The organism is Streptomyces sp. NPDC046759 (genome assembly GCF_040645475.1).
Classification (GTDB): Bacteria; Actinomycetota; Actinomycetes; order Streptomycetales; family Streptomycetaceae; genus Streptomyces.
In genome coordinates, this window is sequence record NZ_JBEYYJ010000028.1 from 1 (window position 1) to 115065 (window position 115065).

At 71.4% G+C, this 115065-nt stretch carries 95 protein-coding genes, 2 tRNA genes and 3 pseudogenes (2 of these 100 cut by a window edge); 52 read left to right on the forward strand and 48 right to left on the reverse strand.

Going from position 1 to position 115065, the window contains the following annotated elements:
• The first annotated feature begins 291 nt into the window (after window positions 1-291).
• The 3 genes from ettA to ABZ919_RS31215 are packed head-to-tail and all read left to right on the forward strand — an operon-like array spanning window position 292 to window position 3053.
• Window positions 292-1956, forward strand: coding sequence for an energy-dependent translational throttle protein EttA (gene ettA / locus ABZ919_RS31205; RefSeq protein ID WP_361254154.1), 1665 nt, complete (start codon window positions 292-294; stop codon window positions 1954-1956).
• Window positions 1957-1962: 6 nt separating this feature from the next.
• Window positions 1963-2379 (forward strand): thioesterase family protein, encoded by a 417-nt coding sequence (locus ABZ919_RS31210; RefSeq protein WP_361254156.1) that lies wholly within the window; start codon window positions 1963-1965, stop codon window positions 2377-2379.
• Entirely contained in the window at window positions 2376-3053 is a 678-nt protein-coding gene (locus ABZ919_RS31215) for a hypothetical protein (protein ID WP_361254158.1), read from the forward strand. The genes ABZ919_RS31210 and ABZ919_RS31215 overlap by 4 nt, the downstream gene beginning before the upstream one ends.
• 24 nt (window positions 3054-3077) lie before the next feature.
• On the opposite strand, the gene ABZ919_RS31220 is transcribed toward ABZ919_RS31215, so the two are convergent.
• The gene (locus ABZ919_RS31220) at window positions 3078-3482 is read right to left on the reverse strand and encodes a globin (RefSeq protein ID WP_361254160.1); all 405 of its coding nucleotides are present in this window, start codon (window positions 3480-3482) and stop codon (window positions 3078-3080) included.
• A gap of 100 nt (window positions 3483-3582) precedes the next feature.
• Here ABZ919_RS31220 and ABZ919_RS31225 point away from each other — a divergent pair, with 100 nt between their 5' ends.
• The gene (locus tag ABZ919_RS31225) at window positions 3583-4560 is read left to right on the forward strand and encodes a methyltransferase domain-containing protein (protein ID WP_361254162.1); all 978 of its coding nucleotides are present in this window, start codon (window positions 3583-3585) and stop codon (window positions 4558-4560) included.
• Between the two features lie 3 nt (window positions 4561-4563).
• Here the strand turns inward: ABZ919_RS31225 and ABZ919_RS31230 are convergent, their stop codons facing one another.
• The 14 genes from ABZ919_RS31230 to ABZ919_RS31295 all read right to left on the reverse strand — a co-directional run bounded on the left by ABZ919_RS31230 (window position 4564) and on the right by ABZ919_RS31295 (window position 23610).
• The gene (locus tag ABZ919_RS31230; protein WP_361254163.1) at window positions 4564-6069 is read right to left on the reverse strand and encodes an FHA domain-containing protein; all 1506 of its coding nucleotides are present in this window, start codon (window positions 6067-6069) and stop codon (window positions 4564-4566) included.
• A 33-nt stretch (window positions 6070-6102) separates the two neighbouring features.
• Window positions 6103-7443, reverse strand: coding sequence for a VWA domain-containing protein (locus tag ABZ919_RS31235; RefSeq protein ID WP_361254165.1), 1341 nt, complete (start codon window positions 7441-7443; stop codon window positions 6103-6105).
• Between the two features lie 100 nt (window positions 7444-7543).
• Window positions 7544-8920: a PP2C family serine/threonine-protein phosphatase gene (locus ABZ919_RS31240; protein WP_361254167.1), complete on the reverse strand. Its 1377-nt coding sequence runs from the start codon at window positions 8918-8920 to the stop codon at window positions 7544-7546.
• Between the two features lie 3 nt (window positions 8921-8923).
• Complete coding sequence (locus ABZ919_RS31245) at window positions 8924-11563, reverse strand: tetratricopeptide repeat protein (RefSeq protein ID WP_361254169.1); 2640 nt, start codon at window positions 11561-11563, stop codon at window positions 8924-8926.
• Window positions 11560-12834 (reverse strand): hypothetical protein, encoded by a 1275-nt coding sequence (locus ABZ919_RS31250; RefSeq protein WP_361254170.1) that lies wholly within the window; start codon window positions 12832-12834, stop codon window positions 11560-11562. The genes ABZ919_RS31245 and ABZ919_RS31250 overlap by 4 nt, the downstream gene beginning before the upstream one ends.
• 41 nt (window positions 12835-12875) lie before the next feature.
• Window positions 12876-13913, reverse strand: a complete 1038-nt coding sequence (locus ABZ919_RS31255) for a glutamate ABC transporter substrate-binding protein (RefSeq protein WP_361254172.1) — start codon at window positions 13911-13913, stop codon at window positions 12876-12878.
• Window positions 13914-13927: 14 nt separating this feature from the next.
• Window positions 13928-15295: a hypothetical protein gene (locus ABZ919_RS31260; protein WP_361254407.1), complete on the reverse strand. Its 1368-nt coding sequence runs from the start codon at window positions 15293-15295 to the stop codon at window positions 13928-13930.
• 229 nt (window positions 15296-15524) lie between these two features.
• Window positions 15525-16496 (reverse strand): BadF/BadG/BcrA/BcrD ATPase family protein, encoded by a 972-nt coding sequence (locus ABZ919_RS31265; protein ID WP_361254174.1) that lies wholly within the window; start codon window positions 16494-16496, stop codon window positions 15525-15527.
• A complete protein-coding gene (locus ABZ919_RS31270; RefSeq protein ID WP_361254176.1) occupies window positions 16487-17752 on the reverse strand; it encodes a 6-phospho-beta-glucosidase in 1266 nt (421 codons plus the stop codon). Before ABZ919_RS31270 ends, ABZ919_RS31265 begins: the two co-directional genes overlap by 10 nt.
• Before the next feature lie 7 nt (window positions 17753-17759).
• Window positions 17760-18653: a carbohydrate ABC transporter permease gene (locus ABZ919_RS31275; protein WP_361254178.1), complete on the reverse strand. Its 894-nt coding sequence runs from the start codon at window positions 18651-18653 to the stop codon at window positions 17760-17762.
• Window positions 18654-18655: 2 nt separating this feature from the next.
• The gene (locus ABZ919_RS31280) at window positions 18656-19597 is read right to left on the reverse strand and encodes a sugar ABC transporter permease (RefSeq protein WP_361254180.1); all 942 of its coding nucleotides are present in this window, start codon (window positions 19595-19597) and stop codon (window positions 18656-18658) included.
• A gap of 3 nt (window positions 19598-19600) precedes the next feature.
• On the reverse strand, window positions 19601-20944 hold the full coding sequence (locus ABZ919_RS31285; RefSeq protein ID WP_361254182.1) for an ABC transporter substrate-binding protein: 1344 nt from the start codon (window positions 20942-20944) through the stop codon (window positions 19601-19603).
• Between the two features lie 45 nt (window positions 20945-20989).
• Entirely contained in the window at window positions 20990-22201 is a 1212-nt protein-coding gene (locus tag ABZ919_RS31290; protein WP_361254184.1) for an ROK family transcriptional regulator, read from the reverse strand.
• 299 nt (window positions 22202-22500) lie between these two features.
• Window positions 22501-23610 (reverse strand): mechanosensitive ion channel family protein, encoded by a 1110-nt coding sequence (locus tag ABZ919_RS31295; RefSeq protein ID WP_361254186.1) that lies wholly within the window; start codon window positions 23608-23610, stop codon window positions 22501-22503.
• A 323-nt stretch (window positions 23611-23933) separates the two neighbouring features.
• On the opposite strand from ABZ919_RS31295, the gene ABZ919_RS31300 reads away from it, so the two are divergent.
• Entirely contained in the window at window positions 23934-24470 is a 537-nt protein-coding gene (locus ABZ919_RS31300) for an HNH endonuclease (RefSeq protein WP_070027169.1), read from the forward strand.
• A gap of 91 nt (window positions 24471-24561) precedes the next feature.
• Here the strand turns inward: ABZ919_RS31300 and ABZ919_RS31305 are convergent, their stop codons facing one another.
• From ABZ919_RS31305 to ABZ919_RS31315, 3 genes are read right to left on the reverse strand one after another with little or no spacing between them, the layout of a single operon-like run.
• Complete coding sequence (locus ABZ919_RS31305; protein WP_361254189.1) at window positions 24562-25917, reverse strand: FtsX-like permease family protein; 1356 nt, start codon at window positions 25915-25917, stop codon at window positions 24562-24564.
• Window positions 25914-26648, reverse strand: a complete 735-nt coding sequence (locus ABZ919_RS31310; RefSeq protein ID WP_361254191.1) for an ABC transporter ATP-binding protein — start codon at window positions 26646-26648, stop codon at window positions 25914-25916. Before ABZ919_RS31310 ends, ABZ919_RS31305 begins: the two co-directional genes overlap by 4 nt.
• The gene (locus ABZ919_RS31315; protein WP_361254193.1) at window positions 26645-27178 is read right to left on the reverse strand and encodes a PadR family transcriptional regulator; all 534 of its coding nucleotides are present in this window, start codon (window positions 27176-27178) and stop codon (window positions 26645-26647) included. The genes ABZ919_RS31310 and ABZ919_RS31315 overlap by 4 nt, the downstream gene beginning before the upstream one ends.
• Window positions 27179-27361: 183 nt before the next feature.
• On the opposite strand from ABZ919_RS31315, the gene ABZ919_RS31320 reads away from it, so the two are divergent.
• From ABZ919_RS31320 to ABZ919_RS31330, 3 genes are read left to right on the forward strand one after another with little or no spacing between them, the layout of a single operon-like run.
• Entirely contained in the window at window positions 27362-27607 is a 246-nt protein-coding gene (locus tag ABZ919_RS31320) for a hypothetical protein (RefSeq protein ID WP_361254195.1), read from the forward strand.
• Window positions 27608-29761, forward strand: a complete 2154-nt coding sequence (gene malQ, locus ABZ919_RS31325) for a 4-alpha-glucanotransferase (protein WP_361254196.1) — start codon at window positions 27608-27610, stop codon at window positions 29759-29761.
• Between the two features lie 4 nt (window positions 29762-29765).
• The gene (locus ABZ919_RS31330) at window positions 29766-30041 is read left to right on the forward strand and encodes a hypothetical protein (RefSeq protein ID WP_361254198.1); all 276 of its coding nucleotides are present in this window, start codon (window positions 29766-29768) and stop codon (window positions 30039-30041) included.
• Window positions 30042-30222: 181 nt separating this feature from the next.
• On the opposite strand, the pseudogene ABZ919_RS31335 reads toward ABZ919_RS31330, so the two are convergent.
• Window positions 30223-30788: pseudogene (locus tag ABZ919_RS31335) on the reverse strand (TetR family transcriptional regulator).
• 1 nt (window position 30789) lies between these two features.
• Between ABZ919_RS31335 and ABZ919_RS31340 the strand changes: the two are divergent.
• A pseudogene (locus ABZ919_RS31340) lies at window positions 30790-30955 on the forward strand (FAD-dependent oxidoreductase); the annotation flags it as partial.
• Here ABZ919_RS31340 and ABZ919_RS31345 read toward each other — a convergent pair.
• Window positions 30952-31470, reverse strand: a complete 519-nt coding sequence (locus tag ABZ919_RS31345; protein WP_361254200.1) for a MarR family transcriptional regulator — start codon at window positions 31468-31470, stop codon at window positions 30952-30954. The pseudogene ABZ919_RS31340 and the gene ABZ919_RS31345 sit on opposite strands and share 4 nt — an antisense overlap.
• 109 nt (window positions 31471-31579) lie before the next feature.
• On the opposite strand from ABZ919_RS31345, the gene ABZ919_RS31350 reads away from it, so the two are divergent.
• From ABZ919_RS31350 to ABZ919_RS31360, 3 genes are all read left to right on the forward strand, one after another.
• On the forward strand, window positions 31580-32542 hold the full coding sequence (locus ABZ919_RS31350; protein ID WP_361254202.1) for an EamA family transporter: 963 nt from the start codon (window positions 31580-31582) through the stop codon (window positions 32540-32542).
• Between the two features lie 118 nt (window positions 32543-32660).
• Window positions 32661-33503, forward strand: a complete 843-nt coding sequence (locus tag ABZ919_RS31355; protein WP_361254410.1) for a DMT family transporter — start codon at window positions 32661-32663, stop codon at window positions 33501-33503.
• A gap of 17 nt (window positions 33504-33520) precedes the next feature.
• Entirely contained in the window at window positions 33521-34432 is a 912-nt protein-coding gene (locus ABZ919_RS31360) for a LysR family transcriptional regulator (protein ID WP_361254204.1), read from the forward strand.
• Between the two features lie 31 nt (window positions 34433-34463).
• On the opposite strand, the gene ABZ919_RS31365 is transcribed toward ABZ919_RS31360, so the two are convergent.
• A complete protein-coding gene (locus ABZ919_RS31365) occupies window positions 34464-34973 on the reverse strand; it encodes a DUF1203 domain-containing protein (RefSeq protein ID WP_361254206.1) in 510 nt (169 codons plus the stop codon).
• A 112-nt stretch (window positions 34974-35085) separates the two neighbouring features.
• On the opposite strand from ABZ919_RS31365, the gene pepN (ABZ919_RS31370) reads away from it, so the two are divergent.
• A complete protein-coding gene (gene pepN, locus ABZ919_RS31370) occupies window positions 35086-37662 on the forward strand; it encodes an aminopeptidase N (protein WP_361254208.1) in 2577 nt (858 codons plus the stop codon).
• A gap of 64 nt (window positions 37663-37726) precedes the next feature.
• On the opposite strand, the gene ABZ919_RS31375 is transcribed toward pepN (ABZ919_RS31370), so the two are convergent.
• Window positions 37727-38746: an aspartate-semialdehyde dehydrogenase gene (locus ABZ919_RS31375; RefSeq protein WP_361254210.1), complete on the reverse strand. Its 1020-nt coding sequence runs from the start codon at window positions 38744-38746 to the stop codon at window positions 37727-37729.
• 327 nt (window positions 38747-39073) lie between these two features.
• On the opposite strand from ABZ919_RS31375, the gene ABZ919_RS31380 reads away from it, so the two are divergent.
• A complete protein-coding gene (locus ABZ919_RS31380) occupies window positions 39074-39631 on the forward strand; it encodes a sigma-70 family RNA polymerase sigma factor (protein WP_361254412.1) in 558 nt (185 codons plus the stop codon).
• A gap of 1 nt (window position 39632) precedes the next feature.
• On the forward strand, window positions 39633-40529 hold the full coding sequence (locus ABZ919_RS31385; RefSeq protein WP_361254212.1) for a hypothetical protein: 897 nt from the start codon (window positions 39633-39635) through the stop codon (window positions 40527-40529).
• Between the two features lie 50 nt (window positions 40530-40579).
• Here the strand turns inward: ABZ919_RS31385 and ABZ919_RS31390 are convergent, their stop codons facing one another.
• Window positions 40580-43909 (reverse strand): S8 family serine peptidase, encoded by a 3330-nt coding sequence (locus ABZ919_RS31390; protein ID WP_361254214.1) that lies wholly within the window; start codon window positions 43907-43909, stop codon window positions 40580-40582.
• A 153-nt stretch (window positions 43910-44062) separates the two neighbouring features.
• Entirely contained in the window at window positions 44063-44605 is a 543-nt protein-coding gene (locus ABZ919_RS31395) for a CGNR zinc finger domain-containing protein (protein WP_361254216.1), read from the reverse strand.
• Window positions 44606-44714: 109 nt separating this feature from the next.
• On the opposite strand from ABZ919_RS31395, the gene ABZ919_RS31400 reads away from it, so the two are divergent.
• The 6 genes from ABZ919_RS31400 to ABZ919_RS31425 all read left to right on the forward strand — a co-directional run bounded on the left by ABZ919_RS31400 (window position 44715) and on the right by ABZ919_RS31425 (window position 51228).
• Window positions 44715-45161 carry a VOC family protein gene (locus ABZ919_RS31400; protein ID WP_361254218.1) on the forward strand — a complete coding sequence of 149 codons (447 nt, stop codon included), beginning with the start codon at window positions 44715-44717 and terminating at the stop codon, window positions 45159-45161.
• Window positions 45162-45163: 2 nt separating this feature from the next.
• On the forward strand, window positions 45164-46141 hold the full coding sequence (locus tag ABZ919_RS31405) for a pyridoxamine 5'-phosphate oxidase family protein (protein WP_361254220.1): 978 nt from the start codon (window positions 45164-45166) through the stop codon (window positions 46139-46141).
• Window positions 46142-46150: 9 nt separating this feature from the next.
• Window positions 46151-46627, forward strand: a complete 477-nt coding sequence (locus ABZ919_RS31410) for an NUDIX hydrolase (protein ID WP_361254222.1) — start codon at window positions 46151-46153, stop codon at window positions 46625-46627.
• 201 nt (window positions 46628-46828) lie between these two features.
• The gene (locus ABZ919_RS31415) at window positions 46829-48580 is read left to right on the forward strand and encodes a TIGR03767 family metallophosphoesterase (RefSeq protein WP_361254224.1); all 1752 of its coding nucleotides are present in this window, start codon (window positions 46829-46831) and stop codon (window positions 48578-48580) included.
• A gap of 94 nt (window positions 48581-48674) precedes the next feature.
• The gene (locus ABZ919_RS31420) at window positions 48675-49820 is read left to right on the forward strand and encodes a serine hydrolase domain-containing protein (protein ID WP_361254226.1); all 1146 of its coding nucleotides are present in this window, start codon (window positions 48675-48677) and stop codon (window positions 49818-49820) included.
• A gap of 151 nt (window positions 49821-49971) precedes the next feature.
• Window positions 49972-51228, forward strand: a complete 1257-nt coding sequence (locus tag ABZ919_RS31425) for a glycosyltransferase (RefSeq protein ID WP_361254415.1) — start codon at window positions 49972-49974, stop codon at window positions 51226-51228.
• Window positions 51229-51403: 175 nt separating this feature from the next.
• Here ABZ919_RS31425 and ABZ919_RS31430 read toward each other — a convergent pair whose 3' ends face one another.
• The 3 genes from ABZ919_RS31430 to pepN (ABZ919_RS31440) all read right to left on the reverse strand — a co-directional run bounded on the left by ABZ919_RS31430 (window position 51404) and on the right by pepN (ABZ919_RS31440) (window position 56228).
• Window positions 51404-52213 (reverse strand): SGNH/GDSL hydrolase family protein, encoded by an 810-nt coding sequence (locus ABZ919_RS31430; RefSeq protein ID WP_361254228.1) that lies wholly within the window; start codon window positions 52211-52213, stop codon window positions 51404-51406.
• A gap of 178 nt (window positions 52214-52391) precedes the next feature.
• The gene (locus ABZ919_RS31435) at window positions 52392-53441 is read right to left on the reverse strand and encodes a hypothetical protein (protein ID WP_361254230.1); all 1050 of its coding nucleotides are present in this window, start codon (window positions 53439-53441) and stop codon (window positions 52392-52394) included.
• A gap of 207 nt (window positions 53442-53648) precedes the next feature.
• Complete coding sequence (pepN, locus tag ABZ919_RS31440; protein ID WP_361254232.1) at window positions 53649-56228, reverse strand: aminopeptidase N; 2580 nt, start codon at window positions 56226-56228, stop codon at window positions 53649-53651.
• A gap of 141 nt (window positions 56229-56369) precedes the next feature.
• On the opposite strand from pepN (ABZ919_RS31440), the gene ABZ919_RS31445 reads away from it, so the two are divergent.
• On the forward strand, window positions 56370-57020 hold the full coding sequence (locus tag ABZ919_RS31445) for a DsbA family protein (RefSeq protein WP_361254234.1): 651 nt from the start codon (window positions 56370-56372) through the stop codon (window positions 57018-57020).
• A 13-nt stretch (window positions 57021-57033) separates the two neighbouring features.
• On the opposite strand, the gene ABZ919_RS31450 is transcribed toward ABZ919_RS31445, so the two are convergent.
• The 9 genes from ABZ919_RS31450 to ABZ919_RS31490 form a co-directional block, all read right to left on the reverse strand.
• Complete coding sequence (locus ABZ919_RS31450) at window positions 57034-57486, reverse strand: DUF3887 domain-containing protein (RefSeq protein WP_361254236.1); 453 nt, start codon at window positions 57484-57486, stop codon at window positions 57034-57036.
• 152 nt (window positions 57487-57638) lie between these two features.
• Window positions 57639-58286 (reverse strand): superoxide dismutase, encoded by a 648-nt coding sequence (locus ABZ919_RS31455; protein WP_361254238.1) that lies wholly within the window; start codon window positions 58284-58286, stop codon window positions 57639-57641.
• 120 nt (window positions 58287-58406) lie between these two features.
• Window positions 58407-59792 (reverse strand): amino acid permease, encoded by a 1386-nt coding sequence (locus tag ABZ919_RS31460; RefSeq protein ID WP_361254240.1) that lies wholly within the window; start codon window positions 59790-59792, stop codon window positions 58407-58409.
• Window positions 59793-59913: 121 nt separating this feature from the next.
• Window positions 59914-60810, reverse strand: coding sequence for a TauD/TfdA family dioxygenase (locus ABZ919_RS31465; protein ID WP_361254243.1), 897 nt, complete (start codon window positions 60808-60810; stop codon window positions 59914-59916).
• A gap of 12 nt (window positions 60811-60822) precedes the next feature.
• Window positions 60823-62172 carry an LLM class flavin-dependent oxidoreductase gene (locus ABZ919_RS31470; RefSeq protein ID WP_361254246.1) on the reverse strand — a complete coding sequence of 450 codons (1350 nt, stop codon included), beginning with the start codon at window positions 62170-62172 and terminating at the stop codon, window positions 60823-60825.
• The gene (locus ABZ919_RS31475) at window positions 62169-62882 is read right to left on the reverse strand and encodes an ABC transporter ATP-binding protein (RefSeq protein ID WP_361254248.1); all 714 of its coding nucleotides are present in this window, start codon (window positions 62880-62882) and stop codon (window positions 62169-62171) included. Before ABZ919_RS31475 ends, ABZ919_RS31470 begins: the two co-directional genes overlap by 4 nt.
• Window positions 62858-63700, reverse strand: a complete 843-nt coding sequence (locus ABZ919_RS31480) for an ABC transporter permease (RefSeq protein ID WP_361254250.1) — start codon at window positions 63698-63700, stop codon at window positions 62858-62860. The genes ABZ919_RS31475 and ABZ919_RS31480 overlap by 25 nt, the downstream gene beginning before the upstream one ends.
• Window positions 63697-64740 carry an ABC transporter substrate-binding protein gene (locus ABZ919_RS31485; RefSeq protein WP_361254253.1) on the reverse strand — a complete coding sequence of 348 codons (1044 nt, stop codon included), beginning with the start codon at window positions 64738-64740 and terminating at the stop codon, window positions 63697-63699. The genes ABZ919_RS31480 and ABZ919_RS31485 overlap by 4 nt, the downstream gene beginning before the upstream one ends.
• A 207-nt stretch (window positions 64741-64947) precedes the next feature.
• Entirely contained in the window at window positions 64948-66147 is a 1200-nt protein-coding gene (locus ABZ919_RS31490; protein ID WP_361254256.1) for an ROK family transcriptional regulator, read from the reverse strand.
• A gap of 460 nt (window positions 66148-66607) precedes the next feature.
• Here ABZ919_RS31490 and ABZ919_RS31495 point away from each other — a divergent pair, with 460 nt between their 5' ends.
• Window positions 66608-67192 carry a biotin transporter BioY gene (locus tag ABZ919_RS31495; protein ID WP_361254259.1) on the forward strand — a complete coding sequence of 195 codons (585 nt, stop codon included), beginning with the start codon at window positions 66608-66610 and terminating at the stop codon, window positions 67190-67192.
• 201 nt (window positions 67193-67393) lie between these two features.
• On the opposite strand, the gene ABZ919_RS31500 is transcribed toward ABZ919_RS31495, so the two are convergent.
• Entirely contained in the window at window positions 67394-68818 is a 1425-nt protein-coding gene (locus ABZ919_RS31500) for an amino acid permease (RefSeq protein WP_361254262.1), read from the reverse strand.
• A 239-nt stretch (window positions 68819-69057) separates the two neighbouring features.
• On the opposite strand from ABZ919_RS31500, the gene ABZ919_RS31505 reads away from it, so the two are divergent.
• The gene (locus tag ABZ919_RS31505; RefSeq protein WP_361254266.1) at window positions 69058-69543 is read left to right on the forward strand and encodes a ribose-5-phosphate isomerase; all 486 of its coding nucleotides are present in this window, start codon (window positions 69058-69060) and stop codon (window positions 69541-69543) included.
• A 94-nt stretch (window positions 69544-69637) separates the two neighbouring features.
• The gene (locus ABZ919_RS31510) at window positions 69638-70447 is read left to right on the forward strand and encodes a DNA-formamidopyrimidine glycosylase family protein (RefSeq protein WP_361254270.1); all 810 of its coding nucleotides are present in this window, start codon (window positions 69638-69640) and stop codon (window positions 70445-70447) included.
• Between the two features lie 52 nt (window positions 70448-70499).
• Here ABZ919_RS31510 and ABZ919_RS31515 read toward each other — a convergent pair whose 3' ends face one another.
• Window positions 70500-71741 (reverse strand): GNAT family N-acetyltransferase, encoded by a 1242-nt coding sequence (locus tag ABZ919_RS31515; protein WP_361254273.1) that lies wholly within the window; start codon window positions 71739-71741, stop codon window positions 70500-70502.
• Window positions 71742-71916: 175 nt separating this feature from the next.
• Between ABZ919_RS31515 and ABZ919_RS31520 the strand changes: the two genes are divergently transcribed.
• Window positions 71917-73089: a PP2C family protein-serine/threonine phosphatase gene (locus ABZ919_RS31520; RefSeq protein ID WP_361254276.1), complete on the forward strand. Its 1173-nt coding sequence runs from the start codon at window positions 71917-71919 to the stop codon at window positions 73087-73089.
• Window positions 73090-73119: 30 nt separating this feature from the next.
• Window positions 73120-73599 (forward strand): HD domain-containing protein, encoded by a 480-nt coding sequence (locus ABZ919_RS31525; protein WP_361254279.1) that lies wholly within the window; start codon window positions 73120-73122, stop codon window positions 73597-73599.
• Here the strand turns inward: ABZ919_RS31525 and ABZ919_RS31530 are convergent.
• The gene (locus ABZ919_RS31530; RefSeq protein ID WP_361254282.1) at window positions 73596-74705 is read right to left on the reverse strand and encodes an acyltransferase family protein; all 1110 of its coding nucleotides are present in this window, start codon (window positions 74703-74705) and stop codon (window positions 73596-73598) included. The two genes, ABZ919_RS31525 and ABZ919_RS31530, sit on opposite strands and share 4 nt — an antisense overlap.
• Window positions 74706-75226: 521 nt before the next feature.
• On the opposite strand from ABZ919_RS31530, the gene ABZ919_RS31535 reads away from it, so the two are divergent.
• A complete protein-coding gene (locus ABZ919_RS31535; RefSeq protein WP_361254285.1) occupies window positions 75227-75421 on the forward strand; it encodes a hypothetical protein in 195 nt (64 codons plus the stop codon).
• Between the two features lie 66 nt (window positions 75422-75487).
• Complete coding sequence (locus tag ABZ919_RS31540) at window positions 75488-77632, forward strand: PQQ-binding-like beta-propeller repeat protein (protein ID WP_361254288.1); 2145 nt, start codon at window positions 75488-75490, stop codon at window positions 77630-77632.
• A 56-nt stretch (window positions 77633-77688) separates the two neighbouring features.
• Here the strand turns inward: ABZ919_RS31540 and ABZ919_RS31545 are convergent.
• Window positions 77689-77759, reverse strand: a tRNA-Gly gene (locus ABZ919_RS31545).
• Window positions 77760-77942: 183 nt separating this feature from the next.
• Here ABZ919_RS31545 and ABZ919_RS31550 point away from each other — a divergent pair.
• From ABZ919_RS31550 to clpX, 5 genes are all read left to right on the forward strand, one after another.
• Window positions 77943-78019, forward strand: a tRNA-Pro gene (locus ABZ919_RS31550).
• 178 nt (window positions 78020-78197) lie between these two features.
• On the forward strand, window positions 78198-79568 hold the full coding sequence (tig, locus tag ABZ919_RS31555; protein ID WP_361254291.1) for a trigger factor: 1371 nt from the start codon (window positions 78198-78200) through the stop codon (window positions 79566-79568).
• A 319-nt stretch (window positions 79569-79887) separates the two neighbouring features.
• Window positions 79888-80493: an ATP-dependent Clp protease proteolytic subunit gene (locus ABZ919_RS31560; protein WP_361254417.1), complete on the forward strand. Its 606-nt coding sequence runs from the start codon at window positions 79888-79890 to the stop codon at window positions 80491-80493.
• A gap of 69 nt (window positions 80494-80562) precedes the next feature.
• Window positions 80563-81228 carry an ATP-dependent Clp protease proteolytic subunit gene (locus ABZ919_RS31565; protein ID WP_361254294.1) on the forward strand — a complete coding sequence of 222 codons (666 nt, stop codon included), beginning with the start codon at window positions 80563-80565 and terminating at the stop codon, window positions 81226-81228.
• A 171-nt stretch (window positions 81229-81399) separates the two neighbouring features.
• Window positions 81400-82686 carry an ATP-dependent Clp protease ATP-binding subunit ClpX gene (clpX, locus tag ABZ919_RS31570; RefSeq protein WP_189948500.1) on the forward strand — a complete coding sequence of 429 codons (1287 nt, stop codon included), beginning with the start codon at window positions 81400-81402 and terminating at the stop codon, window positions 82684-82686.
• Window positions 82687-82825: 139 nt separating this feature from the next.
• On the opposite strand, the gene ABZ919_RS31575 is transcribed toward clpX, so the two are convergent.
• Window positions 82826-83815, reverse strand: coding sequence for a hypothetical protein (locus ABZ919_RS31575; protein WP_361254298.1), 990 nt, complete (start codon window positions 83813-83815; stop codon window positions 82826-82828).
• A gap of 137 nt (window positions 83816-83952) precedes the next feature.
• Between ABZ919_RS31575 and ABZ919_RS31580 the strand changes: the two genes are divergently transcribed.
• The 16 genes and pseudogenes from ABZ919_RS31580 (at window position 83953) to ABZ919_RS31655 (ending at window position 106886) form a co-directional block, all read left to right on the forward strand.
• On the forward strand, window positions 83953-86577 hold the full coding sequence (locus ABZ919_RS31580) for a valine--tRNA ligase (RefSeq protein WP_361254301.1): 2625 nt from the start codon (window positions 83953-83955) through the stop codon (window positions 86575-86577).
• A 215-nt stretch (window positions 86578-86792) separates the two neighbouring features.
• Window positions 86793-88307, forward strand: a complete 1515-nt coding sequence (locus tag ABZ919_RS31585; RefSeq protein WP_361254304.1) for a folylpolyglutamate synthase/dihydrofolate synthase family protein — start codon at window positions 86793-86795, stop codon at window positions 88305-88307.
• Window positions 88308-88316: 9 nt separating this feature from the next.
• Window positions 88317-88679: a DUF4233 domain-containing protein gene (locus ABZ919_RS31590; protein WP_361254307.1), complete on the forward strand. Its 363-nt coding sequence runs from the start codon at window positions 88317-88319 to the stop codon at window positions 88677-88679.
• 67 nt (window positions 88680-88746) lie between these two features.
• Window positions 88747-89160 carry a nucleoside-diphosphate kinase gene (gene ndk, locus ABZ919_RS31595; protein ID WP_361254310.1) on the forward strand — a complete coding sequence of 138 codons (414 nt, stop codon included), beginning with the start codon at window positions 88747-88749 and terminating at the stop codon, window positions 89158-89160.
• 315 nt (window positions 89161-89475) lie between these two features.
• Window positions 89476-90495 (forward strand): rod shape-determining protein, encoded by a 1020-nt coding sequence (locus tag ABZ919_RS31600; protein WP_014672705.1) that lies wholly within the window; start codon window positions 89476-89478, stop codon window positions 90493-90495.
• Window positions 90496-90669: 174 nt separating this feature from the next.
• Window positions 90670-91611 carry a rod shape-determining protein MreC gene (gene mreC / locus ABZ919_RS31605; protein ID WP_361254313.1) on the forward strand — a complete coding sequence of 314 codons (942 nt, stop codon included), beginning with the start codon at window positions 90670-90672 and terminating at the stop codon, window positions 91609-91611.
• A gap of 14 nt (window positions 91612-91625) precedes the next feature.
• Window positions 91626-92303 (forward strand): rod shape-determining protein MreD, encoded by a 678-nt coding sequence (gene mreD / locus ABZ919_RS31610; RefSeq protein ID WP_361254315.1) that lies wholly within the window; start codon window positions 91626-91628, stop codon window positions 92301-92303.
• 167 nt (window positions 92304-92470) lie between these two features.
• Window positions 92471-94720 carry a penicillin-binding protein 2 gene (gene mrdA / locus ABZ919_RS31615; RefSeq protein ID WP_361254318.1) on the forward strand — a complete coding sequence of 750 codons (2250 nt, stop codon included), beginning with the start codon at window positions 92471-92473 and terminating at the stop codon, window positions 94718-94720.
• The gene (rodA, locus tag ABZ919_RS31620) at window positions 94717-95910 is read left to right on the forward strand and encodes a rod shape-determining protein RodA (RefSeq protein ID WP_361254321.1); all 1194 of its coding nucleotides are present in this window, start codon (window positions 94717-94719) and stop codon (window positions 95908-95910) included. The genes mrdA and rodA overlap by 4 nt, the downstream gene beginning before the upstream one ends.
• A gap of 144 nt (window positions 95911-96054) precedes the next feature.
• Entirely contained in the window at window positions 96055-97554 is a 1500-nt protein-coding gene (locus ABZ919_RS31625) for a CYTH and CHAD domain-containing protein (protein ID WP_361254324.1), read from the forward strand.
• A gap of 70 nt (window positions 97555-97624) precedes the next feature.
• Window positions 97625-99595 carry a TIGR03960 family B12-binding radical SAM protein gene (locus ABZ919_RS31630; protein WP_361254327.1) on the forward strand — a complete coding sequence of 657 codons (1971 nt, stop codon included), beginning with the start codon at window positions 97625-97627 and terminating at the stop codon, window positions 99593-99595.
• A gap of 1022 nt (window positions 99596-100617) precedes the next feature.
• A complete protein-coding gene (locus ABZ919_RS31635) occupies window positions 100618-101166 on the forward strand; it encodes a hypothetical protein (RefSeq protein WP_361254330.1) in 549 nt (182 codons plus the stop codon).
• The gene (locus ABZ919_RS31640) at window positions 101163-102242 is read left to right on the forward strand and encodes a hypothetical protein (RefSeq protein ID WP_361254333.1); all 1080 of its coding nucleotides are present in this window, start codon (window positions 101163-101165) and stop codon (window positions 102240-102242) included. Before ABZ919_RS31635 ends, ABZ919_RS31640 begins: the two co-directional genes overlap by 4 nt.
• 179 nt (window positions 102243-102421) lie before the next feature.
• A pseudogene (locus ABZ919_RS31645) lies at window positions 102422-102658 on the forward strand (peroxidase); the annotation flags it as partial.
• A 284-nt stretch (window positions 102659-102942) separates the two neighbouring features.
• Complete coding sequence (locus ABZ919_RS31650; protein WP_361254421.1) at window positions 102943-103626, forward strand: hypothetical protein; 684 nt, start codon at window positions 102943-102945, stop codon at window positions 103624-103626.
• A 338-nt stretch (window positions 103627-103964) separates the two neighbouring features.
• Complete coding sequence (locus ABZ919_RS31655) at window positions 103965-106886, forward strand: SpoIIE family protein phosphatase (RefSeq protein WP_361254336.1); 2922 nt, start codon at window positions 103965-103967, stop codon at window positions 106884-106886.
• 73 nt (window positions 106887-106959) lie between these two features.
• Here ABZ919_RS31655 and ABZ919_RS31660 read toward each other — a convergent pair whose 3' ends face one another.
• A complete protein-coding gene (locus ABZ919_RS31660; RefSeq protein ID WP_361254338.1) occupies window positions 106960-107133 on the reverse strand; it encodes a hypothetical protein in 174 nt (57 codons plus the stop codon).
• A gap of 249 nt (window positions 107134-107382) precedes the next feature.
• Between ABZ919_RS31660 and ABZ919_RS31665 the strand changes: the two genes are divergently transcribed.
• Window positions 107383-108135 carry a glycosyltransferase family A protein gene (locus ABZ919_RS31665; protein WP_361254340.1) on the forward strand — a complete coding sequence of 251 codons (753 nt, stop codon included), beginning with the start codon at window positions 107383-107385 and terminating at the stop codon, window positions 108133-108135.
• Between the two features lie 114 nt (window positions 108136-108249).
• Here the strand turns inward: ABZ919_RS31665 and ABZ919_RS31670 are convergent, their stop codons facing one another.
• Genes ABZ919_RS31670 through ABZ919_RS31680 form a run of 3 tightly spaced genes read right to left on the reverse strand, consistent with a single transcriptional unit; the run spans window position 108250 to window position 111106 of the window.
• Entirely contained in the window at window positions 108250-109455 is a 1206-nt protein-coding gene (locus ABZ919_RS31670; RefSeq protein ID WP_361254343.1) for a cytochrome P450, read from the reverse strand.
• Between the two features lie 39 nt (window positions 109456-109494).
• A complete protein-coding gene (locus ABZ919_RS31675) occupies window positions 109495-110889 on the reverse strand; it encodes an FAD-dependent oxidoreductase (RefSeq protein WP_361254346.1) in 1395 nt (464 codons plus the stop codon).
• Complete coding sequence (locus tag ABZ919_RS31680; RefSeq protein ID WP_361254349.1) at window positions 110879-111106, reverse strand: ferredoxin; 228 nt, start codon at window positions 111104-111106, stop codon at window positions 110879-110881. The genes ABZ919_RS31675 and ABZ919_RS31680 overlap by 11 nt, the downstream gene beginning before the upstream one ends.
• A gap of 240 nt (window positions 111107-111346) precedes the next feature.
• Here ABZ919_RS31680 and ABZ919_RS31685 point away from each other — a divergent pair, with 240 nt between their 5' ends.
• Window positions 111347-112276 (forward strand): NAD(P)H-binding protein, encoded by a 930-nt coding sequence (locus tag ABZ919_RS31685; protein ID WP_361254352.1) that lies wholly within the window; start codon window positions 111347-111349, stop codon window positions 112274-112276.
• A gap of 125 nt (window positions 112277-112401) precedes the next feature.
• On the opposite strand, the gene ABZ919_RS31690 is transcribed toward ABZ919_RS31685, so the two are convergent.
• Window positions 112402-112959: a flavin reductase family protein gene (locus ABZ919_RS31690; RefSeq protein ID WP_361254355.1), complete on the reverse strand. Its 558-nt coding sequence runs from the start codon at window positions 112957-112959 to the stop codon at window positions 112402-112404.
• Window positions 112956-115065 carry the 3' portion of a tetratricopeptide repeat protein gene (locus tag ABZ919_RS31695; protein WP_361254358.1) on the reverse strand. It continues 8 nt past the right edge of the window, so the window shows 2110 of its 2118 coding nt (coding positions 9-2118); its start codon lies off the right edge, out of view; it ends in the stop codon at window positions 112956-112958. The genes ABZ919_RS31690 and ABZ919_RS31695 overlap by 4 nt, the downstream gene beginning before the upstream one ends.
• Window positions 115060-115065, reverse strand: the end of a protein-coding gene (locus ABZ919_RS31700; protein WP_361254361.1) for a hypothetical protein. Its footprint extends 1233 nt past the window's final position; 6 of the gene's 1239 nt are visible here — the last part of the coding sequence; its start codon lies off the right edge, out of view — the gene reads right to left on this strand; it ends in the stop codon at window positions 115060-115062. The genes ABZ919_RS31695 and ABZ919_RS31700 overlap by 14 nt, the downstream gene beginning before the upstream one ends.

Below are 115065 nucleotides of genomic sequence, written 5' to 3' on the forward strand. Positions count from 1 at the left end.
GGGCGCGCGCCTGGCGCCGGACCGTACCTTCACCCGGCCCCACAGCGAACAGCTGCGGGTGGCGCCCCAGCCTCTTGAGTGAGCCGGTCCCGCGCTGGGCCGTCCTGGACCGTGCGAGAGCGCCCGCGGCCGACCAATGGCGACGGACAGTGACAGACGAGCCGCAGCCACCAGCGGCGAAACCCCAGGTCGGAGCCTCCGCACCTAACGGGTTTCCGCCCAGGGGTGGCCGTACGGCAAGATGGGGTGTATCTGCCCACTGCCAGATTTCAAGCTGCCGGACGGTTTCTCTTGGCTGAGTTCATTTACACCATGCGCAAGGCGCGCAAAGCGCACGGCGACAAGGTGATCCTCGACGACGTCACCCTGAACTTCCTGCCGGGAGCGAAGATCGGTGTCGTCGGCCCGAACGGCGCTGGTAAGTCGACCGTGCTGAAGATCATGGCGGGGCTCGAGCAGCCCTCCAACGGTGACGCGTTCCTGTCGCCGGGTTACAGCGTCGGCATCCTGCTGCAGGAGCCGCCGCTGAACGAGGAGAAGACCGTTCTGGAGAACGTCCAGGAGGGTGTCGCCGAGATCAAGGGCAAGCTCGACCGGTTCAACGAGATCGCCGAGCTGATGGCGACCGACTACTCCGACGCGCTGCTCGACGAGATGGGCAAGCTGCAGGAGGAGCTGGACCACGCCAACGCCTGGGACCTCGACGCCCAGCTGGAACAGGCGATGGACGCCCTCGGATGCCCCCCGGGCGACTGGCCCGTCACCAACCTCTCCGGTGGTGAGAAGCGCCGCGTCGCGCTCTGCAAGCTGCTGCTGGAGCAGCCCGACCTGCTGCTCCTCGATGAGCCCACCAACCACCTCGACGCCGAGTCCGTGAACTGGCTGGAGCAGCACCTGGCCAAGTACCCGGGCACCGTCGTGGCCGTCACCCACGACCGGTATTTCCTGGACAACGTCGCCGGCTGGATCTGCGAGGTCGACCGCGGCCGCCTGCACGGCTACGAGGGCAACTACTCCAAGTACCTGGAGACCAAGGCCGCCCGCCTCAAGGTCGAGGGCCAGAAGGACGCCAAACGGCAGAAGCGCCTCAAGGACGAGCTGGAATGGGTGCGGTCGAACGCCAAGGGGCGCCAGGCCAAGTCCAAGGCCCGTCTCGCTCGCTACGAGGAGATGGCCGCCGAGGCCGACAAGATGCGGAAGCTGGACTTCGAGGAGATCCAGATCCCGCCGGGCCCGCGCCTGGGCAACATCGTCGTCGAGGTCGACAAGCTCAGCAAGGCCTTCGGCGAGAAGGTCCTCGTGGACGGCCTCAGCTTCACGCTGCCGCGCAACGGCATCGTGGGCGTCATCGGCCCGAACGGCGCCGGCAAGACCACCCTGTTCAAGATGATCCAGGGGCTGGAGACTCCGGACTCCGGCGACATCAAGGTCGGCGAGACCGTCAAGATCTCCTACGTCGACCAGAGCCGCGAGAACCTCGACCCGAAGAAGACGCTGTGGGAGGTCGTGTCCGACGGGCTCGACTACATCAACGTCGGACAGGTCGAGATGCCGAGCCGGGCGTACGTGTCGGCATTCGGCTTCAAGGGTCCGGACCAGCAGAAGCCGACCGGCGTCCTGTCCGGCGGTGAGCGCAACCGCCTCAACCTGGCGCTGACCCTGAAGCAGGGCGGCAACCTGCTGCTCCTCGACGAGCCCACCAACGACCTCGACGTCGAGACCCTCTCCAGCCTGGAGAACGCCCTGCTGGACTTCCCGGGCTGTGCCGTCGTCGTCTCCCACGACCGGTGGTTCCTCGACCGTGTCGCCACGCACATCCTCGCCTACGAGGGCGAGTCGAAGTGGTTCTGGTTCGAGGGCAACTTCGAGTCGTACGAGAAGAACAAGATCGAGCGGCTCGGGCCGGACGCCGCGCGTCCGCACCGTGCCACCTACAAGAAGCTGACCCGGGGCTGATCGGTCTTGCGCCACATCTATCGCTGCCCGCTGCGCTGGTCGGACATGGACGCGTACGGACATGTCAACAACGCGATCTTCCTCCGCTATCTGGAGGAGGCGCGTATCGACTTCCTGTCCCTGCGCGGCAAGGAGTCCAAGCAGGGGTCCGTGGTGGCGCGCCATGAGATCGACTACAAGCGGCAGCTCGTCCACCGGCCCGAGCCCGTCGACGTCGAGCTGTGGGTCACGCACATCAGGGCCGCGTCCTTCACCGTCACCTATGAGGTGAAGGACGCGGACGCGGTCTACGTCCGGGCCTGCACCGTGGTCGTCCCGTTCGACTTCGAGACGCAGCGGCCGCGCCGGATCACCGCCGAGGAGCGGGAGTTCCTCCAGCAGTACACGGACGGCGCCGACGACGAGGAGGCCGTCGCCGCATGACGGTGCTGCACCTGGCCGACGAGACGGAGGCGGCCGATCTCGCCGCCTTCCTCTCCCGGCTGCTCCACTACGACCGTGGAGCCGCGGTGCGTCTGCAGGCGGCCGGTACGGCGCTCGCCGTCTTCGGCCGTCCGCCGTCCTTCGAGGTGCTGGCCGTACGCGCGGTACGGCTGGCGAAACCGTACGAGAACGGCCTCGACGTCACCCTCGATGTGACCGTCTCCGCCGGTGAGTTCCTGGAGTCCGTGGACGAGCGCGGCGCCACCGCCGCCGTGACGGCCGCGGTCACCGGTCCCCCGTGGGCCGGGGTGCTGCCGCCGCGCGGCGGCTGGCAGGCCGAGCCGGGACTGCCCGCCCCGGACGCGTTGCGGGCGACCGTCGCCGAGGCGGTCGCCGAGTTCCGCGCGCGCACGGAGGAGCTCGCGCCGGACGGCCGTACCCGCGCGGAGCTGGACCGGATCGGGCGGGACATCTGGTCCCGGGAGATCGGGCGGACCGGGCTCCCGGTGCGGGCCGTGCACGCGGCCCAGTCCCTGGGCTTCCTGCGGCCGGCGACCGAGCCCGCCGACACCGGGCTGTTCTCCTCGGGGACGTGGCTCCGGCTGCGCACCCCGTACGGATCCGTCGCCGTACGGCGGGCCGGGCTCGGTTCGCTGGGTGTCAGCGTGCGCTGAGCCGGCCGGCCGGCGCGGCGCAGATCAGTCCGGTGTGTTGATCATCGACGCGGCGGCGTACGTCAGGTAGTTCCACAACGTCGTCTCGTGCTCCTCGGAGAGCCCGAGTTCCTCGACGGCCACCCGCATGTGCCTCAGCCAGGCGTCGTGCGCCGCCCGGTCCACGGTGAACGGAGCGTGCCGCATCCGCAGCCGGGGATGACCGCGGTTCTCGCCGTACGTGGTGGGGCCGCCCCAGTACTGCATCAGGAACAGCGCCAGCCGCTCCTCGGCCGGGCCCAGGTCCTCCTCGGGGTACATGGGCCGGAGGAACGGGTCCTCGGCGACTCCTTCGTAGAAACGGTGGACGAGCCGGCGGAAGGTCTCCTCCCCGCCGACCTGCTCGTAGAAGGTCTGCTCCTGAAGCGTGCCGCGCCGAATCTCATTCACCTGTACATGGTCTCAGACCGGGGGACCCAGGACTCGAGGCCTAGGACCCCACGGCCCGGGCCGCCCGTACCGCGGACCCGCTCGCCCCTACTGTGGACCCATGGGCGCCTACGACACCGAGACCGACCGGCTGGCCGCCGTCGCGCGGGCGGCGCTGGTGCGGGAGATCGACGCCGAGGGCGCCTGGACCGGGGACCCGGTGTGGCGGGAGGCGTTCGCGCAGGTGCCCCGGCACCTGTTCGTGCCGTACTACTACGTCGCCGGACCGCGTGGCTACGAGCGCCACTGGGGCGAGAGCCCCGACCCCCGGGCCCGCGAGCGCTGGCTGCGCGGCGCCTACGCGGACGCGCCGCTGGCCACCCGGCTGCGGGACGGCGAGCTGCTCTCCTCCAGCAGCCAGCCCTCCCTGATGGCCCGGATGCTGGTCGCGCTGGAGGTCGAGGACGGAGACCGGGTCCTGGAGGTGGGCGCCGGCACCGGCTACAACGCGGCACTGCTCGCCCACCGGCTGCGCGACGACGATCTCGTCACCACCATCGACCTCGAACCGGAGATCACCGAGTCGGCCCGCCGGCACCTGGAGGCGGCCGGATTCCACCCGGTCGTCGCCACCGGGGACGGCGCGCGCGGGGTGCCCGAACGCGCGCCCTTCGACCGGATCATCGCCACCTGTGAGCTGTCCACGGTTCCGCGCGCCTGGCTCGCCCAGTGCCGCCCGGGCGCGCGGATCCTGAGCCCGCTGGCCACCGGCCTGCTCGCACTCACCGTGCGGGACGCGGCTCACGCCGAGGGCCGATTCCTGCCCACGGCCGCCTACTTCGTGCCGCTGCGCGGGGAGGGCAGGCCGGAGCCGGCGGGCGTGTCGCTCGCCGGGCTGCCGGGCCGGGCCCGTGAGCAGGAGGCGTTCCGCTTCCTGCTCGCGCTGACCCGGAACACCCTCGACCCGCAGGAGGCCTACGCGCTGTGGGAGCGCGAGGGCATGCCGGAACGCGAGCGGTACGGCGTCACGGTCGGCGGCGAGCGGGCCTGGGCGTGGCTGGACGACCCGGAGGGGCCGTACGCCTGGCCCCTCCCCTGATCGTCAGGCCCGCCGGACGGTGATCGTCGTCCAGGCGCCCACGTGCACCCGGTCGCCGTCCTGCAGCGGAACCGGCACGAACGGCTGGATCGGTTCCTCCGACATGTTGACCGTGGTGCCGTTGGTCGAGTTCTGGTCGACGACCGCCCAGCCGCCGTCGGGTTGCTGCACCAGCACCGCGTGCTGGTGCGAGACGCCCGGGTCCTCCGGTGGCACCGACAGATCGATGTCGGGGGTGTCGCCGGTGGAGTGCCGGCGGCGGCCGATGGTGACCTGGTTGCCGCTGAGGGTGCGCTGCTGCTCGGGCGAGTACGCGGGCAGGTTGAGGCCCGCGGCCTCGGGACCCGAGCGCTGCATCATCGCCATGAAGTACTCGCGGTCCGGGCCGACGGTCGCCGTCCAGGTGGCCCGCTGCTGCGGGAAGCCGGGGCCGGGCGGGGCCTGGGTGGCGCCGGGCTGCGGGTAGCCGTACCCGCCGCCCTGCCCGCCGCCGGGCCCGGCGGACGACGGCGGGGAGATCACCCAGTCGTCGTCACCGCCGCCGAAGGAGGGGCCGCCGGCCGGTGCGCCGCCGGGCGGCCGGCCGGTCTCGTGCGGGAACGCGGGCGGCGCGGGCGGACCGGACTGCCGGTACGCCTGCGGGGCACCGCCGGGACCGGCACCGGGGCCGGTGGGCGCGGGCGGCGGCGGTACCGGACGCGAGGGGTCTGCGCCGAAGCCGGAGGGACCGGGCGGAGTGGGGGCGCCGGGGCCCGAGGGCTCACGGCCGAAGGGCGGCGGACCGGACGGCTCGCGGCCGAAGGGCGACGGACCGGAGGGGGCGCCGGGGCCCTGGCCCTGTCCCTGGCCCTGAGCTGCGCCGCCGAACCCGGACGGGCCACCGGGACCGCCGGGACCCTGGCCCGGACCGCCGAACCCGGACGGGCCACCGGGAAGCGGACCACCCTGTGACGGGCCGCCGAAGCCGGACGGTCCGCCGAAGCCGGACGGGCCGCCGGGACCGGAAGGCCCGGGCGAGGTCGGCGGACCGGACGGGCCGCGCTCGCCGGTGAACGGCGTCGGGCCCGACGGCTCGCTGCCGAAGGACGGGATCGGCTCGGCGGGCCGGTTCATCTGCGAGGGCCGCGAGCCCTGGTACTCGTACCCGTCACCGCCTCCGTACGTCGCGCTCGGCGGCTGGAAACGGGGCTGCGGCGGGCGCGGGGCGGCCGGGGTGTACGAGGTGGCCGTGTTGGTCAGGAAGTTCCACCGGCACTCCTCGCAGAAGGGCGCGCCGCCCTCACGGGGCGTGCGGCACTGCGGGCACAGCTCCGGCTCCGGTGCCGACGCGGCCGGCGGGCGCCCGCCGGCCTGGGCACCGGGACCGCCCGGGCCGGCGGGCGGCGGAAAGCCGTAACCGCCCGCGGGCGGGGGCGGCGGGGGTGGAGGTACGGCACCGGCCATGCGGTGACCGCAGACCTCGCACCAGTCGTCGGAACCCGACTGGTGTCCGTTCGGGCAGGTCGGCATGTCGGCGCTTCCCCTTCTCCTACGCTTCCAGGGTCACTTCTTTACACGAACAGTCTTTGTGGACCGGGTCTCCAGAGTCATCTCATCGGCCTCCGCGACCTTCGTCTTCAACCGCACAGTACCTGTCGCGGCGTCGACGACGTCCACCACCTTCGCAAGCAGTTTCGCAGTATCGGCGTTCCCGGAGGCATTGGCGAGCTGAACGGCGCGCCCCAGTTTGGCGGTTGCTCCATCGAAATCGCCCGCTTTGCGAAGGCTGAGGCCTTGCTGGATGGCTTGCGCCAGTTCGGCCTGCCCGGTGTAGTGGGCGACTTGGGGGTTGATCGAGGTGGACGCCACCATGTCCTCGGTCCACACGGCCCGCACGAGGCCCTGCGCGCCCAGGTTCTGTACCGATCCGTCCGGTTGTGGCACCACCAGTGAGACCCGTGCGGCGAGCATCTCCTGGCCGAGGCCGGCCGACGGGACCTGGACGCACAGGTGGTAGTCGCGGGACTCGTCGCCCCAGGACCCGGTCGGGTAGTCCCCGGCGCGCGGCCCGGCCTCGGTGCGGCGGGCGGTCAAGTCCTCGACGGTGGGCGCCACTTGCTTGACGAACCGGATGGTCGTGCCGACCGGCGTCCACACCCGCAGGGAGACGTCGGCGACCTCCTTGCCCATCGCCGTCTCCATCATCTGCCTGAAGTCGGCGGCGAGTCCGGCCGGGTCGGCGACGATGTCGGCGGTGCCGAGCAGTGCGGAGGCGATCCCTGTGACTTCTTTCACTTCCCAGTCGGTGCCCACGCCCCGCGCGTCACAGGTGAACCGTCCCGCACACGCGTCCAGTGTCGCCCGCAGGTCCTCGGGCGACTCGTGCTCGTTGCGCCCGTCGGTGAGCAGGATGCCGTGCCGGATGGTGACGTCCGCCGGGCTCAGCAGCCGGTCGGCGAGCCGCAGCCAGGTGCCGATGGCCGTACCGCCGCCCGCGCTGAGTCTGCGCAGCGCCTGCTTGGCCTGTTCGCGCGTGCTGGCGTCGGCGACCGCGAGTCGCCCGCCGCCCGGATAGACCTCCTTGGCCACGTGCGTGCCGCCGATCACCGCGAAGTGCGTGCCGTCGCGCAGGGTGTCGATCGCGGCGGCCGTCGCGTCGCGGGCGTTGCGCATCTTGGTCGGCGGGTAGTCCATGGAGCCGGAGCAGTCCACCATGATCGCCACGGCGGCGGACGGGCCCTGGCCCTTGGGATACACCGGTGCCGCGGCGCTGCCGACGGTGCCGCCGCCGGTCGCCGTCACGGTGACGATGGCGTTGACCTCGCGCCCGCCCTCCGGCAAGTACTCGTTCTGGTAGACGTCCATCGAGAACTGCGGCACGTGCGACTTCGCGAAATTGGCCATGCTCGTTCGAATCCCCCTCGAAGCACCCCGCGACGCGAGGCGGTACGTGTGAACGGACCGTCCCCTGCGGTCCTGTGAGGCTTCCCCGGATCCCGCGGCCTCAGGCCGATCCTGCCCCCTGCGACGGCGCCGGGAACGGTACGACGGCCACTGTTACGTTGTCGTGGCCCCCGCCGTCCAGGGCATGGCCGACCAGCACCCGGGCGCTGTGCAGCGGGCGGGCGGCCGCGTCCGCGGGCACGACCTCCGACATCTCCTCGGCCGTCTCGGCGTAGTTCCACAGGCCGTCGGTGCACACCACCACGACTCCGGACCGGTCCGGCTTGAAGGAAGCGGTGTGCGGCTCCAGTTCGTAGGCGTCCGCGCCGAGCCAGCCGGTGATCGCGTGGGCGCGCTCGTCGGCGTACGCCTCGGCCTCGCTCATCAGCCCGGCGGCGACCATCTGCGCGGCCCAGGAGTCGTCCTCGGTGAGCCGGGCCGGCGGCGCGCTGCGGTCGTCCGGTACCCAGTAGACGCGGCTGTCGCCGACCCAGCCGACGACCAGCAGTCCGGAGGCGACCACCGCGCCGACGATCGTGCACGCCGGGGCGTTCTGGTGCGGGGCGTGCTCGCGGGCCGTGGCGGGTTCCTCGGCGAGCGCGTTCACGGCCTGCGCGGCGGCGACGATCGCCTCGTGCATGGCGGTCTGCGGATGCGTGCCGCGCGGCAGGGCGGTCAGCAGCGTGTCACCGGCCGCCTGGGAGGCGGCGGCCGACGCGTCGTCGGGGCGGGTCGCGGAGGACACGCCGTCGCAGACGATCGCGACGGTGGCCGGGGTGCCGTCGGGCAGCGCGGTGTGGCCGACGGCGAAGGCGTCCTCGTTGCGGTGGTGGCGCAGGCCCCGGTCGCTGACCGCCGCGACCGGACCCGACTCCCGCTCCACGCGGTCGCGTTCACGGGGCTGGGCGTGCCCACAGTTCTCGCAGTAGCCGTCGCTGTCCACACGGCCCGACCGGCAGGCCACGCACACCTGCGCGGACTCCTCCGCCGCGGTGTTCTCCGCCAAGCGCGGGTCGGGCGCCTGCAGCGGGTACTCGTCGGGCTCCGCCGGCCGGTCGAAGCGCACCCCGGCACCGGCCGGCTGCGGCGCGCCCTGCGTGCCGGCCTCGTGGCCGTGCGGGTCCGTGCCGGTCCGGTGTTCGTGCGGGTCCGTGCCGGTCCGGTGTTCGGGCAGGGGGGTGCCGCCGGAGTCGGTCCCGGGCAGGTCGGCCGGCAGATGCACCGCCGGCGGACTGCCGGAACTCTCCGGTTCGGGAGCGGGCCAGTCCACGCCGTCGCCGGGCGAGCCGGTCATGGTGAGCGTCGGATGGTCCTGCGGCGGCGCGGGTACGACGGACAGGTCGTATCCGCACGCTCCGCAGAAGAGGTCACCCGACTCGACGGGCTCCGCGCAGCTCGGGCACTTCGGCAGTGCGGCCTGCTGAGGCATCTGCGACATCAACTACACCCACGTCCGGGGGCGGTAACGGTTGGCCCGTTCCACCAGTTCGATCCTCTCCTCGCCGCCGGTCGCCAGCCGGGCCAGCGTGCGGTAGGCGCGCTCAAGGCCGAAGCGGAGGCCCCGTTCGTCCAGACCGCTGCCCAGCAGCACCCGACCGCCGGCGGCGGACCCGGTGCCCTGGCCTCCGGAGAGTATCCAGTCCAGCGCCGAGCCGAGCACTTCCGCCGACAACTGCTCGCGCCGCGCCGGGTCCAGACCGTACGCGTCCAGCGCCTCGACCTGCCCGGCGGCGGCCGTCAGGTCGTCCAGGAACGGTACGTCACCGGGGGCCGCGGTGCGCTGTCTGAGCCGTGCCCGGACGGCGGCGACCCGCGCGGCCGTGTAGTGGATGGACGACTCCGGCACCGACTCCAGGGTGCGCACGGCACCGTGCCGGTTCCCGGCCGCGAGTTGCACCCGGGCGAGCCCGAAGGCGGCGCTCACATAGCTGAGGTCGGTCGCCCACACGAGGTGGTAGTACTCGGCCGCGTTGTCCAACTGGCCGAGCACCTCCGCGCACAGGCCGAGCGCCAGCTTGGGCGCGGCCTCGCCGGGGAAGGCGTCGTAGACCGCGTCGAAGGCCAGCGCGGCGCCCTCGAAGTCGCCGGTGACCAGCGCGGCCACGCCCCGGTACCACACCACCCGCCAGTCTTCGGGCCGTTCCTCCTCCAGGTCGGCCAGGCCCGTCAGCGCCGCCCCGTGGTCACCGCTCTCCAGCCGGGCGCGGATCTGCCTGAGCCGGGTCTCCACGGTCCGTCCGGGCGCCGCGTCCAGTGCGCTGATCAGCTCGGCCGGCGCGGAGGCCATCAGGCCCGCGAGGAAACCGGCGTCGGGGTCGTTCGGGTCGACCAGCGGGACCGGCAGGGCGAGCGCGGCGGCCGGCGTGTCGACGGCCTTGACGAGAGCCGCCGGGAGCGGGGCCGGAGCGCCGGGCGGCACGGACGCCGACGCGGGCACACCGGCCGCGGCACCGGACGCGCCCGGCGTGAGCCCGCCGGCTCCTGGGCCGGCGGTCCCTGGCACGGGCGCACCGGCTGTGGCACCGGCCGCGGCGGCACCGGCCGTCCCCGGCGCTCCGGCAGTGCCGGAGCCGGCGGCCGTCCGCTTCCGGGCCCGGCCGCGCACCTCCCGCGCGCCGAGCCGGGACACGTCACCGTCCAGCCGGGGGAACAGCTCCCGGTCGGTGACCTTCACTTCGGGCCCGAACAGGGTCGACAGAGCGGGCCGTGCCTGGCCGGTCTGCAGGGCGACGACCTCGCGCAGCACACCCGTCAGCTGTTCGGCCATCTCCTGCGCGGAGGCGAACCGGCGGGCCGGATCGGGGTCGGTGGCGCGGACCAGGAGCCGGTAGAAGGACTCGTAGCGGCGGAAGACGTCGATGGTGTCGGGGTCCGGCAGGGAGTCGACGTAGACGTTCGTGTAGCCCTGGAAGTCGAAGGTGAGCACCGCGAGCGTACGGCCCACCGTGTACAGGTCGCTCGCCACCGACGGGCCGGCCTCGGCGACCTCGGGCGCCTGGTAGCCGACCGTGCCGTAGATCGCCGACTCGTCGTCGTCCATGCGGCGCACGGCGCCCATGTCGATCAGCTTGAGCTGGCCCTCGGTCTGGATGGCGTTGTCGACCTTGAAGTCGCAGTACAGCAGGTTGCGGCTGTGCAGATGGCCGAGCGCCTCCAGGGCCTCGATGCCGTACGCGCAGGCCTGCTCCACCGGCAGCGGGTCGCGGCGGCCCTCGGGCGTGCGGCGGGCGTTGGCGATCTCCTTCAGGGACTTGCCGCCGACGTACTCCATGACGATGTAGCCGTCGAGGGAGCCGGTGCGCTGGTCGAGGTGCTCGACGAAGTTGTAGATCCGCACGATGTTGGCGTGCTCGATCTCCGCGAGGAAGCGCCGCTCGGAGATCGCGGCGGCCATCGCGTCCTGGTCGCCGGTGTCCAGCAGGCCCTTGAGCACCACCCACCGGTCGGAGACGGCCCGGTCCACGGCGAGGTAGATCCAGCCGAGCCCGCCGTGGGCGAGACAGCCGGCGACCTCGTACTGGCCGTGCACCACGTCGCCGGCCTTCAGCTTGGGTACGAAGGAGTACGGGTGACCGCACTTGGTGCAGAAACCCTCGGTGCGTCCCGGCCGGTCACCGCGGGCCCGGCCCACCGGCGCCCCGCAGTCGGAGCGCGAGCAGAACCGCTTGCGCTCGGGCACCTCCGGGTGCTCGAGCACCATCGCGCGCGGGTCGGGCCGCGGCACCTGCGGCACATGCACCAGACCGGCGCCGAGCCGCCCGCGCGTGGAGGTGCCGGAGGAGGAGCCGGAGCTGCGCACGGACACCGAACGCCCGCTGGACCTGCCCGAAAGGGACCGCGAGAGCCGCCCGGAGACCGAGCGGCGCGACTTCGACGACTGCGAGGAGGTGCGCGAGCTGCTGCGCGAACTGCCGCTGTCCGCCGCGCCCCTGGTCACCCCTGTCGCCGGTGATCCGACCAGCCCTCCAGCCGAGACGACGGGTGCGAGTCCGCAGGTGTCGCAGTACAGCTCACCGCCGCCGACGTCCTCGTACGTCCCCTTGCAGCCCGGCCGCTGGCAGCTCTGCCCCGGCTGACTCATGACTGGTCCCCCTCACGGTCCCCCGGCGTTCCCGCGCCGCCGAGCAGCTCGGTCGCCAGCTGCTGGTAGCGCAGCACGGCCTGTTCGGCCACTCGCAGGTCGCAGGGTGCGCTCCACAGCATCCGCCGGGCCGCGTCGTACCGCTCGACCAGGAACGGGTCCTCCGCGAGCCCGTGCCGGGCGACCTTCGCCTTGTACGCGTCGAGCCGGCCGCGCAGCTCGGCGCGTACCGCGAGCGGAGCGGTGACCGCGGTCAACGACTCGCGGGCGCGGATCAGTTCGTCCTCCGCCTTCTGCTCGAGCGACTCCAGCAGCGGGGACAGTCGGTGCCACTGCGCCTGCCTGCGGTACTCGGCCGCGGTCGCCAGCTGCTCCTGGAGCACGGTCGGCGGGCCGCTGACCACCGGCACCTCGGTCGCCGCGATCTTCGCCAGCACCTCGCCGCGCGCGGTGCGGGCCTCGGCGAGGGTGCGGTCGGCGCGCGAAAGCACGTCCCGCAGCCGGATCAGCCGCTGCTCGGCGTCCTGGCGGACCGTCAGTACGGCGTCGATCTCACGGCGCACGTCCTCCAGGGCGCGCGCCTCACGGTCGTACACGGTGGTGTCCGGACGGCCGCCGCCGGGCGCCGAACTGCCCTCGGCCGGCACCCAGAAGGCGAGCGGGTCGGAGACGACGTCCTCGCGCAGCCTGGTCAGCGTGCGTGTGATCCGCTCCAGGTCGTCGCCGGAGGGGTGTTCGCCGGGGCGTACGCCGACGGAGTGCGCGAGCTTACGGGTGCGCTGCAGCTCCGCGGCGAGTAAATCGATCCGCGCGGGCAGCGCCGACCACACCGCGTCGGCGGTGACGACCAGGTCCAGACTCGTCGCGTACAGCTCGTTCATCCGGTCCACCAGCGCGGCCAGCGAGAAGGACTCGCTGAGGGTGCCGTTCCCGGCCACGGTGACGGCCTCGCCGCGCAGCAGCCCCGTCAGCTCCACCAGGTCCTCGCGGCTGGACCAGCGGCGCCGGGCGCGGACCTCCCGGGCGGTGCGCAGCGCGGCCGCGTAGGCGTCGAAGTACGACCACAGCAGGGTGATCCGCGCCTCCGTGGCCTGCCAGCGTTCCCGGGTGACACCGGTCAGTGCCGCGCCTTCGAGGAGTCTGCGGCCCGCGTGGTCCTGCAACGCCAGCAGCGAGGTCTCGATCGCCTCGTGCTCCTGGCCGAGCCGCGCCAGCGCACGGTCCACCTCGTCCCGGTCCATCACCGGCCCGGCGGGGTCCGTGACGCCCATCGATCACCTCTCCTGCTTCAAGTGTTCCGGTCGGATGTGGCTCAGCTCGTGCGCAGATACTGCGGGGCGGGCGGCCTGGACGCCGACGAGTCCTTTCCCAGTGTCGCCGACAGCCACTGCTCGTACGACTTCTGCCAGCCGTCGGCGCGGTAGTCCACCAGAATGCGATTGACCCGGCGTACCAGATCGGAGGCGTCCTTCTTCATCGCCACGCCGTAGTACTCGGTGGTGAACGCCCCGCCCTTCAGCTCGACGGTCGGGTCCTGCGCGGCCTGGCTGGCGGCGAGCGCGCCGTCGGTCACCACCGCGTCCACTTCGCCGAGTTGCAGCCTGACCAGGCAGTCCAGCTGATTCGGGACGGTGGTGGAGATGTCGGTGGAGGAGGGCAGCCGGCCGTCCTTCCGGTCGGCGTCCAGCTTGGTGTATGCCGTCGAACCGGCCGCCGTGCAGACCCTCTTGTGCGCCAGGGTGGTGTTGTAGCCCGTGATCGACGACGACTTGGATGCGAGGACCTGCTGCCCGGTCTTGAAGTAGGGCGCGGAGAACGCCACCTGGGACAGCCGCTCGCAGGTGATGGTCATGGTCCGCACGACCATGTCCACCCGCCCGTCCTGGATCGCTGAGATCCGCTGGCTGGTCGGTATCGCCTTGAACTGCACCGCGTCCGGGTCGCCGAGGATGTCCTGCGCGATCCGGTGCACCAGGTCGATGTCGAAGCCCTCCAGTTCCGCGCCCTCGCTGTTCGGGTTGCGGTAGCCCCAGTGGTAGCTGTTCTGGTCGACGCCGACGATCAGCTTGCGCCGGGCGCCCGTACGGGCCTTGATCGAGTCGATGGTCGGGCCGCCTGCGCCGGACGGCGACAGCGTCTGGTCCTGTGCCTCGGAGGCCTTGCAGTCCTCGGCGTGGGCCTGGCTGCCGGTCGCCACCTGCTGCCCGACCCGGCCGCCGTCCCGGGGCGACACCTGCCTCTGGGTGCACGGCAGCAGCAGGACGAACGCCAGCGCCAGCGCGCACAGCACCGCCATCGCGCCGACCCCGCCCCAGCCCCGCAGGGAGGCCCGTACACGCGCCGCGTACATCGTCACGCCCCCTGTCACCGGTACTCCGAAAGTCTGCGGCCGATGCCGGACACGGCCCCGGCGGCGGCGAGCACCGCGAGCACGGCCGCGCCGGCCGGCAGCCCGGTCATGGCGTCCAGGCCGTCACCCGCGGTCTGCTGGAACTCGGCCTGCTCGTGGTCGATGGCCCGGGCGAGGTTGGCGTCGACGCTGTCGAAGCACTCGCCGGTGGCGCCCTTGGCGCCGATGACCTCGTCCAGCGCCTGCTGGTAGTTGCCGTCCTCGTCCTCGGTGCGGGCCGCGGTGTGACGCTGTTTCCACACCGCCATGTTGCCCTCGGCCGCCTTCACCGGCGTGCTGCCGCCCCGGTCGTCGGCGAGCGCGGCGGCCCGGGACAGGCCCGTGCCGAGAGTGGCCATGTCCTTGTCGAAGTCGTAGTAGTAGGCGTCGTACGTCTGCCCGCCGACCGTGACGGTCTCGGCGCCGCGCGCCACCAGGCTCAGGTTCTCGTTGCCGCGCGCCTTCAGGGAGGCGATCCGGGCGTCGTGCAGGACGGTCAGCGAGCGGATGCCGTGGTCGTAGGAGCCGTTCAGCTCCGAGCGGGCCACCGCGTGCCCGACGACCAGCCACAGCAGGGCGACCGTGGTGGCGGCTGAGGCGGCGACCAGGCCGTGGTTGAGGACGCGGTTGGTGCGCCGGTAGATGCGGTGCTGGGCCCAGCCGAGCCCGGCCAGGGCGAGCGCGCCGAGCGCGAGGGCGATCCACGGGTACGGCGTGGCGTCACCGTAGTCGGCGTCGAGCCGCTGGTTCTCCTTGGTGTAGAGATCCTCCGCCGCCGGGAGCATCTCCTTCTGCATCTTCTCGTTGGCGTACCGCAGATACGCGCCGCCGACCGGGTAGCCCTGCCGGTTGTACGTCCGCGCCCGCTCGATGAGCCCCTTGTACTGCGGCAGCAGCTTGTTCAGCTTGGCGATGGTCGCCTCGGAGGCCGAGCCGGGCTCGGCGTTGGCGGCGGCCGTGACGAGACCCGCGGCGGCGGTCCGGATGTCCTTCTCGTACCGGTCGCGGGAGGCCGCCGTCTCCTGGCCGCCGGCCAGGAACCCGCTGGAGGCGGCCGTGTTGGCGTCCGCCAGCGAGCGGTAGATGTCGGCCGCGCCCGAACTGAGCGGCTGGCTGCGGTGCAGGACGTCGTCGGCGGCGGCCGCGCGCTCACTGGCCTGCCAGGCGGTGACCGCGCCGAACGCCACGACCAGCAGCGCGAGTACGGCCCCCATGAGCCGCAGCCGGCCCGGCTCGGTGGTGGCCGCGGCCCGCACCCGGTCGACGCCCTCGGCGAACGCGCTGCGCCGGGCGGACGGGGCGGGGGCGCACACGGGGGCGGGGCCGACGGGCTGCCGGGGGATGCCGGGGGCGGGGGGCACACCGGGGCCCGCCACCGGTGGTGCTGCGCTCTTCGGCGGGTGTGTCACTCGACCTCCCCCAGGGTCATCCGTTCGCCGCCAAGTATCGCCGTACGGACCGGCATCCGCACCGGCCTTCACTCGATCTTGATCGGATCGCAGCGTGCGCTGCCCATGAATACGCCCTGTGCACCTGTTCGGTTCCCCCGGGGGCGGGGCGGGCGGCCACCCGCTACCGCTCCCAGTACCCCCGCGCCCGCTGCTGCGCCTGCGCGTCCGCGTCCAGCCGGTCCAGGCCCAGCAGGGCCGCGCCCAGGACCGGACTCGCCGTCACCACGCGCACGTCGGCCTTGGGGGCGCGGGCGGCCAGCAGGTCGCGGACGCCGTCGTCGAGCAGGGCGTGACCGGCGGTCAGGACGCTGCCGCCGAGCAGCACCGGCGCCTCCTCGTCGAGGAGGTCGAGGCGGGTCAGCGCCACCGTGGCCAGCACCGCCACCTCCTCCGCGAGCCGGGCGACGATCGAGCGGGCCACCGCATCGCCCTCGGCGGCCGTCGCGAACAGCACCGGCGTCAGCTCGTGCCGACGGTCGTGGTCGACGTGCTCCAGGTGCAGCGCCTCGATGAGCGCGTACATGGTCGGCAGGCCGAAGTGCGCGGGCAGGGTGCGGGCGAGGACCGTCGGCTCGCCCCGGCCGTCCTCCGCGCGCGCCGCGAACCACAGTGCCTCCTCGGCCAGGCCCCACCCCCCGCCCCAGTCCCCGGAGATGCGGCCGATGGCCGGGAAGCGCGCGGTACGGCCGTCGGGGCGCATGCCGACGCAGTTGATGCCCGCCCCGCACACCACGGCCACCCCGCGAGGCTCGGCGACGCCCGCCCGCAGGATCGCGAAGGTGTCGTTGCGGACCTCCACCGACGCACCCCAGCCACGTGCCTCCAGCGCGGTGGCCAGCTGTTCCTCCTCCACGGGGAGATCGGCGTTGGCGAGGCAGGCCGAGACATGGGAGACGGAGGTGACGCCCGCGTCCGCGAAGACGCGCGCGACCGGTTCGGCCAGCGCGTCCAGCGCCGCCGGCACGCCCACCGCGGGCGGGCGGAACCCGCCCCCGCGGGCCGTGGCCAGGACCTCCCCGGCGGCGGTCACCACGGCCACGTCGGTCTTGCTGTTGCCCGCGTCGACGGCGAGGACGGTTGACATCAGGCCCACGCGAGGTGCTCCCGGTTGTGTGCGATCAACTGGTCGGTGAGGGCGTCGGCGTACGCGTACTGGCCGATCAGCGGATGGGCGAGCAGGGCGCGGAAGACGCGGTCGCGGCCGCCGCGCAGCGCCGCCTCCAGGGCCAGGTCCTCGTACGCGGTCACGTTCGCGATCAGCCCGCAGAACAGGGGATCCAGCTCCGGCACCGGCAGCGGGGACGGGCCGGTGGGGCCGACCGCGGCCTGCACCTCGATCACCGCGTCGTCGGGCAGGAACGGCAGTGTGCCCTTGTTGAACGCGTTCACCACTTGGTACGGGCTGCCTCCGCCGCCCAGCAGGGCCGCCGCCAGGTCCACGGCCGCCTCCGAGTAGTAGGCGCCGCCGCGCCTGGCGAGCAGCGCCGGCTTCTCGTCCAGGGCCGGGTCGCCGTACATCGTCAGCAACTCGCGCTCCATGGCCGCCACTTCAGCGGCCCGGGACGGCTTGGTGCGCAGTTCCCGTACGACCTCGTCGTGCGCGTAGTAGTAGCGCAGGTAGTAGGACGGGACCACGCCCAGGCGGTCCAGCAGGGGGCGCGGCAGGTGGAGGTCGTCGGCGATCGCCTCCCCGTGCTCGGCCAGCAGTTTCGGCAGGACGTTCTCGCCCTCGGGACCGCCCAGCCGCACCCCCGTCTCCCAGGTGAGGTGGTTGAGGCCGACGTGGGCGAGGTGGACGTCCGCCGGGGCCACGCCGAGCAGGTGCGCGAACTTCCGCTGGAAGCCGATCGCCACGTTGCACAGGCCGACCGCGCGGTGCCCGGCCTGGAGCAGGGCCCGGGTGACGATGCCGACCGGGTTGGTGAAGTCGATGATCCAGGCCCGGGGGTTGGCGCGGCGGACCCGTTCGGCGATGTCGAGGACGACCGGGACCGTGCGCAGCGCCTTGGCCAGGCCGCCCGCGCCGGTGGTCTCCTGACCGACGCAGCCGCACTCCAGCGGCCAGGTCTCGTCCTGCTCACGGGCCGCCTGGCCGCCGACGCGCAGCTGGAGCAGCACGGCGTCGGCGCCGTCGACACCCGCGTCCAGGTCGGCGGTGGTGACGATCCGGCCGGGGTGGCCCTGCCTGGCGAAGATCCGGCGGGCCAGTCCGCCGACCAGCTCCAGCCGCTCGGCGGCCGGGTCCACGAGGACGAGTTCCACGATGGGCAGGGTGTCCCTGAGGCGCGCGAAGCCGTCGATGAGTTCGGGGGTGTAGGTCGAGCCTCCGCCGACCACGGTGAGTTTCATACAGACATCAACCCTTTACTCCGGTGAGCGTGACGCCTTCGACGAACGCCTTCTGGGCGAAGAAGAACACGAGGATCACGGGCGCCATGACCAGCACGGTCGCGGCCATCGTGAGGTTCCAGTCGGTGTGGTGGGCGCCCTTGAAGGACTCCAGGCCGTACGACAGGGTCCAGGCGCCGGGGTTCTCCGACGCGTAGATCTGCGGGCCGAAGTAGTCGTTCCAGGCGTAGAAGAACTGGAACAGGGCGACGGCGGCGATACCGGGCCTCGCCATGGGCAGGACGACCTTCAGCAGGGTCCTGAGGTCTCCGCAGCCGTCGACCCTCGCCGCGTCCAGGTACTCGTTCGGGATCGTCATCAGGAACTGGCGCAGCAGGAAGATGGAGAACGCGTCACCGAACGCCATCGGGATGATCAACGGCCACAGCGTGCCGGACAGGTCCAGCTGCTTCGCCCAGAACAGGTACATCGGGATGATGACCACCTGCGGTGGCAGCATCATCATCGAGATCACCAGCATGAGGGACAGGTTGCGGCCCCGGAAGCGGAACTTGGCGAGCGCGTAGGCCACCGGGATGGAGGACACCACGGTCAGGACGGTGCCGAGGCCGGCGTAGATCAGGGTGTTCTTCCACCAGGTGAGGAAGCCGGGCGTGTCGAAGACCTTCCCGTAGTTGCCCCACTCCCAGGTGTGCGGGATCAGATCGCGGCTGAGCGCCTGGCTGTCGCTCATCAGCGAGGTCAGGAACACGAACACGAAGGGCAGGGTGAAGAACAGCGCGGCGGCGACCCCGAGCGAGTGGATCGCGATCCACTCGAACAGCGCCCTGCGCCTGGCCGTGCGCTCGGCCCCGGACACCACGGGTGCCGTCTTCACCGGCTGGTCCAGTACTTGGGTCATCGTCAGTCACCTGCCTGGATGAGACCGCCCCGGCGCCGCATCAGGAACCCGGTGAACACCATCGACAGGGCGAACAGCACCAGCGCCACCACACAGGCCGAGCCGTAGTCGAAGCGCTGGAAGCCGAGGTTGTAGACGAGTTGGGGGAGGGTCAGCGTGGACTTGTCCGGGTAGCCGGGCTCGAACTGGGTGCCCGCGCCCTGGATCACCCCGGAGGCGACCTTCCCGGCGATCAGCGGCTGGGTGTAGTACTGCATGGTCTGGATCACGCCCGTGACGACCGCGAACATCACGATCGGGGAGATGTTCGGCAGTGTGACGTAGCGGAAGCGCTGCCAGGCCGACGCGCCGTCCAGCTCGGCCGCCTCGTACTGCTCCGTGGGCACGTCCAGCAGCGCGGCCATGAAGATGACCATCAGGTCGCCGATGCCCCACAGCGCGAGCAGGGTGAGCGCCGGCTTGGACCAGGCCGGGTCGTTGAACCAGCCCGGCGCCGGGACGCCGGCCTTCTCCAGGATCGCGTTGACCGGGCCCGTACCGGGGTTGAGCAGGAAGGCGAAGGCCATGGTCGCGGCGACCGGCGGCGCCAGGTACGGCAGGTAGAACAGGGTGCGGAAGACTCCCGTACCCGTCCTGATCCTGGTGATGAGCAGACCGATGCCGAGCCCGAACACCACCCGGAGGGTCACCATCACCAGCACCAGCCACAGCGTGTTGCGCAGGGCCGGCCAGAACAGCGGGTAGTGCTCGAAGACGTAGGTCCAGTTCTTCCCCCCGCTCCACGTCGGCGGCCTGAAGCCGTCGTAGTGCATGAAGGAGAAGTAGACGGTCGAGATCAGCGGGTACGCGAAGAAGACCGCGAAGCCGATCAGCCAGGGCGACATGAAGGCGACGGTGCGAAGCGCCGACCGGCGGCGCTTCGACGCCAGAGTGACCGTGGTCATCGACTACTTCGCCTGCGCGATGTCCGTGTCGATCTGCGCGGCCGTCTTGCGCAGACCGGCCTTCAGATCGGTGGCCTTGCCGCTCTCGTAGTCGTAGCCGAACTGCTGGATCGTCACCAGGTACTGGCCGCCGTTGACGGAGGCCGGCGTGGTGGTCGAGTCCGGGTCGGCGGCGATGTCGAGGAACGTCTTGAAACGCGGGTCGTACTTCAGCTTCGGGGACTTCAGCGCGGCCAGCGTGGAGGGCACGTTGTGGATGTCGTTGGCGAAACCGACCACGGCGTCCGTGTCCGTGCTGACGTACTTGACGAACTCCCAGGCCGCGTTCTGCTTGTGGCTGGCGGCGGCGATGCCCGCGATGGTGCCGGTGATGTACCCCTTGCCGTACTGGGAGGCCTGGTCGTCCGGTACGGGCAGCGGGGCGACGCCGATGTCGAACTTCGGCTTGGCCGCGAGGGCCATCCCCAGCCGCCACTCGCCGTCGAGCTGCATGGCGACCTGACCGGTGTGGAAGGGGTGCTTGGGGCCCCACTCGTCGCCGAGCGTGGCGCGGAACTTCTCCAGCTTCTGGAATCCGCCGAGTTCGTCCACGAGCCGCTTCTGCAGCTCGAAGCCCTTCTGGAACGCGGGGTCCTTGGCGAGGTCCGACTTTCCGCTCTTGTCGAAGTACGTGGGGGAGAACTGCGCGAAGTAGTGCTCGGTGGTGGATTCCCAGCCGTGGTAGTCCGGCATGAAGCCGAGTTGCTTGTAGCCGTCGCCCTGCGGGACGGTCAGCTTCTTGGCGTCGGCCTCGAACTCGGACCAGGTCCTCGGCGGGTTCGCGATGCCGGCCCTCGCGAAGGCGGTCTTGTTGTAGTAGAGCCCGTAGGCGTCACCGAGCAGCGGCACCGTGCAGCGGTTCCCGTCGAACTGGGTGTACTCGTTCATCGGTTTCGGGAACGTCGTCGCCGGATCGATCCCCGATTTCTTGAAGAAGGGGTTCAGATCGACCAGTGCGCCCGAGGAGCAGAACTTGCCCACGTTGTTCGTCGTGAACGACGAGATCACGTCCGGAGCCTTGTCACCGCCCGACCGCAGCGCCTGATTGATCTTGTCGTCGGTCATGTTGCCGACGACGTTCACATGGATGTTGGGGTGCGCCTTCTCGAAGCCGGCGACCAGCGACTTGACGGCCGCCACCTCGTTCGGCGCGCTCCAGGCGTGCCAGAAGTTGATCGTCGTGTCCTTCGAGGCGTCGTCCGTGGCGCCGGAGCTGGACTGGCCGGTGCAGGCCGTGGTGAGCAGGGCCAGCGACGCGGTCAGGGCAAAAGCCGCTTTTCGGGCAGCTGAGGGTATGACTTCGGGCATGGCGAGGTCTCCCAGGAGGACGGGGTCGGGGGGAACAGGGACGCTCTAGCGCGAGGTGTCGAAGACCTCGTCGCGGGTGGTGACGAGCGCGGACTCCAACGCGCCGCGCAGGACGGGGTGTTCGAGGACGTCGCCGACGACCAGCCGCGGGCGGGCCGCGGCCAGCTCCTCCAGCTCGGCCTGGACGAGGGCGCGCAAGCTCTCGCCGCCGGCCGTCAGCGCCGAGCCGCTGAGGACGACGAGTTCGGGGTCGAGGACGGAGACGAGCGAGGCGAGGCCGGTGGCGAGCCGGGTCGCGTAGGTCCGGAGCAGCTCCCGGTAGGGGCCGCTCGTGCGGTCGGCGGCACGGGCGACGAGTTCGGCGGCGACCTCGGTGTACGGCCCCGGGGGCACGTCGTCGATACCGAGTTCCCGGGCCAGCTTCGGTACGGCCTGGGAGCCGGCCAGCTCTTGGTAGCCGCCGCTGTTGGCCTTGGTCACCTGCCGCACCAGGGGGGTGCCCGGCACCGGCAGGAAGCCGACCTCGCCGGCGCCGCCGGTCCAGCCCCGGTGCAGCCGGCCACCGAGGACGAGGGCGGCGCCGAGGCCCTCCTGGCTCCACAGCAGGACGAAGTCCGCGTGACCGCTGGCGGCCCCGAGCCGCTGTTCGGCGAGGGCGACGAGGTTGACGTCGTTCTCGTACTCCACCGGCATCGGCAGGGCGGCGGCGACCTCGTCGAGCAAGGTGGGGGAGTGCCAGCCGGGCAGATGGGAGGCATAGCGCAGCCGCCCGGTGTTGGGGTCGAAGGCGCCCGGGGTGCCGATGACCAGCCGGTGCACGTCGGACCGGGCGAGCCCGGCGGCCTTGACGGCTCCGTCGAGCGCGTCGGTGACCTGCTGGACGACGGGCTGCGCGGGCCGCCGCCCCGGGGTGGGCAGCTCGAACTCGCCGACCGTGCGGCCGGTGACGTCGGCGACGGCGGCGCGGATCCGCTCCGGGGTGACGTCCAGCCCGGCGGCGTGGGCGGCGCCCGGATTCACGGCGTACAGCTGGGCGCTGGGACCCGGGCGGCCCTCGCTGGTGCCGGTGACCCGGACCAGCCCGGCCGCCTCCAGACGGGCCAGCAGCTGGGAGGCGGTGGGCTTGGACAGGCCGGTGAGCTTCCCGATCCGGGTGCGCGACAGCGGGCCGTGCTCCAGCAGGAGGTCCAGGGCGGCGCGGTCGTTCATGGCGCGCAGCACGCGCGGGGTGCCCGGCGTACCGGCGGTTCCTGCCATGGAGATCGACACCTGCCTTTCCGGCCGCCCAGCTTTTCAGTGACCCGGGCGCGGCGTCCAGCCTTGATCACCGGCCGCTGGAAGATCACTGTTAGGAAACTTTCCTATCGCGGTGCGAGGAACGTAAGCCCAGGACGAAGGGGGCGTCAATAGACAACGGCCCCGAGGAAACGGAGTCGTTACCTCGGGGCCCGGACGGACCGGGGGCTCCATGGCACCCCGCTACAAGGATGGGGCACCCCGTGCGCGCTGTGCGCCGGAATGCCCCACCTGTTCACTCGAACGTGAGAACCGTTCCGCTACTTCCCCGGCGACGCCGGCCGCTGCGGAGTGACGGGTGCCGTTGCCGCGGCCTGTGGCGAGTCCGCGTTGGAGAACGCGGACGGGGCCGCCACCGAGGCCGTCGGGTCGGGGGCGTCCTCGGCGTCCTCCACGGACGTCGCGCCGCCCACGATGCGGATGCTCGCCCGGTCGAACGCCCGCTTGATCCGCCAGCGCAGCTCCCGCTCGACCGTCAGGGCCTTGCCCGGCATCGTCCTCGCCGACACCCGTACGACCATGGAGTCGATCAGCACGGAGTCCAGGCCGAGCACCTCCACCGGGCCCCACAGCAGCTCGTTCCAGGGCTCTTCCTTGCTCAGGTGCTCGGCGACGTCGTCCAGCGTGGCCTTGACCCGGTCCAGGTCCTCGCTCGCCTTCACCGTGACGTCGACCCCGGCCGTCGCCCAGCCCTGGGAGAGGTTGCCGATCCGCTTGACCTCGCCGTTGCGGACGTACCAGATCTCGCCGTCGGCGCCGCGCAGCTTGGTCACGCGCAGCCCGACCTCGATCACCTCGCCGGTGGCCACGCCCGCGTCGATCACGTCACCGACGCCGTACTGGTCCTCCAGGATCATGAACACACCGGAGAGGAAGTCCGTGACCAGGTTCCGGGCGCCGAAACCGATCGCCACGCCCGCCACACCGGCCGACGCCAGCAGCGGAGCCAGATTGATCTTGAAGGTGCCCAGGACCATCAGCGCGGCCGTCCCGAGGATCAGGAAGCTCGCCACCGAGCGCAGCACCGACCCGATCGCCGCCGACCGCTGACGGCGCCGTTCGGCGTTGACCAGCAGCCCGCCCAGCGAGCCGCCGTCCGTGCCCTGCGGGATGCGGCCCATCCGGTCTATCAGCTTGGTGATCGCCCGTCGTACCACCGCGCGCAGCGCCACCGCGATCACCACGATCAGCAGTATCTGCAGACCCATCGCGAGCCAGGTCGACCAGTTCTGTTCGACCCAGCTCGCCGCGTTCGTCGCGCTCTCCTGGGCGTCCTGGAACGAGGGCACGGCCGGCGCCGTGTCGGACGGAGAGGGTGACGGGGTCGGCGACGCACCGGCGGCCAAGAGGACGGCGGGCAAGGACGACACGGCAGGTACCTCCAGGTGCTGCGCGGTCCGTTCCGGGGGGCGGTCAAGGTCTTCGAGGTCACGAAAAGGTCACCGGACGGACAGGGCACCACACTAACGGGGCATCGTGTGTGCCTCGTGCGGATCTGCCAAGGAGGGGCGCAGGAGAGACGGGGCTCACCCTGGCTTGAACTGGTCATGATCCGGGGGATGAATCGGGTGTGGTCGAAAACACTCCCAGCCCGTTACCGGGACATGGTGGCGCTTCCACCTGGCATGAGGGGAGACTGACTGCAGATCGTCCCGGCGCGAGCCACGCGCCGCCGACGCCCAAGGAGGCACCCGTGCCGCACGTCCTGGTCCTCAACGCGTCGTACGAGCCGCTCGGCGTCGTACCGCTCCGCCGCGCGCTCGTCCTCGTCCTGGAGAACAAGGCCGTCTCCCTCGAGGAATCCGGCGCCTATATGCACAGCGCAACCGTCACAGTCCCCGCACCCAGCGTGGTCCGGCTCAAGCGTTTCGTCCGGGTTCCCTATCGGGGGCCCGTTCCACTCACCCGCCGAGCGCTCTTCGCGCGCGACGGAGGCCGGTGCATGTACTGCGGTGGCGTCGCAACCAGCGTCGACCACGTCATCCCGCGCAGCCGCGGGGGCAAGCACGTCTGGGACAACGTGGTGGCCTCCTGCCGCCGCTGCAACCACGTGAAGGCCGACCGCCACCTCGTCGAACTGGGGTGGCGACTGCGGCACAAACCGGCGCCGCCGACCGGCCTCGCCTGGCGCATCATCGGCACCGGGCATAGGGACCCGCGCTGGCTGCCCTACTTGCAGCCGTACGGCGCGGACGACGCCATGGCCCGGATCGACGGCATCTCCGCCTGACGATCCGGGCCTTCGCACACCCCTGGTCACGGGCCCGCGGCCACGGGGTGACCGGTCCCCGGGAGTCCCCCGTTCTCCCGGGGCCAAAAACTCATGCGTACCGCAGTTCCGCCGGGTGTGCCGAGCGGCGTAGCAGGGGCAGAGAGGTGGCCGCCGCCAGCAGGCAGCACGCGTACACGCCGACGGGGACCGCCGCCGCCTGCCACGGCACGGTCAGGGCTCCTGAGGCGCCGGTGAGCGTGCCGTACCAGACGCCGATCGCCATGCCGCCGGCGCCGGCCAGCACCACCGCGGGCACCAGCGGCACCGCGGTCTCCAGCAGCAGCGCCCCGCGCAGTACGGACTGCGGCACCCCGGCGGCGGTCTGGGCGGCCAGGCCCCGGCGCCGCGTGGCCAGGGACTCGGCCGTGCCCACGGCGAGCGCGGACAGCACGAGTGCGAGGGCCACCAGGATCGCGGCGCCGGTCAGGTCCAGCCCCGTCGTGTAGTACGAAAGGCCGGCGGCGAGGTGGTCGGTGCCGGTGCGGCGCACAGCGGCGAGCAGCGCCTGCCGCACGCCGACGTACCCGGTGCCGGCGACCGTCACCAGCAGCACGGCCGCGTGCGTGCGGGCCGCCGCCCACGGGTCGTCGCGCAGCCGCTCCGCCGCGATGAGCAGGGCCGGGCGCCCCGCGCGTACGGCGCACAGCCGGCCCAGCAGCCGGGACGTCCAGCCGGTCAGCCACACCGACACCGCGCCGACCAGCAGCGTCAGGGAGAACACCGTGAGCGGGACCAGGGAGTGCTCGACCGGGCCGCCGTCGAACGGCTCCAGGGCGACGCCCACCACGAGGATCCCGAGCAGTCCGGTCGCCACCCCGAACACCCGGCCGGGCCCCCGCGTGGGCCGCACCCGCCGTACCCACCCCAGCGGGGAGGCCACCACGCGGCGCAGCGCCACGGCGCTCACCGCCGCGCCCAGCACTGGAACGGCGACGGCCGCGAGCGCGAGACCCGTCCAGGTCACCGGGCCGGGATGCCGCCACAGGCGCAGCAGTACGACGGCTCCGGCGACCGTGGCCGTCGCCGCACCCGCGAGGCAGGCCAGCCCCGACTCCAGCGCCGCGATCCGCCGCACCTGCCCGGAGCCGGCTCCCGCGAGCCGCAGCGCGGCCAGGCGGCGATCGCGGTGCACCGCGCCGACGCGGGCGCACTGGCCGAGGAACCCGAGCACCGGGACCAGCAGCAACAGCAGGGCGAAGACGACGCCGTCGCGATCGCTCGCGGAATCGAGCAGCCCGGCGCCGACCGGCATGGAGTAGTAGCCGTCCAGGGTCGCCAGCGTGACGATCACCTGCGCGACGCCCGTCACCAGGGCCGCGCCCACGGCGGTGAGCGCGACCCGCCACCACTCGCGCCGGTCCGACCCCCGGGTCAGCAGCCAGGCCAGCCGAAGATCCGTGCTCATGCCGCCACCCCCGCGGGCAGCACGGCACCGTCGCTCAGCCGCACCTCGCGGTCCGCGTACGCCGCCACCCGGGCGTCGTGCGTGATCAGCAGGACGGCCGTGCCCGCCTCGCGGGCGGTGCGCACCAGGGCCGTCATCACCTGCTCGCTCGCCAGGGAGTCCAGCGCCCCCGTGGGCTCGTCCGCGAACACCACCTTCGGACCCGTGACCAGGGCGCGGGCCAGCGCGGTCCGCTGGGCCTGCCCGCCGCTGAGCTCACCCGGCCGCAGCCCGCCCTGCCCCCGCACCCCGAACCGCTCCAGCCACTCGCCGGCCCGCGCCTGTGCGTCCGTGCGCGACGCGCCCGCCAGCATCAGCGGCAGCGCCACGTTGTCCAGCGCGGTCAGCTCCGGGATGAGCTGCCCGAACTGGAACACCACCCCGAAGTCGGTCCGCCGCAGCTCGCTCAACCGCTTCTCCGCGAGCCGGTCGAGTCGCTGACCGGCGTACGTCACCGCTCCCGAGTCCGGCCGTACGATCCCGGCGAGGCAGTGCAGCAGCGTGGACTTGCCGCTGCCGCTGGCGCCGGTCACGGCGAGGATCTCGCCGGTGTCCAGCGTGACCGAGGCGCCGCGCAGCGCCACGGTCCTGCCGTGTGCCTTGGCCAGGTCACGGGCCGCCAGGAGTGGCACAGCACCGTCCCCCCTCTTCAGCGCGTCCCTGTTCCGCACGTCGCTGTCCCCCTTGCTCATGCCGGGTCGACCTCCGCGGTCAAAGTGGTCAGCCGGGCGGCCGTGGTGTTCATCCAGCGGAGCTCGGCGTCGAGATGGTTGAGGGCGTAGTCGGCCGACAGCACGGTCGCCAGGTCGGCGGCCGGGTCTGTCTTGACGGCCGTGAGCTGCCGCATCCGCTCCATGTGCGCGGCACGCTGGGCGGCGAGGTACGCGGCCGGGTCGCCGCCGGCCAGGATCGCCACGACGACCTTCGCGAAGATCTCGTTCGCCACGAAGGGCGCCGGAGGGCTGACCTCCGCCGCCCACCGGCCCAGTTCACGAGTGCCGGCGTCCGTCGTCCGGTACAGCGTCCGCTCCGGGCCGCCGTCCGCGTCGGTGCCCGTCACCTCCGCGAGTCCGTCGCGGACCAGGCGCTGCAAGGTCGTGTAGACCTGCCCGTAGGCCAGCGGACGGGCCTGCGGAAACCGTTCGTCGTGGCGTCGCTTGAGGTCGTAGCCATGGCTCGGCCCAGCCGCGAGCAGACCCAGGAGGATGTGACGGGTGCTCATGCAGCCCATTATGCACTCGATACATGTACTGAGTGAATAGTGATCGGGGGGCGCGCAGACCCCGGGCCCCGTGTTCGGGCAGCCGTGGGGAGTGCCGACGCCGTCACGGGGTAGGCCTGCCGTAATCCGTTCAAAGCCAGACCATCCGGCCGGCCCGCGCCGGCCCGACGAGAGGAGGCCCCCGTGGCCGCACCGGCTCGACTTCCGATCCCGGCCCAGTGGAAACCCGAGGCGGCCCCGTCCGCCCCGACCGACGGCGCGGCGCTGTGCGTGTTCAGCGCGGAGAGCGCCGACGCCCAGGCCCCGCTGACCAGCGAACCGCCACTGCCCGATGCCGAGCCCCTGACCAGCGAACCCCCGCTCGCCGACACAGCCGCCCTGACCAGCGAATCCGACCCGGTACCCGGCTCCTTCGCGTCGGGGCTGTAGATGACGGCGGCGCCCGACGAGAACCTGGTACCTCCGGCAGGGGACCTGTCCCGGCTCGCCGAACTGCACGGGGTCGCCACCTCCTACAGCCCCGCCCCGGGCCGCAGCGTCCCGGTCGCCGCCTCCGCCGTCGTCGCGGCTCTGGCCGCCCTCGGCGTCGACGCGGCCGGCCCGGCCGCCGTACGCACCGCGCTCGCCGCACGGGAACGCGAGCTGCGCGAGCGCCTGCTGCCGCCGACGCTCGTGCACTGGGCCGGCGACCCGCAGGGCCCCGCCGCCCTCGCCGCCCTGCCGCCGGGCACCCGCCTGCGCGTGGACACCGAGCAGGGCGAGCACCGGGACACCACCGCCGACCTGCCGCTCGGCGTGCACCGGGTGACCGCCGCCGCCCCCGACGGCCGCACCGGACACGCCCACCTCGTCGTCGCCCCCGACCGGCTGCCCACCCCGCCCGGCCGTTCCTACGGCCTCCTCGTCCAGCTGTACTCCCTGCTCTCCCGCCGCTCCTGGGGCATGGGCGACCTCGGTGACCTCGCCGAGCTGGCCGGCTGGGCCGGCCGCACCGCCGGAGCCGGATTCGTGCAGGTCAACCCGCTGCACGCGGCCGTACCCGGCGCTCCCACCGACCCGTCCCCGTACCGCCCGTCCTCCCGGCGCTTCCCCGACCCCGTGCACCTGCGGGTCGAGGACGTCCCGGAGTTCGCGTACGTCGAGGACCGCGAGCGGCTGAGCAGCCTGCTGGAGCGCGCCGAACGGCTGCGCGCCGACGTCCTCGACAAGGGCGCCCTCATCGACCGGGACGCGGTGTGGGAGCTGAAGCGTCAGGCGCTCGACCTCGTGCTCGCCGTCCCCCTCGCCCCCGGCCGCCGGGCCGCCTACGACGACTTCCGCGCCGCCCACGGCCGGGCCCTCGACGACCACGCCACCTGGTACGCCCTCGCCGAGGCCCACGGCCCCGACCGGCAGCGCTGGCCCGAGGGCCTGCGCGACCCCCGCTCGGCCGCCACCGCACGCGCCCGCGAAGAGCTCGCCGACCGGGTCGAGTTCCACACCCGCCTCGCCTGGCTCACCGACGGCCAGCTCCGCGCCGCCCAGCGCGCCGCACGCGAGGCCGGGATGCCCGTCGGGATCGTGCACGACCTCGCCGTCGGCGTGCACCCCGACGGCGCCGACGCCTGGGCCCAGCAGGACGTGTTCGCCACCGGCACCTCCGTCGGCGCCCCGCCCGACGCCTTCAACGCCCGGGGCCAGGACTGGGGCCTGCCGCCCTGGCGCCCCGACCGGCTCGCCGCCACCGGCTACGCCGCCTACCGCGACCTGCTGCGCGCCCTCTTCCGCTACGCCGGCGCCCTGCGCATCGACCACGTCATGGGCCTGTTCCGGCTCTGGTGGGTGCCCCAGGGCAGCGCGCCCACCGGCGGCACGTACGTCCGGTACGACGCCGACGCCATGCTCGCCGTCCTCGCCCTGGAGGCCACCCGCGCCGGCGCCGTCGTCATCGGCGAGGATCTGGGCACCGTCGAGCCCGGCGTGCGCGAGACACTGCAGCGGCGCGGGGTGCTCGGCACCTCCGTGCTGTGGTTCGAACGTGACTGGGAGGGTGACGGGCGTCCGCTGCCGCCCGAGCGCTGGCGCGCCGACTGCCTGGCCACCGCCACCACCCACGACCTGCCGCCCACCGCCGCCCGGCTCACCGCCGACCACGTCGACCTGCGCGACCGCCTCGGCCTGCTCACCCGCCCGGCGGCCGAGGAGCGCGCCGAGGCCGTCGCCGACGCCGCCGAGTGGCTCGCCCTGCTGGGCAGCCTCGGCCTGCTGGACCTGGCGGCCGCCGGACCGCCCGGCAGCGACGAGGAGGAGGAGATCCGTGCGGTCCACCGCTTCCTGCTGCGCACCCCGGCCCGGCTGATCGGCGTCTGGCTCCCGGACGGCGTCGGCGACCGCCGCCCGCAGAACCTTCCGGGGACCTGGGACCAGTACCCGAACTGGCGGCTGCCGATCGCGGACCGCGAGGGCCGGCCGATACCGCTGGAGGAGCTGACGGCGTCACCCCGGACGAGGGCGCTGCTGAATGTGTTCGCGCAGGTGACGGACGGAAGGATCACCCGTACGGGACCCCGGGCGCGTGGCCTTCCGGGTGATTCGCTAACTTGAGACCGTGGACAAGAAGAACGCCCTGCGCGCCGGCGCCCTGGCCGCCGGTACGACGCTGATGATGCTGCTCATGTCGTCCCCCGCCCTCGCGCTGACCCGCGACGACGGCGACGACCCCGGCCCCGGCCTGAGCGTCGTCCAGACGCTGGGCCTCTACGTGCTGATCCCGCTCGCGCTGTTCGCGATCATCGCCGGTCTGGTGATGGCGCTGGACAAGTCCAAGATCAGGACCATCAAGCCCTCGGCCGACGCCAGGACCGAGGCCAAGGCCAAGGCCTGACCGGACACCGATTCCGTCGCCGGGGGCGCCTGTCCTCCCGTCGGTACGTGCGCACCGCCGTACCCGGGTGAGGTCGGCGCCCTCGGCGTTTCCGCCGTCGGGCACGGCTCTGTTGCAGCCACCCGGCCCGCGCGGTCCGGCGACGCTCAGGGGCGGGCGCGGTCAGGGGCCGGCGCGGGGTTCAGGGGCTGGGCGCGGTCAGATACCGCTGCACGGTCGGACCGAGCCACGCCCGCAGTTCCCCGCACGTCAGCTCCCGCGCCGGCGGCAGCCGCAGCACATAGCGGGTCAGGGCGAGCCCCAGCAGCTGCGCGGCACACAGCGCGGCGCGCGCCGGGACCTGCTCGGGGTCGGGACAGACCTGCCGGGCCACCGGAAGCAGCTGGTCCCGGAAGATGCCCTGCATCCGCTCGGCCCCGGCCCGGTTGGTCGCGCCGGCCCGGAGGACGGCCGTCAGTTCCTCGTTCTCCTCCCACAGGTCGAGGAAGCGGCCCACCAGAGCCCGCCCGACCTCGTCCCACGGCACCCGCGTCAGGTCGGGCAGCCGCAGATCCAGCGCGACGGCCGGCGCGAACAAAATCCCTCCTTGCTGCCGTAGTAGCGCATCACCGTCGACGGGTCGATGCGCGCGTCCTTGGCGATCGCCCGGATGGTGGCCCGTTCGTAGCCGTCCGCGGCGAACCGCTCGCGCGCGGCCGGGCTCCAGGACGCCGCCAACCTGGGCTGGAAGCTGGCGGCGGTCGTCACGTACCCCGCGCCGCGCGGTGCCCACCGCCTCACAGGCGCCCGGGTCCCGGACGTCGCCCTGGCCGGGCGGCGGCCGTCTGCACGAGGCGCTGCACGGCGGCCGGTTCGCCGACTCGGCCGACCCGGCGGACATCGAGGCGGCGGTCGCCGAGCGCGTCGGCGGTTAGTGCGGTCCCTCCGTGGTTCCCGCCAGCAACTCCCTGAGCAGGTCGGCCAGTTGGCCGACCCGCTCGTCGTCGAGGAGGGACAGGGCCTCCGTCTGGACCGCGAGGCCCGCGCCGACCGCCCGGTCGATGACGTCCAGCCCCTTCTCGGTCAGCGTCACCTGCAGTCCGCGGCGGTCGTGCGGATCGGGGGAGCGGCGCAACAGGCCGGCCCTCTCCAGCTTGTCGAGGCGGCCGGTCATCCCGCCGGTGGTGAGCATGAGCGTGGCCGACAGCTGGCGGGGGGAGAGGGTGTACGGCTCGCCGGCGCGCCGCAGGGTCGCGAGCACGTCGAACTCACCGCGTGAGACGCCGTAGGGCCGGTACGCCTTCTCGGTGCGGTCGCCCATGGTGCGGGCCAGGCGGTAGATCCGCCCGAAGACCTCCATCGCCCTCGAGTCGAGGTCGGGCCGCACGGCCGCCCACTGGTCGATGATCGCGTCGACGGGGTCCCTGCGTTGCCGGCTGCCTTCGTCCATGGGCCGAGTATCGCTGGGCCGGCGATCGGCCACAAGAAAGTGGCTTGCCATTAAGTCGCTTAGCGCTAAGCTACTTTCTGCCAAGTTACTTTGTCCGAGGGGTGACACGATGAAGGCGGAGGAGAAGCCGGCCGTGAACCGATCCGCCACCATCGCGCTCACCGCACTCGCCCCCGTCTCCTGGGGCACCACCTACGCCGTCACCACCGCCTTCCTGCCCCCGGACCGCCCCCTGTTCACGGCGCTGATGCGTGCCCTGCCCGCCGGTGCGGTCCTGCTCGCGCTCACCCGGGTGCTGCCCCGCGGCCACTGGTGGTGGAGGTCGGCGGCGCTCGGCGCGCTGAACATCGGCGCCTTCTTCCCGCTGCTGTTCGTGGCGGCGTACCGGCTGCCCGGTGGCATGGCCGCCGTCGTGGGCTCGGTGCAGCCGCTGTTCGTCGTGGGCCTCTCGGCCCTGCTGCTCGGGCGGCGACCCGACCCGCGCACGCTCGCCACCGGTGTCGTGGCCGCCCTCGGCGTCAGCCTCGTCGTCCTGCAGGGGGCCGGAAGGCTCGACGCCGTGGGAGCGCTCGCGGCCTTCGCCTCCACGGCCTCCATGGCCGCCGGTACGGTGCTGACCAAGCGGTGGGGCCGTCCGGACGGGGTCGGTCCGCTCGCCCTCACCGGCTGGCAGCTCACCGCGGGCGGCCTGCTGATCGCGCCCCTCGCCTGCGCGGTCGAGGGCACCCCGCCCGCCCTGGACGGCCGGGCCGTGGGCGGCTACCTCTATCTGGCCCTCGCCAATACGGCCGTCGCGTACTGGCTCTGGTTCCGCGGCATCGGCCGGCTGACCGCCGGGCAGGCCGCCTTCCTCGGTCCGCTGTCCCCGCTGACCGCGGCCGTCGTCGGCTGGGCGGCACTCGGTCAGACGCTCACGCCGGTCCAGGCGGCGGGCATGGCGCTGGCGTTCGCCGCGACGCTGGCGGGGCAGCTCGGCGGAGTCGACGGGCGCCCGCCCCGATCGTTCAGTCATGCTGAAAAGAAGCGTCGAAAAGATTCGATGGACCTGACAGGTGACGCGCTGCGACGGTAGGGGCACCCCCCCACCGCCCAGCGAAAGGACCTCAGTGGCCGCCGTCCTGCCCCGGACCCCGACCCGCACGACCCTCGCCCCGACTCTCGGCGTCCCGACCCGCCGCCCCCTCGTCGGCCTGGCCTGTGCGCTGCTCGCCACGGTCGTCTGGTCCGGCAGTTTCGTCACCTCCCGCGGCCTGCACGACAGCGTCCCGCCCGTCCAGCACGCGTTCTGGCGCTGGGTGATCGCGCTGATCGCCGTGGCACCCTTCGGCGCGAGGCAGGCCTGGCGGCAACGGCGCCTGCTCCGCCGGCACGCACGCCACGTCCTGGGCGCCTCCGCCCTGGGCGTGGCCGTCTACAACACCCTCGTCAACCAGGCGGGTCTGACCACCCCGGCCGCCACCATGGGCATGATCATGGCCGCCTCGCCCGTGCTCATGGCGGTGTTCGAACGGCTGGGCGGCGTACGGCTCGGTGCGCGGCGCACCACCGGGCTGCTCATCGCCTGCGCGGGCGTGGCACTGCTCGTCGGCGGCGGCACCGGCTTCCCGTCCGGCGGCCTGTGGATGTCCGCGGCCGCCTGCTGCTTCGCCGGCTACAGCGCGCTGCTGCGCCGCGGGCCCGCCGAACTCTCCGGCACCGGCTTCCTGTTCACCACCTTTCTGATCGGCACGGTGCTGCTGCTGCCCGTCCAGGCCGCGAGCCTCTTGCTCCAGGGCGGCTTCACCCCGGCCCCGGGCACGGTCCTGCCCCTCCTCTACGGAGGGCTCGCCTCCTCCGCGGTGGCCTTCTTCGCCTGGAACAAGGCCGTCGCCCTGATCGGCGCCACCCGCGCGGGCATCGTCTACCACCTCCAGCCGGTCTGTGCGGCCGTGCTGTCCTGGGCCGTGCTCGGCGAGGACACCACCGGGACGCACCTGCTGTGCATGGCGCTGATCCTGGGCGGGGTGGTGCTGGGCGCGGGCGCCTCCGGGTGACGTGTAGCTTTCCCGGCATGGCCGAGTGGGACATCCGGAAGCTGCAGATCCTGCGCACCCTGCGCGAGCGCGGCACCGTGACGGCGACGGCCGAGGCCCTCCACATGACCCCCTCCGCGGTCTCCCAGCAGCTCACCAACCTCGCCCGGCAGCTCGGCGTGCCCCTGCTGGAGGCCCAGGGGCGCCGGGTACGGCTCACCGACGCCGCCCGCCTGGTGCTGACGCACACCGAGCCGGTCTTCGAGCAACTGGAGCGCACCCAGGCCGCGTTGGCGGCGTACGCCCAGGGAGAGGCCGGGGAGGTCCGGATCGGCGCGTTCTCGACGTCCGTTCCCGCCCTGGTCGTACCGGCCGTACGGGCCCTGCGGGCAAGGCACCCCGGGGTCACCGTCCGTGTGACGGAGGCGGAGGCCGCCGAGGCCTACGACCTGCTGGCCGCCGGCGAGGTCGACCTCGCCCTGTCCCTCGCGGCCGAGGCGCCGGGCGCGGCCGGCTCCCGCTTCACCCAGGTGCCCCTCCTGGCCGACCCCCTCGACGTGGCCCTTCCCCCCGGCCACCCGCTCGCCCGCACGGACCGTCTGAACCTGACCGACCTGGCCGCGGAACCCTGGATCTTCGGCGGCAGCGGCCCCTGGTCGGACATCACGCGCCGCGCCTGCGAGGCAGCCGGTTTCAGCCCCTTCCAGGGCCATTCGGCCTCCGGCTGGACCGCGATCCTCGCCATGGTGGAGGCCGGTATGGGCGTGGCCCTGGTCCCGCGCATGGCCGCGGCCCGCCGCGACGGGGTGGTCATGCGGGACCTCGGGCCGGACGGCCCGGTGCGGCATGTGACGGCGGCGGTCCGCCGGGGCGGGGAGACGGGGCGGGCGGTGGCCCGGGCACTGGAGGCTCTCCGGCGTGCGGCTGCCGCCGGTGTCCCCGGGGCGTGAAACCGCACCGGAACTCCGCCTCGCGGCTCCCTCAGTCCCGCCGCACCTCGTACAGGAAGCATCCGTACTCCACGGCCCGCACGTGCACCAGCGCCACCTCCGGGTCGGCGAAGGCCTCCGCCAGGGCCGCCCGGAAGGCGCCCGGGTCCCGTGCGGGTTCCACCAGCCGGCCACCCAGGATGCGGCCGCCGGCCGAGTAGCGGCGCAGGACGCGGTGGGCGTCGGTGAAGGGCAGGCCGGGGCCGGACGGACCCGGGCAGTCCCCGGCGTGGACGAAGACCGGGCCCTGCTCGTCGTACGCCCCCGGAGCGGCGCCGGTCCCGGCCGCCCAGCGGCGCAGGGGCGCGTACGAGACCAGGGCGATCGGCTCGCCGGGCTCGCTGCGGCGCAGGCAGCAGCGCAGCGGGGCGCCACCCTCCTCGTCAATGAAGGGGGCCGCGGGGCGCCCCGCGTCGTCGGTGGTCCGCAGCTCCTGCAGAACCCGGGGCGGGATGGGGCGCGGCATGCATGCCGCCGTCCGGGGTGCCTGGATCGTTGTCATGTGTCCAGCGTCCTGCCCCGGCGCGCCGCTCACCGGCGGGAACCGGACATCGCGTTCCCCGTGGATCCCATGGAAGGATGACGCAACCGACACATAACGAGGAGATGACCGCGTGCCTGGCACAAACCTGACTCGCGAAGAGGCGCAGCAGCGGGCCGAGCTGCTCACCGTTGACTCGTACGAGATCGATCTGGATCTCTCCGGCGCGCAGCAGGGCGGTACCTACCGGTCCGTGACCACGGTGCGCTTCGACTCCGCCCGGAGCGGCGCGGAGTCCTTCATCGACCTGGTGGCTCCGACCGTGCACGAGGTGGTGCTCAACGGCGACGAGCTGGACCCCGCCGAGGTCTTCGAGGACTCCAGGATCGCCCTGCCCGGCCTGCTGGAGGGACGCAACGTCCTGCGGGTCGTCGCGGACTGCGCCTACACCAACACCGGCGAGGGGCTGCACCGCTTCGTCGACCCCGTCGACGAGCAGGCCTACCTCTACACCCAGTTCGAGGTCCCGGACGCCCGCAGGGTGTTCGCCTCCTTCGAGCAGCCGGACCTGAAGGCCACCTTCCGGTTCACCGTGACGGCGCCCGAGGGGTGGACGGTGATCTCCAACTCGCCGACCCCGCAGCCGCAGGACAACGTCTGGGCCTTCGAGCCGACCCCGAGGATCTCGACGTACATCACGGCGATCGTCGCGGGCCCGTACCACTCCGTGCACAGCGTGTACGAGAAGGACGGGCAGAGCGTGCCGCTGGGCATCTACTGCCGCCCGTCCCTCGCCGAGTTCCTCGACTCGGACGCCATCTTCGAGGTGACCCGCCAGGGCTTCGACTGGTTCCAGGAGAAGTTCGACTACGCCTTCCCCTTCGCGAAGTACGACCAGCTCTTCGTGCCCGAGTTCAACGCGGGAGCCATGGAGAACGCGGGCGCCGTCACCATCCGCGACCAGTACGTCTTCCGGTCCAAGGTGACCGACGCGGCGTACGAGATGCGGGCGGAGACCATCCTGCACGAGCTGGCCCACATGTGGTTCGGCGACCTCGTCACCATGGAGTGGTGGAACGACCTGTGGCTGAACGAGTCGTTCGCCACCTACACCTCCATCGCCTGCCAGTCCGCCGCGCCCGGCTCGAAGTGGCCGCACTCGTGGACCACGTTCGCCAACTCGATGAAGACCTGGGCGTACCGGCAGGACCAGCTGCCGTCCACCCACCCGATCATGGCGGACATCCGTGACCTGGACGACGTCCTCGTCAACTTCGACGGCATCACGTACGCCAAGGGCGCGAGCGTGCTCAAGCAGCTGGTCGCGTACGTCGGCGAGGACGAGTTCTTCAAGGGCGTGCAGGCCTACTTCAAGCGCCACGCGTTCGGCAACACCCGCCTGTCCGACCTGCTCGGCGCGCTGGAGGAGACCTCCGGACGCGACCTGAAGACCTGGTCGGGCAAGTGGCTGGAGACGGCGGGCATCAACATCCTCCGCCCCGAGGTGCAGACGGACGCCGACGGTGCCGTCACCTCCTTCGCCGTCCGCCAGGAGGCCCCGGCCCTGCCCGCCGGCGCCAAGGGCGAGCCGGTCCTGCGCCCGCACCGCATCGCCATCGGCCTGTACGACCTCGACGAGGCGAGCGGCAAGCTGGTGCGCACCGAGCGGGTCGAGCTGGACGTCGACGGCGAGCTGACGGCCGTACCGCAGCTGGTCGGCAGGCGTCGCCCGGCGGTGATCCTGCTGAACGACGACGACCTGTCGTACGCCAAGGTCCGCCTGGACGAGGACTCCCTGCAGGTGGTCACCGAGCACCTCGGCGACTTCGAGCAGTCCCTGCCGCGCGCCCTGTGCTGGGCCTCGGCCTGGGACATGACGCGGGACGCCGAGATGGCCGCCCGCGACTACCTGTCCCTCGTCCTGTCCGGCATCGGCAAGGAGTCGGACATCGGCGTGGTGCAGTCGCTGCACCGCCAGGTCAAGCTCGCCATCGACCTGTACGCCGACCCGGCCGCCCGCGAGGCCCTGCTGGCCCGCTGGACCGACGCCACGCTGGCCCATCTGCGCGCGGCCGAGCCGGGCAGCGACCACCAGCTGGCGTGGGCTCGTGCCTTCGCGGCGACCGCCCGCACCCCCGAGCAGCTGGACCTGCTGGAGGCGCTGCTGGAGGGCACGCAGACCGTCGAGGGCCTGGCCGTGGACACCGAGCTGCGCTGGGCGTTCGTGGAGCGGCTGGCGGCCGTCGGCCGCTTCGACGAGGCGGAGATCACGGCCGAGTACGAGCGGGACCGGACCGCGGCCGGCGAGCGGCACGCGGCGACGGCCCGCGCGGCCCGGCCCACCCCGGAGGCCAAGGCGGAGGCCTGGTCCTCGGTCGTCGACTCCGACAAGCTGCCGAACGCCGTGCAGGAGGCCGTGATCGGCGGCTTCGTCCAGACCGACCAGCGCGAGCTGCTGGCGTCGTACGCGGACAAGTACTTCGAGGTCCTCAAGGACATCTGGGACTCCCGCTCGCACGAGATCGCCCAGCAGATCGCCGTCGGCCTGTACCCGGCGGTCCAGGTCTCCGAGGAGACCCTGGCCAGGACGGACTCCTGGCTGGCCGCGGCCGAGCCGAACGCGGCGCTGCGCCGCCTCGTCTCGGAGTCCCGCTCGGGCGTCGAACGGGCCCTGAAGGCCCAGGCGGCGGACGCGGCGGCGGGCCGGTAGGACACCGTGAGGGCGCCCGGCACGTGCCGGGCGCCCTCACTTTTTCGGGCGCTGTGCCTGCGCCCTACTTCGCGGACAGCTCCGCCGCGACCAGCTCCGCGATCTGCACCGCGTTCAGCGCGGCGCCCTTGCGGAGGTTGTCGTTGGAGATGAACAGCGCGAGGCCGTTGTCCACGGTCTCGTCGCGGCGGATGCGGCCGACGTACGACGGGTCCTGGCCGGCCGCCTGCAGCGGGGTCGGGATGTCGGAGAGGGCCACGCCGGGGGCCCCGGCGAGCAGCTCGGTGGCGCGGTCCGGGGTGAGGGGGCGCGCGAAACGGGCGTTGACCTGGAGCGAGTGGCCGGAGAAGACGGGCACGCGGACACAGGTGCCGGCGACCTTCAGATCGGGGATCTCCAGGATCTTGCGGGACTCGTTGCGCAGCTTCTGCTCCTCGTCGGTCTCGTTCAGACCGTCGTCGACGAGGTTGCCCGCGAACGGCAGCACGTTGAAGGCGATGGTGCGCTTGTAGACGTTCGGCTCGGGGAAGTCGACCGCCTGCCCGTCGTGGGTCAGCTTGTCGGCCTCGGCGGCCACCTTCTGCACCTGGCCGTGCAGCTCGGCCACGCCCGCGAGACCCGAGCCGGACACCGCCTGGTAGGTGGCGACGACCAGCGCCTCCAAGCCGGCCTCCTCGTGCAGCGGCTTGAGGACCGGCATCGCGGCCATCGTGGTGCAGTTCGGGTTGGCGATGATGCCCTTGGGACGGTCGGCGACCGCGTGCGGGTTCACCTCGGAGACGACCAGCGGGACCTCGGGGTCCTTGCGCCAGGCCGAGGAGTTGTCGATCACGACGGCGCCCTGGGAGGCGACCTTTTCGGCCAGCGCCTTGGAGGTGGCGCCGCCCGCGGAGAAGAGCACGATGTCCAGGCCGGTGAAGTCGGCGCTCGCCGCGTCCTCCACCGTCACCCCGTCCAGGACGGTGCCGGCCGAGCGGGCCGAAGCGAACAGACGCAGCTGCGTGACCGGGAAGTTCCGCTCCGTGAGGATCCTGCGCATGACCGTGCCGACCTGACCGGTGGCTCCGACGATTCCGACCCTCACAGTGACTCCCTCTTTGTGTCTCGTGCATGACCGGGGCTTTTCCATCATGCGGCCGACCCCGGTCCACCTGTCCAATTCTTTGCGAGACGTGCTCGAAGAGTGGGACACGATCACCCGGCGGACGGTTCCTGACGTCCGTCGAACACCCCGCTGAGCTGGAGAAATTCCCTCGCCCGGACGCCCGGGCCGCAAGCTGTGCTGTCCCGTCCCTGCCCGTACGGGTCCCGGTCACACGGCGATGTGACGTACGCCTCCGTGACCGCTCGAACCGGCCGAACGTTCCGGCACGCTTCCGCGTCGTAGGAGAAACGCGTGAGGGGGTGGCTTGTGCTGCGCGGAGGGGCGCGCCGCGACCGGGGGGAGTACGCCGCCGGTACGGACCGAGGGGACCGTACCGGCGACGATCCGCTGGACGCGGCCCAGGAACGCCGGGTGCGGGCGGTGCTCGCGCTCGGCGGGGTGCCGCAGTCGGACCTGCCGGACGGGGTGCAGCAGGTACGGCTGCGGCTGCTGGAGCGGACCGCGAGCGGCCGGGAGGCGCCGCGGGACGTGTCGGCGTGGGCGGCGGTGGTCGCCTCCAACCTCGCCATGGACTGGCACCGGGCCAAGAGGCGCCAGGAGCGGCTGGGGGAGCGGCTGGCCGCGCTGCACGAGCCCGCGCGCCCCTCCGGCGAGGAGACCAGCCTGCTCTCCCTCGCCGTCGCCCGGGGCCTGGACGGACTGCCCGCCGCGCAGCGGCAGGTCCTCGTCCTGCGCTTCTTCGCCGACCTGCCCGTCCGGGGCATCGCCGACGAGCTGGGCATCCCCGAGGGGACGGTCAAGAGCAGGCTGCACTCGGCGGTCCGCGCCCTGCGCGACCGCCTGCACGAGGACGAGGTGGTGTGACGTGACCGCCGGACACGGGGGCGCGCAGGACCCGGACGGTACGGGAGACGCCGGGGAGTACGGCGGCATGGACGCGCTGATGGCCGCCATCACGGGGGAGCCGCTGCCCGAGGAGGCCCGCAGGGATCCCGCCTTCCTGGCCGGGCACCGGGCGGCCGAGGCCGATGTGGCGGTCCTGAGGGAGCAGCTGGCCCTGATCGCGGAGGCGCTGACGGGGGAGCGTGCGGACGGGGTGCCGGGGGAGCGGGGGGCGCCCGGCGAACATGCCGGGAAGCCTCGTACGGTGCCTCGGCCGCGCGGTGTCACCCGGCCGGTGCGGGCCGGGCGCCGCCCTCCGCGGCCCCCACGCCCCGGTCGTCCCTCCGGGCCGCGCCGGGCGCTGCGGGTCGCCTTCGGCACGCTCGCCGGTGCCACGGCCTGCGCGCTGGCTGTCGGCTTCGGCTGGCTGGTGGCGCACTCCGGCGGCTCGGACGACAACGCCGGTGCCGCGGCCAAGGGCGTGGGCGACGCACCGGCCAAGATCTCCGGGGACGACGGGAAGCCGTCCGACCCGGCACGTGTCCTGGCCTGCTCCCGGCTCGTCGTGGAGGGGACCGTGGCCGAGGTGGAGCCGCAGCAGCAGTCCCGCCGGTCCCGGATCACGCTCACCGTCATCCGCTCCTACGAGCCCGCGCACGGGCCGGCCCGGGTCAGCTTCCTGCTCGGTCCCGGCGCGACACCGGCCCCTCGCCCGGGCCAGCACGTGCTCGTCCGGATCGGCTCCGGGCGGACGGTCCCGGGTCTGTGGGCCGTCGGTGACACCCGCGTGGCCGCCAACCGTGCCTGGATCACCGAGGCGCTGCCGAAGTCACGGCACACCACCTGCTCCGTCGAGGAGGCGCCCACCGAGAAGCCGTGAGGGGCGGGCGTCCCACCGGACACCCGCCCCCCGTACGGCCGGTCACCCCACTACGGCGTGACCTTGTCGATCTTCACGTTGCCGATGCCCGCCACCGTGCCGCGTGCGTTCACCAGCTGGATCCGGCCGAAGAACTCGCGGCCGGCCGGTGCCTCGGCGGCGGCCGTGACCTGGCCGGTGACCGTGGCCGTGTCGCCGGTGCCGAGCGCGACCGGTGCGGCGGCGTCGACCGTGACCGAGCCGAGGGCGGGGGAGAAGAAGACGTCCCGGTAGTCGTAGCCCGTCGCACCCGACGGGACGGAGTAGCCGACGACCTTGATGGTGTACGTACCGGCGGCCGGGGACGGGATGGACACCGCCTCCTCGGAGTCGCCGTCGGCGGACTGGGCGACCTGCTTGCCGGACGCGTCGTACACCGTCAGGTCGAGGTCGGCGGCCGTGTCCGACACGCCCCCGATGGCGACGTCCAGCGTGGTGGCGCCGGCCGGGACGTCCACCGTGGTGGTCTGCGTCTCGCCCTGCCCGATGGACGGGCGGGCCGTCCTGGCCGAGCCGAGCGGGCCCCCGGTGAGCCTGCCGTCGAGGGCCGCGTACTGGTTGGTGACCTTCCAGGTCGCGGCGACCGGCGTGCCCGCCTTCGCCTCGGGCACCGTCACCGTCTCCGGGTCGAAGGCCGCGCCGAGGACGGAGACGTCGAGCGTGTACGGGTTGTCCAGCAGCGGTGACGTACGCCGGGACTCGACCTCCACCTCCCAGACGCCGGGCTGCGGGTCGGTGTAGGAGCGCACGTCCGGCCTGCAGCCGTTGCCGTCCAGGTAGTTCGGGTAGCAGTACGGGGTGCCGGTGTTGTCGACCGGGACGCCGTACGGGTGGACGGCGATGAAGCGGGTCTGGCTGCCGTCCTTCAGTCCGCCGAGCGCGACCTGGAGCGACTTCGCACCCTGGGGCACGGTCAGGAAGTACGACCGCGTGCTGTTGCGCTGCACCGAACCCGTGGCCGAGTAGGTGAAGTTCACGGGAGCCGAGACCACGACGGTCGTCAGGATCTGCTTGTCGGTCCCCGGCGTCCTCGGGTCGTCGACCTCCAGGATCGCGCTCTTGATGCCCGCCGACGCCGGGGCCGCCTGGACCTTCACCGTCACCGGCTGGTTCAGCGGCAGCTTCACGACGTCGTCGCCGAGGATCCGGAAGGTGTGCCCGGCGTCGTTCGCGAACCGCAGCCGGTGCCGGACGGCCGTGTCCGGGCCCGAGGTGCGGGTGACGGTGATGTCGTACGTCTTCCGCCGGCCCGCCTCCAGGCCGCCCTCGCGGTCGTACAGGCCGGTGCCGAGACCGGGGGTCTTCAGGGACTGGTCGAGCGCGGTGTCGACGGGTGCCTCGACGGTGTAGTCGTGCGCGGTGGCGTGGTCGCGGATCGCGTCCCATGCGCCGACGACGTCGATCAGGCCCGCCCCCTCCTCGTACGCCTGAACTCCCCTGATGTGGTGGGCGGTCGAGGTGAGCGCCGTGCGCAGGTCGGCGGGTGTGAGGCCGATGCCCTTCTGCTCGGCGGCGCTCAGCAGCAGCGCGCTCGCACCGGCCGCCTGCGGGGAGGCCATCGAGGTGCCCTGGAGCATGGAGTAGCCGGCCGGGAGGGAGTAGCCCGCCTCGGCGACCGGGGAGCCGGGCAGCCAGGTCTGGGTGGTGTTGATCGCGGCGCCGGGCGCGGTCAGGGTCGGGGTGAAGCCGCCGTCCTCCCGCGGGCCGCGCGAGGAGAAGGGCATCATCTGGTACTTCTTCTCCACGACCGAGCCGTAGTTCGCGGCCCAGGTCTCCTTGGAGACGGCCGCGCCGACCGAGATGACCTTGTCGGCGAGACCCGGGTCGCCGATCGTGTTGGCACCCGGTCCGGAGTTGCCGGCGGAGATCACCAGCTGGACGCCGTAGGTGTCGATGAGCCGGGTGTACAGCTCGGCGCGCGCGTTGTCGCCGTCGTTCAGCGCGGGCAGGCCGCCGATCGACATGTTGACGATGTCGACGCCACGGTTCGCGACCAGGTCGATCATGCCCTCGGTGAGGGCGACGTTGGTGCAGCCGCCGGTCCAGGTGCAGGCCCGCGAGGAGACGATCTTCGCGCCGGGGGCCGCGCCGTTCATCTTCCCGCCGAACAGGCCGTTCGCGGCGGTGATGCCGGCGACATGCGTCCCGTGCTCGGACTCGATGACGCCGATGTTGACGAAGTCGGCCTTCTTGCCGACCCAGGACCCGCCGTAGGGGTCCATCGGCACGTCCTTGCGGATCTGCACGACGAACGGCACCCGCTCGGCCACGTCGGTCTTCGGATCGTCCGTGCCGAAGTAACCGACCTGGTAGCCGTCCTTGTACGGCTTCATCGGGGTGTCGTCGGTGAAGTCGTGGTCGTTGTCCAGGTCGACGGTGACGGTGCCGGCCGCCGGGTCGTACAGCACGCCCCAGCTGTCGGTGGTGTCGCCGTCGCGGTTCAGGTCGCCCTTCTCGTCGCCGCCGGTGGTGGCGGACTCCTTGAAGGTGCTGATCCCGTAGGAGCCGGAGGGCGCCGTCCAGGTCGCGCCGCCGTAGGAGAAGCTCGGCCCGGAGACCGTGGTGACCATCGGCCGCCAGGTCGCGTCACCGTCCACGATCGGGTCGGTGGAGGTCACCCAGTCGACGATCTTCCGTTCGCCGGTGGTGGTCTTCTGCAGCGCCGGGTGACCGAGGTCGACGCCGGAGTCGAGGATGCCGATCGTGATGCCGCGGCCGTCCCACTTCGGGTGGTCCTGGACGAACTCGACGGCACCGGTCTCGAAGGACGGGTTGTACGGGTTCTTCGCGGGGGTGTTCCGGCCCGGCCCCGGGTAAGTGGCGGAGCCCGCCGGGGCCTTGGCGCCTGCCGCGGACTTGGTGCCGTTCGGGCCCGGATCGTCGAGCGGGATCTCCTGCTTGAGGTCGATGGCGTGCACCGAGGAGAGCCGGGCGGCCGCGGCGATGGCCGAGTCCGCCTTCGCCGTCGGCACGGTGGCGCGGACGTAACCGAGTCTGTCGTAGGTGCGGCCCACCGAGCCGCCCTTGACGGCGTCCAGCTCCCGTGCGACCTGATCGGTCTGTCCCGGGGCCGTCGCGATCATCATCGTGACGTTCTTGTCGCCGTCGGCTTTGGCCTCGGCGAGCAGGTCGGCGTCGTCCGAACCCAGCTTGTCATGGGCGGACTTGACGCCGGAGCCGGAGCCGGAGCCGGCGGCGGCCGCGGCGGGCGGGGCCGGGGCGGCCAGGGCCAGGGGTATCGGCCCGACCGCGGAGAGGGCGGCCACCACGCCCACGGTCACGGCTGTGCGGGCCAGGCGTCTGCCACCAGGTATGGGATCACGCTCAGGCGTGTGGGTCATCGGCATCCCTCAGGTAAGGAGCGAGCGGACAAGGGCGCTCAGCTTTACCCAAGGGGCTTGTCTTTTGGGATCGTTGACCGAATCGATATGGATGTATGGGGAAAACCCGCGATGGGTTTTGCGCGGAGACGGACCATATGGTGGGGGATCCGCTCACTTCTCCTTCGAGCGCGCGTAATGCCGGGACGCCTTCGCGCGGTTGCCGCAGGCGGCCATCGAGCACCAGCGGCGGGTGCCGTTCCGGGACGTGTCGAAGAAGTGCAGGATGCAGCCGCCGCCGGAGCAGGTGCGGATCCGCTCCGGCGCCCTGCCGAGCAGGTCCAGGTAGTCGCGGGCGGCGAGCCAGGCCGGCCCCCAGGCCGGATCGGTGAACTCGGGTTCCTCGGCGGGACCGTCGGCGGTCAGCCGGGGCCGGATCCGCCCGTGCGCCAGTACGGCGTCCACCAGTGGCGCCGCCTCCCGCGGTGACCCGTGCACCGCCGCCGCGATCGCCTCCCGCGCCTCGCGCAGATGGCGCAGCGCCTCCGGACCGGCCGGATGGGCGCCGGTCAGCCCGTTGCTCGTGAGCCAGACCGCCAGCCCGCCGGTGTCGTCGAGCAGGTCCTGGGTGACGCCTTCCTGGTTCCACCGGGTGTTGAGCAGGTCGAGAGCCAGGGGCTCACCGGTGAGGGGGCGGGGGTCTCGGGCGGCGGTCATCGGGCACTCCTTCTCATCTAACCGCTCAATTGTATGTGAGCGGTTGACCGGTCGGCATCTAACCGTCTAAATTCATCTATGAAGGTTAGCCATTCCCAAGGAGGGCCCCATGGCTCCGCGCATCGCGCACGCAGGCCTGAACGTCACCGACCTCGACCGCTCCCTCGTCCTCTACCGCGACCTCCTCGGCTTCGCCGTGCTCGCCGAGGGCAAGGAGGACGACCAGCGCTGGGCGATGCTGGGGGAGATCGGCGGCTCCCCGCTCGTCACCCTCTGGCAGCAGGCGCAGGGGCGGTACGACGGCGACCGGTCCGGGCTGCACCACCTCGCCTTCACGGTCGACTCGATCGACCGCGTCCGGGAGTACGAGACGGCGCTGCGGGCCGCCGGAGTGGACTTCGCCCACGACGGCGTGGTCGCCCACCGCGAGGGCGGGACCTCGGGCGGTATCTTCTTCCGCGACCCGGACGGCATCCGCCTGGAGATCTCCGCCCCGCTCGGCCCCGACGGCGCCCCGGCCCCGCACGCGACCGCTCCGACCTGCGGCTTCTTCTAACCATGGGCGCCTATCACGCGGGCTCGCTCGCCGTGCAGGAGCTGATGGGCGTACGTGACCGCGCCGATCACGTCGGCCGCTCCCTCGGCCAGGACATCAAGCCGGTCGCGGCGGCCTTCCTGGAACTCCAGCCCCTGCTGATCGTGGGCGCGGCGGACCCGGGGACGGGGAGTGTGTGGGCGTCGGCGCTCACGGGCGACCCGGGATTCGTCCGGGCCACAGGGCCCCGGCAGATGTCCGTCGCCCTTGGTGCCGGGCACGCGTCCGGTGCGCGGACGGACGGCCGGCCTGTGGGGGCGCGGGGAACCGCGCGAGCGACCGCGGCCGGCCGGCGTCCGCACGGCGACCCGGGCGGGCCGCTCGCCGCGGCGCTGAAAACCCCGGGCACTCACATCGGCACCATCGCCCTCGACCCCCGCACCCGCCGTCGCATGCGCCTCGACGGCCGGCTGAGCCCGACCCCCCGCGGGTTCGCCGTCACCGCGGACCGGGTCTTCTCCAACTGCCCCAAGTACATCCAGCGCAGGGAGTCCTACGAGACCCTCCCCGACCGAGAGCCGGGCCCCCCGCACCGCCTGGCCGAACTCGCCCCGCAACACGCCGCGTTCATCCGTGCGTCCGACACCTTCTTCCTGGCCACGGTCCATCCGGCCGGCGCCGACGCCAGTCACCGCGGCGGCAGTCCCGGCTTCGTCCGGGTCACCTCTGCACGCGAACTGACCTGGCCGGACTACCCGGGCAACGCCATGTTCCTCTCCCTCGGCAACCTGCGAAGCGACCCCCGCGCCGGACTGTTCTTCCTGGACTGGAGCACCGGCACCACCCTCCAGCTCACCGGCGAGGCGCGCACCGAATTCACCGCGGCGGGCAACCGCACGGTCCGCTTCACCCTCACCGAGGCCGTGTGGACGCCGGCCGCCCTGCCGCTGCGCTGGTCCGCCCCCGAATATTCACCGGCGAATCCGGACCTGCCGGGCTAACGTCCCGGAATGAGACGGAACTTGAGGGTGGCGGCCTACGCCGTATGCGTCCGCGACGGACAGATCCTGCTCGCCCGGTCACCCGGCCTCGACGGCGGACCGCCCGAATGGGTGCTGCCGGGCGGCGGCATGGAGCACGGCGAGGACCCGTACGACACCGTGCGCCGCGAACTCACCGAGGAGACCGGTTACCGCATCGAGGTGACCGGTCTGCTCGGCGTGGACTCGCACCGGCTGACCGTGGGCCGGCACGCCGACCACCATGCACTGCGTCTCGTCTACGAAGGACAGGTCGTCGGCGGTGAACTCCGGTACGAGATGGACGGCTCCACCGATTTCGCAGCATGGCAGGACCTTTCGGTCGTACCGGACCTGAACCGGGTGCACCTGGTCGACGTCGCGCTGCGCCTGTGGCGGGAGCGCCCCGTGCACGGGCATCTCGCCCCCGGAGTCCGTCCCCTACCCCAGGAGATGAACGAGGAGTAACTGCCCCGGGGCCGCCCGCAATCCACTCCATGACCGCGGCCGGTACCCCGAGATCCACGTACGGTGATCGGCGCTGCGCGTTGCCGCCGCGTTCACGCGCAGGTCATCCCCGGTGCCAACGATCCAGAGTGAGCGGGGCGTTCGCGGATGCGATCGACCCGCGACCACTGCCGACGCGTTCGCACTCGGGGAGATCGCGCCATGTCGCGCCTACGCTCTGTCGCCACCTCCGCTTCGGGGGTCAACCGCCGTACCGTCATCGCCGCCGCCGGAGCGGTCTCGCTCTCCGCCAGCGTCGGCTACGCCCTCCGCCCCACCGACAGCGAGGCCGCCACCACCGCCGCGACGCCGGTCGCCCACTCCCGGCAGGCCACCGCGGCGGCCCCGCTCGCCCCCTACACCAAGGGCACCACGCTCGCCTCCGTCGCCGCGCCCCGGAACAGCTCCGGCTACCGGCGGCTCGGCGACGGGCCCGGCTGGGCGCGCGTGGTGCGCGGTGAGCTGGCCACGCCCAAGTCCGGCCGCGCGAGCCGCCGCCACGCCCTCGCCGCGTTCGTGCAATTCACCGACCTGCACCTGATGGACGTCCAGCACCCTCTGCGCTGGGAGTTCCTGCGCGCGGCCGATCCGCACTCCTGGCGGCCGCAGGAGGCACTCACGGTGCCCGGCGCGATCTCGCTCGTCGAGCGGGTCAACGCGCTGCGGGGCGCCCCCGTCACCGGCGCCCCGCTCCACTTCGTCATGACCACCGGCGACAACACCGACAACAACGCCCACTCCGAGCTGGAGTGGTTCATGAAGGTGATGAGCGGTGGCCGCATCAGCCCCAACTCCGGTGACCCCAGGCACTACGAGGGCGTGCAGAACAGTGGTCTGCAGCTGTTCTGGCAGCCCGACGCCGCCCTCCGCGACTACGACAAGGCGCTCGGCTTCCCGGAGCTGAAGGGTTTCCTGGCCGCCGCGATCCGCGAGGTGCAGAGCCCCGGCCTGAAGCTGCCCTGGTACTCCACCGTCGGCAACCACGACGCCCTCCCGCTCGGCGCCTACGGCTCCCACGGCGACCCCTACCTCGCCGAGGCTGCCATGGGCGGCAGGAAGCTGATGAACGTCCCGGCCGCCGATGCGAAGAAGCTCCTGGCCTCCATCAACAACGGCACCGACCCCAAGGGCACCGGATACCGCGACTTCCTCAAGGCCCACGCCCGCTCGATGCGTTCGGTCACGCCGGACGAGAGGCGCGCCCCCTACACCCCCGCCGACTACCTCAAGGCCCACCTCGACCCCGCCCACCAGGGCCACGGCCCGGTCGGGCACGGCTACTCCTCGGCGAACCTCGACGCGGGCACCCAGTACTACGCCTTCCGCATCGCCGACGACGTCATCGGCATCAGCCTGGACACCACCGACGCCGGCGGCTTCTACGAGGGGTCCGTCGGCACCGCCCAGCTGAAGTGGCTGGACAAGACGCTGAAGGACAACAAGGACTCCTACGCCGTCGTCTTCAGCCACCACACGAGCAAGTCGATGGACAACACCCGCCCCGACCCGGCCCGTCCCGGCGAGAAGCGGCACAGCGGCGCCGAGGTGATCTCGGTCCTGTCCGCCCACGCCAACGTGCTGGCCTGGGTGAACGGGCACGTCCACCGGAACGTCATCACCCCGCACCAGGCCTCCGGCGGCCGCTCCTTCTGGGAGATCTCCACCGCCTCGCACATCGACTACCCCCACCTGGCCCGCATCATCGAGCTGGTGGACAACAAGGACGGCACGATCTCCCTGTTCACCACGCTGATCGAGTCCGCCGCCCCGCACCGCACCGACTTCGCCGACCTCTCCCAGACCGGCCTCGCCGCCCTCTACCGCGAGCTGGCCTACAACGCCCCGGGCGCCAGCAAGACCCTCGCGGGCAGCGTGACCGACCGGAACACGGAGCTGGTGCTGAAGAAGGGGTGAAAGTCACCCAACCGGCCCAACGGCAGGCAACCTTCCCGTACCCCTCACCGGTTTGTCCCCTCGACCGCACCGACATCACTGGTTGGGGGAAGACATGCGCGCACGCACGACACGCACGACCCTGGTGGGCACCGCCGCCCTGCTCGTCTCGGCGGCCCTGACCGCTCCGGCCGTGGCCGCCACCGGCACACACCCACGGAGCGGCCACGCCGGCACGCTGAAGGCCGTCGAGGCGGCCGTCGCGGCCGGCGTGCCGGGGGTGACCACCACGGCGAAGGACACCCGCGGCACCTGGTCCGCGACGGCCGGTGTCGGCGACACACGCACGGGCCGGCCGCGCTCCACCGCCGACCGCTACCGCGTCGGCAGCATCACCAAGACCTTCGTCGCCACCGTCCTGCTCCAGCTGGAGGCGGAGGGCCGGCTGTCCCTGGACGACACGGTGGACACCTGGCTGCCGGGCGTCGTCCAGGGGAACGGGAACGACGGCCGGCGGATCACCGTCCGGCAGCTGCTGAACCACACCAGCGGCGTCTACAGCTACACCGAGGACGCGGACTTCGGCCGCGCCTACTTCACCGCGGACGGCTTCGCGCAGCACCGCTACGACACCCTGGCACCGCGTCAGCTGGTCGCCGTGGCGATGCGGCACAAGCCGGACTTCGCGCCGGGGACGTCCTGGCACTACTCCAACACCAACTATGTGATCGCCGGCATGCTGATCGAAAGGGTGACGGGACACTCGTACGCCACCGAGATCGCCCGCCGCATCATCGGACCGCTGCACCTGAGGGCCACCTCCCTGCCCGGTACGACGGTCACCGTCCCGCAGCCGAGCAGCCGCGCCTACTCCAAATTCACCGATCCGAAGAGTCCCGTTCATGACGTCACCACCCTCAATCCCTCCCTCGCCTCCTCGGCGGGCGAAATGATCGCGGACTCCGCCGACCTCGACCGCTTCTACGGCGCCCTGCTCGGCGGAAGACTCCTTCCGGCGCACGAGCTGAAGGAGATGAAGACCACGGTGGACACCAAGATCGCTCCCAATGTCCGGTACGGCCTCGGCCTCATGGACACCACGCTGAGCTGCGGTGTTCATGTCTGGGGCCACAGCGGTGGCATTCACGGCTCGGTCAGCGAGGCGGATGTGACGGTGGACGGGCGGCATGCCCTGGCGCTCAATTTCAACGGCGACTGGGCCGGGGACACGGCTGCCGTACTCGAAGGGGAATTCTGTTAGGCACCGTTTCATTCGCGTCATTCCGCGTTAACGCGCCCGTAATGTCCGTACCGCCTCATATCGGCTAACCCGCTGTGGACGGGGTTGGCTCGATCTTCGCGATCATTTATGCAAGGCGGGTGGTCGTGTGCGCGCGACACACGGACTGCGTGTGCTGTCGGTCTACGAGGGCTTCTTCTCCGGAGGGGCCCGGATCGTGCACAGCGACGTCGTACTGGGACTGGCCGAGGGCGGCCAGTCCCACCAGGTACTCAGCATCCACGGTGAGGTTCATCGCGAGGCCACGCGGCAGCGCATGGAGGACGACCACTGCTACCGGGCGCTGACCGCCGGCGGTGTCGGCGTCACCTCGCTCGGCCGCACCGCCGGCCTGGTGGACGGCACGCTCGCGGCGAACGTTTTCAGCGGACCCGAGCTGGCCGAAACGGCTCGGTCGATGGCCGGGGCGGAGGTGATCCTGTCCCTCAAGGAGCAGCCGCTGGCCCTGCTGAACCAGGCGGGCCTGCCCCGCCGCCCGGTCGTGGTCTGTCTGCACCGCTCCGACCCGGAGAACCAGGGGCCCGCGCTCGAGGAGCTGAAGGCCGCCATCGCCGACGGCACCGTGGCCGCGTGCGTGTGCTGCGCCGAGTCCACGCGGGCCGCCTACGAGGCCGCCGGCATCCCTGCCCGGCTGCTGCACGTCATACCCAACGGCGTCGACCTGCTCCGTTTCCGCCCGGACCCGGCCGCGCGCCTCGCCGTGCGCACCGCGCTCGGGATCGCGGACCGCGCGCCGGTGGTGGTCTTCGCGGCCCGGTACGCCGCCATGAAGAACATCCCGCTGCTGCTCCGGGCGGCCCGGGCCTGGCTGGCCCGCGAGGGCGGCGGGCACCTGGTGATGTGCGGTGCCGGGATGACGCCGGGCAACCCCGGGCTGCGCGCGGACCTCGCCGACGCCTTCGCGGACGCGCCGTCGCTCACCGACCGGGTGCACCTGCTCGGCGTGCGGCAGGACATGCCGGCCGTCTACGCCGCCGCCGACGTCGTCGCCCTGACCTCCGTCTCCGGCGAGGCGGCACCGCTGTGCCTGATCGAGGGGATGATGTGCGGCGCGGTCCCGGTGACGACCGACATCGGCGACAGCGCGGCCATCGTCACCGGCCACGGCTTCGTGACCCCGCCGGACCCGGGTGCGATCGCTCTGGCGTGGTCCGCCGCGGCCGCCGGGCGTGCGGAGCTCGCGCCGGTTCTGGAGGCCGCCCGTGAGCGCTTCAGCCGCACCCGCATGATCGCGGCCTACGCGGCCCTGCTCGACGAGGTGTACGCCTCGCAGGCCGGCGGGCAGCGGGCGATGGCGCAGCACGCGGTGGGCGACGCGATCCCGGCACCGTCCGTCCCGCTGGGCGAAGAGGCGGCGGAGGAGCGGTAGCCGGACCCGGGCACCGCCCCCTGCCGGACCCGGGCACCGGCCCCTGCCGGACCCGGGTGCCGCTCTGGCGTGGTTTGCCGCGGCCGCCGGGCGCCCTGTGCCGGCAGGGGGCGCAGGCCGGGACGGCGAGCGTGCGTTGCCGGCTGCGGTTCCGCCGGTTCCGGCCCTGCGGGTTTCAGGAGACGCGCTCCAGGACCGGCAGGTAGCCGAGGGACTGTCCCGGTGCCGTCGGGTGGTACGACTCGGTGACCGCCGGCAGGTCCACGCTGTGCAGCCAGGGGCTGGACGAGCAGATCTCATGGCCGGCGAAGGCGGCCCTGACGTCGGCGAAGGTGAACCCGTGGGCGGCGGCGCGGCGGGCGATCACCGCGTCGAGGTGGTCCACGCCGTCGTTGACGGCGGCGCGCGCGGTGTCCTGGAGTCCGGCTTCGCAGGTGCCTCTGAGGTGGTACAGGTGGGGATAGCCGAGCACCACGACGTGGGCGGCGGGGGCCCGGTTCCGGATGGCCGAGTAGAGCCGGTCCAGGCTGTCCCCGAGGGAGCTGTCCACCGTGGCGCGGGCGCCGGCGACGGCTGACAGGCAGCGGCTGGTTCCGCCCAGCGCGCAGGTCGTCATGACGCCGACGAAGCCCGCGTCGCTGCCGCCGACGGTGAGGGTGACCAGCCTGGTACCGGCGCCGAGCGTGCCGAGCTGGCGGGACAGGACGTCGTTCGTCCGGGCGTGGTTGCACGCGGGGAAGGCGAAGGACGCCACTCGGTGCGCCGAGGCCCACAGCACCGGGTACGCCCGGCTGCTGCGCCTGCAGTTCGTGCCGGTGGGGAGGTAGTCGCCGGCGCCGAGACCGGCGGAGTAGGAGTCACCGAGGGCCACGTACCCCGGGCCCGCTCCCGGTGGCGCCGCCTGTGCCGTCGCGGGGGCGCCGACGAGACAGGCGCCGGCGAGCAGGAGGACCGACGAGCACGCGGCTGTCCGGGTGTGTCGCATACCTCTCATCCTGCGTGGTCCGGACGGCGCCGCCCGCGCGGCTCCTCCGTTCGGGTGAGAACCCAGCGTCACCCGGGGACCGGACGCACGAGGAGGGGCCGCCGGCATCCGCCCGGCGGCCCCTCCTCTCCCCTCCCGAGGGCGTCGCGCCGCCCTCCCGATGCCTCCCGGTCCGTCACTACCGGGGAAGCACCACGACATACGCGGCCGGGTCGCGGTCGGCGGAGGCCATCAGGGCCGTGCGGACCACCGCCGCCTGCTGTTCCATCGCGTCCCTGAGCTTGCGCGGGGTGATGTACACGACGGTGATCCCGAGGCGTTCCAGGTGCTCGCGCTTGCGGGCGTACTCCGCCCACAGCTCGTCGTCGTCCTCCCGATGCCCTTGACGGGGCGCCCGGGTGTCCAGCTCCACCGCCACCGCCTGGTCGGGCCAGTACGCGTCCAGGCCGCCGAGGTGCGGACCGCCGGGCAGGCGCAGGTCCACGTTCCACACCGGGTCGGGCAGCCCGTACTCGCCGACCATCCGGTACAGGCGCTGCTCGGCGATCGAGCGGCCCTCCGCGACCAGCGAGTTCACCGCGTCCACCACGTGCGGGCGGTTCAGGAGCTTGGCATGGGTCAACGCCCGTACCACCGCGGCCGGTTCGCAGTGACCGCCGCGCACCGCCTCGGTCAGCAGCCGCCGTACCGCCTGCCCGTCCGTCAGCTCCGCCACCGCGTCCGCCAGCGCCCGCGGCACCGGCGCCACCGGCAGGCCCGTCACCGTGTTCGGGGTGGGCAGGGCGCCCGTACGCAGGACCCGGACGTGGCCGGCGGAGCGCAGCCGGCGCAGCCGGGGGACCAGGACGTCGATGCGGTCCAGGGAGAGCAGCGATGGGGCGGCGGAGAAGCCGTGGAGGGTGAGGGCGGCGAGGCCCGTGATCATCGCCTCCGCGTAGACCGCTCGGTGCGGTTCCTCCGCCGTCGGCTGGGCCGGCACACCGGGCGCGGACTCACGGGCCGCGTACAGCAGGGCCGCGTGCAGACGCTCCTCGCTCGTCGGCGGGCCCGGGTGCAGCAGGACCACGTTCGGCAGCAGCAGCTGCCAGGGGCCACCGGGGCGGCACTGCTCGGTCAGTTCGGCCGTGCTCACGCCGTGGGAGCGGAGCTGGGCCGTCGTCAGGACGCGGCGGTGGACCTCGGAGAGGTGACGGAGAGGGCGGGGGGAGAGCGGGGTGTTGTGCGTCATGGCCTCGAAATTCCCACCCCCCGTCGCACCTGTAACCGCTGTTACACGGCCGTCGAAGAATGCAGACAAGCCGGGACTAAAGGTCAAGTGTTCGGGTGCCGAGTAGGGAAGGGAAACCCCTGGTCCGAACGGGCGCGGACCAGGGGTTACGGCTATGTTTGACCGAATTTCGTAACGGTCACTGGCCGGGGAAGCTCAGGCCAAGGCTCAGTGGCCGGTGGCCGCCGCGTCGCACTCCTGTGCGCGCAGCGCCCGCGCCAGGTCGTCCCGCGCCTCCAGCACCAGCCGGCGCAGTGCCGGCGCCGCGTCCGGGTGCGAGTCCAGCCACGCGTCCGTCGCGTCCACGGTCTCCGGGCGGTCCTGCAGCGCCGGGAACAGGCCCCGTACGACGTCCATGCCGATCTGGATCGACCGCTCCCGCCACACCCGCTCGATCGCCGCGAAGTACTTCTGCGCGTACGCCGCCGTCAGCTCCCGCTGCGAAGGCTGGTCGAAGCCCGCGATCGTCGCCTCCACCAGCGCGTTCGACAGCGCGTCGGACTCCACCACCTGTGCCCACGCCTGCGCCTTGACCGCCGCCGACGGGCGGGCCGCCAGGCACCGGACCTGGTGCCGCTTGCCGGACGCCGTGTCGTCGCGGGCCAGCTCGGCCGCCAGGACGGACTCGTCGGCCACCCCGTGCGCCGCCAGCGGCTCCAGGAACGCCCAGCGCAGCTCCTGGTCCACCTCCAGGCCGTCGATCGACGTCGTCCCGTCCAGCAGGTCCTTCAGGAACTCCAGGTCCGGCTCGGCGAAGGCCACGGTCGCGAAGAACCGCGCCCACGCCAGCTGCTGCTCGCTGCCCGGCCCCGCCGCCCGCAGCTCCCTGAGCGCCCCCTCGGCGAGCTGTTCCGCACCGGTCTGCCGCCACTGCGGCGCCGCGTAGTGCACCAGCGCCGAGTTCGCCCACGCGTGCAGCATCTGCAGCACGCCGATGTCGGACTCGCGGCCCGCGAACCGCAGCACCAGGCCGACGAAGTCCCGCGCCGGCAGCAGCGCGTCCCGGGTCATGTTCCACAGCGCCGACCAGCACAGCGCCCGGGCCAGCGGGTCGGTCAGCGCGCCCAGGTGCGTCCGGAGCGTGTCCAGCGAGGTCTCGTCGAAGCGGACCTTGCAGTACGTCAGGTCGTCGTCGTTGACCAGGACCAGCTCCGGCGCCTCGGCGCCCGCCAGGTCCGCGACGACCGTGCGCGGGCCCTCCACGTCCGTCTCCACGCGCGCGTACCGCTCCAGCGCGCCCTCGGGCGTCCGCCGGTACAGGCCCACGGCGACCCGGTGCGGCCGCTCCTCGGGGTGCGACTCCGGCGCCTCCTGCACCACCGCCAGCTCGGCCACCCGGCCCTCCGGGTCCAGGAGCACCTGTGGCGTCAGCGAGTTCACCCCGGCCGTCTGCAGCCACGAACGCGCCCACGCCGCCATGTCCCGGCCGCTGGTCTCGCCCAGCACCGACAGCAGGTCGCCGAGGCGCGTGTTGCCGTACGCGTGCCGCTTGAAGTAGCGGCGGGCGCCCTCCAGGAACGCGTCCTGGCCGGCGTACGCCACCAGCTGCTTGAGTACCGAGGCGCCCTTGGCGTACGTGATGCCGTCGAAGTTCAGCTTGGCGTCCTCCAGGTCGCGGATGTCCGCCGTGACCGGATGCGTGGACGGCAGCTGGTCCGCGCGGTACGCCCAGGCCTTGCGGCGGTTGGCGAAGGTGATCCAGGCGTCCTTGAAGCGGGTCGCGCCGACGGCTCCGAACGTGCCCATGAAGTCGGCGAAGGACTCCTTCAGCCACAGGTCGTCCCACCACTCCATGGTGACCAGGTCGCCGAACCACATGTGCGCCATCTCGTGCAGGATGACGTTGGCCCGCGCCTCGTACGACGCCTGGGTCACCTTGCCGCGGAAGATGTACTCCTCGCGGAAGGTCACCAGGCCCGGGTTCTCCATGGCGCCCAGGTTGTACTCGGGCACGAACGCCTGGTCGTACTTCCCGAACGGGTACGGGTAGTCGAAGTGGTCGTGGAAGAAGTCCAGGCCCTGCTTGGTGATGAGGAAGACGTCGTCGGCGTCGAAGTGCGGGGCGAGACCCTTGCGGCACATCGCGCCGAGCGGGATCTCCAGCTTGCTGCCGTCCTCGAACACCCGCTCGTAGGTGTCCGTCACATAGTGGTACGGCCCCGCCACCACGCACGTGATGTACGTCGAGATCGGCTTGGTCTCCGCGAACCGCCAGACGCCGTCGGCCGGTTCGCCCGTCCCGTTGCTCCACACCGTCCAGCCCTCGGGCGCCCGCACCTCGAAGCGGTACGGCGCCTTCAGGTCCGGCTGCTCGAAGTTCGCGAACACCCGGCGGGCGTCGGCCGGCTCGTACTGGGTGTAGAGGTAGACCTCGCCGTCCTCGGGGTCGACGAAGCGGTGCAGACCCTCGCCGGTGCGGGAGTAGGCGCACTGCGCGTCCACCACCAGCTCGTTCTCCTCGGCCAGGTCCTCCAGCGCGATCCGGGCGCCGTCGAAGACCTCGCTCGGGTCCAGGTCCCGGCCGTTGAGGGAGACGGCGGTCACGCCCGGCGCGATCAGGTCGGCGAAGCTCGCCGCGCCCGGCTCGTTGCAGCGGAAGCGGATCGTGGTCACCGAGCGGAAGGTGCGCGGCTCCCCGTCCCCGCCGCCGACGGCGGACCTGAGGTCCAGGGACACCTCGTACCCGTCGACGGACAGCAGGGCGGCCCGCTCCCGGGCCTCGTCACGGGACAGATTCTCACCGGGCACGGAGGGCACTCCCTTGTGATCGCGTGGATGAGGGCTGAATCAGGACCGATCCTGCCATGTGCCCCTGACGGGAGGCAGCAGGGAATGCCGGACGGGAGGACGTGGTTGAGTGCTGGAAAGCGTCTTTCGTTGAGGAGAGCCATGTCCGAGTCCGGCAAGACCCCCGTCGACTTCTGGTTCGACCCGCTGTGCCCCTGGGCCTGGATGACCTCCCGCTGGGTGCTGGAGGTGGAGAAGGTCCGCGACATCGAGGTCCGCTGGCACATCATGAGCCTCGCCGTCCTCAACGAGAACAGGATCGACGAGCTGCCCGAGGAGTACCGGGAGATGCTCGAGACGAAGGCCTGGCAGCCGGTGCGCGTGGTCACCGCGGCCTGGCAGAAGCACGGCGCCGACATCCTCGGTCCGCTCTACACCGCGCTCGGCACCCGCATCCACAACAACGGTGAGGGCCCGACCCTGGAGGCCGTCGCCGGCGCCCTGGCGGACGTCGGCCTGCCCGCCGGCCTCATCGACTACGCCGACCAGCAGGACTTCGAGTTCGACGCCGAACTGCGCGCCTCCCACAAGGAGGGCATCGAGAAGGTCGGCCAGGACGTCGGCACCCCGGTCATCGCGGTGCCCGGCCCCGACGGTGAGCAGATCGCCTTCTTCGGCCCGGTCGTCACCCCCGCCCCGAAGGGCGAGGAGGCGGCCCGCCTGTGGGACGGCACGCTCGCCGTGGCCTCCGTGCCGGGCTTCTACGAGATCAAGCGGACCCGTACCAAGGGGCCGGACTTCACCAACCTGTAGGCCCCCCGGCGCTCTAGGAGAGCGGCACGCCCGGCTTGCGGAAGAACAGCCCGGCGACGGACCCGCCCTTGTCGAAGCTCACGCGGAACTCGGCGGGTCCCCGCTCCATGCGCAGGGGCACGCTGACCACGGTGTACCCGCCGACCGCGGCGTCCTTTGGATCCCGGTGGGACTCGTAGCGTCCGTACTGGCCCTGGAAGCTGCTCCACGCCTTCTCCAGCGTGTCCGGCGGCAGTTGCCTGCGCACGGCCGCGTCGAAGTGGACGGTGGCGGCGGTGTAGTCGCCCTTCACGACGGCGTCGAGCGTCCGCAGGGCGACGGTGTCGTCGCGCGGCGCGGCCGCAGCGGAAACGGTGGCCGGCAGCAGGGCGGCCGCGGCCGGCGCGACCGTGGCCGCGGTCCGAACGCGTCGCCGCCCGCGGACCGGCGGCATGCCTGTGATGGGCATACGGTGCATACGGGGCATGTATCCATCGTGCGGCACCTGCCCCCCGCGCATACGGACGGTCCTGACCAGGAGGACCCCCGTGAGTCACGTCCTCACGGGGGTTCTCCCTTCCTCCGCCTGCCGTCGTGAAGGGGGAGAAGACGATCACGAGGCAGGACGTCTCGGGGGATTCAGGGAGCGAGCAGCAGCGCGTCGGCGCGGGACTTGGCGGCCTCGTGACGGCGGGCCACGTCCTGCCAGTCGACGACCTGCCACATGGCCTCGACGAAGTCCGCCTTCTGGTTGCGGTACTGGAGGTAGAAGGCGTGCTCCCAGGTGTCGAAGACCAGGATCGGGACGGAGCCCTGGCCGACGTTGCCCTGGTGGTCGTAGACCTGCTCCACGATCAGCCGGCCGCTCAGCGGCTCGTACGCCAACACGCCCCAGCCCGAACCCTGGGTGGTGGCCGCGGCCTTGGACAGCTGGGTCCTGAAGGCGGCGAAGGAGCCGAAGGACTCCTTGACGGCGTCGGCCAGTGCGCCCACGCCGTCGGCCGCGAGGGGCTCGCCGCCGCCGTCCTTCGGGCTGGTCATGTTCTGCCAGTAGATGCTGTGCAGGATGTGGCCGGAGAGGTGGAAGGCCAGGTTCTTCTCCAGGCCGTTGACCGAGCCCCACGCCTGCGTCTCCCGCGCCTCGGCGAGCTGCTCCAGGGTGTCGTTGGCGCCCTTCACATAGGCCGCGTGGTGCTTGTCGTGGTGCAGCTCGATGATCTCCGGGCTGATCACGGGGGCGAGCGCGGAGTAGTCGTAGGGCAGGTCGGGCAGCGTGTAGACGGGCACGAGTGATCCCCTTTGGGAAGCTTATTGCAAGTTACTTGCAACTACACGCTAACAACAACAGTGGCCGGGCAAGGAAAGGCCCCCACGTGTCGCACGTGGGGGCCGTTGCCCGGGCGGGGCTCAGCGCTTGGCGCGGGCCCGCTGCCAGAGGAAGCCGACGGCAGCCAGGACCAGGGTCATGCCGCCGGTGGAGCAGAGCTGGACGCGGGTGTCCGCCTCGCGCGCCATCAGGACGAAGATCGCGGCCATGCCGGCCAGCGCCACCCAGGTCAGCCACGGGAACGCCCACATGCGCACGACCAGCTTCTCGGGGGCCTCGCGCTCGATCCGGCGGCGCAGCAGCAGCTGGGAGACCGCGATGAAGATCCAGACGACCAGGATGACCGCGCCGATCATGTTCAGCAGCCAGGGGAAGACGTCGTCCGGCCGCCAGTAGCTGAGCAGCACACAGACGAAGCCGAAGAAGCAGGAGGTGAGGACCGCGACCCGGGGCACCCCGCCGGACAGCTTCGCCAGCACCTTCGGACCCTGGCCGCGCTCGACCAGCGAGTAGGCGATGCGCGAGGAGCCGTAGATGTTCGCGTTCATCGCGGAGAGCAGGGCGGCGAGGACGACCACGTTCATCAACTGGCCCGCGCCGGGGATCCCGAGGTGGTCGAGCGTGGCGACGTACGGCCCCTTCTCCACGACCTCCTTGGAGTTCCACGGGACCAGCGCGACGACGACCGCCATGGAGCCGATGTAGAACAGGGCGATGCGCCACATGGCCGTGCGGACGGCGGACGCCACACCGCGCACCGGGTTCTCGGACTCGGCCGCCGCGATGGTGACCGTCTCCAGGCCGCCGTAGGCGAACACCGAGGCGAGCAGGCCGACCAGCAGACCCTGGGTGCCGTGCGGCATGAAGTCGGACAGGTTCGAGGTGCCCGGCGAGTGGGTGCCGGGCAGGACACCCGCGAGGGCCAGCACGCCCAGGACCAGGAACAGGCTGATCGCGCCGACCTTCAGCGCGGCGAACCAGAACTCGAACTCGCCGAAGTTCTTCACGGCGGCCAGGTTCGCTCCGCAGAACACCACCATGAACAGCGCGACCCACATCCACTGCGGGGTGCCGGGCACCCAGCCCTGGACGATCTTCGCGGCGCCGATGCCCTCCAGGCCGACGGCCGTGCACAGCAGCACCCAGAAGGACCAGCCGGCGGCGAAGCCCGCCCACGGGCCGATCGCCCGCTCGGCGTGCGCCGAGAAGGAACCCGACGACGGGTACGCGGCCGACATCTCGCCGAGCATCCGCATCACCAGCATGACCAGCAGGCCGGAGAGCGTGTAGGCGATCACGATGGACGGACCGGCGGCGGCGATGCCCGCGCCGGAGCCGACGAACAGGCCGGCGCCGATGACGCCGCCGAGGGCGATCATCGACAGATGGCGCTGCTTGAGGCCGTGGGAGAGCGAGGGGCCGTCCTGGTGCTGTGGCGGCGTCTCGGTCGTCGTGGTGCTGGGCATGGGCGTGGCTCTCCCCGTGCAATGGGCGGGCAAAAACCCCGCCAGTCTGGGCGGCCCGTCCGCTCAGGCGGAGCGGCCGCCCAGTATCCGGACAGCTGTCGTACGCAGGGTGAACCGGTGGCTACGCGGCCGCGAGCACCGTCGTGTAGTGCGAGGCGTCGCCCTCGATCGCGTAGCTCTCCTTGCCCTCGATGCCGACCGGGACGTCACCGGCGACGGTCACCCGGTGCAGCCGGCGCGGCTGCCCGTCGTAGTTGTCGATGGCGTAGTGCTGGGTGATCCGGTTGTCGAAGAGCACCAGCTCGTGCTGCGCCCAGCGGTGGCGCAGCACGTTCTCCGGGCGGGTGACGTACGTCTGGAGCAGCTCCAGGACCTTGCGGGACTCGGCCACAGACAGGCCCACGATCCGCTGCGCGAACCCGCCGATGAACAGCCCGCGCTCACCGGTCAGCGGGTGCACACGGACCACCGGATGAGCCGTGCGGTACGTGATGGACGTGAACTCGGCGCGCTGGGCGGCCTTCTCCTCGTCGACCTCCTCGTCGGGCACGGCGTAGTCGTAGTCGTTGGTGTGCTCGGCCCACAGGGTGTCGGCGAAGCGGCGCAGCGGCTCGGGCAGGTCGCGGTAGGCGGCGGCCGCGTCGGCGATCAGGGTCTCGCCGCCGTACGGCGGGACTGTGATCGACCGCAGGGTGCTGGCCTGCGGCGGGTTGAGGACGAAGGTGACGTCGGTGTGCCAGTGGTTGGCGCGGCCCCGCTCGCTGTCGACGGGCAGCACGTTGGGGGCGCCGTCGACCGCGCCGACCGTCGGGTGAGCGGTGGTCAGGTCGCCGAAGTGGCGGGCGAAGGCCTGCTGGCCGGCGTCGTCCAGGTCGCCGGCGTCGAAGACCAGCGCCTTGTGCACGTTCAGGGCCTCGCGGATCGCGGTGACGTGCTCGGCGGAGAGCGGCCGGGTGATGTCGACGCCGGAGACACGGGCGCCGATGCGGGCGGTGACCTTGGTGATCTCGATGGACATGTGCGGGTCCTTTCAGGCGAGGGCGGGAGCCGGGGTCAGGTGCTGGTTGGCGGGGCGGGGGAGGCCGTAGCGCTCACGGAGGGTCTGGTGGGGACGGCCGTCGTACTCCGTGCGGAACAGGCCCCGCGTGCGCAGCAGCGGCACGACGTGCTCGACGAAGGCGTCCAGGCCTGAGGGCAGCACGGCGGGCATGATGTTGAAGCCGTCGGCGGCTCCTTGCGTGAACCAGGTCTCGATCTGGCCGGCGACCTGCTCGGGCGTCCCCGCGAAGGTGAGGTGGCCGCGTCCGCCGCCGAGCCGGCCGATCAGCTGCCGGACGGTGAGCTTCTCGCGCCGCGCCAGCTGCACCACGAGCGTGTAGCGGCTCTTCGCGCCCTCGACGGCGGACTCGGGCGGCAGGTCGGAGGGGAGCGCGGAGTCCAGCTCCAGCGTCCCGGGCGCAAGGTGCAGCAGACTCTCCAGCCGGGCCACCCCGTGGTCGTACACGATGTGGTCCTCCAGCACCTGCTCGGCCGCCCGCGCCTCCGCCTCCGTCGAGCCGAGCACGGGCACGATCCCGGGCAGCACCTTGATGTGCTCGGGGTGCCGGCCCGCCTGCGCCGCACGGGACTTGAGGTCGGCGTAGAAGGCCTGGGCGTCGGCGAGGGTCTGCTGGGCGGTGAAGACCGCCTCCGCGTAGCGCGCGGCGAAGGCCTTGCCGTCCTCGCTCGACCCCGCCTGCACCAGGAGCGGGTAACCCTGCGGCGTGCGGGGCACGTTGAGGGCGCCCGCCACGCTGAAGAACGTGCCCTGGTGCCGGGGCGGGTGGATCTTGCTGTCGTCGCCCCAGACGCCGGCCGCCTTGTCGGCGACGATCGCGTCGTCCTCCCAGCTGTCCCACAGCTTCAGCGCCACGTCGAGGAACTCGGCCGCGCGGGCGTACCGCTCGGCGTGCGCGGGCTCCGCGTCCAGCCCGAAGTTGCGGGCCGCCTCCACCCCGGCCGTGGTCACGATGTTCCAGCCCGCCCGGCCGCCGCTGATGATGTCCAGCGAGGCGAACTTGCGGGCCAGGTTGTAGGGGGAGTTGTAGGAGGTGGAGGCGGTGGCGATCAGGCCGATGTGCTCCGTCGCCGTCGCCAGCGCGGTCAGCAGGGTGAGCGGTTCCAGCGCGCCGGCCGGGCGCTGGGCGAGGTTGCTCCACAGCTGGGGTCCGTCGGCGAGGAAGAGGGAGTCGAACGTCCCGCGCTCGGCGATCCTGGCCAGGTTGACGTAGTGCGCCAGGTCGACGTGTGCGTACGGATCGCTCTCCGGAAGCCGCCACGAGGCCTCGTGGTGGCCGGTGTTCATCAGGAACGCGTTGAGGTGGAGCCTTCGCTGTGTCACTGGTGGTCCTCCGTGACGCCCAGCGCCGTCAGCAGCCGCGACCGGTACGCGTCGCGTGAGTGCCGGTGGTCGATGGGCAGGTCGAGGCCGATGCGGCCCTGGTCGAGGACGAGGACCCGGTCGGCGAGCACGATCGCCTCGTCCACGTCGTGGGTGACCAGCAGCACGGACGGCCGGTGGCGCTGCCACAGGTCGCGCAGCAGGGCGTGCATCTTGATCCGGGTGAGCGCGTCCAGAGCCCCGAACGGCTCGTCGGCCAGCAGGAGTTCGGGCTCACGTACCAGGGAGCGGGCCAGCGCGGCCCGCTGGGCCTCGCCGCCGGACAGCTCGCCCGGCCAGGCCCGCTCGCGGCCCTTCAGGCCGACCTCCGCGAGGGCGGCCCGGCCGCGCTCCTCGGAGTCCTTGCCGTTCAGCCCCAGCAGCACGTTGTCCAGCACCCGGCGCCAGGGCAGCAGCCGGGAGTCCTGGAAGACCACCGACACCCGCTCGGGAGCGGTGAGCCGGCCGCTTCCCGCGACCCCGTGGTCGAGTCCGGCGACCGCCCGCAGCAGGGTGGACTTGCCCGACCCACTGTGCCCCAGCAGGGCCGTGAACTGCCCGGTGGGCACGTCCAGATCGATGTCGTCGAGAACCGTTCGGCCGTCGAACGACCGTGTGAGTCCGCGCAGTTGCACGGACGGACGGATCAGTTGCTCAGTGTGCGGCGCCACGACAGCACCCTCCGTTCCACGAGACGGACCGCGCTGTCGGAGACCAGGCCGAAGACGCCGTAGATCAGCAGGCCGACCAGGATGACGTCGCTCTGGCCGTAGTTCTGCGCCTGGAACATCATGTAGCCGAGGCCGGACGTGGCGTTGATCTGCTCCAGCACCACCAGGCCCAGCCAGGAGCCGGTCACGCCGAGCCGGAGTCCCACGAAGAATCCGGGCAGCGCGCCGGGGATCACGATCTGCCGGACGAAGGCGAGCCGTGACAGGCCCTGCACCTCGGCGAGTTCGACGTAGCGGCTGTCGATGCCGGACAGCGCGGCGTGCGTGTTCAGATAGACCGGGATGTACACGACGATCGCGATGATGGCGATCTTGAAGGACTCGCCGATGCCCAGCCAGAGGATGAACAGCGGGATCAGACCGAGTGTCGGGATCGCCCGGTTGAGCTGTACCGTCCCGTCGATCAGCGCCTCCCCGAGCCGGCTCAGCCCGGCGGCGAGCGCGAGCAGCACACCCGCGGCGAGGCCGATCGCGAAGCCGTATCCGGCCCGCTCGAGGGAGGTCAGGACGTCGGTGGGCAGTGTCCCGTCGGTCCACAGGTGCCCCGCGGTCCTCAGCACCGTCCAGGGTGCCGGTATCGCGCGGGTGTCGAGTGTCCCCGCGGCGGAGGCGGCGGCCCACAGCGCGAGGAGGACGAGGGGGCCGACCAGCCGGACGGCGGGCAGCCGGCGCCCGGGGGAGAGGCGGCGGCGCCGGCGGACCCGGGGCAGCTCCCCGGCCGCCGCCGGTACGGCGGTCGTCGTGGTCACGGCGGTCATTTCCGGTACTCCTCGGGTACGGCCTTGGCGGCGATCGACTCGAAGCGGTGGTCGAAGAGCGAGGAGACGTCGAACTTCTTCACGAAGCCGCCCTCGGCGAGCAGGTCGGCGGTGTCCTGCTCCCACTTGATCGCCTCGTCCCAACGGGGCGGGAACAGAGGCTTGTTGGCGAGCCTGGTGATGCCCTGCGCCTGCTGGAGGGTCAGGTTCTGGGTCTTGACGTAGAACTCCTCGTTCCACTGGTCGGGGTGCTCGTACTGCCACACCTGGCCCTGGGCCCACTGCGGGATGTACGCGGCGACCGCGGCGGCCTTCGCGGGGTCGTTCAGCACGGACTGCGGGGCCCACAGCAGGTTGAGCAGGTCGACGACGTCGGTGGGGATGGCGCGGGCGCCCTTCGCCTCGTACTGCTTCAGATACGCGGGGGCCTGGCTGTTGGCGAGCGGGGCCACGTCGACCTGCCCGGCCTGCAGCGCGGTCAGGAACTGGTTGCTGGTCAGCGGGATCAGCTTCACGTCGCCGTACTCCAGACCCGCCCGCTTCAGCGCCCGCAGGAGCACGACGCCCTGCGCCTGGCCCTGCGAGAAGGCGAGCCGCCTGCCCCTGAAGTCGCCGACCGTGCGGATGTCGCTGCCCGGCTTGGTGGCGAAGAGGTAGTTGGGTTTGCGGGTGATGTCGATCGCCACGATCTTCGCGGCGAAGCCCTGGTAGTGCGCCTGGATCGGCGGGATGCCCGCGTTGTTCGCGAGGTCGAGGGACTTGGAGCGGAAGGCGTTGATGACATCCGGACCGGCTCCGATGTTCACCCAGTCCGACACCGTGAAGGGGAGCCGGGGCAGCTTCGCCAGCCTGAACTGGAGCTGCTGGACGTTCTGGTAGGAGGCGATCTTCAGACTGGTGCCGGCCGGGACCTTGTCCGCGAGCGGCTTGTCGGCCGCACCACTGGTGTCGGCGGAGGCGTCGCCCTCGGCGCAGCCGCTGAGGCCCGCCACGGCGGCGGACGCGCCCAGCAAGGAGGTGAGAAAGACACGACGGTGCATGGGAGTACTCCCCGTGGTGATGGAGGGGAAAGGCAGGAGGAATTCCGGAGCGAGAAGCCGGATGAAAGAGGGAGAGCGGAGCCGGGCAACACGCGCTTCACGCGCGGCAATGTGTCAGCAACAAAGGGTGCGACAGCTCGTAGACAGGCTCATGACCAGCATGTTCATGCCTTTCGTTGATCCCTGTCAACATTCCGAGTTTCTGAATTAAATAGTCTCAGGTGGCACACTCAGTGGATCCCGGAACAGGGCGTCGAGAACCACCGAACCGCCCGCCGTCGCCAGCGCGGAATCCGGGAAGCTCGTCGGCAGCACGGCCGCCTCCCGGCCCTCTCCGACCGCCTCCCTGAGCGCGCTCAGGCAGTCCTCGAAGTGGATGGTCCCCACCTCGGTCACCACGACCGTCTCCGGATTGAGCACGTCCAGCAGCAGCCCCGCCGCCCGCCCGGTCGCCCGCGCCCGCTCGACCAGCAGCCGCCGGGCCACCGGGTCCCCGGCGGCCGCCGCGGCCACCACGTGCATCGGGTTGGCCGAGCCGATCACCGAGGCCGCGCGGGCCCGCCGGCACAACGTCCGCTCGCTCAGCTCGACCTGCAGGCAGCCGGTACGGCCGCACGGGCACGGCTCGGTGCCGCCCGGCACCGGCAGGTGCGCGATCGCCCCGGCCGCCGAACGCGGACCGTGGTGCACCTCGTCGTGGGTCGCGAAGGCCGCGTCGACCACATTGCCCACGAACAGGTGCAGTACGCTCCGGCTGCCCCGGTTCCGCCCGAACAGCCGCTCCCCGTTCAGCAACGCCCGCGCGTGCCCGTCGACATGGACCGGCAGGCCGGTGCGGGCGCCGAGCAACTCCCGTACCGGTACGTCGTGCCAGCCCAGCAGCTTGTGCTCGACGACGCTGCCCGTCTGCCGGTCCACCCAGCCGCCGACGGCCACGCCGACGCCCAGCGGCCGGCGGCCCGGCATCCCGGCGAACAGCTCCGCGAGCCCCTCGGCGGTCCGCGCCAGCACCCAGCCGGGATCGGTCCGCTCGTGCTTCAGTTCACGCCGGACCAGCACCCGGCCGCGCAGATCCAGCAGCGCCACCGTCGTGTACGGCACGGCCACGTGCACCCCGCCGACCACGAACCCCGTGTCGTCCAGCTCGACGGGGACGTGCGGGCGGCCGACCCCGTTGGAGCGGCGGGGCGCGGCGGACTCCCGGATCAGGCCGAGGCCGGTGAGCCGGGCACAGTGCTCGGTCACCGACGCGGGCGACAGCCCGGTCAGCCGGGCGATGGTGCTGCGTGCCACGGGCCCGTGCTCCAGCACGGACCGCAGCACGACACGGGCGCTGGTGCGCCGGCGGTCGCTGTCGGCGGCACGTGGCACGGGGGAGGCGAGGGTGGACACCGCGGTACGGGGCATGGAGAACCGTCCTCGGGAAAGGAAGAGGGCCGACACGTCTCGGAGTTGCGACAGCAGAGGCGTGCCGATCGGTCCGCCCCTACCCCGGGCGGCTACAGGTGGCCGTGCCCTGGCGTCGCAGATCGACATAGCGACGCGACGTGAAGTACCGGGCCTGGGCAACCATGCGTGCGAAGCTAGCAAAACGCACCCGCCCTGCCCAGAAGGCGACCGACGGGCGAGACGGGGTTCCACGGGTATTGGCGGGACCCCACAGTCGCGGCGCAGGGTGGCGGAGTGAGCCGACCGTCTCCACCTCAGTGACCGGTATCACGCCTGACCCCGTGTAAGCAGCATCCTTTGTCCGAAGGTCACGAAGGCGCTGTTCGACCCTTTGTCGAGCGCCGACGGTGATCGGCGTGCGTCCGCTGGGATAGCGTCGCGATGTCCCGACGTGTCCACACCATCCCGCGGAGTCCCCATGAGCACCGCCACCGCCCTCGCTCGCCCCGGCGCAGTCCTCGCCGACCTGCTTCCCGCATCCCGCGTCCGTGACGCGGCCCTCGTCGCCGGCGGCGCCGTGCTCACCGGCCTTGCGGCCCAGCTGGCCGTCCCGGTCCCCGGCTCCCCGGTTCCGGTGACCGGCCAGACCTTCGCCGCGCTGCTGGTCGGGACCGCGCTGGGCGCCCGCCGCGGCTTCCTCTCCCTCGCGCTGTACGCGCTCGCCGGTGTGGCCGGTGTGCCGTGGTTCGCGGGCGGCGCCTCCGGTGCCGGCGCGGTGTCCTTCGGCTATGTCCTCGGCATGCTGCTCGCCTCGGCGGCCGTCGGCGCCCTGGCCCGGCGCGGCGCCGACCGCTCGCCGCTGCGCATGGCGGGCGCCATGATCCTCGGCGAGGCCGTCATCTACGCCGTCGGCGTGCCCTACCTGGCCGTCGCCGGCCACATGTCCCTCTCCCAGGCCGTCGCGCTCGGTCTGACCCCGTTCCTGATCGGTGACGCCCTCAAGGCCGCGCTGGCCATGGGCGCGCTGCCCACCGCCTGGAAGTTCGCGAACAAGCGCTCCTAGGACTCATGCACCGACGCGCAGTTCCTGCGCGAAGAGGCTCGCCCGGGTCGCGGTTCAGCCGACCCGGGCGAGCCTCTCGTGCGGTTCAGGGCCCTGGCCCGCCGCCCTCGGCCCGAGGCCGAAGTCCATGACATGCGGCATGGCCGCATGACCCGGCAGGTGCCGTCAGGTCATGCGGCCATGTTCAGCCGGTGGGCCGGGTCAGCCGACGGAGACCTTGTCGGCCGGGGCCTCGGCCACCGGGGCGGGGCGGTTCGCCGTGACCTTCTGCTTGATCACGGCGATCAGTACGACGACCGCCGCCACCGCCACCGACAGCAGCACGGTCGTGCGGCCACTGCTCGCGCCCTTGGTGTCGGTCAGCATGTAACCGAGGACGAAGACGATGAAGGCCGCCGTCGCCCAGGTGAGGTACGGGTACAGCCACATCTTCACGACGAGCTTCTCCGGCGCCTCCCGCTGGATGATCCTGCGCATCCGCAGCTGCGAGAAGCAGATCGCCAGCCACACGAACAGGGCCACCGCGCCACTGGAGTTGAGCAGGAAGAGGAAGACGGTGTTCGGGTACTCGTAGTTGAAGAAGACCGCCAGGAAGCCGAACACGACCGAGGACAGGATCGCGGTCATCGGCACGCCACGGGACGTGGTGCGGGCGAACGCCTTCGGGGCGTCACCGCGCTGGCCCAGCGAGAAGGCCATGCGGGAGGCCGTGTACAGGCCGGAGTTGAGGCAGGACAGCACCGAGGTCAGGATGATGACGTTCATGATCTGACCGGCGTTGGGGATGCCGAGGGAGTCCAGCGCGGCGACGTAGGAGCCGTTCTTCTGGATGGACGGGTCGTTCCACGGCAGCAGGGAGACCACGATCAGGATCGAGCCCAGGTAGAAGACGCCGATGCGCCAGATGATGCTGTTGGTGGACTTGGTGACCGCGCGCTGCGGGTCCTCCGACTCGCCGGCCGCCAGGGTCGCGATCTCGCTGCCCATGAAGGAGAAGACGACCAGCAGCACACCGGTGAGGATCGAGCCGGGTCCGTGCGGCAGGAAGCCGCCGTGGGAGGTCAGGTTGCCGAAGCTCGCCTTGTCGGTGTGCGCGCCCGGCAGCACGCCGAAGACGGCCAGCGCGCCGACCACGATGAACGCGCCGATGGCCACGACCTTGATGCCGGCGAACCAGAACTCGAATTCGCCGTAGGAGCCGACGGAGACCAGGTTGGTCGCGGTCAGCACGGTCATCACGATGAGCGCCCAGCCCCACTGGGGCACGCCCGGCATCCAGCCGGAGAGGATCTTGGCGCCGGCGGTGGCCTCGACGGCCAGCACGACGACCCAGAAGAACCAGTAGAGCCAGCCGATGGAGAACCCGGCCCAGCGGCCGAGGGCACGGTCGGCGTGCTCGGAGAAGGAGCCTGAGGTGGGGTTGGCGGCGGACATCTCGCCGAGCATCCGCATCACGAGGACGACGAGGGTGCCGACGAGCGCATAGGACAGGAGGATGGCCGGTCCCGCGGTGGCGATACCGGAACTGGAACCGACGAAGAGGCCGGCTCCGATCACACCACCGATCGCGATCATCGTCAGATGGCGGTTCTTGAGTCCTGCTTGGAGGCCCGAGCCAGGGGTCATGGACGGATTTCCTTTACGCCAGGAGGAGCATCTCGCACGAGCGGTGTACGAGTCGGTCCAGTGAATCCGAGGCGAACGGATTCGGGAACCTCTGAATCCGTATCGTTACTTGAGGTTCCCTTGAGGTTCTATGGTGTGACTCACATTTTCTGGACGCATTCTCCGGACCTGGACGGCCCTGTGGCCGGGCGTCGCCACCCGAGGCTGCTGCCCTGGAACGGGCGTGTCACACTCGTCCCATGCGCGTGTATCTCGGCTCGGACCATGCCGGCTACGAACTCAAGAACCACCTCGTCGAGTGGCTCAAGACGGCGGGTCACGAGCCCGTCGACTGCGGACCGCACATCTACGACGCCCAGGACGACTACCCGCCCTTCTGCCTGCGTGCCGCGGAGAGGGCGGCAGCGGACGCCGACGCCCTCGGCATCGTGATCGGCGGCTCCGGCAACGGTGAGCAGATCGCCGCGAACAAGGTGAAGGGCGTGCGTGCGGCGCTGGCCTGGAGCGAGGAGACGGCGGCGCTGGGGCGGCAGCACAACAACGCCAACGTGGTCGCGGTGGGAGCACGCATGCACAGCACGCAGGAGGCGACGAAATTCGTCGAGGTCTTCCTGAACACCCCCTTCTCCGGTGACGAGCGCCACATCCGCCGCATCGACATGCTGTCGGCGTACGAGACGACGGGCGACCTGCCCCCGATCCCGCCCCACCACCCGCAGCAGTAGGGAACCTGGGGGCTCCGCCCCCGGCCCCGTTCGCACCGGCCACCCGACCCGGTCGGTCGAGAAGCAGAAGACCGAGTGGAAGGACGGCTCAGCCTTGCCGGAAGGGCACACCATTCACCGGCTGGCCGAGGACTATGCCGGGCGCTTCCAGGGCACGGCCCCGCGTGTCACCAGCCCGCAGGGCAAGTTCTCCGACGCCGCCGCCCTCCTGGACCGCTCGGAGCTGACGGCCACCGAGGCCCACGGCAAGCACCTCTTCCTCCGCTTCCGGGACACCGACTGGGTCCACATCCACCTCGGCCTCTTCGGCAAGGTCGGCTTCGGCGACGCCCCCGCACCCCCGTCGGCCGACACCGTCCGGCTCCGGCTCGCGAACGACACGTCGTACGCCGACCTGCGCGGCCCGGCCACCTGCGCGCTGATCACGGAAGAGGAGAAGCGCGCGATACACGACCGCCTCGGCCCCGACCCGCTGCGCGAGGACGCCGACCCGGCCGTGGCGTACCGTACGGTCTCCCGCAGCCGTACGACGATCGCCGCGCTGCTCATGGACCAGAAGGCCGTGGCCGGCGTCGGCAACGTCTACCGCGCCGAGGTCCTCTTCCGGCACGGCATCGACCCCTACCGCGCCGGCAGGGACATCACCCCGGCCGAGTGGGACTCCCTCTGGGCCGACCTGGTGGGTCTGATGCACGAAGGTGTCCGCAACAACCGCATCGACACCGTCCGCCCGGAGCACACCCCCGAGGCCATGGGTCGGCCGCCCCGCGTGGACGACCACGGCGGCGAGGTGTACGTCTACCGCCGTGCCACCCTGCCGTGCCACATCTGCGGCGACGAGATCCGCACCGCCGGCCTCGCCGCCCGCAACCTCTTCTGGTGCCCCACCTGTCAGCAGGGGTGAGCGGGTACCGGTGCCGCGACGGACGACGTTCGCCCCGTCGCGGCGCCCGGCACTAGAAGCCGTGCGGCAGCCACGGGGCCACCGGTGAGCCGAACGCCACCGACGCCTCCGCCAGAGCCCCCGGCCGCAGCTCCCGTACCCGCCCGGCCGCCGCGAGCGACAGCAGCGTCGCCCCGCCGAGATACGCCGCGCCCAAGTCCCGTACGGACAGGGAGAGATCGGCGGCGTCGGACGTACGCTCGCAGGACGCGCCCTTCGCGTCGCCCGTCAGCCGCCGGCGCCCCGCGTTCCACGGGCAGAAGGTGTCCTCCACCTCCAGTACGACATCCACGGGCGCCTGATACGTACGGGCCGCCAGTGCCGCATCGACGTCGACGAGACGGACGTACGCGTCGTCCCTCTGGCGCGGACGGCAGCGGCGGATGTCCGAGACCATGTACTGCCAGGCGTCGTCGACCGGCCGCGTGTCCACCGACAGGGTCGTCATGAGGTCGATGCCGAACAGGAACCGCCACAGCGCCGCCTCGGTGACCGGGTCGAGGGCGGCCAGGTCCTTCAGCCGCACCGTGCCGTCGTGCCCGCCGGCACCCCAGTCGATCTTCGTGCGGAACCGGACGTACCCGGTCACCTCGCCGTTCCGCTCGGCCACCACGCACTGCAGCGCCGACGCCCCGCCCCGCTCGCTCTCGGGGTCGAGGAGACCGGCCCGCTCCCAGCCGGGCTGCCGGACCAGCATCCCGGGCCGCAGCGGCACCAGCGCCGCGTACACCGCCTCACAGGCGTCCAGGACGTCGGCGGGCGCCGCGTACCGCAGCCGTACCTCCTCGACGCCGGCCGGCAGGGACAGCGTCACGCGGCTCGTGTCGATCTCGGCTGCCGTCCGGAAGGTCGCCGCGCCGAACCCGAAGCGGCCGTAGATCGCGGGCTCGGACGCGGTCAGTACCGCCAGCGGCTCGCCCAGCGCCCGTGCGTCGTCCAGCAGCCGGCGCATCATCGAGGTCAGCACTCCGCGCCGCCGGTGGGTGGCCGCCACGCCCACCATGGTCACGCCGGCCGCCGGGACCGCGGTCCCGCCCGGCACGGTCATCCGGAAGCTGAACGCGCCCGCCGTACCGACGATCTCCTCCCCGTCCCATGCGGCCAGGGAACGGTCGAACTCGGTGAGCGATTTGTCCAGTTCGCGCTCCTCGGGCGGTGCCGTGGAGGCGCCGAAGGCGCGGTACAGGATGTCGTACCACCGGTCCCAGTCGGACTCGCGCAGCACCCTCAACTCGGTTCCCCGGTCAGTCCCCATGAGCCATGCCTATCAGGGCATTGCGGGACGAGCCAGCGAATTTCTCCCGGACGGCGGCGCGATGGCCCCGCGTGCCGTTCACTGTGAGGACGAACCGCCAAGCGGAGCCTCGCACGGGGGACAAGTGGGACCTCCCGTGCCAAGCAGCCGGTCCGATGGATAGGGTCCCGAACTAATGGCAGCAGAACGAGAGCGGCGCGCGAAGGCCGAGACGTTCACGGCCCGGTGGAGGATGCAGTGGCACCGGGTCCGCACCGGCCTGCGCAGAAGCGCCGTGGACTACTTCCGCGGCGACGGCTCCGACTGGATCGCGTTCGCCGGACTGCTGCTCACCATCCCCGTCCTCATGGGCATGACCCTCGTCGACTCGGTGTGGTGCTCCCCGGCCACCCTGGTGCTGCCGATCGTCGCCGGCGGCCTGGTGCTGCGCCCGGCGAGCCTGCTCGGCCTGTACGCGGCGGCGGCCACCGCACTGATCGTGGAGTCGGTGCGGCTCGGCCCCTACACCGAGGGGGCGTCACGGGTCACCCCCGGTGTGGTGCTGGTGGTGGCCGCCTGCGGTTTCTTCGGCCTGCTCACCGCCCAGTTCCGCAGCCGGGTCGGTGTGCCCTGGCGGCGCGGCGGCACCATGCTGTTCGACCTGCGCGAGCGGATCCGGGTGCAGAGCAAGCTGCCGAAGCTGCCGCAGGGCTGGCACCACGAGATGGCGCTGCGGCCGGCCGGCGGTCAGTCCTTCTCCGGTGACTTCGTGGTCGCGGCCCGCACGAACGGCGGCCGCACACTGGAGGTCGTGCTCACGGACGTGTCCGGCAAGGGCATGGACGCGGGATCGCGCGCCCTGCTGCTGTCCGGCGCCTTCGGCGGCCTGCTCGGCTCGCTGCCACCGCACGCCTTCCTGCCCGCCGCGAACGGCTATCTGCTGCGCCAGGACTGGGACGAGGGCTTCGCCACCTCCATCCATCTGGTCCTGGACCTCGACTCCGGTGACTACGAGCTGTACTCCGCCGGCCATCCGCCGGGGCTGCAGCTGAGCGCGGGCAGCGGACGCTGGGAGGAGAAGGCCGCCGAGGGGCCGCTGCTCGGTGTGTACGACGGCGCCCAGTTCGACTCCGTCAAGGGCTCGCTCCGGCCGGGGGACGTGCTGATGCTGTTCACGGACGGCCTGGTGGAAACCTCCGACCGGGACATCGTCGAGGGCATCGACCGCCTCACCGGAGAGGCGGACCGCTATGTCGCCGGCGGCTTCCACGGCGCCGCCTGGCATCTCATCGAGGCGGTCGCCAAGGACGTCAACGACGACCGGGCCCTGCTCCTGATCTGCCGCCAGTCGACGGCGGCCGCCCGCTGAGAGGGCTTCAACCGGAAGGACACCGGAGCCATGACAGGAGCCACCGAGGGCAGCGGGCTGCTCACCCCGGCCGAGGTGGAGGACCTCGCCCGTGCCGCCCACGAAGGCCAGACCGACAAGGCCGGACGGCCGTACGCGGAGCACCTCGCCGCCGTCGCCGCGGGCGTGCGGGCACGGGGCGGGGACGCCGAGCAGATCGCGGCGGCCTGGCTGCACGACGCGGTCGAGGACGGGGTCCTCAGCCGCGAGTGGCTGGCGCGGGCGGCGCTGACCGCGCGCACCAAAGCCGTCGTGGACGCCCTCACCAAACGTCCGGGGGAGGAGCCGGAGGCGTACGCCCGGCGGATCCTCGTCACCGACGGCGCGCGGCTGGTGAAGGAGGCCGACCTGGCGCACAACGCCGATCCTCGGCGGCTCGCGCTCCTGGACGAGCCGACCCGGGCCCGATTGACCGCGAAGTACGCCCGGATGCGCACACTTCTCGGCCTGGGACCGCGGCGGGCGGACTAGGCGCTGACCATCTGGCGTTCCTCCTGCCGGCGTTCGCGGGCCAGCCGGGCAGCATCCTGCTTGAACGCCCATTCCATCCTCGGCTCCATCGCGAACCGGAAGACCCGCTGGACGGGCTTGGTGCACAGCAGGGTGACGACGGCGCCCGCGAGGGCCGTCACCAGGATCTCGCCGAGCGGGCCGTGCAGCCAGCCGCGGTCGAACCAGCCGCGGTAGGTGGCGAACTTCACCACGAAGCCGTGCAGCAGATAGCCGTACAAGGTGCCGGCGCCGAGAGCGGTGAACCATGTCCTGCGCCCCGGCACCCAGGCGAAGAAGACCGCGGTCAGCAGCAGCGAGCAGGCGAACAGCGCCAGCGTCATCAGCGGGCCGGCCCACCAGTGCGCGCCCAGGCTCTGCGCGGAGCTCTCCCGGTAGAACCAGTTGTCGTCCAGCCGCGGCGCGGTCCACCAGCCGACGGCCAGCGCCGCCGCGAGCACCGGCAGCGACGCGATCCGCACCCACCCGCGGCGCAGCGCGGCGAAGTGCTCGGGCTTCAGGCACAGACCCAGCACGAAGCAGGGCAGGAACTGCAGGACGCGGCCGAGGTCGAGAGCGCCTCCGGTACCGGGCGAGACCGAGCCGAGCATCGCGATGCCGAGCGCGATCGGCAGCGGCCGGCGCACCAGCTTCCACAGGGGGCTGGTCAGGCGCCAGATGAACAGCGCGCACAGGAACCACGTCAGGTACCAGGGGGAGACGAGGTCGAAGGGCTCGGAGGAGTGGCCGACGTAGCGCCGGAACAGCAGGTAGGCCGTCTGGAACAGGAGGTACGGCACGGCGAGACCGGTGACCAGGCGCTTCAGCCGGTCCGGGCGCATGTCGAAACTGCGCGAGAAGTAGCCGGAGATGATGATGAACGCCGGCATGTGGAAGGTGTACACGACGTTGTACAGGCCTTCCAGGACACGGCTGTCGCTCTTCAACGGCGCCCACGAGTGGCCCGCGGCCACCAGCACGATCGCCAGGTACTTCACGTTGTCGAAGAACGCGTCGCGCTGTGCCCCCGGTCTGCCCGCCGGAGGCTGCCGCTCCTGCGCACCCGTCGGGGTGCGTGGTGCGGGCACTCCGTCCGCCGGTGTCGGTGCCGGAGGGAGCGGCCTGTGGCTGGGGCCGGGAGGTGGGGCGGGGTCGAACATCTCAGGCACCCTAGCGTCGTCTGTGGGATTTCGTAAAACGCGCGCTGCGATTACTGGTTATCGCCTTCGGGTACCCGTTGATTTCCTCGACTTGCCTGCCGGGCCGCGTGATGGTGCGCACACAAGACCGCTGCCGGGGGCGCATCTTCGTCCCTGGATGTCCTGATTCGGACTGACTAAACAGGGCATATGGCCGCTCGGTGGCGTCAATTTGAATTACCTGCGCGGATCATGTGTGGGACATGAAACCAACTCGCGCTATTTCCCGCCCGGTCGGGCGCGCCGTACCGTCGAATTACCGTGCGGGACGTCGCACTCGCCGCGGCGGGCGCCCGACATCGTGTCAGTGGCCGCATAACGCGGGCCGGTTGGTGGCACGATGGTTCTGGCGGAGGTGCGGGCAGTACCTCCGGGCCGGGAGAGCGGACCGACCGAGGGTGTGATCAGTTGTGGCCATTTCACTGTCTGTGGTGCTGCTGTTGGCGATCATCCTTGTAGTGCTCCTGAGAGGGGGCAGCATCAAGGCGGGGCCCGCGATCGTCGCGGTGCTCTTCGGTTTCTTCCTCGCCTCGACCGGCATGGCCCCGTCCATCGACCGCTTCCTGAACTCGATAGCCGACTCGATCAACTCGATCAGGTTCTGACCCGGCGCGGAACCGGCCGCGGACGGAACGCGCTGAACAACTGAAGCAACGGGGGGACCCACGGGGATGGCGCTGCGCGACACGGACCCGGCGGAGATCGGGGGCTACCGGATCGAGGACCGCCTCGGCAGCGGCGGCATGGGCGTGGTGTACCTCGCCCGATCCGCCTCCGGCCGCCGGCTCGCGGTCAAGGTCGTCCACGGCCAGTACGCCGACGACGACGAGTTCCGCGCCCGGTTCAGCCGCGAGGTGGCCGCCGCCCGCCAGGTCAGCGGTGCCTTCACGGCCCCCGTGGTGGACGCGGACGCCGACGCGCCGCGTCCCTGGATGGCCACGCTCTACATCCCCGGCGAGGACCTCGGCACCCACGTCCGCCGCCACGGCCCGCTCCCCCCGCACCGGCTGCGCGAACTCGCCGCCGGCCTCGCCGAGGCGCTGCGCGACATCCACCGCGCGGGGGTGGTCCACCGGGACCTGAAGCCGGCCAACGTCATGCTCGCCGAGGACGGCCCGCGCGTCATCGACTTCGGTGTCTCGCGGGCCGTCGAGCCCACCCCCGCCGACGCCCTCACCCAGACCGGCCGGGTGATGGGCACCCCGCCCTTCATGTCCCCCGAGCAGTTCACCTCCCCGCACGAGGTCGGACCGGCCACCGACGTCTTCTCCCTCGGAGCGGTCGTCGTGTACGCCGCCACCCGGCGCGGGCCCTTCGACAGCGAGACGCCCTGGGAGACGGCGACGAGGGTCGTCGAGGTCGCCCCCGACCTCGACGCCGTCCCCGCCGACCTGCTCCCGTTCGTCCGCCTCTGCCTGGAAAAACACCCCAAGTCCCGGCCGACCCCCGACGAGCTCCTGCACCTGCTCCGCGAGGGCCGGCTGCCCGCGCCGCCCGCGCGGCCCGTGCAGGAGGACACCCGGCCGGTACGGCCCCGCCGACGCCGGGGCCCATGGCTGGTGGCACTCGCGGGCGCTCTGGTGCTCGCGGTGGCCGGCTCCGTGGCGGCCCTGCGGCCGGCCACGGACGCGAAGGCGGGCCCCCGCGGTGATCTGCCCCCGGGCTGGCGGGCCTGGCAGGCCCAGGAGACCGACAAGGAGACCAGCGCCGGCGCGGCCTTCCCGTCCTGCACGGCGCTCGACGGCGGGCTGATCTGCGCCGGTGACGGTCTGAAGGCCGTCCGCTTCTCGCTGGCCACGGGCAAGGTCGAATGGAGCCGCCCGTCGGCCGACCACCCCGACCCGGACAGCAGCGGCAGCACCTCCGACATGGGGCTGCTCGGCACCCACGGCCACGACGTCTACACCGTGGCCGAGACGCAGCCACGGTCGGCGCAGAGCGACTCCTACGCCTTTCAGGCCCTCGACGCCCGCACCGGGAAGGTCCGCTGGAGCACACCCAACGGCGACACGGCACCCACCACGACCGGCGGCTCGGCCGCCGTCACGGCCGACGGGCCGATCGTCGTCCGCGGCGACGCCAGGACCTACTCGCTGCTCGACCCGGCCACCGGCACACCACGCTGGAAGCGCACCCTGCCCGCCCCGAACACCACGGCCGGCCGGAAGACCTGCCAGGTCGGCGCCGCACAAGGGCGCGGATATGTACTCTGCCTCGACTTCGCACACAACCGCACCACGATCGCCTCCGTCGGCGCGGCGCACGGCGAGACCCGCTGGACCGTCACCGCCGACGGAATCCTCGCCCTGGCCGGATCGGCCGCCGGCCGCCTGGTCCTGGTGCCGACCACACTGGCCCCGGACGCCCCGGACAGCCCCGTGACCGAGCGCTACGGCCGCATCCTCCTGATCGGCCTCGCCGACCACGCGCCGCACATCGTCCCGCTCGCCCGGGCCGTGTCCGCCGACGCCACCCCCACCCTGCTCGACGGCACCCTCTACCTCACCGTCAACAGCGGCGAGATCCGTGCCGTGGACCCGGCCACCGGCCGCACCCGCTGGGACACCCGCTCCTCCGTCGAACGCCCCGGGCCGCCCGCCGGCTGGGACGACGACGTCCTCGTCGCCTCGCCGGGCGGCCGGCTGGCCGCCCTGGACCGCCGCACCGGCCGGGAGGTCCACAGCCTCCCCGGCCGCGACGACCGCACGGACCCCGTCTTCGTGTACGCCGGCTCCCCGCCCGTGGTCCGCGGCGCCGCCCTCTACGTGCCCTACGGCACCCGGGCGGTCTACTCCGTGGACCTGCGCCACCTGTGACAAACAGCCGGGGCCCGGCCCCGCCGAAGCGGAGACCGGGCCCCAGGGCCGATCGGAGCGGGCGACGGGAATCGAACCCGCGTAGCTAGTTTGGAAGACTAGGGCTCTACCATTGAGCTACGCCCGCGACAGTGCGCCGCAGGTCAGTGACCGCGGCACTGGAGGCATCGTAGCGGGTCGCCCGCCGTGGAGGCCAACGACTTGATCCCCGAGGCCCTCGAACCCCCGGCACCGGCCCCCTCGCGCGTGCCACCCGGAGAATACGGCCGACGGAACCGGCCAGTGCATGTACCCTACGTGTCGCACCAGACGGGGTGTGGCGCAGCTTGGTAGCGCGTCCGCTTTGGGAGCGGAAGGCCGTGGGTTCAAATCCCGCCACCCCGACCACCTGCCCACGACGTCGTGATGATCGCCTTTTGGGGCGCCGACCGGCTGCGGTTACTATGCAAGCTGCGCGCCCGTGTGACCCGGCCCTCACGGCCTACGTACTCCTCCGGGCGGCGAATCCGCCGGACCTGTCTGGCTCCGGCAGAAACCAAGAAGTCAGCCACAAGGAGACCGAACCGTGAAGAGCGCCGTGGAGACCCTGAACCCGACCCGGGTTCGGCTCACTGTCGAGGTGCCCTTCGAGGAGCTCAAGGACAGCCTCGACGCGGCGTACAAGAAGATCAACCAGCAGGTCACGGTGAAGGGCTTCCGCAAGGGCAAGATCCCGGCCCGTGTCATCGACCAGCGGTTCGGGCGCGGTGCGGTGCTGGAGGAGGCCGTCAACGACGCGCTGCCCAAGTTCTACACCGAGGCGGTCAACGAGGCCGAGCTCAGCCCGCTGGGCCAGCCCGAGGTCGACATCACCGAGCTGAAGGACGGCGAGACGCTGAACTTCACCGCCGAGGTCGACGTCCGCCCGGCCCTCGAGATCCCGGACTTCTCCGGCATCGAGGTCGAGGTCGACGCCGTCGAGGTCACCGACGAGGACATCGAGAAGTCGGTCGAGCAGCTGCGCGAGCGCTTCGCCTCCACCTCCCCGGTGGAGCGCGCCGCCGAGAACGGCGACGTCGTCACCATCGACCTGCAGGCCAAGGTCGACGGCGAGGTCCTCGAGGACGGCATCGCCAACGGCGTCTCCTACACCATCGGCTCCGGTGAGCTCCTCGACGGCATCGACGACGCCGTCACGGGCCTGTCCGCCGGTGAGGAGGCCACCTTCACCTCCGAGCTGAAGGGCGGCTCCGCCGCGGGCAAGGAGGCCGAGGTCACCGTCAAGGTCACCCAGGTCGCCAAGCGTGAACTGCCCGAGCTGGACGACGACTTCGCGCAGCTCGCCTCCGAGTTCGACACCCTGGACGAGCTCAAGGCCGACAGCCGCAAGCGCCTCGCGGACATGAAGCAGTTCGACCAGGCCACCCAGGCCCAGGAGCGTGTCCTGGAGAAGCTCCTCGAGCTGGTCGAGGTCCCGGTCCCCGAGAAGCTGCTCGAGGACGAGATCAACACCCGCAAGCACAACCTGGAGCACCACCAGCTCGGCCAGATGGGCCTCACCCTCGACAAGTACCTGGAGATCCAGGGCAAGACCGCCGAGGAGTTCGAGACCGAGACCCGCGAGGCCGCGGTCAAGGGCATCAAGACCCAGTTCGTCCTCGACGAGCTGGTCAAGAAGGAGAACCTCAACGTCAACCAGGAGGAGCTCACCGAGCACCTCATGCGGCGTGCGGCCTCCTCCGGGATGTCCCCCGACCAGTTCGCCCAGGCCGTCGTCGAGGGCGGCCAGGTGCCGCTCCTGGTCGGCGAGGTCGCCCGCGGCAAGGCCCTGGCCGTCGTGGTCGAGGCCGCCACGGTGAAGGACACCAACGGCGAGGTCGTCGACCTGGACGACGAGGAGGAGGAGACCGAGGCCGCCGAGGCGTCGGAGACCTCCGAGGAGAACGCCGAGGGCTGAGCGGTCCTGCGGCGCCTCTGAAGCGCGTACAGCGGGCCCTGGGGACCTTCCCCGGGGCCCGTTCGTCGTCCCGGAGGCGCGCGCCGGCCTCAGGGGCGCGGGGACTGCGCGAACGACCCCAGGCACCGGCAGCCCGACGACCGCCCGCACCACCCCCCGGGAACCGGGCCGGCCCCCCAGCGGAGCGCTACGCCCCCGGCGAACACCCGCATTCCCGGGATTCCCCGAAGGGACCATCGCGTTAGGGTCCATGAAAGGCAGAACAATGAGACGGCCCGGCGCCGTCGTAAGACGAGCAGGTGGATACGTGACGAATCTGATGCCCTCCGCCGCCGGCGAGCCTTCCATCGGTGGTGGCCTCGGCGACCAGGTCTACAACCGGCTGCTCGGCGAGCGGATCATCTTCCTCGGCCAGCAGGTTGACGACGACATCGCCAACAAGATCACGGCACAGCTGCTGCTCCTTGCCGCCGATCCCGACAAGGACATCTACCTCTACATCAACAGCCCCGGCGGCTCGGTGACGGCGGGCATGGCGATCTACGACACCATGCAGTTCATCCCGAACGACGTGGTGACGATCGGCATGGGCATGGCGGCCTCGATGGGCCAGTTCCTGCTCACCGGCGGCACCGCCGGCAAGCGGTTCGCCCTGCCGCACACGGACATCATGATGCACCAGGGCTCCGCGGGCCTGGGCGGTACGGTCTCGGACATCAAGATCCAGGCCCAGTACCTGCTGCGCACCAAGAAGACCATGACCGAGTTGACCGCGTTCCACTCCGGCCAGCCGGTCGAGACGATCCTCCGCGACGCCGACCGCGACCGCTGGTTCACCCCGGAAGAGGCCAAGGAGTACGGTCTCATTGACGAGATCATCAGGAACGCCTCGGGTGTTCCGGGAGGCGGCGGCACCGGTGCCTGACCGGCCCGGCCACGCCACGCACCGCCGAGACCGAAGCCCCCAGAACGCCACCAGGACGGTGAACACCCCATGAGCAACTTCCCCGGCGCCGCCAGCGGCATGTACGAAGGGCCCCGCCCCGACAGCCGCTACGTCATCCCGCGCTTCGTCGAGCGCACCTCCCAGGGCATCCGCGAGTACGACCCGTACGCGAAGCTCTTCGAGGAGCGCGTGATCTTCCTCGGCGTCCAGATCGACGACGCCTCCGCCAACGACGTCATGGCGCAGCTGCTGTGCCTGGAGTCGATGGACCCGGACCGGGACATCTCGATCTACATCAACAGCCCCGGTGGCGACATGACCGCCCTCACGGCGATCTACGACACCATGCAGTTCGTCAAGCCCGACATCCAGACCGTCTGCATGGGCCAGGCGGCCTCGGCGGCGGCCATCCTGCTCGCCGCCGGTACGCCCGGCAAGCGCATGGCGCTGCCGAACTCCCGCGTGCTGATCCACCAGCCGGCCGGCTCCACGGGCCGCGGTCAGCTCTCCGACCTGGAGATCATCGCGAACGAGTTCACCCGGATGCGTGAGCAGCTGGAGCAGATGCTGGCCAAGCACTCGAACCAGCCGATCGAGAAGATCCGCGACGACATCGAGCGCGACAAGATCCTCACGGCCGAGGAGGCGCTGGAGTACGGCCTCGTCGACCAGATCATCTCCACCCGCAAGCTGAACAACAGCTCGGTCCGCTGACGCGGAACAGCCCACCCGGAGCCCCCCTTGGCACGGTGCACGTCAAAGTGAACCCTGCCAAGGGGGGCCCGAACACAGGGCCCGGCAAGGTACCGTCGGACATAAGGCAGCACCAGGAGCCGCTGGACTCGAAAGCGTCCGGGCGTCTCCCAGGCGAAGGGGAAGCACACCGTGGCACGCATCGGTGACGGCGGCGATCTGCTCAAGTGCTCGTTCTGCGGCAAGAGCCAGAAGCAGGTCAAGAAGCTCATCGCAGGGCCCGGTGTGTACATCTGCGACGAGTGCATCGATCTCTGCAACGAGATCATCGAGGAAGAGCTCGCGGAGACCAGCGAGGTGCGCTGGGAGGAACTGCCCAAGCCCCGCGAGATCTACGAGTTCCTCGAGGGCTATGTGGTCGGCCAGGAGGCGGCGAAGAAGGCCCTCTCCGTCGCGGTGTACAACCACTACAAGCGGGTCCAGGCGGGGGAGAACGGCGGCCCGGGCGGCCGTGACGACGCCATCGAGCTGGCGAAGTCCAACATCCTCCTGCTGGGCCCCACGGGCTCCGGCAAGACGCTCCTCGCGCAGACCCTGGCACGCATGCTGAACGTCCCCTTCGCGATCGCCGACGCCACGGCTCTGACGGAGGCGGGCTATGTCGGCGAGGACGTCGAGAACATCCTGTTGAAGCTCATCCAGGCGGCGGACTACGACGTCAAGAAGGCCGAGACCGGGATCATCTACATCGACGAGATCGACAAGGTGGCGAGGAAGAGCGAGAACCCCTCGATCACCCGCGACGTCTCGGGCGAGGGTGTCCAGCAGGCCCTCCTGAAGATCCTCGAGGGCACCACGGCCTCGGTGCCGCCCCAGGGCGGCCGCAAGCACCCCCACCAGGAGTTCATCCAGATCGACACGACGAACGTCCTGTTCATCGTGGGCGGTGCCTTCGCCGGCCTGGAGAAGATCATCGAGGCCCGGGCCGGGGCGAAGGGCATCGGCTTCGGCGCGACGATCCTGTCCAAGCGCGAGCTGGAGTCCAAGGACGTCTTCGAGGACGTCATGCCGGAGGACCTGGTCAAGTTCGGCATGATCCCGGAGTTCATCGGCCGCCTGCCGGTGATCACGTCGGTCCACAACCTCGACCGCGAAGCGCTCCTCAAGATCCTGGTGGAACCCCGCAACGCGCTCGTGAAGCAGTACCAGCGCCTCTTCGAACTCGACGGCGTCGAGCTGGACTTCGAGCGCGAGGCCCTGGAGGCCATCGCCGACCAGGCCATCCTCCGCCAGACCGGCGCCCGGGGCCTGCGCGCCATCATGGAGGAAGTCCTCCAGGGCGTGATGTACGAGGTCCCGTCCCGCAAGGACGTCGCCCGCGTCGTCATCACGGCCGACGTGGTCCTCTCCAACGTCAACCCGACGCTGATCCCGAGGGACGCGCGGGGGCGGGGGTCCGGGGAGCAGAAGTCGGCGTAGTGGCGAACCGCACGCAGAAGGACGCCCGGCGCCGACAAGGCGCCGGGCGTCCCTCGTTGCCGTCCTGAGGTGCCGAGTCCGCCGGGGCGCCTCCCCGTTGTGGGTCGCCTCGGTGGATCGGCGCCTCGCTACGCCAACGTCACATCTTCACGCGCACGTCGTTGCGGAGCTTCGCGGCCAGCTGGGCGGCGTCCTCGATGGACGTGCCCTTCCCCGTGGCCAACCCGCCGAAGTCGAACGAGATGACGTACGCGACGGTGCTGTGGTCGCCCCACACGCATACCGGCGTCGTGAACGTCTTGCCCGACTCACTGGTCTCGATGGACTGGCACTTCATGATGCCGTTCGAGAAGCCGGACGGCGACATCTTCTGCGGGCTGCCGACGAGCTTGCCCTTGGAGGAGGAAGTGTCCTTCGCGGACTGCTCCTTCATCATCGCGAACATACCGTCGACGACCTTTTCCGGGTCGTCGATGGTGCCGTACACGCCGGAGAAACCGAGACTCTTCCCGGTGAAACCAGAGCCTGAGCTGTAGCCGGCGCTCACATTCTTCGGGTTCTTGACGCCCAAGGCCTCGGTCTTCTTGAGGTCGTCCTGGCTCATGCCCTTGTCCGAGGAGCCATCGTCCGACTTCTTGAACGTCCCGTTGATCACGGTCGCCGGCGTGATCAGCTTGTGCGGTCCGTCGTCCGTGACGCTGCCGCCGCCCCCGCCGAACACGATGTACGCCCCCACCGCCAGGGCCGCCACCACGGCCACCGCGCCGATGATCAGGCCCGTCCTCTTCTTGCCCCCGCCCGCCTGCGGCGGCTGCGGCATGCCGTAGGCCTGCTGGCCGTAGGGGTTGGGCTGCTGGCCGTAGGGACTGGGCTGCTGGCCGTACGGCTGCGGCTGCTGCGGTACGCCCTGCTGCGGGTAGCCGTAACCCGGCTGCGGCGGGACGGGAGGCGCCTGCTGGGGGTAGCCGTAGCCGGGCTGCGGAGCCTGCGGCTGCTGGCCGTACGGGCCCGGCTGGCCCGGCTGACCGTAGGGCCCCGGCTGGCCGTACGGACCCGGCTGCCCCGGCTGGCCGTACGGGCCCGGCTGCTGGGGCTGCTGGCCGTACGGGCCCGGCTGGTTGTTGCTCATTTCTGGGTTCCCCCTAGGACGCTTATGTGTTCCTGACATCCTGTCCCAGGGCCGGAAGGCACGCGGCACCGGGGGCCGCACCGTTACAGAACAAACGTGTTTCGGGACTGCCCCGTGACACCTCTAAACTGACCCCCGTGACCGAAAACGCTCAGCAGCAGCCACCCGCGCCCGACCCCGAACTGCCGACCCAGTACGCGCCGGCCGACGTAGAGGGGCCGCTGTACGAGCGCTGGGTAGAGCGCGGTTACTTCGAGGCGGACGAGAAGAGCGACAAGCCGCCGTACACCATCGTCATCCCGCCGCCGAACGTCACCGGCAGTCTGCACCTCGGGCACGCCTTCGAGCACACGCTCATCGACGCCCTGACCCGCCGCAAGCGCATGCAGGGGTACGAGACGCTGTGGCAGCCGGGCATGGACCACGCCGGCATCGCCACGCAGAACGTCGTCGAGCGCGAGTTGGGCAAGGAAGGCAAGTCCCGGCACGACCTCGGCCGTGAGGCGTTCGTCGAGCGCGTCTGGCAGTGGAAGGCCGAGTCCGGCGGGCAGATCAGCGGGCAGATGCGCCGCCTGGGCGACGGTGTCGCCTGGTCCCGTGAGCGGTTCACCATGGACGAGGGCCTCTCCCAGGCCGTCCAGACCATCTTCAAGCGCCTGTACGACGACGAGCTGATCTACCGCGCCGAGCGCATCATCAACTGGTGCCCGCGCTGTCTGACGGCCATCTCGGACATCGAGGTCGAGTACCAGGACGACGACGGCGAACTCGTCTCGATGAAGTACGGCGAGGGCGACGAGACCATCGTCGTCGCCACCACCCGCGCCGAGACGATGCTCGGCGACACCGCCGTCGCCGTCCACCCGGACGACGAGCGCTACAAGCACCTCGTCGGCAAGCTCATCAGGCTCCCGCTGACCGACCGCTCCATCCCCGTCGTCGCGGACACCCACGTCGACCCCGAGTTCGGCACCGGCGCCGTCAAGGTCACCCCGGCCCACGACCCGAACGACTTCGAGATCGGCCAGCGTCACGACCTGCCGGCCATCACCGTCATGGACGAGCACGCCGTCATCACCGTCCACGGCCCCTTCCAGGGCATGGACCGCCTGGAGGCCCGCTCGGCGATCGTCGCCGCGCTGCGCGCCGAGGGCCGGATCGTCGCCGAGAAGCGGCCGTACGTCCACTCCGTCGGCCACTGCTCGCGCTGCAAGACCACCATCGAGCCGCGCCTGTCGATGCAGTGGTGGGTCAAGGTGGGCCCGCTGGCGAAGGCCGCCGGTGACGCCGTCCGCGACGGCCGCGTCAAGATCCACCCGCAGGAGATGGAGAAGCGGTACTTCGACTGGGTCGACAACCTCCACGACTGGTGCATCTCGCGCCAGCTGTGGTGGGGCCACCGGATTCCGGTCTGGTACGGCCCGAACGGCGAGGTCGTCTGTGTCGGCCCCGACGAGGAGGCCCCCACCGGCGAGGGCTGGCACCAGGACACCGACGTCCTCGACACCTGGTTCTCCTCCGGCCTGTGGCCGTTCTCGACCCTCGGCTGGCCCGAACAGACCGAGTCGCTCGCGAAGTTCTACCCGAACTCCGTCCTGGTCACCGGCTACGACATCCTCTTCTTCTGGGTCGCCCGGATGATGATGTTCGGCCTGTACGCGATGGACGGCACCCCGCCGTTCCACACCATCGCCCTGCACGGCATGGTCCGTGACCAGTTCGGCAAGAAGATGTCGAAGTCCTTCGGCAACGCGGTCAACCCGCTGGACTGGATGGACAAGTACGGCTCCGACGCCCTGCGCTTCACCCTGGCCCGCGGCGCCAACCCGGGCGTCGACGTCCCGATCGGCGAGGACTGGGTCCAGGGCTCCCGCAACTTCGCCAACAAGATCTGGAACGCCACCCGTTTCGCGCTGATGAACGGCGCGACCGTGGACGGACCGCTGCCGGACGCGTCCCGGATGTCGTCGACGGACCGCTGGATCCTCTCCCGCCTGAACTCGGTGGTCGCCGAAGTCGACGCGCTCTACGACGACTTCCAGTTCGCCAAGCTGTCCGACACCCTCTTCCACTTCGCGTGGGACGAGGTCTTCGACTGGTACGTCGAGCTGTCCAAGACCGTCTTCCAGGCGGGCGGCGAGCCGGCCGAGGTCAGCAAGCGGGTCCTGGGCGAGGTCCTGGACGTCACCCTCAAGCTGCTGCACCCGGTCGTCCCGTTCGTCACGGAGACCCTGTGGACGACCCTGACCGGCGGCGAGTCGGTGGTCATCGCCGAGTGGCCCACGGACAGCGGCTTCCGCGACGCCGACGCCGAGCGGGAGATCGAGACGCTCCAGTCGGTCATCACCGAGGTCCGCCGCTTCCGCGCCGACCAGGGCCTGCAGCCCGGCCAGCGGGTCCCGGCCCGCCTCACCCTGGACGGTACGGCCCTCGCCCCGCACGAGGCCGCCATCCGCCAGCTGCTGCGCCTGCAGCCGGAGGGCGACTCCTTCGCGGCCACGGCCACCCTGCCGGTCGCCGGTGCCGAGGTCGCGCTGGACCTCTCCGGCACGATCGACGTGGCCGCCGAGCGCAAGCGCCTGGCCAAGGACCTCGCCGCCGCCGAGAAGGAGAAGGCCCAGGCCACGGCCAAGCTCGGCAACGAGGCCTTCCTCGCGAAGGCCCCGGACAACGTGGTGGACAAGATCCGCACGCGCCTTGCCAAGGCCGAGGAGGACATCGCCCGCATCACGGCCCAGCTGGCGAGGCTGCCGCAGGCGTAAGCAGGCCACACGCCGCGCGCGTGAGTCGTGCGGCGTGACCGAAGGCCCCGGTGCAGGTGAGGCGCCGGGGCCTTCGCCGACCCAGCGGCGCGGGGCAGTACCGATGTGCGGCTCCGCCGCGCGGGCGCGAGCAACCACGACGGATCCGCACCCGGCAGTGTCGAGCACCCACCCCGAACCGGCCCTTTGTCACTGTCGCTCCGTAGACTGGCACCGTGAGCGACCACCCCGGCACCAGCGACACCCCCGACCCCCTCGACGGCTTCGACGAGATCATCGAGGCCGAAACCACCCGCGACCCCGACCTCGCCGTGATCGAGGCCGGCAGCCGCACCCTGCGCACCCAGGGCGGGCAGCCGCAGGCCGACGTACCTGCGCGGCCGGAGGACCCGGAGGTCGACGAAGCCCTGCGCGAGGTCGAGGCGGAGCTGGCCACCCGCTGGGGCGAGACCAAGCTGGAGCCCTCGGTCAGCAGGATCTCGGCGCTGATGGACGTCCTCGGCGAGCCCCAGCGGACGTACCCCTCGATCCACATCACGGGCACCAACGGCAAGACCTCAACGGCCCGCATGATCGAGGCCCTGCTCGGATCCTTCGAGCTGCGCACCGGCCGCTACACCAGCCCCCACGTGCAGTCGATCACCGAGCGGATCAGCCTGGACGGCGCTGCGATCTCCGCCGAGCGGTTCATCGAGACGTACCACGACATCAAGCCGTACGTGGAGATGGTCGACTCCTCGCAGGAGTACCGCCTCTCCTTCTTCGAGGTCCTCACCGGCATGGCGTACGCCGCCTTCGCCGACGCCCCCGTCGACGTGGCCGTCGTCGAGGTGGGCATGGGCGGCAGCTGGGACGCCACGAACGTGATCGACGGCGACGTCGCGGTCGTCACGCCCATCGACCTGGACCACACCGACCGCCTCGGTGAGACGCCCGCGGAGATCGCCGGCGAAAAGAGCGGGATCATCAAGCAGGACGCGACCGTGATCATGGCGCAGCAGCCGGTGGACGCGGCGCAGGTGCTGCTGAAGAAGGCCGTCGAGGTGGACGCCACCGTGGCCCGCGAGGGGCTGGAGTTCGGGGTCGTCGCCCGGCAGGTCGCCGTCGGCGGACAGCTGCTCACGCTGCGCGGCCTGGGCGGCGAGTACCCCGAGGTCTACCTCCCGCTGTACGGGGCCCACCAGGCGCACAACGCGGCCGTCGCCCTGGCCGCCGTCGAGGCGTTCTTCGGGGTCGGCGCGCAGCGCGCGGAGCCACTGAACATCGACACCGTCCGCAAGGCCTTCGCGGCCGTGTCCTCGCCGGGCCGCCTGGAGGTCGTACGGCGCTCCCCGGCCGTCGTGCTGGACGCGGCGCACAACCCGGCGGGCGCACGGGTGACCGCGGAGGCGGTGCAGGAGGCGTTCGATTTCAGCCGGCTGATCGGCGTGGTCGGCGCGAGCGGCGACAAGAACGTGCGGGGCCTGCTGGAGGCCTTCGAGCCGATCTTCGCGGAGGTCGTCGTCACGCAGAACTCCAGCCACCGCGCCATGGACGCGGACGAGCTGGCCGCGATCGCCGTCGAGGTGTTCGGCGAGGAGCGGGTGCAGGTCGAGCCGCGGCTGCCGGACGCCCTGGAGGCCGCGATCACGCTGGCCGAGGAGGAGGGCGAGTTCGCGGGCGGCGGTGTGCTGGTCACCGGTTCCGTCATCACCGTCGGCGAGGCCCGGCTGCTGCTGGGGAAGGGCTGAGAGTAGAAGATGCGTACGCTCTGTGCATCGACCCTGATCGGCGAGTTCTTCGTCATCGGGTTCGCCGGCCTGGTCGCCATGAAGGATCCGAGCCTGTCCGTCTCCACGGTGTGGCTGGTCAGCGGCATCGCCATGGTGCTGTGCGTGCTGCTGTGCGGCATGGTGACCCGGCCCGGCGGGGTGGCCCTGGGCTGGGCCCTGCAGATCGCGCTGGTCGCCTCCGGCGTCTTCGTCCCGACCATGTACTTCATGGGCGCGGTGTTCGCGGCGCTGTGGTGGGCGTCGGTGCACTTCGGCAGGAAGGTGGACGAGGCGAAGGCCCGGTTCGCCGCCCGGGCGGAGTCCGGTTCCTCCACGGCTGACGCTGCGTAACGGGCGCACCGACACGCCCTGTAACCTCGTCCCACCACCGCAGACGTCCCTCAGAAGGAGTTCTCCCGTGAGCCAGCGCACCCTCGTCCTGCTCAAGCCCGACGCCGTCCGTCGCGGCCTGACCGGCGAGATCATCAGCCGTATCGAGCGCAAGGCCGGCTGGCAGATCACCGCGCTGGAGCTGCGCACCCTGGACCGCGCCACGCTGGAGCAGCACTACGCCGAGCACGTCGGCAAGCCGTTCTACGAGCCGCTGGTGGAGTTCATGTCCTCCGGCCCGGTCGTCGCGCTGATCGCCGAGGGCGAGCGGGTCATCGAGGGCGTGCGCGCGCTCGCCGGCCCGACCGACCCGATCGCCGCCGCCCCGGGCTCGATCCGCGGCGACTTCGGTGTGATCGTCCGGGAGAACCTGATCCATGCCTCCGACTCCGAGGAGTCCGCCGAGCGCGAGGTGAAGATCTTCTTCCCGGGCCGGGTCTGAGCCGCGTCGGGTTAGAGTTTTCGGTAATTTTTCTGAGAGGGCGTCAGCGCTGTTCCATGGCGCCTGACCAGGGACGGCGGAACATTTCCGGCCGTCCCTTGGCATATGCCTCGCCGATCGGGGGAACGGGTGCCCCCGATGGACCGTCTCCACAAGCGGGGCGGGCCGCCATCTGGTGACAATGGCGGGGACCCTCGCGCAGTGTTCGTGCAGGCGCGTTTACGATGGAAGCCTTCACGTCACAGCACCCGCCTCGCCGACCTGATATGCCCTCAAAAGCTCAGGAAGGCCAGATGAATCCGGATGGGGAACTCAATGTCGTTCATCGGCCGTGACATGGCTGTCGACCTCGGGACCGCCAACACGCTGGTGTACGTCAGGGGTCGCGGGATCGTACTCAACGAGCCGTCCGTCGTCGCGATCAACACCAACACCGGTGGGATTCTCGCGGTCGGTGCCGAAGCGAAGAAGATGATCGGCCGGACGCCGGGCAACATCGTCGCCGTCCGCCCGCTGAAGGACGGCGTGATCGCCGACTTCGAGATCACCGAGCGAATGCTCCGCTACTTCATCCTGAAGATCCACAAGCGGCGGTATCTCGCCAGGCCGCGGGTCGTCGTCTGTGTGCCCTCGGGCATCACGGGCGTCGAGCGCCGCGCCGTGATCGAGGCGTCCTCCCAGGCGGGTGCCCGCCAGGTGCACATCATCGAGGAGCCCATGGCCGCCGCCATCGGCTCGGGACTGCCGGTCCACGAGGCCACGGGCAACATGGTGGTGGACATCGGCGGCGGTACCACGGAGGTCGCGGTCATCTCGCTCGGCGGCATCGTCACCGCCCAGTCCATCCGGGTCGCGGGCGACGAACTGGACAACGCGATCATCCAGTACATCAAGAAGGAATACAGTCTCCTGCTGGGTGAGCGCACGGCCGAGCAGATCAAGATCACGATCGGTTCGGCGTACGACCTCGACACCGACGAGCACACCGAAGTCCGCGGCCGGGACCTGGTGTCCGGTCTGCCGAAGACCGTGGTCATCTCGGCCGCCGAGGTCCGCAAGGCGATCGAGGAGCCGGTCAACGCGATCGTCGACGCGGTCAAGACGACCCTCGACAAGTGCCCGCCGGAGCTGTCCGGCGACATCATGGACCGAGGAATCGTTCTGACCGGCGGCGGAGCCCTGCTGCGCGGCCTCGACGAGCGGCTGCGCCGGGAGACCGGCATGCCGATCCACATCGCCGAGGACCCGCTGGACAGCGTCGCGCTCGGTTCCGGCAAGTGCGTCGAGGAGTTCGAGGCGCTGCAGCAGGTCCTGGACGCCCAGCCGCGCAGATGAGGTAACTCTTCGATTCCGCCGTACGAGACGTTCTCCTCTCGTGCGGCGGATCGTTGATTAGAGGCATAAGCTCCCCAAACGGCCCCTCGGGTTTGCGTTTCGCGTAACGCGTCGAACATCGCGCCCGCGCAGGGGCTCCCGAATTCCTATCGAGGAAGGGCACGGCCGCCGCACGTGAGGGACACGAAAGAGAGCCGGCTGCTCCTGGTCCTGTTGGTCGCCATCGCGTTCGCGCTGATCACGGTGGACATCCGCGGGGGCCGGAACTCCCCGGTGGACGGTGCCCGGCAGGCCGCGGCCGCGGTGTTCGGCCCGGTCGAGAACGGGGTGTCCTCGGCGGTCGACCCGGTCGGCAACGCCGTCTCCGCGATCCGGGACTCCGGCGGCCGGCACGACCGGCTCGCCCGGCTGGAGAAGGAGAACGCGGCCCTCAAGGCGAAGCTCGGCAGCGACGACCGCAACCGCAGCCGGCTGAACCAGCTCGACAAGATGCTCAAGATCGCCGGTGAGGGCCAGTACGGCATCAAGGGCGCCCAGGTCATCGCCATAGGGGCGGCGCAGGGCTTCTCCTGGACCATCACCATCGACGCCGGCGCGAACGACGGCATCAGGCGCGACATGACCGTCCTCAACGGCGACGGGCTGGTCGGCCGGGTCACCACGGTCGGTCCCGACACCTCCACCGTGCTGCTCGCCAACGACCCCGACTTCACCGTCGGCACCCGCATGGAGGGCAGCGACGAACTCGGCTTCGCCTCCGGGCAGGGCGACCGCCCGCTGCGCGTGGAACTGCTCAACGCCAAGGCCGAGGTGAAGAAGGGCGACCGGCTGGTCACCTTCGGCTCGCAGGCCGACAAGCCGTTCGTGCCGGGCGTGCCCGTCGGCGTGGTCTCCCGCGTCGAGCCCTCCAACGGCGGCCTCACCCGCACGATCTACGTCACCCCGTACGTCGGGTTCTCCAAGCTCGACATCGTCGGCGTGGTCGTCCAGGCCCCGAAGAAGGACCCGCGTGACGAGGTCCTGCCGGCCAAGCCCAAGCCGGTTCCCACGCCGACGGTGACCGTGACGGTGACTCCCTCGGCGAACGCGTCCGACATGACCGGCCAGCAGCAGTAGGAGCTGACTCTTCCATGCGCCTCAACCGGATCCTGCTCTCCAGCGCGCTGGTCGTCGTGGCCCTGGTGATCCAGGTGAGCGTCCTCGCCCGCCTGCACCTGCCGGGTGCCGTCCCGGACCTGCTGCTGCTCACCGTCCTCGGCCTCGCCATGGTGTACGGCCATGTCGGTGGCGCCCTCGTCGGCTTCGGCGCCGGCCTGCTCGCCGACCTCGCGCCGCCCGCGGACCACGCGGCCGGCCGCTACGCCCTCGTGCTGTGCGTCATCGGCTACTTCGCCGGGCTCGCCAGGCCGGAGAGCGGCCGCCTGAAGTCGGCGACCGGCCCGATGGCCGTCGTGGTCGCCGCCGCCATCGGCTCCACGCTGCTGTACGCGGGCGTCGGCGCCCTGGTCGGGGACACCGCCGCCCGCCATGTCGGCCTGCCCGGGCTGCTCTTCTCGGCGGCCCTGTACGACCTGCTGCTCGCCCCGTTCGTGGTGCCCGGGATCATGTGGCTGGCCCGCCGCGCGGACAACGACCCGCTGACCGAGTCCGGTCCCGCCGCCAAGGCCGGCGACATCTCCGCCGGCTGGCTCTCCTCCGGTACCGGGCTGCGCGTCGGCGGCCAGCGTGGCGGCCTCGGCGCCCTGAAGGCCAAGGCCCGCACCCGTACCACGCGGGTCGGCCGGATCAAGGGGGTCAAGCGGCTGTGAGGTCCGGTCAAGCACTCGTGGTTCCCGGAGAGTTCACTCGAACGGGGCAATGTGCGCGGAACGCGCGTTCACAGGCTGGTCGTTCATCATGCGTAGGCGCGCGGCAGGTTCGCACACACGCGCCGCGCACACAGACATCCGTGCACTGAGAGGGGGAGGCAGCCGCAGTGACCAACATCCCCGAGACCGGTCGGACCCCACGGGTCCAGATCCGGCTCGTCGTGATCCAGATCCTCGTCCTCTCCCTCCTCGGCACGCTCGGCGGCCGGTTGTGGTACCTCCAGATCCGCGAGGGCGCCCAGTACCAGAAGGAGGCCTCCGGCAACCACGTCCAGCAGGTCGTGGACCCAGCCGTGCGCGGCGACATCCTGGACGCCCGCGGCGTGCCCCTCGCCGACAACGAGACCCGGCTGGTCGTCTCCGCCTCCCGCACCGACCTGCTCAAGCAGAGGGACGACGGCAGGGCCGTCCTCACCAAGCTGGCCGGCGTCCTCGGCATGAAGCCCGAGGAGGTCATGCAGAAGGTCCGGCTGTGCGACGCCAAGACCCCCAAGCCGTGCTGGAACGGCTCGCCGTACCAGCCGATCCCGATCACCGACAAGGCCACGGCCAAGCAGGCCCTGCAGATCCGTGAGCGCTCCGAGGACTTCCCCGGCATCACCGCCGACCCCGAGGCCGTGCGCCGCTACCCGGGCCCGGGCAACTCCAACACCGCGCAGGTGCTCGGCTATCTCTCGCCCGTCACCGACGCCGAGATCCAGAAGGCCAAGGACACCGAGTCGCCCTATCTGCGCTCCGACATGGTCGGCCGCTCCGGCCTGGAGCGGGAGTACGACAAGGAGCTGCGCGGCAAGGCCGGCGTCACCCGCTACGAGGTGGACAACCTCGGCCGGGTCATCGGCAAGGCCAAGTCGGACGCCGCCGAGCCCGGCTCGAACCTGGTCACCAGCATCGACTCCCGCGTCCAGCGCGTCGCCGAGTACGAGCTGGACAAGGCGATGAAGGCGGCCCGCGAGCAGTACGACAACATCACCCACGAGAACTACAAGGCGGACTCCGGCGCCGTCGTGGTGATGGAGGCCAAGACGGGCCGGATCGTCGCGATGGCCTCCGCGCCGACGTACGACCCGAACGCATGGGTGGGCGGCATCTCCGCCAAGGACTACAAGGCCCTCACCGGCAAGGACTCCGACTACCCGCTGCTCAACAGGGCCATCCAGGGTCAGGCGGCTCCCGGTTCGACGTTCAAGGTGGTCTCCACGGCCGCCGCGGTCAACGCCGGCTACGCCTGGGACGGCGGCTACCCCTGCACCAGCTCCTACTCGGTCGGCGGGCAGGTCTTCAAGAACTTCGAGGGCGAGAACTTCGGCGACATCTCCCTGGGCCGCGCCCTGGAGGTCTCCTGCGACACGGTGTTCTACGGCCTCGCCGACAGGGAGTGGAAGAAGGACGGCGGCATCAACCCCAAGAAGGGCCAGCCGAAGGACTACTTCTTCAAGACCGCCCACCAGTTCGGCCTCGGCAAGGTGACCGGTATCGACCTGCCCAACGAGGTCACCGGCCGCGTCCCCGACCGCCAGTGGAAGCTGGACTACTGGAAGGCCAACAAGGACGCCTGGTGCAAGTCCGGCAAGAAGGACGGCTCCTACGTCGAGAGGATCTATTACGAGAACTGCCTCGAAGGCAACAAGATGCGCGAGGGTGACGAGATCAACTACTCCATCGGCCAGGGCGACACCCTCGTCACGCCGCTCCAGGAGGCGATGATCTACGGCGCCGTCGCCAACGGCGGCACCGAGTACGTCCCGACCATCGGCAAGGCGATCATCAGCGGCGACGGCAAGACCGTCACCCCGATCAAGCCGAGGGTCCGCGCCAAGCTCCCGGTCAGCCAGGCCACCCTCAAGGGCATGGACGACGCCTTCGCGGGCGTCATCACCCGCGGTACGGCCGCGTGGAAGTTCAACGGCTGGCCGCAGGACAAGATCCCGCTGCACGGCAAGACCGGTACGGCCGAGGTCTACGGCAAGCAGACCACCTCCTGGCTGGCCACCTACTCCAAGGACTACACGGTGATCATGACGATCGCCCAGGCGGGTACGGGTTCCGGCGCCTCCGGTGAGGCCGTGCGCAACATCTACAGCGCGCTCTACGGCGTCCAGGGCAACGGCTCCATCGACAACAAGAGGGCGCTGCTGCCCGAGCCGCAGAAGGGCCTGCCGAAGGTCCGCCACGACGGCACGATCGAGGCCCCCCAGATCACCGGCGACCCGGGGAAGGACGCCGAGGCCTCCCAGCAGAACAACCCCAGCAACGGCAGCGACCAGCAGCCCGCCACCACCGCCCCACCCGCCACGGGCAACCGCAACACCCGCAGGCGGCCTCGCAAGAGGGGAAGCCGGAGGATGCCCTCATGACCGGCAGCAGCTTCTCCGTCTCCGGATACGGCCCCGAGCGGGCCGGCTGGACCCGGATCTTCGCCCGCGACTCGCTGGCCCGCAGGCTCGACTGGCCGATACTCTTCGCCGCCGTCGCGCTGTCCCTGCTGGGCTCCCTGCTGGTGTTCTCCGCGACCCGCAACCGCACCGAGATCAACCAGGGCGACCCGTACTTCTTCCTGGAACGGCACCTGATGAACCTCGGCATCGGGTTCGCCCTGATGATCGGCACCCTCTGGCTGGGCCACCGCGCCCTGCGCAACGCCGTGCCGATCCTCTACGGGCTGTCGGTCCTGCTCGCCCTGGTGGTCCTCACCCCGCTCGGCGCCACCATCAACGGACAGCGCAACTGGCTCGTCATCGGCGGCTTCTCGCTCCAGCCCGCCGAGTTCCTCAAGGTGTCCATCATCCTGGGCATGGCGATGATGCTCGCGGCCCGGGTGGACGCGGGCGACAAGACCTACCCGGACCACCGGACCGTGGCGCAGTCCCTGGGCCTGGCGGCCGTACCCTGCATGATCCTGCTGCTCATGCCGGACCTCGGCTCGGTGCTCGCCATGGTGGCCATCATCCTGGGCGTGCTGCTCGCCTCCGGCGCCTCCAACCGCTGGATCTTCGGCCTGCTCACCGCCGGGGTGATCGGCTGTGTCGCCATCTGGCAGCTGCACATCCTGGACCAGTACCAGATCAACCGCTTCGCCGCCTTCGCCAACCCCAGCCTGGACCCGGCGGGCGTCGGCTACAACACCAACCAGGCCCGCATCGCCATCGGCTCCGGCGGGCTGACCGGGGCCGGCCTCTTCCACGGCTCGCAGACCACCGGCCAGTTCGTGCCCGAGCAGCAGACGGACTTCGTCTTCACCGTCGCGGGTGAGGAGCTGGGCTTCCTCGGCGCAGGCCTGATCATCTTCCTGCTCGGTGTGGTGCTGTGGCGCGCCTGCCGCATCGCCCGCGACTCCACCGAGCTGTACGGGACGATCGTGGCCGCCGGGGTCGTCGCCTGGTTCGCCTTCCAGTCCTTCGAGAACATCGGCATGACCCTCGGCATCATGCCGGTCACCGGTCTGCCCCTGCCCTTCGTCTCGTACGGCGGCTCATCGATGTTCGCGGTGTGGATCGCCGTCGGCCTCCTGCAGTCGATCAAGGTGCAGAGACCGATGTCGGCCTAGGCCGGGGCAGATCCGCCGGGGTCCGGGGCCGCGTTCACCCGCTGCCCCGGACTGGCCGTTCGCCGGGTGGGCGACGGGAATTTTCCGGCCATTCACCCCGGGCGGCCCCTGCCGTGTCACCCCGCGGGCCACTAGATTCGGTTCATGGCGGATGCGAAGCGCGAGATCGAGCGCAAGTACGAGTCCGACGACAGCGGCCTGCCCGACCTGACCGGCGTCGGCACAGTGGTGGCCGTCCTGGACAAGGGCCTGGTGGAACTGGACGCCACCTACTACGACACCGCCGACCAACGCCTGGCCGCCGCCGCCCTCACCCTGCGCCGCCGCACCGGAGGCTCGGACGCCGGCTGGCATCTGAAGGTCCCGGTCGCCCCGAACGTACGCGACGAGATCCGGGCCCCCCTCTCGGACACCGTCCCCGAGGAGATCGCGGCCCTGGTCCGCTCCCGCGTCCGCGACGCCGAGCTGATCCCCCTCATCCGCCTTCGCTCCGCCCGCGACGTCCGCCACCTCGTCGACGCCGACGGCACCCTGCTCGCCGAGGCAAGCGTCGACTCCGTCACCGCGGAACGGCTCACCGGAAAGGGCGGCGCCGCCCAGTGGACCGAGATCGAGGTGGAACTGGCCGACGGCACCGACCCCGCCTTCCTCGACCGGGTGGACAAGCGGCTGCGCAAGGCGGGCGTGCGGCCCTCGACGTCACCGTCCAAACTGGCCCGCGCCCTGGAGCAGACCGCAGGACACCGCCGCAGGAAGGACGAACCCTCGCCGCCGGTGACGGCCGGCGACCACGTCCTCGCCTACCTCCGTGCCCAGCGGGACGCACTGGTCGAGCTCGACCCCGCAGTCCGCCGGGACGTGCCCGACTCCGTGCACCGCATGCGGGTCGCCACCCGCCGCGCCCGCAGCACCCTGCGCACCTTCCGCTCCGTCCTCGACCGCACCGTCACCGACCCCGTCGGCGCCGAGCTGAAGTGGCTCGCCGGCGAGCTGGGCACGGACCGCGACCAGGAGGTGATGGCCGAACGCCTGACGGCCGCCCTCGACGCCCTCCCGCCCGACCTGGTCGCCGGCCCGGTCCCCGCACGCCTCGCGGCCTGGGCCGACGCCCGGCGAGGCGGCGCCCACGCCCATCTGACCGGTGTCCTCGACTCCCGCCGCTATCTGACCCTGCTGGACACCCTGGACACGCTCCTCGCCGACCCACCGCTGCGCAAGGCCGCCGGGAAGCGACCCGGGAAGGTGCTCGCCAAGGCCGTGGACAAGGACCTGGCGACCCTGTCCGCCCTGGTCGAGCACGCGCTCGGCGCCCCGCCCGGGCAGGAGCGGGACGTCGCCGTGCACGAGGCCCGCAAGAAGGCGAAGCGCACCCGGTACGCCGCAGAGGCGGCCACCCCGGCCCTGGGAAAACCGGCCCGCGCCCTGACCAGGGCCATGAAGGCGCTGACCACCCTCCTCGGCGAGCACCAGGACAGCGTCATGACCCGCCTCACCCTGCGCGAGCTGTCCGCCGTGGCCCACGCGGCGGGGGAGAGTACCTTCACGTACGGGGTGCTGTACGGGCGCGAGGAGGCCCGGGCGGCACGCGCGGAGGCGGAGCTGCCCGGACTGTGGAAGAAGGTCGGCTCCCGGGCGGCCGGCTGAGCGTACGGAGGAGACCGCCGGGCGGGTTACGCTTGATGGTCACCCCTGTCAGCTCACGAAGGTTCGCGAGATGCCTGCCGAAGCCGCCGAGTCGGTGTTCCCGCAGCTCGAAGCACTGCTCCCGCACGTGCAGAAGCCCATCCAGTACGTCGGCGGAGAGCTCAATTCCACGGTCAAGCCGTGGGACGAGTGTCATGTCCGCTGGGCGCTGATGTACCCGGACGCGTACGAGGTCGGCCTGCCCAACCAGGGCGTCCAGATCCTCTACGAGGTCCTCAACGAGCAGGAGGGCGTCCTCGCCGAGCGCACGTACAGCGTGTGGCCGGACCTGGAGGCGCTGATGCGCGAGCACGGCGTCCCGCAGTTCACGGTCGACAGCCACCGCCCGGTGAAGGCGTTCGACGTGTTCGGCCTCAGCTTCTCCACGGAGCTGGGCTACACCAACATGCTCACCGCCCTGGACCTCGCCGGCATCCCCCTGGAGTCCCGGAACCGCACGGACGACGACCCGATCGTCCTGGCCGGCGGCCACGCCGCGTTCAACCCGGAGCCGGTCGCCGACTTCATCGACGCGGCGATCATCGGCGACGGCGAGCAGGCCGTGCTCGACATGACCCGGATCATCCGCGCGTGGAAGGCCGAGGGCCGCCCCGGCGGCCGCGAGGAGGTCCTCTTCCGCCTGGCGAAGACCGGCGGGGTGTACGTACCGGCGTTCTACGACGTCGAGTACCTCCCGGACGGCCGCATCGCCCGAGTCGTCCCCAACAAGTCGGGCGTCCCGTGGCGCGTGTCCAAGCACACCGTGATGGACCTCGACGAGTGGCCGTACCCCAAGCAGCCCCTTGTCCCCCTGGCCGAGACGGTCCACGAGCGCATGTCGGTGGAGATCTTCCGCGGCTGCACGCGCGGCTGCCGCTTCTGCCAGGCCGGCATGATCACCCGCCCGGTGCGCGAGCGCTCGATCACCGGCATCGGCGAGATGGTGGACCGCGGTCTCAAGGCCACCGGCTTCGAGGAGGTGGGCCTGCTCTCCCTGTCCTCCGCGGACCACTCGGAGATCGGCGACATCGCCAAGGGCCTGGCGGACCGCTACGAGGACGACAAGATCGGCCTGTCGCTGCCCTCCACGCGCGTGGACGCCTTCAACATCGACCTGGCGAACGAACTGACCCGCAACGGCCGCCGCTCCGGCCTGACCTTCGCCCCCGAGGGCGGCTCGGAGCGCATCCGCAAGGTCATCAACAAGATGGTCTCGGAGGACGACCTGATCCGTACGGTCGCCACGGCCTACGGCAACGGCTGGCGCCAGGTGAAGCTGTACTTCATGTGCGGCCTGCCGACGGAAACGGACGACGACGTCCTCCAGATCGCCGACATGGCGACGCATGTGATCCAGAAGGGCCGCGAGGTCTCCGGCTCGAACGACATCCGTTGCACGGTCTCGATCGGCGGCTTCGTCCCCAAGCCCCACACCCCCTTCCAGTGGGCGCCCCAGCTCTCCGCCGAGGAGACGGACGCCCGCCTGGAGAAGCTCCGCGACAAGATCCGCGGCGACAAGAAGTACGGCCGCTCGATCGGCTTCCGCTACCACGACGGCAAGCCGGGCATCGTCGAGGGCCTCCTGTCCCGCGGCGACCGCCGCGTCGGCGCCGTGATCCGCGCGGTCTACGACGACGGCGGCCGCTTCGACGGCTGGCGCGAGCACTTCTCCTACGACCGCTGGATGGCCTGCGCCGACAAGGCCCTCGCCCCCTACGGCGTGGACGTCGACTGGTACACCACCCGCGAGCGCACCTACGAGGAGGTCCTCCCCTGGGACCACCTCGACTCCGGCCTGGACAAGGACTGGCTCTGGGAGGACTGGCAGGACGCCCTCGACGAGACGGAGGTCGAGGACTGCCGCTGGACGCCGTGCTTCGACTGCGGCGTCTGCCCGCAGATGGATACGGCCATCCAAATCGGCCCGACCGGCAAGAAGTTGCTGCCGCTGACGGTCAAGAACGCAGGTCAGACGCCCGCTTCGAGCGGTCACGCGCACTGAGGTGAGCGCGGCACTCGATCGGGTGGTCGAGGCGCGGGCGGGGACGAGTGAAGAAGTGGTGGCTGCGGTGTCGGCTGCGGCCGGTGCTCCGAGTCCTCTGCCGGCGCGCGTGACGGCTCGGCCCTCGAGCCCCCCTTCCTGAGGGGAAGGGGGGGCGCCCCGGACCGATCTCGGTCCGGGGCTTTTGGCATGTGTTCGCTGCGACGACGCCACGCGGCGAGGAACGTCTCACCGACGATGTCGTCCACGTTCATGGGGTGAGCACGCCGGCGGACGAAACGCAGCGCGTCCTCGTAATGAGCGCGGCAGACATCGGTGAACTCGTCCTCGCTGTCGATGGCCATGGCTTCCTCTCGCTGCTTCCGCCCCTACGTGTCCACCACCCGTGAAGGTGCAACGCGAGAGTTCGAAGAATTTTGTGCCGGCCCTCGGTGGCTCGGGCAACGCCGCCGCGACTTCGAGCTGAGTCGAAGCTCCACACCCCGGCAAGGTTACGACCGCCTCTTCCGGCGGCGTGCGGGGGTGATCCACCTTGGGCTGGGCCCCGCGGTCGTGATCGTCTTGCTGACGTCCTTGGAGCACGACAAAGCTGGCTGTGTGGGCGTTCCGGAACGCGCTCAGAAGAGAGGAGAGCCCGCAGCCCAGCCGATGAACGATCAAAGGGAGAGGGAGTCATGACGACACAGAGATCCGCGCAGTCGGCGACTCCGGGGGACGCGACTCCGACCGTGGCCAGGCAGCCCGACGGCCTCGGCAAGCGGGTCGGGGAGGTTGCGGAAATCACCGTTCTCTTCGATGCCAAGCCAGGTGGGGCGGAGAGATTCCACCGGAAGGCCGCCAAGATCCAGGACGACGCCTGGCACTACGAAAAGCTTGTCGGCACTGGGTGCCGGAAAGATGGTCGGACATGGTGCTGCGACCTCCGCTGACGGGGTCCGGGCCGACGACCGCACGCCGCTGCCGGCCCACCTGAGCCCAGGCGCCATGTCCGCGGCTACGGCGCCTGGGAAGGGCCGTATCCCGTGCGACTGGAACGCCTGGGCCGTCCCGAGGTCAAGAACATCCTCATGTCGGAGAACGGGGTCGACACCGCCAACAAGATCGTGGACCTGCGCGATCTCTACAACGAGGAAGACCCGTTCCGGCTGGGTCCGACCTACCTGGACGCCTATCGCTCACGACTGAACGCCAACCTGGGCTTCTTCGACGGTCTCGACGGCAAGCTGGACTGGCCGGCACAGCCGGACGGGACGCATCCGCTGACGGAACTGCTGCTGGCGGACTTCCTGGTCGTGGACGCTGCCAAGCCGTACGCCGAGGACAGCTATTTCGAGATCGAGTGGGCTCTGCTGGAGGGCCGGGAGTACACGACCTGCGGTGGCCGGTCGCTCAACGACGACGTCATCGACACGCTCTACACGCTGATCGTCAACGCGGGACGCGGCCCGCGCGTGAGCGACGGCGTCGACGGGACCGTCCTGGCGCTGCGCGAGTTCCCGTACCTGGCACCGGCCAACCCGTACCCGCCCGAGCAGGCGGCCACCATTCCGAAGGCCCCGGCGAACAGATGAGCGGCGTCACCGCAGCTGCTCGTGCCGGAGGTGACGTCGCGGGCGGGCCGCGCACGACGGCCGGTGTCATCGCCATGGGCAACCTGGACGCACGTATCGAAGGTCTGGCGGCGCAGGCGGTGCCCGGAAGGCTCACCGCCGACGCCTGGGGCGAGCTGGTGGAGCTGACCGCCCTGCGTGGGCACGTGGGGGGCCGCATCGACGAGGTCGAGCGCGCGGCAGCGCTGGCCGACATGTTCGTGGACCGGGCGCCGGGCGATCCTCGCACGCTCCTCGCGCGCGCCGTAGTGGCGGCCCACTTCCACCGGTTCGCGGCGGCGCTGGACGATCTGGAGGCGGCGGCCGTTCTGGGACTCGACCGGCGCACCGTCGACGTGGAGCGGGCAGCGGTCTGCCAGGCGGTCGGGCGGTACGACGAGGCGCTCGCGCTGTGCCGGCGGGCGTTGTCGAGAGGCCGGGACTTCGGGACCGTTGCTGCCATGGCCCGCTGCCACGCCGACAACGGCGATGCAGCGCACGAGGCAGATGAGGCAGCCGAGGCCGAGACGTGGTTCCTGGCGGCGCGTCGCGCGTACCACGGGGTCAGTCCCTTCCCGCTGGCGATCCTCGAATTCCAGTGCGGGCGGATGTGGCTGGTGCGGGAAGGTCCGGCGAGGGCGCGGACCTGGCTGGAGCCGGCGGTCGCCCGCCTGCCGTCCTATGTTCCGGCTCTGGGCCACCTCACCGAGGCCGACGCCGCCGAGGGGAGGAGGGCCGCGGCGGTGGAGCGGCTGCGGCGACTGGTCCTCGTCAGCGACGACCCCGAGTACGCGACCGGGCTTGCCCACCTCCTGGGCGGATACGGGGCGTCGGCGGAGGCCCGGTTCTGGCGAGCGCACGCCGCCGCGCGCTACGACGAGCTGATGGCGCGCCACCCCGCGGCGTACGTCGATCACGCGGCCGAGTTCTGGCTGACCGTCGGCGGCGATCCTCAGCGGGCGCTTCGGCTGTCGCTCCAGAACCTCGCGCATCGACCCACTCCACGTGCCCGGGCGCTCGTCGATCGCGCCAGATGCCGTGTCGGGCAGCGCCAATAGCGCCTGCGATTGGTACAAATCACCCAACGCCCGATCAAGGGGACGAGATGACGACGGGTGAAGGCCCACCACTGCAACTCGACGACATCCAAGGCATCGTGCTGCGTACCCGGCCGTCCCCGTACGTCGGCACCTACATCCTGCTGCGGGTGGACGACCCGCGCGCCGGACGTGACCTGATGGGACGCCTGGCCGGACTGGTCGACTCCGCCGCCAACTGGTGGCAGCCGCCCCTGCCGGCGCTTCTCAACGTCGCGGTGACGTACCGGGGGCTCGAAGTGCTCCAGGTGCCGCAGGCTTCTCTGAACAGCTTCCCGGAGGAGTTCCGGCAGGGTATGGCGGCACGGGCCGAGTTCCTGGGCGACACCGGCGAGAGCGCGCCCGCGCACTGGGAGCCGCCCTTCGGCACCGGCCAGGTGCACATCGTGTTGTCCCTCATCGCTGCCGACCAGGAGTCCCTGGCGGTCGTACTCGAACGGGCGCGGCAGGCGCGCACGCAGCTTCCCGGCGTTCAAGCGGTGTACCGGCAGGATCTCTACCAACTGGCCTCGGGGCGCACCAGCTTGGGCTACAAGGACGGCATCAGCAACCTCGCGGTGGAAGGCAGCGGCGCTGCGTACCCCCCGGGGGGGGCGGCCCCACCTTCAAGGCGGGCGAGTCCGTACTGGGCTATCCCGACGAGACCGGCAACCTGCCCCCGATGCCGCAGCCGGACGTGCTGGGCCGTAACGGCACCTTCGTGGTCTGGCGGAAACTGCACACGCGCGTCGCCGCCTTCCGGCGGTATCTCCATGACAACGCCAAGAGCCCGGCAGAGGAGTCGCTGCTCGCCGCGAAGATCGTGGGGCGCTGGCCGAGTGGTGCCCCCTTGATCCTCGCGCCCGAGTCGGATGATCCGGACCTGGGCGCGGACGAGCAGCGCAACAACAACTTCGACTATGCGTCCGATCCGGGTGGGACGGTCTGCCCGCACGGTGCCCACGCCAGGCGTGCCAATCCGCGTGACTCGGAGATCATCGGTGACGTCGACCTCCACCGGCTGATTCGGCGAAGCACCAGCTACGGGCCGTCGCTGCCGGCCGGCACCCTGGACGACGACGGTGCCGACCGTGGCATCGTGTTCATCGCCGTCAACGCGGACCTCGACCGTCAGTTCGAGTTCGTGAAGTCGCAATGGTTCAACGACGGGAACTTCACCGGCCTGGACGTGGAGAAGGATCTGCTGACGGGTGACAACGACGGCTCGGGCATCTTCACGATCCCGCAGCGGCCCGTTCGGCGTCGCCTGCACGGCGTCGAGCGCTTCGTCATCACGCGCGGCGGCGAATACTGCTTCCTGCCGAGCCTCAGTGCACTGCACTGGATGGCCGACCTCGGCTCCTGAGCCGTATTCAGACCGTACCGCCGCGCACGCAAACCATAACGAAGAGTGAGGTAACGCCACATACGGTTGGACAAGGGGAAGGGTTTCCTAAGGCGGGTGGAATCACCTAGGTTGTCACAAACGGGTGGATTTCGAGCGGCGTAGATCGCTGCGGGTCCATCCGATCGAATGCGGCCCGAGTGGGTGAGCGGAGGCGACAGTCGACAGTGGTGGATACCAGAAGCGGCGACGCACACAACACCGACCCGTCCATACCCCGCTCCCCCCGTCCGCTGCACCAGCCGCGAGGCCTGCGGACCGTACAGACCGTACGGCCCTCGGATCGACACCGTATGCGGATGCGGGTGCTCGACGCCGTGGAGGAGGACCGGCGCGATGTCGAAGTGCTGCTGACCGCGCTCCAGCAGGCGGTGGCCGAGGTGCACGGTCTGGGCGGCATGGTGCATCTCCCGGGCGGCGGCATGAGCGGCATCCTCTACCTGGTCGCCGACAGCGGCCTGCCGGAGTCGATGACCCGTCCCTGGCTGATCATCCCGGTACGGGGCACGGCGCCCCCCGGCAGGGCCGCCCGCGAGGACACCATCACCTGGCAGCCCGACCTGGCCCCTCCTGACCCGGTGCCCGGCCGGGACCCCGCCGCCCTGTGGCCTTCCCGGCTCCCCGCCGGCATCGGTCATCTGGCCGTCCCCGTGCCGGGCCGCGGCCGGCGACGCGGGGCGCTCTCCGTCCTCTTCGCCCCGGGCGACAAGCCCGGCCCGGCGGAATGCGCGTTTCTGAACGAGGTGGCCGCCTGGATGTCCGGGAGGCTCCGGTCGTCCGGGATCCTCAGTCCGTCCACCGCCCTGCTGCGCGCCCTGGAGAGCGGGTCACCACCGCGGCAGGCCCCCTCCGGGGACGCGGAAGGGGCGCCCTCGATCACGTACACCTGGGACCTGCGCTCCGGCGAGCTGACCTCCGACCGGCCCGTCGAGGAGGTGCTGTCCGGCATCGATCCGGAGGTGATGACCGGCGGCATCGAGGCGTGGGCGGCGCTGATCCACCCGGACGACCTGCCGGGGGCCGTGGCCGGCTTCGACACGGGCATCCAGCTGCGCGGCGGCTTCCAGAACGAGTACCGGATCCGGCGAGAGGACGGGACGTACCTCTGGATCGAGGCGCGTGCCCGGACGATCACGAACGAGGAGGGGGCGCCGGTGAAGGTGATCGGCACCCTCCGGGACAGCAGTGAAACGCACGCCGCCGCCGGGTTGCTGGGACGGGCGCTGCGACACATGAGCGACGGCTTCGTCTCCCTGGATCCGGACTGGCGCATCGCATTTCTCAATCAGGCCGCCGAGCGGCTCCTCGGCGCCGCGGGAGATGTGGGCGGAGTCCTGCTCTGGAACCTCCCCGCGGTGCGTGCCGTGCCGGGGCTGGAGCAGCTGTGCCGGGCCACGGCGGCCGAGGGACAGCCGGCCGGATTCGACGTACCGGGGCCGGACGGGACGTCCTGGTACCACCTGCGGCTGGTGCCGGTGCCGGAAGGCCTCACGCTCTACATCACCGACACCACCGAGCGGCATCTGCGGGAGGCCGAGCGAGCCGCCGCGGAGCGGGCGGCCGCGGAGCGGGCGGCCCTGGTGCAGCGGATCACGCGGGACCTTGCCGAGGCCGTCACGGCCCAGGATGTGATGGCGGCGGTGGCCGACGGCGTGATGGCACCCCTCGAGGCCACCGGACTCATCATGCTCGGTGCGGTCGGCGACCGGCTGACCGTGGTCGGCTCCCGCGGATACTCGGAGCGCTTCACCCGGCTGCTGGACGGGCAGTGGACGGCGGGGGACACCATGAACCCGGCGGGGGACGCCCTGCGCACCCGCACCTCCCTCTTCATCTCCTCCCCGGAGGAGTTCCTGAAGAGTTACCCGGGAACCGAGACCCTGGTCCGGGAAGGCGGCAAGCAGGCATGGGCCTTTCTGCCGCTGGCGGTGCCGGGACGCGAGATCGGCGTGGCGGTGATCTCCTTCGGCCGGCCGCGGGTGCTGGACGATGACGAACGGACACTGCTCACCGCGCTCAGCGGCCTGATCGCGCAGGCCCTGGAGCGGGCCGGGCTCTACGACGAGGCGACGACCCGGGCCCGCACCCTCCAGCGCAGCCTGCTGCCGCGGGCACTGCCCGAGCTGCCCGAGGTGACGACGGCGGCGCGTTACCAGCCGGCCAAACAGGGAGCCGACGTCGGCGGCGACTGGTACGACGTGATCCCGCTCTCCGGGGCCCGGGTGGCGCTCGTGATCGGCGACGTCATGGGCCACGGCATGGCCGAGGCCGCCACCATGGGCGGGCTCCGCACGGCCGTGCGCACTCTCTCGGAGCTGGAGCTGCCGCCCGACGAAATCCTCGGCCACCTCAACGACATCGTCGGCGAGCTGGGCAACGATGCCTTCGCAACCTGCCTGTACGGCATCTACGACCCGGTGAGCCGGCGTCTGTCGTACGCCAGCGCCGGTCAGCCGCCCCCGGCGGTGACCCATCCCGACGGCCCCGTCACCTTCCTGCCCATGTCCCCGGACCCGCCGCTGGGGGTGGCCGCTCCTCCCTTCGAGACCCTCGAGACCGTACTGCCCGCCGACAGCCTGCTCGCGCTTTACAGCGACGGCCTGGTCGAGTGCAAGGACCGGGATGTCACCACCGGCATGAGCCGCCTCGCCGAGCTCCTCTCCGAGTCCGTGAAGGCACTGCGGACCTCACCGGCAGACGCGTCCGACCTCGATGCGCTCTGCGCCGCCGTCACCTCCGGTCTTCTCCCCGCCCACGGTGCGCTGACGGACGACGCCGCCCTGCTGCTGGCCCGCACCCACCCGCTGGGTGCGCAGAACGTCGCCGAGTGGCCGTTGCCGGAGGACCCGCTCGCCGCGGGCCAGGCCCGCGACCTCGTCCGCGCCCAGCTCACCGCCTGGGACCTCGACGACGAGGACCTGCTCATGACCACCGAACTCGTGGTGAGCGAGCTGGTCGGGAACGTCGTCCGGCACGCCTGCGGCCCCATCCGGCTGCGCATGCTCCGCAGCCGCGCGCTGATCTGCGAGGTCTCCGACGCCAGCCTGACCACGCCGCACATCCGCCACACCTCCGCCACCGACGAGGGCGGCCGCGGCCTGCAGCTCATCTCCGCGCTCTGCCAGCGCTGGGGCACCCGCCACACCCCCACCGGCAAGGCCATCTGGACCGAACAGCCCCTCCCCACGGCCCCCTCCCCACGGCCTCGATCCGGGGCCTGAGCCCCCTTCCCTGACGGGTGGGCCCTGACGGGTGGGGGGCTCGTCGATCTGCGTACACCGATGTCAAGACCCGTCAGTGCTTGAAGGGACCCCTGGTCCGTTCCTTCGCGCCGCGCATCTTGCCCCGTGCTTCGAGGGCGGCGCCCTTTGCTGCGAGGGTTTCCTTGTGCACCGCGTGGGCCGCCTTCCGCACGGTCTTTCCGACGACCTGTTCGGCCATTGCCTTGGCCCGTTCTCCGGCACTCATCTCAGTACCTCCGCGGATTCTCACCAGTCGTCTGCCCATGCAGAGGGGGGCAAAACCGCCCCAGACCCTGCACCGGGCAGGGGAACGGACCAGATGATCACTGCTCCGGCCCGCTCGCCCACCTGGCTGTCCGGTGCCGTCGTCCCGGTCCGTAGGGTGGGGCACGCACAGAAGATCGTCTTGCGGACATCACGTGCTCGACCGGCACTGGTCTCCCGCACCGCGACCCGCGAACCAGGAGGAGACATCGTGAACGTCGTCTCTGTCGTCACCCCCGTACACCGCGGCGCTGTCCGTTTCCTTCCTGACGCCTACGCCTCCCTGCTCAACCAGGACCTTCCCGGCGGATGGTCATGGGAGTGGTGCGTACAGGAAGACGGAAACGACGTCGGCGCGCAGTCGTGTCTACCGGCCGACGATCCACGGATCCGGATCTCGGCGTCCCGTGCCGGCGGTCCCCACGTGGCACGCACCATGGCGTTCGCGCGCTCGACCGGTGCCTACCTGAAGACCCTGGACTCCGACGACCAGCTCACTCCCGGCACTCTCGCGCGTGACATCGCCGTGCTGGAGGAACATGCCTCGGTCGGCTGGACCACGTCGCGGGTCGTCGATCTCCTCGAGGACGGCAGCACGGTCTCCTTCGAACTCAGTGACCCGCAACCGGGTCGGCTCCCCAGGGGAAGCGCGTTCGGCTACTGGACCGAGCACCACCGTCCGCAGGTCCACCCCGCCACACTGTGCGTGAGGCGCTCCCTGCTGGCACTGCTCGGCGGCTGGATGGCCCTGCCTGCCTCGGGCGACACCGGGCTTCTCCTCGGTCTGGACGCCCTGGCGGACGGATGGTTCATCGGTGACACCGGACTTGCCTACCGCAAGCACGGCGGCCAGATCACCGCCCACCCCGACCATCGGGGCGGAGAGGAATGGGAGGCCCGGATGTCCCTGATCCGGGAACACGCGGAGGCCATCCGGGCGTGGGCCGGCACCGAACAGTCGTGAGACCGGAGCGGTCGCTCTTCGGCGTCGCGCTCCTTGCTCTCCTTGCGCTTGACGGTCGACGCCACCGTACGAGCGCCGGCTTCGGCCGGTCCGTGCTTCCGCTCACCACGGCGCTCAGGCCGTGAGGCCCTCGATCGCCACGGGAAGGTGACGGGGGCCGCGCAGTACGGCGTTGGTACGGTACGACGGCGGGTCCTCGAGCAGCCCGGAGAACCTGACGCGGCGGAACAGTTCGGGCACGGCCGCATGCAGTTCTATACGGGCGAGGGGAGCGCCGAAGCAGTAGTGGATGCCCGTGTAGAAGCCCAGGTGCTCGTTGTCCTTGCGGTCGGGATCGAACCGGTCCGGGTTCTCGAAGCGCCTGGGGTCGCGGTTGGCCGCGGCCAGCATGAGCCAGACCGGCGAGCCCTTGGGGATCGTGGTGCCGGCGACGTCGATGTCGGCCAGGGCGGTGGTCCACGGGACGAACTGGACCGGAGGCTCGTACCGCAGCACTTCCTCGATGAGCGGGACGGCCAGCTCCGGGTCCTTCCGGAACCGCTCGAGGACGTCGGGGTGGCGCAGCAGGGTGAGGGTCGTGTTGGTGATCGCGTTGACGGTGGTCTCGTGGCCCGCGACCAGGAGCAGCACCGCGGTGGCTTCCAGGTCCGCGGCTGTCATCTCGGGGGCGAGCGCGCTGAGTATCCCGGGGCCGGGGTGGCGGCGTTTGGTCTCGATCAGATCGGACAGGTAGACCCCCAGGTCCTCTCGCGCCCGCTGTGCCTTTTCCTGGCCCGCGTCGCCGCCGGCGCGGGGATCGAGTCCGGACGCCAGGGCGTCGGCCCAGCCGTGGAAGCGCGGTTCGTCCTCGCGCGGGACGCCGAGGACCTTGCAGATGGCGGTGACGGGAAGCGGGTAGGAGAACTCCTCGACGACGTCGACCTGGTCCTTGCCTTCGAAGGCGTCGAGGAGTTCGGTGACGACGTTGGCCAGCTCCGTGCGCAGGCCGTCGAGGAATCTGGGGCTGTGCGGGGGCCCGAACGGCCGGTTGATGGTGTCGCGCAGCCGGTCGTGCACGGGCGGGTCGGTGAAGATGAAGCTGGGCGGCAGACCGGACTCCGTCGATTGCCCGACGCGGGCATAGCCGGGCGGACGGTTCCTCGTGTCGTTGCTCAGCCGCGGGTCGTTGGCCAGGCTCCGCACCTCGTAGTAGGTGCTGACCAGGTAGGAGCCGTCGTCCTCCCGCCTGACCGGTGTCTTGCGCAGCTCCGCGTAGAGCGGGTACGGATCCGCCCGATTGGCGTAGTCGGTGATCTGCTCGACGATGCTGCCGGACGTCATGGCGTCTCCTGGGAGCTCCGGGCGGTACAGGGCCGGTGATCAGGCATGCGCGGGAACGAACGCGACACGTCGCTCGCTCGGCGAGTGACCCGTCAGCGTGACCGTGGCCCCGTGGGTGGGCAGATGGGGGTCGGGGAAGGCCGGGTCGATCGGCTGCAGCGTCTCGGTCCGGCGGTCGACGGCGCGGTACTCCGGCGGGAACGGCGCGCCGGACGCGATCTGCTGCTCGTAGAACCCCAGCCACTTGGCTCCGTCGAAGGACGCCGCGGCGATGACGCGGCCGCGGTACCCGTACACCGCGACGAACCGCTTCTCGGCGAGCGCCCCCTGGGCGACGACCAGTTGGTCGCCCAGGGAGGGAACCCCCACCGATTTGATGTTGACACCGAACTGGGTGGACCAGAACATCGGCAGCCACAGATGCGGACGGCGATCCGGACCCGCACAGATCATGTTGTGGGCGGCGATCTCGGCCTGTTCGACCGCGTTGCCCCAGTGCTCCAGTGCCAGGAACTGGTAGTCGAACAGCGGATGGGGGCTGCGGGCGACGTCGCCTGCGGCGTAGATGTCGTCGGTGACGATGCCGTTGACGTCGAAGACCCGGCACCCGGCGTCGCACGCGATCCCCCGGGGGCCCGCGGCCACCCCCGAGCCGGCGAGCCATTCGGTGTTCCGCATGGCGCCGAGGGAGACGACCGCCACCTCCACGTCGATCGCCGAACCGTCGGACAGATGGGCGCGCCTGAGCCGCCCCACGTCGTCGCCCTCCAGGGCAGTGACGCTGATGCCGCAGCGCAGGTCGACTCCGTGCTCGCGCTGCAGCCGGTCCGCGACCGCGCCGATCACTCCGCCGAGCGCGCCCACCAGCGGCGCCGGGCCGCGTTCGGCGACCGTCACCTCGTGGCCCAGCTCCCGGCAGACGGAGGCGACCTCCGACCCCGTGAAACCGGCACCGATCACCAGCACCCGGGACACGCCCCCGGCCAGCTTCCGGTGCAGGCGTGCGGAGTCGTCGCGGGTACGCAGGACGAACACCCCGTCCAGTGCGGCCTCTTCCGGGTGGAACCAGGGCCGGGCTCTGGTCCCGGTGGTGATCAGCAGGCGGTCGTAGGGGACGGTGTCGCCGTTCGCCAGGCGTACCCGCTTGGCGTCCCGGTCCAGGCCCTCGGCGGCGACGCCCAGACGCCATTCGGCGTCGATGTCACGCCGCCGCGGCAGCGCGGTCTCCTCGGGCCGCGCCCGCCCGAGCAGCGCCTGCTTGGACAGCGGCGGCCGGTCGTAGGGTTCGTACGGCTCGTCGCCGATCATGGTCAGTGGTCCGGCGAAGCCCTTCTCGCGCAAGGTCTCCGCCGCGCGCAGACCGGCCAGCGAGGCACCGACGACGACAATGCGGCCCTGGCGCCGCAGGACCTCGACGTCCGTGTCAGCCGACATGGGGCTCCACACCCTTCGTCGGCTCGTCGGAGTAGTCGACGAGGATGGCCTGGACCGGGCAGGCGGCAGCTGCCTTCTCCACCCGGTCACGCTGCGCTTCGTCGAAGCGAGGGGAGAACAGCAGCGCTTCGACTCCGTGCAGCGAGAAGACGTCCGGCGCGAGAAAGACGCACTGCGCGAACCCCTGGCACCGGTTGAGATCGACGACAAGCCTCATCGGGAACCCGCTCTCCGCGCAGGCGCAATCGCCTCGGCGGCCTGTGCCGCAAGCTCCGCAGCCCTTGCGCTCGTTCCACACGATCCGTCGGCATGCCTCACTTTCACCATCGCCCCCTTCGGAGGGGGCCGCAAACCGTGCAGCGGCGGCTGTGCACACCTGCGAAGTCCCCTCTCGCTCGGAGGCGACGGGCGGACGGCTCCGGTTGCACCATGGCCGGGGTCGCTGCACGCTGCACCCATGGACCGCACCCCGCAGGCCAGTGGGCTGCCCATCTTGGTGACGGGCGCCGCGGGCAGCGTCGGCGCCGTCGGGCGATCCGTGGTCGAAGGCCTTCGCCGGCGGGGCCTGCCCGTCCGGGCCATGGTGCGTCGCGACGACGAACGGGCGCAGGCGCTGCGCGCGACGGGCGCCGAGGTGGTCGTCGGAGACCTGACGCATGCGGCCGACGTCGCCGGCGCCATGGCCGGCTGCGGACGCATGTACTTCGGCATGGGCGTGTCGGCGCAGTATCTGGAGGCTGCCGTGACATCGGCGGCCGTCGCGCGCGCGTACGGGCACCTGGAAGTGTTCGTCAACATGTCGCAGCTGACTGTCTCCCAGATGGACCTCACCAGCACCTCCGAGTCGAAACAGCAGCGACAGCAGTGGCTGGTCGAGCAGGTTCTCGACTGGTCGGGCATCCCCGTCGTGGAGGTCAGGCCCACGGTGTTCCTGGAGAACCCCCTTTTCCGCGTCGGCTTCTCCTCGATCGCCACGGACGGCACCATCAGACTGCCCTTCGGCCGGGCGAAGACCTCGCCGGTGGCGGCCGGCGACGTCGCCGCCGTCGTGGAGGAGATCCTGGCCGCCCCGGCCCCGCACATCGGCCGGACCTACGAACTGACCGGTCCCCGCTCGGAGGACATCACCGCCATGGCCGCGGAGGTTTCCTCAGCCTTGGGCCGGCGGGTCGGCTACACCGACGTCCCCCTGCAGGAATGGATCGACGACGACCTCAGGCCCGCGGGGCTGCCCGACCACGCCTTCCAGCACATCTCCACCATGGCCCGCCTGCACGCGGAGAACCGGTACGACCGCAAGTCGGACGATGTGGAGCAGGTCCTCGGGCGGCCCCCGACAGGGGTGGCCGACTTCGTCCGCAAGAACGACGACCTGTTCACCCGCTGAGGCCGTCTCCATCGCCCGACCCGGGCGAAGAGGCGCCGGCCTGCGCACAGCAGGTTCCACCAGCTCCAGGAGCTCAGGCACGCAGAGCCTGCGCCGCCTTCCGTGTCCCTCCCCTCGTCACCTCCTCACGCGCGGGCCGGCGGCGGGCCGGCGTGATAGGTGCCGTCGGCGAAGAGCAGGGCGCGGCGGGCCGTGAGGGCGTGCTGCTCCACGGTGCCCAGGAGGATGAGGTGGTCGCCGGCGGGGACGACGTCGCCGCGGCGGCAGCACAGGGTCGCCGCGGCCCCGGTGATCAGTGGCTCTCCGTGCGGGCCGGGCAGCGTGGCCAGGCCCTGGAAGCGGTCGCCCGGTCCGGCGAACCGGGCCGCGAGATCGCGCTGGCCGGCCGCGAGCACGTTGACGGCGAAGTACTCGGCGGCCGTGAAGGCGGGCCGGCCGCGTGACGAGAGGGCGAGGCACCACAGGATCAGGGGCGGGTCGAGCGAGACGGACGTGAAGGAGTTGACGGTCACCCCGGCCGGGGCACCGTGCGGGTCCGCGCAGGTGACCACGGTGACTCCGGTGGCGTACCGGCCGAGGACGTCGCGCAGCGCACGCCGGCCGGGACCGGCCGGTTCGGCACACCGCAGTGCCGTACCGGCCGCGTCCCCGGGTGCCACGGCCGCGCCCGGTACGGTCGTCACGCGGCGTCCGGCCGGCCGCGCAGCGCGGTGAGCGCCTCGGCGATCTCCGCGTCCTCCGGGTCGAGCACGGCGGCGAGCTCGAGGTCGTCGAGGGCCTCCTGCCGTCCCCCGGTCTCCTGGTGGAGAAAGGCGCGGTTGTAGCGCAACGCGGCGTCCTTCGGGTCGAGTTCGACCGCACGGCACAGGTCCTGGAGCGCGTCGTGCGGGCGCCCCGCCTCATAGCGGACGGCGGCCCGCCCGGACAGGGCGCTCACCAGGTCCGGGTCGGCCTCGACCGCCCGGTCGTACGCGGCCTCCGCTCCGGCGAGTTCGCCGCTCTCGGCGAGCGCCCGTCCGACGGCCGCGTGCAGATGGGCGTTACCCGGTTCGAGCCGCAGTCCGGCGCGGGCGTCGTCGAGCGCCGCGGCGAGGTCCCCGGACTCCAGAAGGATGCCGGCGCGGTTGATGTACGCGTCGACGAACTCCGGGTCCTGCTCGATCACGTAGCTGAAGTCGGCAAGTGCGCCTTCCACGTCACCCTCGCTCAGCCGCAGGTCGCCCCGGTTGTAGTAGATCTCGGGGAACGGCGGCGACAGGCTGAGGGCGCGTGAGTAGTCGGCGAGCGCCTCCTCGGTGCGGCCGAGCCGGCGCAGCAGGTTGCCGCGCTCCAGGTAGTGCTCCGCGTGGTTGGGGTCCTGGTCGATGACGACCGCGTAGTCGGCGAGCGCCTCGTCGAGCCGGCCGAGGATCGAGTACACCCGGGCGCGGTTGTTCTTGAGCACCGAGCGGTGCAGGCGGTGCTCGTCGGGGGTGAGTCGCCGGTCGAGGTCGTCGATGCACTCGGTGACCAGGCGCAGCGCTTCCTGGGGGTCGCCGAGGTTGACCTCCACGAGGGCCCGGCCGTTCTTGTAGAAGGCACTCTGGAAGGCGCGTTCGACCCGGTCCTGCAACAGTGACGCGGTGGCGATCGCACTGTTGAGCAGCGCCTTGGCCTTCTTCTCGTCGCGGTCGGCGGGGTCGTTGTGGCGGGTGTAGAGCATGGCGGTGGAGTAGGCGCACGCCATGTGCACCGCCGGATCGGTGGACAGCAGTCGTGCCTCGTCGTAGACGGCCTCGGCCTCCTTGGTCCGGCTCAGGATGGACAGGGCGAGGCCGAGCTGTACACCGAACTTCCACCACTGCCTGCTGTCCTCGCGGCCGTTCACCAGGTGCTGGCCGCGGCGGCCGTAGTCGACGACGGCGTCGTAGAAGCCGTTGACGAGGCAGTGGTCCGAGGCGGCCCACAGCGCCGGTACGGCCTCGGCCGCCGGGGCGCTGCCGCGTTCCAGGTGGTACGGGAGCGCGCCCAGGGTGAGCGAGAACTCCTGGGTCCGGCGCAGCTGGGCGGCGCGGCGGTCGTGGAGGGCGGCGCGTTCGGCGGCGGGCAGCGCCTCGTAGGCGGCGCGCGCCGTCTCGCCGCGGGGGCCGTCGAGCAGTCCCTCGGCGGCGACCCAGCGCCATGCGGGGTCCTCCTCGGCCGCCTCGGGCGCGGTCCCGGCCTCCCGCAGGGGCAGCGCGGTGGTGTGGCGGTCGAGCGCGGGGGCCAGTACGCCGTCGGCGTGTGGGGCGTGTGCGCCGCACAGGACGACGGTCAGCACGCGCGGGTCCACGCGGCGCACCAGCGTGGCGAGGAACTCCTCGTCGGTGGCCTCGGCGTGGTCGACGTTCTCCACCACCAGGCATCGCGGACCGTCATGGCCGAGGACGGGCAGCGCGTCGCGGACGAACTCCACGAGGCCGTTCGCGATCCGCCGGGTGCGCAGCCGGGCGTAGAAACGCGTGCGCTCCGCGGGCAGCGCCATGGAGGTCAGCGTCTCCCGCGAGTGGGGCACGAGGGGTGCCAACTCGGGTGCGACCGAGAGGAGTTCGATGTCGTTTCGGCGCACGAGTCCGGGTGCGACGGCGAGTACGCCGGGGACGAGCGCCCGGACGAGGGTGCCGGCCGCGGTGTACGGCCCGCGCAGCCTGCGGTGGGCGTCGACCGGAGGCAGGAGCCGGGGCGGCAGCGGGTGGCCGTCCGCGGTCGCGGCCCGGTCGTGGCGGGTTGCGCCGTACAGCCTCCGGTGGCCGGGGAGCGCGGCGTCAGCC

What these genes read in the sequence shown, in the direction of transcription:
- malQ (WP_361254196.1), top strand. Translation starts at nt 27,608, where the DNA reads ATGACGGCGGCGCCCGACGAGAACCTGGTACCTCCGGCAGGGGACCTG.
- ABZ919_RS31430 (WP_361254228.1), bottom strand. Translation starts at nt 52,213, where the DNA reads ATGCGACACACCCGGACAGCCGCGTGCTCGTCGGTCCTCCTGCTCGCC.
- ABZ919_RS31675 (WP_361254346.1), bottom strand. Translation starts at nt 110,889, where the DNA reads ATGTCGGCTGACACGGACGTCGAGGTCCTGCGGCGCCAGGGCCGCATT.
- ABZ919_RS31225 (WP_361254162.1), top strand. Translation starts at nt 3,583, where the DNA reads ATGGGCGCCTACGACACCGAGACCGACCGGCTGGCCGCCGTCGCGCGG.
- ABZ919_RS31670 (WP_361254343.1), bottom strand. Translation starts at nt 109,455, where the DNA reads ATGACGTCCGGCAGCATCGTCGAGCAGATCACCGACTACGCCAATCGG.
- ABZ919_RS31365 (WP_361254206.1), bottom strand. Translation starts at nt 34,973, where the DNA reads ATGACAACGATCCAGGCACCCCGGACGGCGGCATGCATGCCGCGCCCC.
- ABZ919_RS31630 (WP_361254327.1), top strand. Translation starts at nt 97,625, where the DNA reads ATGCCTGCCGAAGCCGCCGAGTCGGTGTTCCCGCAGCTCGAAGCACTG.
- ABZ919_RS31305 (WP_361254189.1), bottom strand. Translation starts at nt 25,917, where the DNA reads ATGAGCACGGATCTTCGGCTGGCCTGGCTGCTGACCCGGGGGTCGGAC.
- ABZ919_RS31520 (WP_361254276.1), top strand. Translation starts at nt 71,917, where the DNA reads ATGGCAGCAGAACGAGAGCGGCGCGCGAAGGCCGAGACGTTCACGGCC.
- ABZ919_RS31230 (WP_361254163.1), bottom strand. Translation starts at nt 6,069, where the DNA reads ATGCCGACCTGCCCGAACGGACACCAGTCGGGTTCCGACGACTGGTGC.
- ABZ919_RS31275 (WP_361254178.1), bottom strand. Translation starts at nt 18,653, where the DNA reads ATGACCCAAGTACTGGACCAGCCGGTGAAGACGGCACCCGTGGTGTCC.
- ABZ919_RS31515 (WP_361254273.1), bottom strand. Translation starts at nt 71,741, where the DNA reads ATGGGGACTGACCGGGGAACCGAGTTGAGGGTGCTGCGCGAGTCCGAC.
- ABZ919_RS31435 (WP_361254230.1), bottom strand. Translation starts at nt 53,441, where the DNA reads ATGACGCACAACACCCCGCTCTCCCCCCGCCCTCTCCGTCACCTCTCC.
- ABZ919_RS31250 (WP_361254170.1), bottom strand. Translation starts at nt 12,834, where the DNA reads ATGGGCGTCACGGACCCCGCCGGGCCGGTGATGGACCGGGACGAGGTG.
- ABZ919_RS31500 (WP_361254262.1), bottom strand. Translation starts at nt 68,818, where the DNA reads ATGACCCCTGGCTCGGGCCTCCAAGCAGGACTCAAGAACCGCCATCTG.
- ABZ919_RS31400 (WP_361254218.1), top strand. Translation starts at nt 44,715, where the DNA reads ATGGCTCCGCGCATCGCGCACGCAGGCCTGAACGTCACCGACCTCGAC.
- ABZ919_RS31315 (WP_361254193.1), bottom strand. Translation starts at nt 27,178, where the DNA reads ATGAGCACCCGTCACATCCTCCTGGGTCTGCTCGCGGCTGGGCCGAGC.
- ABZ919_RS31560 (WP_361254417.1), top strand. Translation starts at nt 79,888, where the DNA reads ATGCCCTCCGCCGCCGGCGAGCCTTCCATCGGTGGTGGCCTCGGCGAC.
- ABZ919_RS31395 (WP_361254216.1), bottom strand. Translation starts at nt 44,605, where the DNA reads ATGACCGCCGCCCGAGACCCCCGCCCCCTCACCGGTGAGCCCCTGGCT.
- ABZ919_RS31600 (WP_014672705.1), top strand. Translation starts at nt 89,476, where the DNA reads ATGTCGTTCATCGGCCGTGACATGGCTGTCGACCTCGGGACCGCCAAC.
- ABZ919_RS31450 (WP_361254236.1), bottom strand. Translation starts at nt 57,486, where the DNA reads ATGCCCCGTATGCACCGTATGCCCATCACAGGCATGCCGCCGGTCCGC.
- ABZ919_RS31255 (WP_361254172.1), bottom strand. Translation starts at nt 13,913, where the DNA reads ATGTACGCGGCGCGTGTACGGGCCTCCCTGCGGGGCTGGGGCGGGGTC.
- ABZ919_RS31445 (WP_361254234.1), top strand. Translation starts at nt 56,370, where the DNA reads ATGTCCGAGTCCGGCAAGACCCCCGTCGACTTCTGGTTCGACCCGCTG.
- ABZ919_RS31575 (WP_361254298.1), bottom strand. Translation starts at nt 83,815, where the DNA reads ATGAGCAACAACCAGCCGGGCCCGTACGGCCAGCAGCCCCAGCAGCCG.
- ABZ919_RS31490 (WP_361254256.1), bottom strand. Translation starts at nt 66,147, where the DNA reads ATGCCCCGTACCGCGGTGTCCACCCTCGCCTCCCCCGTGCCACGTGCC.
- ABZ919_RS31345 (WP_361254200.1), bottom strand. Translation starts at nt 31,470, where the DNA reads ATGGACGAAGGCAGCCGGCAACGCAGGGACCCCGTCGACGCGATCATC.
- ABZ919_RS31485 (WP_361254253.1), bottom strand. Translation starts at nt 64,740, where the DNA reads ATGCACCGTCGTGTCTTTCTCACCTCCTTGCTGGGCGCGTCCGCCGCC.
- ABZ919_RS31350 (WP_361254202.1), top strand. Translation starts at nt 31,580, where the DNA reads ATGAAGGCGGAGGAGAAGCCGGCCGTGAACCGATCCGCCACCATCGCG.
- ABZ919_RS31415 (WP_361254224.1), top strand. Translation starts at nt 46,829, where the DNA reads ATGTCGCGCCTACGCTCTGTCGCCACCTCCGCTTCGGGGGTCAACCGC.
- ABZ919_RS31650 (WP_361254421.1), top strand. Translation starts at nt 102,943, where the DNA reads ATGCCGCAGCCGGACGTGCTGGGCCGTAACGGCACCTTCGTGGTCTGG.
- ABZ919_RS31685 (WP_361254352.1), top strand. Translation starts at nt 111,347, where the DNA reads ATGGACCGCACCCCGCAGGCCAGTGGGCTGCCCATCTTGGTGACGGGC.
- ABZ919_RS31525 (WP_361254279.1), top strand. Translation starts at nt 73,120, where the DNA reads ATGACAGGAGCCACCGAGGGCAGCGGGCTGCTCACCCCGGCCGAGGTG.
- ABZ919_RS31655 (WP_361254336.1), top strand. Translation starts at nt 103,965, where the DNA reads ATGCGGGTGCTCGACGCCGTGGAGGAGGACCGGCGCGATGTCGAAGTG.
- ABZ919_RS31540 (WP_361254288.1), top strand. Translation starts at nt 75,488, where the DNA reads ATGGCGCTGCGCGACACGGACCCGGCGGAGATCGGGGGCTACCGGATC.
- ABZ919_RS31660 (WP_361254338.1), bottom strand. Translation starts at nt 107,133, where the DNA reads ATGAGTGCCGGAGAACGGGCCAAGGCAATGGCCGAACAGGTCGTCGGA.
- ABZ919_RS31245 (WP_361254169.1), bottom strand. Translation starts at nt 11,563, where the DNA reads ATGAGTCAGCCGGGGCAGAGCTGCCAGCGGCCGGGCTGCAAGGGGACG.
- ABZ919_RS31235 (WP_361254165.1), bottom strand. Translation starts at nt 7,443, where the DNA reads ATGGCCAATTTCGCGAAGTCGCACGTGCCGCAGTTCTCGATGGACGTC.
- ABZ919_RS31505 (WP_361254266.1), top strand. Translation starts at nt 69,058, where the DNA reads ATGCGCGTGTATCTCGGCTCGGACCATGCCGGCTACGAACTCAAGAAC.
- ABZ919_RS31465 (WP_361254243.1), bottom strand. Translation starts at nt 60,810, where the DNA reads ATGTCCATCGAGATCACCAAGGTCACCGCCCGCATCGGCGCCCGTGTC.
- ABZ919_RS31285 (WP_361254182.1), bottom strand. Translation starts at nt 20,944, where the DNA reads ATGCCCGAAGTCATACCCTCAGCTGCCCGAAAAGCGGCTTTTGCCCTG.
- ABZ919_RS31290 (WP_361254184.1), bottom strand. Translation starts at nt 22,201, where the DNA reads ATGGCAGGAACCGCCGGTACGCCGGGCACCCCGCGCGTGCTGCGCGCC.
- mreD (WP_361254315.1), top strand. Translation starts at nt 91,626, where the DNA reads ATGCGCCTCAACCGGATCCTGCTCTCCAGCGCGCTGGTCGTCGTGGCC.
- ABZ919_RS31405 (WP_361254220.1), top strand. Translation starts at nt 45,164, where the DNA reads ATGGGCGCCTATCACGCGGGCTCGCTCGCCGTGCAGGAGCTGATGGGC.
- ABZ919_RS31495 (WP_361254259.1), top strand. Translation starts at nt 66,608, where the DNA reads ATGAGCACCGCCACCGCCCTCGCTCGCCCCGGCGCAGTCCTCGCCGAC.
- ABZ919_RS31280 (WP_361254180.1), bottom strand. Translation starts at nt 19,597, where the DNA reads ATGACCACGGTCACTCTGGCGTCGAAGCGCCGCCGGTCGGCGCTTCGC.
- ABZ919_RS31390 (WP_361254214.1), bottom strand. Translation starts at nt 43,909, where the DNA reads ATGACCCACACGCCTGAGCGTGATCCCATACCTGGTGGCAGACGCCTG.
- ABZ919_RS31410 (WP_361254222.1), top strand. Translation starts at nt 46,151, where the DNA reads ATGAGACGGAACTTGAGGGTGGCGGCCTACGCCGTATGCGTCCGCGAC.
- rodA (WP_361254321.1), top strand. Translation starts at nt 94,717, where the DNA reads ATGACCGGCAGCAGCTTCTCCGTCTCCGGATACGGCCCCGAGCGGGCC.
- ABZ919_RS31310 (WP_361254191.1), bottom strand. Translation starts at nt 26,648, where the DNA reads ATGAGCAAGGGGGACAGCGACGTGCGGAACAGGGACGCGCTGAAGAGG.
- ABZ919_RS31420 (WP_361254226.1), top strand. Translation starts at nt 48,675, where the DNA reads ATGCGCGCACGCACGACACGCACGACCCTGGTGGGCACCGCCGCCCTG.
- ABZ919_RS31215 (WP_361254158.1), top strand. Translation starts at nt 2,376, where the DNA reads ATGACGGTGCTGCACCTGGCCGACGAGACGGAGGCGGCCGATCTCGCC.
- ABZ919_RS31480 (WP_361254250.1), bottom strand. Translation starts at nt 63,700, where the DNA reads ATGACCGCCGTGACCACGACGACCGCCGTACCGGCGGCGGCCGGGGAG.
- ABZ919_RS31590 (WP_361254307.1), top strand. Translation starts at nt 88,317, where the DNA reads ATGCGTACGCTCTGTGCATCGACCCTGATCGGCGAGTTCTTCGTCATC.
- ABZ919_RS31240 (WP_361254167.1), bottom strand. Translation starts at nt 8,920, where the DNA reads ATGTCGCAGATGCCTCAGCAGGCCGCACTGCCGAAGTGCCCGAGCTGC.
- ABZ919_RS31625 (WP_361254324.1), top strand. Translation starts at nt 96,055, where the DNA reads ATGGCGGATGCGAAGCGCGAGATCGAGCGCAAGTACGAGTCCGACGAC.
- ABZ919_RS31270 (WP_361254176.1), bottom strand. Translation starts at nt 17,752, where the DNA reads ATGAAACTCACCGTGGTCGGCGGAGGCTCGACCTACACCCCCGAACTC.
- ABZ919_RS31640 (WP_361254333.1), top strand. Translation starts at nt 101,163, where the DNA reads ATGAGCGGCGTCACCGCAGCTGCTCGTGCCGGAGGTGACGTCGCGGGC.
- ABZ919_RS31565 (WP_361254294.1), top strand. Translation starts at nt 80,563, where the DNA reads ATGAGCAACTTCCCCGGCGCCGCCAGCGGCATGTACGAAGGGCCCCGC.
- ABZ919_RS31460 (WP_361254240.1), bottom strand. Translation starts at nt 59,792, where the DNA reads ATGCCCAGCACCACGACGACCGAGACGCCGCCACAGCACCAGGACGGC.
- ABZ919_RS31680 (WP_361254349.1), bottom strand. Translation starts at nt 111,106, where the DNA reads ATGAGGCTTGTCGTCGATCTCAACCGGTGCCAGGGGTTCGCGCAGTGC.
- ABZ919_RS31360 (WP_361254204.1), top strand. Translation starts at nt 33,521, where the DNA reads ATGGCCGAGTGGGACATCCGGAAGCTGCAGATCCTGCGCACCCTGCGC.